At 48.3% G+C, this 115343-nt stretch carries 101 protein-coding genes and 5 pseudogenes (2 of these 106 only partly in view); 46 read left to right on the top strand and 60 right to left on the bottom strand.

Going from position 1 to position 115343, the window contains the following annotated elements; all coding sequences use genetic code 11:
- From MJO57_RS30015 to MJO57_RS30005, 3 genes are all read left to right on the top strand, one after another.
- On the top strand, positions 1-119 hold the 3' end of the coding sequence (locus tag MJO57_RS30015) for a class II aldolase/adducin family protein (protein WP_252021030.1). The gene continues 538 nt to the left of window position 1, outside the view; the window shows 119 of its 657 coding nt (coding positions 539-657); its start codon lies beyond the left edge, outside the window; it ends in the stop codon at positions 117-119.
- A gap of 2 nt (positions 120-121) precedes the next feature.
- Positions 122-898: a 2-oxo-tetronate isomerase gene (gene otnI, locus MJO57_RS30010; protein ID WP_252021029.1), complete on the top strand. Its 777-nt coding sequence runs from the start codon at positions 122-124 to the stop codon at positions 896-898.
- 160 nt (positions 899-1058) lie between these two features.
- A complete protein-coding gene (locus MJO57_RS30005; RefSeq protein WP_252017335.1) occupies positions 1059-2099 on the top strand; it encodes an IS1595 family transposase in 1041 nt (346 codons plus the stop codon).
- A 55-nt stretch (positions 2100-2154) separates the two neighbouring features.
- Here MJO57_RS30005 and MJO57_RS30000 read toward each other — a convergent pair whose 3' ends face one another.
- A complete protein-coding gene (locus MJO57_RS30000; RefSeq protein ID WP_252017920.1) occupies positions 2155-3213 on the bottom strand; it encodes a transposase in 1059 nt (352 codons plus the stop codon).
- A gap of 42 nt (positions 3214-3255) precedes the next feature.
- Here MJO57_RS30000 and denD point away from each other — a divergent pair, with 42 nt between their 5' ends.
- Together denD and MJO57_RS29990 are read left to right on the top strand one after the other, a co-directional pair.
- Entirely contained in the window at positions 3256-4158 is a 903-nt protein-coding gene (gene denD / locus MJO57_RS29995; protein WP_252021028.1) for a D-erythronate dehydrogenase, read from the top strand.
- Complete coding sequence (locus MJO57_RS29990) at positions 4155-5264, top strand: GntP family permease (RefSeq protein ID WP_252021027.1); 1110 nt, start codon at positions 4155-4157, stop codon at positions 5262-5264. The genes denD and MJO57_RS29990 overlap by 4 nt, the downstream gene beginning before the upstream one ends.
- Positions 5265-5401: 137 nt before the next feature.
- On the opposite strand, the gene MJO57_RS29985 is transcribed toward MJO57_RS29990, so the two are convergent.
- The 3 genes from MJO57_RS29985 to MJO57_RS29980 form a co-directional block, all read right to left on the bottom strand.
- On the bottom strand, positions 5402-6547 hold the full coding sequence (locus MJO57_RS29985) for an ISNCY family transposase (RefSeq protein WP_371924715.1): 1146 nt from the start codon (positions 6545-6547) through the stop codon (positions 5402-5404).
- Positions 6548-6555: 8 nt separating this feature from the next.
- Positions 6556-6762, bottom strand: coding sequence for a hypothetical protein (locus tag MJO57_RS33535; protein WP_371924714.1), 207 nt, complete (start codon positions 6760-6762; stop codon positions 6556-6558).
- Positions 6763-7107: 345 nt separating this feature from the next.
- The gene (locus MJO57_RS29980) at positions 7108-8469 is read right to left on the bottom strand and encodes an ISNCY family transposase (protein ID WP_252017318.1); all 1362 of its coding nucleotides are present in this window, start codon (positions 8467-8469) and stop codon (positions 7108-7110) included.
- 112 nt (positions 8470-8581) lie between these two features.
- Between MJO57_RS29980 and MJO57_RS29975 the strand changes: the two genes are divergently transcribed.
- Positions 8582-8956: a GntP family permease gene (locus MJO57_RS29975; RefSeq protein ID WP_256493396.1), complete on the top strand. Its 375-nt coding sequence runs from the start codon at positions 8582-8584 to the stop codon at positions 8954-8956.
- Here the strand turns inward: MJO57_RS29975 and MJO57_RS29970 are convergent.
- A complete protein-coding gene (locus tag MJO57_RS29970; protein WP_252017330.1) occupies positions 8943-10457 on the bottom strand; it encodes an IS66 family transposase in 1515 nt (504 codons plus the stop codon). The two genes, MJO57_RS29975 and MJO57_RS29970, sit on opposite strands and share 14 nt — an antisense overlap.
- On the opposite strand from MJO57_RS29970, the gene MJO57_RS29965 reads away from it, so the two are divergent.
- On the top strand, positions 10456-10683 hold the full coding sequence (locus tag MJO57_RS29965) for a hypothetical protein (RefSeq protein ID WP_252021026.1): 228 nt from the start codon (positions 10456-10458) through the stop codon (positions 10681-10683). The genes MJO57_RS29970 and MJO57_RS29965 overlap by 2 nt on opposite strands.
- A gap of 448 nt (positions 10684-11131) precedes the next feature.
- Positions 11132-11476 (top strand): hypothetical protein, encoded by a 345-nt coding sequence (locus MJO57_RS29960; RefSeq protein ID WP_252021025.1) that lies wholly within the window; start codon positions 11132-11134, stop codon positions 11474-11476.
- 445 nt (positions 11477-11921) lie between these two features.
- Here the strand turns inward: MJO57_RS29960 and MJO57_RS29955 are convergent.
- The 6 genes from MJO57_RS29955 to MJO57_RS29930 all read right to left on the bottom strand — a co-directional run bounded on the left by MJO57_RS29955 (position 11922) and on the right by MJO57_RS29930 (position 22218).
- A protein-coding gene (locus MJO57_RS29955; protein ID WP_252017319.1) for an IS3 family transposase occupies positions 11922-13492 on the bottom strand; the annotation gives its coding sequence in 2 pieces (ribosomal slippage) (positions 11922-13018 and positions 13018-13492; 1572 coding nt in all).
- Positions 13444-16356, bottom strand: a complete 2913-nt coding sequence (locus tag MJO57_RS33005; RefSeq protein ID WP_305881899.1) for a hypothetical protein — start codon at positions 16354-16356, stop codon at positions 13444-13446. The genes MJO57_RS29955 and MJO57_RS33005 overlap by 49 nt, the downstream gene beginning before the upstream one ends.
- A 174-nt stretch (positions 16357-16530) precedes the next feature.
- Positions 16531-17397: a nuclear transport factor 2 family protein gene (locus tag MJO57_RS29945; protein WP_252021024.1), complete on the bottom strand. Its 867-nt coding sequence runs from the start codon at positions 17395-17397 to the stop codon at positions 16531-16533.
- Positions 17398-17620: 223 nt separating this feature from the next.
- Positions 17621-19258, bottom strand: a complete 1638-nt coding sequence (locus MJO57_RS29940; RefSeq protein WP_252021023.1) for an IS1634 family transposase — start codon at positions 19256-19258, stop codon at positions 17621-17623.
- A 272-nt stretch (positions 19259-19530) separates the two neighbouring features.
- Positions 19531-20433: a DMT family transporter gene (locus MJO57_RS29935; protein WP_252021022.1), complete on the bottom strand. Its 903-nt coding sequence runs from the start codon at positions 20431-20433 to the stop codon at positions 19531-19533.
- A gap of 90 nt (positions 20434-20523) precedes the next feature.
- Positions 20524-22218, bottom strand: a complete 1695-nt coding sequence (locus MJO57_RS29930; protein WP_252021020.1) for a molybdopterin-dependent oxidoreductase — start codon at positions 22216-22218, stop codon at positions 20524-20526.
- A gap of 117 nt (positions 22219-22335) precedes the next feature.
- Here MJO57_RS29930 and MJO57_RS29925 point away from each other — a divergent pair, with 117 nt between their 5' ends.
- Complete coding sequence (locus MJO57_RS29925; RefSeq protein WP_252021018.1) at positions 22336-23463, top strand: ISNCY family transposase; 1128 nt, start codon at positions 22336-22338, stop codon at positions 23461-23463.
- Positions 23427-23696, top strand: coding sequence for a transposase (locus tag MJO57_RS29920; protein ID WP_252017717.1), 270 nt, complete (start codon positions 23427-23429; stop codon positions 23694-23696). Before MJO57_RS29925 ends, MJO57_RS29920 begins: the two co-directional genes overlap by 37 nt.
- Positions 23697-23941: 245 nt before the next feature.
- Here MJO57_RS29920 and MJO57_RS29915 read toward each other — a convergent pair whose 3' ends face one another.
- The 6 genes from MJO57_RS29915 to MJO57_RS29890 form a co-directional block, all read right to left on the bottom strand.
- The gene (locus MJO57_RS29915; RefSeq protein ID WP_252017676.1) at positions 23942-25369 is read right to left on the bottom strand and encodes an IS4 family transposase; all 1428 of its coding nucleotides are present in this window, start codon (positions 25367-25369) and stop codon (positions 23942-23944) included.
- Positions 25370-25407: 38 nt separating this feature from the next.
- The gene (locus MJO57_RS29910) at positions 25408-25794 is read right to left on the bottom strand and encodes a molybdopterin-dependent oxidoreductase (protein WP_252021016.1); all 387 of its coding nucleotides are present in this window, start codon (positions 25792-25794) and stop codon (positions 25408-25410) included.
- A gap of 37 nt (positions 25795-25831) precedes the next feature.
- Entirely contained in the window at positions 25832-26302 is a 471-nt protein-coding gene (locus MJO57_RS29905) for a 4Fe-4S dicluster domain-containing protein (protein ID WP_256492810.1), read from the bottom strand.
- 21 nt (positions 26303-26323) lie between these two features.
- A complete protein-coding gene (locus MJO57_RS29900; RefSeq protein WP_252021012.1) occupies positions 26324-27565 on the bottom strand; it encodes an NAD(P)/FAD-dependent oxidoreductase in 1242 nt (413 codons plus the stop codon).
- Positions 27566-28075: 510 nt separating this feature from the next.
- The gene (locus tag MJO57_RS29895; RefSeq protein WP_252021010.1) at positions 28076-28393 is read right to left on the bottom strand and encodes a Na+/H+ antiporter NhaC family protein; all 318 of its coding nucleotides are present in this window, start codon (positions 28391-28393) and stop codon (positions 28076-28078) included.
- Positions 28344-29507 carry a Na+/H+ antiporter NhaC family protein gene (locus MJO57_RS29890; protein WP_252021008.1) on the bottom strand — a complete coding sequence of 388 codons (1164 nt, stop codon included), beginning with the start codon at positions 29505-29507 and terminating at the stop codon, positions 28344-28346. The genes MJO57_RS29895 and MJO57_RS29890 overlap by 50 nt, the downstream gene beginning before the upstream one ends.
- A 412-nt stretch (positions 29508-29919) precedes the next feature.
- Here MJO57_RS29890 and truC point away from each other — a divergent pair, with 412 nt between their 5' ends.
- Both truC and MJO57_RS29880 read left to right on the top strand, forming a co-directional pair.
- Positions 29920-30672: a tRNA pseudouridine(65) synthase TruC gene (gene truC, locus MJO57_RS29885; RefSeq protein ID WP_252021006.1), complete on the top strand. Its 753-nt coding sequence runs from the start codon at positions 29920-29922 to the stop codon at positions 30670-30672.
- Positions 30673-30870: 198 nt separating this feature from the next.
- Entirely contained in the window at positions 30871-31311 is a 441-nt protein-coding gene (locus MJO57_RS29880) for a hypothetical protein (RefSeq protein WP_252021004.1), read from the top strand.
- 7 nt (positions 31312-31318) lie between these two features.
- Here the strand turns inward: MJO57_RS29880 and MJO57_RS29875 are convergent, their stop codons facing one another.
- The 3 genes from MJO57_RS29875 to MJO57_RS29865 all read right to left on the bottom strand — a co-directional run bounded on the left by MJO57_RS29875 (position 31319) and on the right by MJO57_RS29865 (position 34008).
- Positions 31319-31630 carry a transposase gene (locus MJO57_RS29875; protein WP_252019089.1) on the bottom strand — a complete coding sequence of 104 codons (312 nt, stop codon included), beginning with the start codon at positions 31628-31630 and terminating at the stop codon, positions 31319-31321.
- Positions 31620-33134 (bottom strand): IS66 family transposase, encoded by a 1515-nt coding sequence (locus tag MJO57_RS29870; protein WP_252017330.1) that lies wholly within the window; start codon positions 33132-33134, stop codon positions 31620-31622. The genes MJO57_RS29875 and MJO57_RS29870 overlap by 11 nt, the downstream gene beginning before the upstream one ends.
- 202 nt (positions 33135-33336) lie before the next feature.
- Positions 33337-34008 carry an ankyrin repeat domain-containing protein gene (locus tag MJO57_RS29865; protein WP_252021002.1) on the bottom strand — a complete coding sequence of 224 codons (672 nt, stop codon included), beginning with the start codon at positions 34006-34008 and terminating at the stop codon, positions 33337-33339.
- Between the two features lie 166 nt (positions 34009-34174).
- Between MJO57_RS29865 and MJO57_RS29860 the strand changes: the two genes are divergently transcribed.
- Positions 34175-35275 (top strand): Fic family protein, encoded by a 1101-nt coding sequence (locus tag MJO57_RS29860; protein WP_252021000.1) that lies wholly within the window; start codon positions 34175-34177, stop codon positions 35273-35275.
- 206 nt (positions 35276-35481) lie between these two features.
- Positions 35482-35961, top strand: coding sequence for a hypothetical protein (locus MJO57_RS29855; protein ID WP_252020998.1), 480 nt, complete (start codon positions 35482-35484; stop codon positions 35959-35961).
- A 92-nt stretch (positions 35962-36053) separates the two neighbouring features.
- Here the strand turns inward: MJO57_RS29855 and MJO57_RS29850 are convergent, their stop codons facing one another.
- Both MJO57_RS29850 and MJO57_RS29845 read right to left on the bottom strand, forming a co-directional pair.
- Complete coding sequence (locus MJO57_RS29850; RefSeq protein ID WP_252020996.1) at positions 36054-36587, bottom strand: cytochrome b; 534 nt, start codon at positions 36585-36587, stop codon at positions 36054-36056.
- An 82-nt stretch (positions 36588-36669) separates the two neighbouring features.
- A complete protein-coding gene (locus tag MJO57_RS29845) occupies positions 36670-36807 on the bottom strand; it encodes a hypothetical protein (protein ID WP_252020994.1) in 138 nt (45 codons plus the stop codon).
- Positions 36808-37124: 317 nt separating this feature from the next.
- Between MJO57_RS29845 and MJO57_RS29840 the strand changes: the two genes are divergently transcribed.
- On the top strand, positions 37125-38057 hold the full coding sequence (locus MJO57_RS29840) for a phosphatase PAP2 family protein (protein ID WP_252020992.1): 933 nt from the start codon (positions 37125-37127) through the stop codon (positions 38055-38057).
- A gap of 198 nt (positions 38058-38255) precedes the next feature.
- Here MJO57_RS29840 and can read toward each other — a convergent pair whose 3' ends face one another.
- From can to MJO57_RS29825, 3 genes are all read right to left on the bottom strand, one after another.
- Positions 38256-38915: a carbonate dehydratase gene (gene can, locus MJO57_RS29835; protein ID WP_252020990.1), complete on the bottom strand. Its 660-nt coding sequence runs from the start codon at positions 38913-38915 to the stop codon at positions 38256-38258.
- 135 nt (positions 38916-39050) lie between these two features.
- The gene (pyrF, locus tag MJO57_RS29830) at positions 39051-39878 is read right to left on the bottom strand and encodes an orotidine-5'-phosphate decarboxylase (protein ID WP_252020988.1); all 828 of its coding nucleotides are present in this window, start codon (positions 39876-39878) and stop codon (positions 39051-39053) included.
- 84 nt (positions 39879-39962) lie between these two features.
- Positions 39963-40562, bottom strand: a complete 600-nt coding sequence (locus tag MJO57_RS29825; RefSeq protein ID WP_252020986.1) for a glutathione S-transferase family protein — start codon at positions 40560-40562, stop codon at positions 39963-39965.
- Between the two features lie 225 nt (positions 40563-40787).
- Here MJO57_RS29825 and MJO57_RS29820 point away from each other — a divergent pair, with 225 nt between their 5' ends.
- Complete coding sequence (locus MJO57_RS29820) at positions 40788-41057, top strand: hypothetical protein (RefSeq protein WP_252020985.1); 270 nt, start codon at positions 40788-40790, stop codon at positions 41055-41057.
- Positions 41058-41223: 166 nt separating this feature from the next.
- On the top strand, positions 41224-42117 hold the full coding sequence (locus MJO57_RS29815) for a DMT family transporter (RefSeq protein WP_252020983.1): 894 nt from the start codon (positions 41224-41226) through the stop codon (positions 42115-42117).
- A 143-nt stretch (positions 42118-42260) separates the two neighbouring features.
- On the opposite strand, the gene MJO57_RS29810 is transcribed toward MJO57_RS29815, so the two are convergent.
- Entirely contained in the window at positions 42261-44558 is a 2298-nt protein-coding gene (locus tag MJO57_RS29810; RefSeq protein WP_252020982.1) for a hypothetical protein, read from the bottom strand.
- 290 nt (positions 44559-44848) lie between these two features.
- Positions 44849-45181: a hypothetical protein gene (locus MJO57_RS29805; protein WP_252020980.1), complete on the bottom strand. Its 333-nt coding sequence runs from the start codon at positions 45179-45181 to the stop codon at positions 44849-44851.
- Between the two features lie 249 nt (positions 45182-45430).
- Here MJO57_RS29805 and MJO57_RS29800 point away from each other — a divergent pair, with 249 nt between their 5' ends.
- Both MJO57_RS29800 and MJO57_RS29795 read left to right on the top strand, forming a co-directional pair.
- On the top strand, positions 45431-46063 hold the full coding sequence (locus tag MJO57_RS29800; protein ID WP_252020978.1) for a hypothetical protein: 633 nt from the start codon (positions 45431-45433) through the stop codon (positions 46061-46063).
- A gap of 160 nt (positions 46064-46223) precedes the next feature.
- The gene (locus MJO57_RS29795) at positions 46224-46685 is read left to right on the top strand and encodes a nucleoside deaminase (protein WP_252020976.1); all 462 of its coding nucleotides are present in this window, start codon (positions 46224-46226) and stop codon (positions 46683-46685) included.
- Between the two features lie 157 nt (positions 46686-46842).
- On the opposite strand, the gene MJO57_RS29790 is transcribed toward MJO57_RS29795, so the two are convergent.
- Together MJO57_RS29790 and MJO57_RS29785 are read right to left on the bottom strand one after the other, a co-directional pair.
- Complete coding sequence (locus MJO57_RS29790; RefSeq protein WP_252020974.1) at positions 46843-48336, bottom strand: hypothetical protein; 1494 nt, start codon at positions 48334-48336, stop codon at positions 46843-46845.
- A gap of 703 nt (positions 48337-49039) precedes the next feature.
- On the bottom strand, positions 49040-49498 hold the full coding sequence (locus tag MJO57_RS29785) for a hypothetical protein (RefSeq protein ID WP_252020972.1): 459 nt from the start codon (positions 49496-49498) through the stop codon (positions 49040-49042).
- Positions 49499-49688: 190 nt separating this feature from the next.
- On the opposite strand from MJO57_RS29785, the gene MJO57_RS29780 reads away from it, so the two are divergent.
- On the top strand, positions 49689-51203 hold the full coding sequence (locus tag MJO57_RS29780; protein WP_252017330.1) for an IS66 family transposase: 1515 nt from the start codon (positions 49689-49691) through the stop codon (positions 51201-51203).
- Positions 51204-51272: 69 nt separating this feature from the next.
- Here the strand turns inward: MJO57_RS29780 and MJO57_RS29775 are convergent, their stop codons facing one another.
- The 3 genes from MJO57_RS29775 to MJO57_RS29765 form a co-directional block, all read right to left on the bottom strand.
- Entirely contained in the window at positions 51273-52223 is a 951-nt protein-coding gene (locus MJO57_RS29775) for a LysR substrate-binding domain-containing protein (RefSeq protein ID WP_252020970.1), read from the bottom strand.
- 118 nt (positions 52224-52341) lie between these two features.
- Entirely contained in the window at positions 52342-53061 is a 720-nt protein-coding gene (locus MJO57_RS29770; protein WP_252020968.1) for a sulfite exporter TauE/SafE family protein, read from the bottom strand.
- Between the two features lie 102 nt (positions 53062-53163).
- A complete protein-coding gene (locus MJO57_RS29765) occupies positions 53164-54558 on the bottom strand; it encodes a glutamate decarboxylase (protein ID WP_252020966.1) in 1395 nt (464 codons plus the stop codon).
- Positions 54559-55104: 546 nt separating this feature from the next.
- Here MJO57_RS29765 and deoC point away from each other — a divergent pair.
- Entirely contained in the window at positions 55105-55902 is a 798-nt protein-coding gene (gene deoC, locus MJO57_RS29760; protein WP_252020964.1) for a deoxyribose-phosphate aldolase, read from the top strand.
- A 2-nt stretch (positions 55903-55904) separates the two neighbouring features.
- The gene (deoA, locus tag MJO57_RS29755; protein WP_252020962.1) at positions 55905-57221 is read left to right on the top strand and encodes a thymidine phosphorylase; all 1317 of its coding nucleotides are present in this window, start codon (positions 55905-55907) and stop codon (positions 57219-57221) included.
- Here the strand turns inward: deoA and MJO57_RS29750 are convergent.
- Positions 57166-57357: a hypothetical protein gene (locus MJO57_RS29750; RefSeq protein ID WP_252020960.1), complete on the bottom strand. Its 192-nt coding sequence runs from the start codon at positions 57355-57357 to the stop codon at positions 57166-57168. The genes deoA and MJO57_RS29750 overlap by 56 nt on opposite strands.
- A 35-nt stretch (positions 57358-57392) precedes the next feature.
- Between MJO57_RS29750 and MJO57_RS29745 the strand changes: the two genes are divergently transcribed.
- From MJO57_RS29745 to MJO57_RS29735, 3 genes are all read left to right on the top strand, one after another.
- Positions 57393-58628 carry a phosphopentomutase gene (locus MJO57_RS29745; protein ID WP_252020958.1) on the top strand — a complete coding sequence of 412 codons (1236 nt, stop codon included), beginning with the start codon at positions 57393-57395 and terminating at the stop codon, positions 58626-58628.
- Between the two features lie 55 nt (positions 58629-58683).
- Positions 58684-59385, top strand: coding sequence for a purine-nucleoside phosphorylase (gene deoD, locus MJO57_RS29740; RefSeq protein ID WP_252020956.1), 702 nt, complete (start codon positions 58684-58686; stop codon positions 59383-59385).
- A 996-nt stretch (positions 59386-60381) separates the two neighbouring features.
- Positions 60382-60768 carry a hypothetical protein gene (locus MJO57_RS29735; RefSeq protein WP_252020955.1) on the top strand — a complete coding sequence of 129 codons (387 nt, stop codon included), beginning with the start codon at positions 60382-60384 and terminating at the stop codon, positions 60766-60768.
- A 361-nt stretch (positions 60769-61129) separates the two neighbouring features.
- Here MJO57_RS29735 and MJO57_RS29730 read toward each other — a convergent pair whose 3' ends face one another.
- The 6 genes and pseudogenes from MJO57_RS29730 to MJO57_RS29705 form a co-directional block, all read right to left on the bottom strand.
- A complete protein-coding gene (locus MJO57_RS29730) occupies positions 61130-61771 on the bottom strand; it encodes an META and DUF4377 domain-containing protein (protein ID WP_252020953.1) in 642 nt (213 codons plus the stop codon).
- A gap of 575 nt (positions 61772-62346) precedes the next feature.
- Complete coding sequence (locus MJO57_RS29725; RefSeq protein ID WP_252020951.1) at positions 62347-63714, bottom strand: OprD family outer membrane porin; 1368 nt, start codon at positions 63712-63714, stop codon at positions 62347-62349.
- A 167-nt stretch (positions 63715-63881) separates the two neighbouring features.
- Complete coding sequence (locus MJO57_RS29720) at positions 63882-64892, bottom strand: hypothetical protein (protein WP_252020949.1); 1011 nt, start codon at positions 64890-64892, stop codon at positions 63882-63884.
- A 103-nt stretch (positions 64893-64995) separates the two neighbouring features.
- Positions 64996-65319 (bottom strand): annotated as a pseudogene (locus MJO57_RS29715) (outer membrane protein OmpK); the annotation flags it as partial.
- Between the two features lie 279 nt (positions 65320-65598).
- Complete coding sequence (locus MJO57_RS29710) at positions 65599-65754, bottom strand: hypothetical protein (protein ID WP_252020945.1); 156 nt, start codon at positions 65752-65754, stop codon at positions 65599-65601.
- Between the two features lie 190 nt (positions 65755-65944).
- The gene (locus MJO57_RS29705) at positions 65945-66928 is read right to left on the bottom strand and encodes a transposase (RefSeq protein WP_252020943.1); all 984 of its coding nucleotides are present in this window, start codon (positions 66926-66928) and stop codon (positions 65945-65947) included.
- Positions 66929-66994: 66 nt separating this feature from the next.
- Here MJO57_RS29705 and MJO57_RS29700 point away from each other — a divergent pair.
- Positions 66995-68052, top strand: a pseudogene (locus MJO57_RS29700) (transposase).
- Between the two features lie 2 nt (positions 68053-68054).
- Here MJO57_RS29700 and MJO57_RS29695 read toward each other — a convergent pair.
- From MJO57_RS29695 to MJO57_RS29655, 9 genes are all read right to left on the bottom strand, one after another.
- Positions 68055-69548, bottom strand: a complete 1494-nt coding sequence (locus MJO57_RS29695; RefSeq protein ID WP_252020932.1) for an IS66 family transposase — start codon at positions 69546-69548, stop codon at positions 68055-68057.
- A gap of 85 nt (positions 69549-69633) precedes the next feature.
- On the bottom strand, positions 69634-70038 hold the full coding sequence (locus tag MJO57_RS29690) for a transposase (protein ID WP_252020930.1): 405 nt from the start codon (positions 70036-70038) through the stop codon (positions 69634-69636).
- Positions 70039-70303: 265 nt separating this feature from the next.
- Entirely contained in the window at positions 70304-71821 is a 1518-nt protein-coding gene (locus MJO57_RS29685; RefSeq protein WP_252017502.1) for an IS1182 family transposase, read from the bottom strand.
- 58 nt (positions 71822-71879) lie between these two features.
- On the bottom strand, positions 71880-72698 hold the full coding sequence (locus tag MJO57_RS29680; RefSeq protein WP_252020928.1) for a transposase: 819 nt from the start codon (positions 72696-72698) through the stop codon (positions 71880-71882).
- A gap of 36 nt (positions 72699-72734) precedes the next feature.
- Positions 72735-73394, bottom strand: coding sequence for a DUF6444 domain-containing protein (locus tag MJO57_RS29675; RefSeq protein ID WP_252020926.1), 660 nt, complete (start codon positions 73392-73394; stop codon positions 72735-72737).
- A gap of 243 nt (positions 73395-73637) precedes the next feature.
- Positions 73638-75155, bottom strand: a complete 1518-nt coding sequence (locus MJO57_RS29670) for an IS1182 family transposase (RefSeq protein ID WP_252017502.1) — start codon at positions 75153-75155, stop codon at positions 73638-73640.
- A 48-nt stretch (positions 75156-75203) separates the two neighbouring features.
- A complete protein-coding gene (locus MJO57_RS29665; RefSeq protein ID WP_252020924.1) occupies positions 75204-76046 on the bottom strand; it encodes an IS1595 family transposase in 843 nt (280 codons plus the stop codon).
- Between the two features lie 74 nt (positions 76047-76120).
- On the bottom strand, positions 76121-76657 hold the full coding sequence (locus MJO57_RS29660; protein ID WP_252020922.1) for an outer membrane protein OmpK: 537 nt from the start codon (positions 76655-76657) through the stop codon (positions 76121-76123).
- A gap of 151 nt (positions 76658-76808) precedes the next feature.
- Positions 76809-77549: a TrmB family transcriptional regulator gene (locus tag MJO57_RS29655; RefSeq protein WP_252020920.1), complete on the bottom strand. Its 741-nt coding sequence runs from the start codon at positions 77547-77549 to the stop codon at positions 76809-76811.
- A gap of 74 nt (positions 77550-77623) precedes the next feature.
- Here MJO57_RS29655 and MJO57_RS29650 point away from each other — a divergent pair, with 74 nt between their 5' ends.
- The 5 genes and pseudogenes from MJO57_RS29650 to MJO57_RS29630 all read left to right on the top strand — a co-directional run bounded on the left by MJO57_RS29650 (position 77624) and on the right by MJO57_RS29630 (position 85223).
- Positions 77624-79351 carry an endonuclease/exonuclease/phosphatase family protein gene (locus MJO57_RS29650; protein WP_252020918.1) on the top strand — a complete coding sequence of 576 codons (1728 nt, stop codon included), beginning with the start codon at positions 77624-77626 and terminating at the stop codon, positions 79349-79351.
- Positions 79352-79752: 401 nt separating this feature from the next.
- Positions 79753-81129, top strand: a complete 1377-nt coding sequence (glmU, locus tag MJO57_RS29645; RefSeq protein ID WP_252020916.1) for a bifunctional UDP-N-acetylglucosamine diphosphorylase/glucosamine-1-phosphate N-acetyltransferase GlmU — start codon at positions 79753-79755, stop codon at positions 81127-81129.
- Between the two features lie 89 nt (positions 81130-81218).
- Positions 81219-83051, top strand: coding sequence for a glutamine--fructose-6-phosphate transaminase (isomerizing) (gene glmS / locus MJO57_RS29640; protein ID WP_252020914.1), 1833 nt, complete (start codon positions 81219-81221; stop codon positions 83049-83051).
- Positions 83052-83513: 462 nt separating this feature from the next.
- A pseudogene (locus MJO57_RS33530) lies at positions 83514-84326 on the top strand (F-box/WD40 repeat-containing protein); the annotation flags it as partial.
- A 273-nt stretch (positions 84327-84599) separates the two neighbouring features.
- The gene (locus MJO57_RS29630; RefSeq protein ID WP_252020911.1) at positions 84600-85223 is read left to right on the top strand and encodes a WD40 repeat domain-containing protein; all 624 of its coding nucleotides are present in this window, start codon (positions 84600-84602) and stop codon (positions 85221-85223) included.
- Between the two features lie 410 nt (positions 85224-85633).
- Here MJO57_RS29630 and MJO57_RS29625 read toward each other — a convergent pair whose 3' ends face one another.
- The 3 genes from MJO57_RS29625 to MJO57_RS29615 all read right to left on the bottom strand — a co-directional run bounded on the left by MJO57_RS29625 (position 85634) and on the right by MJO57_RS29615 (position 88546).
- Positions 85634-86566 carry a GNAT family N-acetyltransferase gene (locus tag MJO57_RS29625; protein ID WP_252020909.1) on the bottom strand — a complete coding sequence of 311 codons (933 nt, stop codon included), beginning with the start codon at positions 86564-86566 and terminating at the stop codon, positions 85634-85636.
- Positions 86567-86693: 127 nt separating this feature from the next.
- Positions 86694-87077: a hypothetical protein gene (locus MJO57_RS29620; protein WP_252020907.1), complete on the bottom strand. Its 384-nt coding sequence runs from the start codon at positions 87075-87077 to the stop codon at positions 86694-86696.
- A complete protein-coding gene (locus MJO57_RS29615) occupies positions 87068-88546 on the bottom strand; it encodes a WD40 repeat domain-containing protein (protein WP_252020905.1) in 1479 nt (492 codons plus the stop codon). The genes MJO57_RS29620 and MJO57_RS29615 overlap by 10 nt, the downstream gene beginning before the upstream one ends.
- A 74-nt stretch (positions 88547-88620) precedes the next feature.
- Between MJO57_RS29615 and MJO57_RS29610 the strand changes: the two genes are divergently transcribed.
- The 5 genes and pseudogenes from MJO57_RS29610 to MJO57_RS29590 all read left to right on the top strand — a co-directional run.
- Positions 88621-90135, top strand: coding sequence for an IS66 family transposase (locus tag MJO57_RS29610; RefSeq protein WP_252017330.1), 1515 nt, complete (start codon positions 88621-88623; stop codon positions 90133-90135).
- A gap of 113 nt (positions 90136-90248) precedes the next feature.
- On the top strand, positions 90249-91025 hold the full coding sequence (locus tag MJO57_RS29605; protein WP_252020903.1) for a transposase: 777 nt from the start codon (positions 90249-90251) through the stop codon (positions 91023-91025).
- Positions 91026-91165: 140 nt separating this feature from the next.
- Positions 91166-92678, top strand: a pseudogene (gene istA, locus MJO57_RS29600) (IS21 family transposase).
- Positions 92679-92690: 12 nt separating this feature from the next.
- Positions 92691-93446 carry an IS21-like element helper ATPase IstB gene (gene istB, locus MJO57_RS29595; RefSeq protein ID WP_252017309.1) on the top strand — a complete coding sequence of 252 codons (756 nt, stop codon included), beginning with the start codon at positions 92691-92693 and terminating at the stop codon, positions 93444-93446.
- A gap of 67 nt (positions 93447-93513) precedes the next feature.
- Positions 93514-94113, top strand: a pseudogene (locus tag MJO57_RS29590) (IS1595 family transposase); the annotation flags it as partial.
- On the opposite strand, the gene MJO57_RS29585 reads toward MJO57_RS29590, so the two are convergent.
- Positions 94099-94263, bottom strand: coding sequence for a hypothetical protein (locus MJO57_RS29585; protein ID WP_252020901.1), 165 nt, complete (start codon positions 94261-94263; stop codon positions 94099-94101). The pseudogene MJO57_RS29590 and the gene MJO57_RS29585 overlap by 15 nt on opposite strands.
- A 74-nt stretch (positions 94264-94337) precedes the next feature.
- On the opposite strand from MJO57_RS29585, the gene MJO57_RS29580 reads away from it, so the two are divergent.
- Positions 94338-95852: an IS66 family transposase gene (locus MJO57_RS29580; RefSeq protein WP_252018143.1), complete on the top strand. Its 1515-nt coding sequence runs from the start codon at positions 94338-94340 to the stop codon at positions 95850-95852.
- Here MJO57_RS29580 and MJO57_RS29575 read toward each other — a convergent pair whose 3' ends face one another.
- Complete coding sequence (locus MJO57_RS29575; protein ID WP_252020899.1) at positions 95853-96413, bottom strand: transposase; 561 nt, start codon at positions 96411-96413, stop codon at positions 95853-95855.
- A gap of 38 nt (positions 96414-96451) precedes the next feature.
- On the opposite strand from MJO57_RS29575, the gene arsB reads away from it, so the two are divergent.
- The 3 genes from arsB (at position 96452) to arsA (ending at position 99830) form a co-directional block, all read left to right on the top strand.
- Positions 96452-97471, top strand: a complete 1020-nt coding sequence (arsB, locus tag MJO57_RS29570) for an ACR3 family arsenite efflux transporter (RefSeq protein WP_256492782.1) — start codon at positions 96452-96454, stop codon at positions 97469-97471.
- A 251-nt stretch (positions 97472-97722) separates the two neighbouring features.
- The gene (gene arsD / locus MJO57_RS29565) at positions 97723-98100 is read left to right on the top strand and encodes an arsenite efflux transporter metallochaperone ArsD (protein ID WP_252020897.1); all 378 of its coding nucleotides are present in this window, start codon (positions 97723-97725) and stop codon (positions 98098-98100) included.
- An 11-nt stretch (positions 98101-98111) separates the two neighbouring features.
- Positions 98112-99830 carry an arsenical pump-driving ATPase gene (gene arsA / locus MJO57_RS29560; protein WP_252020895.1) on the top strand — a complete coding sequence of 573 codons (1719 nt, stop codon included), beginning with the start codon at positions 98112-98114 and terminating at the stop codon, positions 99828-99830.
- Between the two features lie 189 nt (positions 99831-100019).
- On the opposite strand, the gene MJO57_RS29555 is transcribed toward arsA, so the two are convergent.
- The gene (locus MJO57_RS29555) at positions 100020-100202 is read right to left on the bottom strand and encodes a hypothetical protein (RefSeq protein WP_252020893.1); all 183 of its coding nucleotides are present in this window, start codon (positions 100200-100202) and stop codon (positions 100020-100022) included.
- A gap of 342 nt (positions 100203-100544) precedes the next feature.
- Here MJO57_RS29555 and MJO57_RS29550 point away from each other — a divergent pair, with 342 nt between their 5' ends.
- Positions 100545-101603, top strand: coding sequence for an ankyrin repeat domain-containing protein (locus MJO57_RS29550; protein WP_252020891.1), 1059 nt, complete (start codon positions 100545-100547; stop codon positions 101601-101603).
- Positions 101569-104328, top strand: a complete 2760-nt coding sequence (locus MJO57_RS29545) for an ankyrin repeat domain-containing protein (RefSeq protein ID WP_256492776.1) — start codon at positions 101569-101571, stop codon at positions 104326-104328. Before MJO57_RS29550 ends, MJO57_RS29545 begins: the two co-directional genes overlap by 35 nt.
- Before the next feature lie 93 nt (positions 104329-104421).
- Here MJO57_RS29545 and MJO57_RS29540 read toward each other — a convergent pair whose 3' ends face one another.
- Both MJO57_RS29540 and MJO57_RS29535 read right to left on the bottom strand, forming a co-directional pair.
- A complete protein-coding gene (locus MJO57_RS29540) occupies positions 104422-104661 on the bottom strand; it encodes a hypothetical protein (protein ID WP_252020888.1) in 240 nt (79 codons plus the stop codon).
- 136 nt (positions 104662-104797) lie between these two features.
- Entirely contained in the window at positions 104798-105415 is a 618-nt protein-coding gene (locus MJO57_RS29535) for a hypothetical protein (protein ID WP_252020886.1), read from the bottom strand.
- Between the two features lie 604 nt (positions 105416-106019).
- Between MJO57_RS29535 and MJO57_RS29530 the strand changes: the two genes are divergently transcribed.
- The 4 genes from MJO57_RS29530 to MJO57_RS29515 all read left to right on the top strand — a co-directional run bounded on the left by MJO57_RS29530 (position 106020) and on the right by MJO57_RS29515 (position 109306).
- Positions 106020-107135 carry a permease gene (locus MJO57_RS29530; RefSeq protein ID WP_252020884.1) on the top strand — a complete coding sequence of 372 codons (1116 nt, stop codon included), beginning with the start codon at positions 106020-106022 and terminating at the stop codon, positions 107133-107135.
- Positions 107136-107305: 170 nt separating this feature from the next.
- The gene (locus MJO57_RS29525) at positions 107306-108379 is read left to right on the top strand and encodes a hypothetical protein (RefSeq protein WP_252020882.1); all 1074 of its coding nucleotides are present in this window, start codon (positions 107306-107308) and stop codon (positions 108377-108379) included.
- A 138-nt stretch (positions 108380-108517) separates the two neighbouring features.
- Positions 108518-108994 carry a permease gene (locus MJO57_RS29520; protein ID WP_371924930.1) on the top strand — a complete coding sequence of 159 codons (477 nt, stop codon included), beginning with the start codon at positions 108518-108520 and terminating at the stop codon, positions 108992-108994.
- Positions 108995-109018: 24 nt separating this feature from the next.
- Entirely contained in the window at positions 109019-109306 is a 288-nt protein-coding gene (locus MJO57_RS29515) for a hypothetical protein (RefSeq protein ID WP_252020878.1), read from the top strand.
- Here MJO57_RS29515 and MJO57_RS33525 read toward each other — a convergent pair.
- The 4 genes from MJO57_RS33525 to sbcD form a co-directional block, all read right to left on the bottom strand.
- Positions 109237-109389, bottom strand: a complete 153-nt coding sequence (locus MJO57_RS33525) for a helix-turn-helix domain-containing protein (RefSeq protein ID WP_371924929.1) — start codon at positions 109387-109389, stop codon at positions 109237-109239. The genes MJO57_RS29515 and MJO57_RS33525 overlap by 70 nt on opposite strands.
- 514 nt (positions 109390-109903) lie before the next feature.
- Positions 109904-111130 (bottom strand): sodium/glutamate symporter, encoded by a 1227-nt coding sequence (gene gltS, locus MJO57_RS29510; protein WP_252020876.1) that lies wholly within the window; start codon positions 111128-111130, stop codon positions 109904-109906.
- Between the two features lie 21 nt (positions 111131-111151).
- A complete protein-coding gene (locus tag MJO57_RS29505; RefSeq protein WP_252020875.1) occupies positions 111152-114826 on the bottom strand; it encodes an SbcC/MukB-like Walker B domain-containing protein in 3675 nt (1224 codons plus the stop codon).
- Positions 114826-115343, bottom strand: the final stretch of a protein-coding gene (gene sbcD, locus MJO57_RS29500) for an exonuclease subunit SbcD (protein WP_252020874.1). 796 nt of this gene lie beyond the right edge of the window; the window shows 518 of its 1314 coding nt (coding positions 797-1314); its start codon lies beyond the right edge, outside the window; its stop codon occupies positions 114826-114828. Before sbcD ends, MJO57_RS29505 begins: the two co-directional genes overlap by 1 nt.

Raw genomic sequence — 115343 nt, 5'->3', positions numbered from 1 at the left:
ACGCCTGTGACAATGCAGAAGAACTCGAAGAAACCGCGCGCTTGCTATTTATGTTGCAAGATAAATCCGTTCGTTATCTAACCGATGATGAAGTAAACCAATTGAATGGGGGACAGTGATAATGGCTAAGTTTGCAGCCAATCTCACTATGTTGTTTACAGAAGTGCCTTTTATGGAGCGTTTCAAGGCAGCAAGTGACGCAGGGTTTAAAGCCGTTGAGTATCTCTTTCCCTATGAGTTTGATGCGAATGATCTATCTCAACAATTAAAGCAGTACGATCTTGAACAAGCACTGTTCAACATGCCTCCCGGTGACTGGGCCGCTGGAGAAAGGGGGATGGCTGCATTACCGGGGCGTGAGGCTGAATTCAGGGCAAATGCTGAAATTGCTCTCAGCTATGCGCTGACGTTAGGGTGCAAAAAAGTACACGCTATGTCCGGGATTATGAATAGTGATTATAACTATCAAGAACATCTGAGTAGTTTTATCAATAACATTCGTTTTGCTGCGGATATGTTTGCAGAACATGGTATTGATATTTTGATTGAGCCTTTGAATAAACGTGATGTCCCTGGTTACTTTGTGGCTCATCAGAGAGATGCCGTAGAGCTTGTTAAAAAAGTTGACAGATCTAATGTTAAAGTCCAGCTGGATTTGTATCACGCACAAATTATGGATGGTGATCTGACCCGTCTTATTGAAGATATAGCGCCCTATATAAATCATGTACAAATCGCTTCTGTACCTGCTCGCAATGAGCCTGATAGCGGTGAGTTGAATTACCCACACCTCTTTTCTGTTTTGGATCGAGTGGGCTATTGCGGATGGATTGGCTGTGAGTACAACCCTGAAAGCTCAACACTAAAAGGGCTGGGTTGGGTTCAGCCTTATTTATAAAGCCAGGAAGGGCAGGCATTCGACTGCCCTGGGCAAAAGTGGTATCAATCTTTCTTCAGGTGACATCATGGAAATAGTCATTACGGGTGGCGGTGGCTAAGTTACCGTTAATGGTTGAATCAGCTAAACTCCCATAAAATCTACGTTGTAGGGGAGTGATATGCAATCTGAACTCTTCCAGAATTTTATTGATTCCATTTCAACATTAACCAGTGAACAGCGAGACATTCTTAACAACTCGCTCCTTAGTACTCAAATAGAGGTTACCGAGGTAGTAGAAACCACTGACTCTGAACCTGTTTACAGTGAATCTATACCCAATAACGATAATGCAACACCTGACGTAGAAAAGAGCATACTTGCCCAATTTGCCGAAAACCCCAGGTGCCCCAAATGCAAAAGCCATAGCGTTGGTCGCTGGGGCATACGAAATGGCCGACAGCGCTACCACTGCAAGACTTGCGACTCAACGTTTAACGCCTTTAGTGGAACGCCTTTGGCAAGGCTCAGGCACCCTGAAAAATGGAACAAGTACCTCGCAGGTATGACTCACTCTATGGTCTTGCGACCAGCTGCTGCTGAGAATGCCATTGACTTGAAAACTGCGTTCCGCTGGCGTCACCGCTTTCTTGAAGTGATTAATAATGATCAAGCAGAAGAGCTTTGTGGCATTACTGAGCTTGATGAAACATTTTTCCGTGAATCCTTCAAAGGGCAAAGAGAAGGCCTTCCACGGCCAACCCGAAAGCGGGGTAATGATCCCAACAAAGCCCGAAAAGTCCCGGTAATGGTGGCTCGGGACCGTAATCGAAATACCGTTGACGGTGTATTAGAAAACGAAAGTGCTAATGAATTGTGCAGGCATTTAAATGGCCGCATATCGATACAGGCCACGGTCTGTGCGGATGCACACCTCGCTCACGAAAAACTTGCTGACAAGCTTGGATTTGTCTTCAAGGAGCTGGTGACATCAGCAGGTCAACATGTTGTTGAAGGCATCTACCACATCCAGACTGTAAATTCTTATCACAGTCATTTAAAACGCTGGATTGGCGGCGTATTCCAAGGGGTTGCAACTCGTTACCTTCCCCATTATCTGGCCTGGAGGCGAGAACTGACGGCAGCAAAAAAATTAACTGTTGGCCGGTTGATCAGCAGAATTACTGAACATTGGTGCTTCCAACCATTAACGGTAACTTAGCCGGTGGCGGTGGTTTTCTTGGTCAAAAATTGGCCAAATCTCTGATTAACTGAAGTTACGCAGCTAACAGCTCTCTCAGCTGCCCCAACGAAGCTTTCAGCCCTGCCATATAGATTTTGGCTCTGAGCTGAAAGTGATTCAGATTTACTTTCAATGACAATACTTCCAACCTGAAGGCTGAGTAAATTGAAAGAAAGATATGATTACTCTGTGTTCTCACAGTATGCGCCGGTGACTTGGCCATTGACGCATTCGATTTCAGCGTTTTATGGAAGACCTCGACTTTCCACCGTTTCTCGTAGATTGCCTTGAGAGTCTCGGCATCACAGTCAAGATCGCTGCAAACCAGATAGAGAATGCCTGTGCTTCCGTCTTTGTTTTTAAAGACCTGACGGTATAGCAGAACAGGGAAATCGACACCTGCTATCCACCCTTGTACAGGCTTATCTTCTGAAAAATCAACAGTATCTATACGCTGTGAACGGCCTTGTAATTTGTCGTCCAGACTGAGGGATACCTTGCGGTTTGACTTCATCGCCATCAGGAAATGTTTATTACAGTCGTGTCGAATAAACATCATATTGTCGTTTGAGCAAAACCAGCTATCTGCAAGGACATAGCGGAACATAAGCTGGTTATGGCAGCAAATCATCAGCATCTCCCGCATCATTTCATTTTTGGTTTGCTCTGCATATCGTCTTACCTTTTTTGTCTTCAAGTCGGTGTACAGGATGGTTTTCTCGATCAATTTATAGGCGACAGGAATCGACGCATCTCCGGCATGGTAGTGTGCATTGAGCAGATTTATACCTTTCACGGTGCGATTTTTTGTATGATCAAAATGCCAGGTGTTCAGGGCATTCTCTTTGCTGAACTGCTTTTCCTGAATCGTATCGTCAAAGATCAAAACCCCATCACTGCACTCAACCTGTCGCACGACGGGTTTAACGTAAAGCCATAAGTCACGACTGGTAAACTCATTGTTTGAAAGCAATCGGGTGAATTGGTCATGACTGTAGACATTATCCAAAAGCTCTGACACTCCCGTTGCAGTGGTCTTCCCAGACGACGACAACAGGTAGTCAGAATAAAGTTCTATGAGATCATTTTTCATGCCACCAATAATGGCTGATTTTCAGCAAGGTGCGTAACTTGAGTGATTAATTCTGACTATTCATTCAACTCATTAATTCTTGCAGATATTATCAAGCCGGCTATTCCAGCCAAGGATGATCGAATTAAATCAGTCTGTTGTGATTTAAGTAATTCATTAGCAATTGAAAAATTAATTACCAAAGAGACATCTGTAGTTTTTCATTTGGCAGCCATTGTCAGCAGTCATGCTGAAGCTGATTTTGATCTTGGAGTGAAGATAAATCTCGATACTACCCGGAATCTACTGGAGCGTTGCCGACAGACTAACCCATCCATACGTTTTATTTTTACCAGTTCTCTTGCCGTGTTTGGTGGCGAACTACCGGATGTAATAACGGATACTACATTATTGGCTCCACAATCTTCTTATGGAACTCAAAAGGCAATAGGTGAGTTGCTGGTTAATGATTATGCTCGAAAAGGTTTTGTGGATGCACGTACACTCCGTTTGCCAACCATTGCCATTCGACCAGGAAAACCAAATAAAGCGGCATCCTCGTTTGTTAGCGGTATTATTCGGGAGCCTTTAAATAATGAGCCTTCTGCATGCCCGGTTTCACCAGATCTAAAGTTGTGGTTATCCAGTCCTGATACAATCATTCAAAATTTGATTCACCTGTCATCATTATCTAAAGATGCATTCCCTTACTGGAGAACGATTAATGCTCCGGGTATTAGCGTAACCGTTGAGCAGATGCTCATTTGTCTGGCAGAGGCTGGTGGTGGAGAAAAGAAAGACCTGGTGACTTTTACCAAAGATGAAGCCGTGAACCGTATTGTCAGCAGTTGGCCAAGTGCTATTGATAATAAACGGGCATTGTCACTGGGGTTCAGCGTTGATGCAGACTTTTACTCCATTATTGACCAATATATTACCCATGAAATGCAGGGAGTCGTGAAATGACATCCATCCCTACTCCTATAATCGGTCTCGTTGTTGCCGTTTTTGTCCTGGTCTTCTTAGTATTACGCACACGGGTTCATGTGCTGATTGCTATGCTTTTGGCTGCGGCTATTGCCGGAATTCTTGGTGGGATGGAGGTTAATCAAACGCTGAAAGTGATTTCCAGTGGTTTTGGTTCAACCCTCGGCAGTATCGGTATTGTCATTGGCCTTGGTGTTATGATGGGGCGAATTCTTGAAGTATCCGGGGCTGCAGAGCAAATTGCATACAGTTTTATCAAGTGGCTTGGTAAAAAACGGGAAGAATGGGCTTTAGCTATTACCGGTTATATTGTAAGTATTCCGATTTTTGTTGATTCGGCATTTGTGATTCTCTATCCGGTAGCCAAAGCCCTGGCAAAAAGTGGTAAGCGATCTTTATTGACGTTAGGTGTTGCTCTGGCAGGAGGCCTGGTGGTTACTCACCACACGGTACCGCCCACGCCTGGTCCTCTGGGTGTGGCAGGGCTGTTTGGTGTTTATGTCGGTGCCATGCTGTTGATGGGAATTGTATTAGCCATTCCCTGTGTTATGGGAATCGTATTATATGCACAATGGTTAGACAGGAAATATCCCGAATTTACTATTGCCGACGTTGCTGATCAAGACCTGCAAGCCGTGCATGATAATTACATGAAAGAGAAAGCGGGTAAAAAACTACCAAGTTTGAGCTTGTCTTTAATGCCGATTATGGTGCCCATTGTTCTGATATTTATCAGTGCCATTATTTCAACACTCAGTGGACTGTCCATCATTGATGGAAATGGCGTTATCAGCCAGTTCTTTGGTTTTACCGGTAACCCTATCGTTGCACTATCCATCAGTGTATTGCTTGCAGTTTACACGTTGATTCCGGATATGGATCGAAACACTTGTGCAGCCCGTTTAGAGGAAGGTCGGCAAACCGCGGGTATTATCCTATTGGTTACCGGGGCTGGTGGTGCATTGGGTGCGGTTCTGAGGGAGAGTGGTGCTGGTAATCAGCTTGCGGAGCAAGTAGCTAGTTCTCGTCCAAAAACGCATCAGGCAATCATAATTAGATTGTACGTGCGTTTTGATATTTCCTGAAATTCCAGAGAGCCGCAAAAACTCTTCCCTTTTTTTCTCTAATCTGGGACGGATATTGGAGAAAAACGCGAAAAGCAGGCAGAAAACATCCTCCCACCATGCTGGAAAGGTACTTTCATGTAGCGTGGAGGTGGCTATCAGGATGGTGCCGGGTGTCTGGCCAGAATCACCAGGTTGTAACAGACCACCGATAACCAGCAATGAGAATCAAAACGCTCAGAACCCTTGCAGTGGCAACGTGATAGCCCAAAACATCTCTTTAGCCACGAAATTCCCGCTTCAATACCTGCCCGGAAGCGAAAGAGCGTTTTATACACATACTGACTTTTAGTCATCTCTTCGACTTCAAGTCCGCGCTTCTTATTAAAAGCTACATCGCTGATTCCCATGGCCTTGGCTTTTTCCAAATTAGCGCGACACGCGTATCCGCCGTCACCGCTTGTCTGGCGAGGTACACGACCATAAATTTCTTTTTGTCTTTCCATCATCGGAATGAATTGGTCCGAATCCGCTGGGTTACCTTCCTCAATAACCAGGTCCAGGATCAATCGACTTTTTCCCTGAACCAGGTTCAGTTTATGGCCATACTGTACTTGCCGCCTGTCTTTTACGATGATATCCGTATGGGGTTCATACAGGCTAACCACTTTTTCCTGGGCTGGCACCTTTTCACCCTTAAAGACCCTGCGCTCTGTCTGGGAGACTATTGCATCCACCAGGGGTAACAGGTGATCCACATCGGCCTGCCACTTGTCGGCATCATCAGCCAGGAGACACTGCCCCTGCTGACGGGCGTTTGCTAGCGTGACAGTAGCTTCGATAAGTACCTTCCGGGATTTTCGGGTCAACTGCAGCAGTTTTTTATAATGCTGATGCCGCTCTTCTTTGCCAGCGTAGATGCATTTTCTGGCCGCATCTTTTACGGCTCGGTTGTGATGGGTATATTCATAAAGCGGTGTCGCTGTCAGTGTTTGTCCCCGTTCCAGCAGCCGACAAATTTCTTTAACGGAACTGGCTAAAAGATCACTGTCGCAAGGAGGTTTGATATCCGATTCGGTGACTGTGCTGTCAATAGCCACAGTGCGCCCTTTTTCAATACCCTGATCTTTAGAGGTCATTAGCTGACAGTTATTAATCCGTTCCCATGTAGATGCAGTAAGAAGGCTGATGAGCCCATGCAAACTGGAGCGACTGGGGCGCTGGTTTGGTTCGAGGCGACAAAAGTCTCGAAAGAGCATGGAGTCCATCAAAACAAACGACAAGTAGTCATAATCACAATTCAAATACTGTTTCAGGAGTGCCGCACGAAGAACGGATTCTGCTGATAGTCCGTTCCGCCAGTGTTCTGTTTATCACCAGAACTTAAGTCCTCATAAATCCAGTCATTGAACTGTGGATGGGCGTCAAGCCATTGCGAGATACCGGAAAGCTGGGAGCAGATTTCATGAGGTACGTAATGGAGTTCCATACTACACTGCGGGTTGCGTTTTTTGCGCATTTGGAGTCCTCTGTTTTTGGCAATCCCTTATGTTTCTTGCTCTTGGGAAGTTTAGTCGCCAGATAGCAGTAGGGCTCCACTTAATTTTCAGGATAAAATCTACAGTTTTCCAATTGGTTGTGTTTTTGGACGAGAACTAGTTAGTTCTCGTCCAAAAACGCATCAGGCAATCATAATTAGATTGTACGTGCGTTTTGATATTTCCTGAAATTCCAGAGAGCCGCAAAAACTCTTCCCTTTTTTTCTCTAATCTGGGACGGATATTGGAGAAAAACGCGAAAAGCAGGCAGAAAACATCCTCCCACCATGCTGGAAAGGTACTTTCATGTAGCGTGGAGGTGGCTATCAGGATGGTGCCGGGTGTCTGGCCAGAATCACCAGGTTGTAACAGACCACCGATAACCAGCAATGAGAATCAAAACGCTCAGAACCCTTGCAGTGGCAACGTGATAGCCCAAAACATCTCTTTAGCCACGAAATTCCCGCTTCAATACCTGCCCGGAAGCGAAAGAGCGTTTTATACACATACTGACTTTTAGTCATCTCTTCGACTTCAAGTCCGCGCTTCTTATTAAAAGCTACATCGCTGATTCCCATGGCCTTGGCTTTTTCCAAATTAGCGCGACACGCGTATCCGCCGTCACCGCTTGTCTGGCGAGGTACACGACCATAAATTTCTTTTTGTCTTTCCATCATCGGAATGAATTGGTCCGAATCCGCTGGGTTACCTTCCTCAATAACCAGGTCCAGGATCAATCGACTTTTTCCCTGAACCAGGTTCAGTTTATGGCCATACTGTACTTGCCGCCTGTCTTTTACGATGATATCCGTATGGGGTTCATACAGGCTAACCACTTTTTCCTGGGCTGGCACCTTTTCACCCTTAAAGACCCTGCGCTCTGTCTGGGAGACTATTGCATCCACCAGGGGTAACAGGTGATCCACATCGGCCTGCCACTTGTCGGCATCATCAGCCAGGAGACACTGCCCCTGCTGACGGGCGTTTGCTAGCGTGACAGTAGCTTCGATAAGTACCTTCCGGGATTTTCGGGTCAACTGCAGCAGTTTTTTATAATGCTGATGCCGCTCTTCTTTGCCAGCGTAGATGCATTTTCTGGCCGCATCTTTTACGGCTCGGTTGTGATGGGTATATTCATAAAGCGGTGTCGCTGTCAGTGTTTGTCCCCGTTCCAGCAGCCGACAAATTTCTTTAACGGAACTGGCTAAAAGATCACTGTCGCAAGGAGGTTTGATATCCGATTCGGTGACTGTGCTGTCAATAGCCACAGTGCGCCCTTTTTCAATACCCTGATCTTTAGCGGTCATTAGCTGACAGTTATTAATCCGTTCCCATGTAGATGCAGTAAGAAGGCTGATGAGCCCATGCAAACTGGAGCGACTGGGGCGCTGGTTTGGTTCGAGGCGACAAAAGTCTCGAAAGAGCATGGAGTCCATCAAAACAAACGACAAGTAGTCATAATCACAATTCAAATACTGTTTCAGGAGTGCCGCACGAAGAACGGATTCTGCTGATAGTCCGTTCCGCCCAGTGTTCTGTTTATCACCAGAACTTAAGTCCTCATAAATCCAGTCATTGAACTGTGGATGGGCGTCAAGCCATTGCGAGATACCGGAAAGCTGGGAGCAGATTTCATGAGGTACGTAATGGAGTTCCATACTACACTGCGGGTTGCGTTTTTTGCGCATTTGGAGTCCTCTGTTTTTGGCAATCCCTTATGTTTCTTGCTCTTGGGAAGTTTAGTCGCCAGATAGCAGTAGGGCTCCACTTAATTTTTCAGGATAAAATCTACAGTTTTCAATTGGTTGTGTTTTTGGACGAGAACTAGCTAATTTACCAATCTCACCCATTCTTATCCCTTTCATTGTCTCGACGCTGATCCGTTTGATACAGGGTTCCGGAACGGTTGCAATGGTGACGGCTGCATCCATTTCCGCCCCGATTCTAGCGCAAATCCCCGGTGTGAATATGCTGTTGGCCGCACAGATGGCAACGATGGGGTCGCTGTTCTTTGGTTACTTCAATGACAGTCTGTTCTGGGTGGTCAATCGGATGATGGGGATTTCTGATGTGAAGCAGCAGATGATCGTCTGGTCAATCCCGACTACCATTGCCTGGGCCATTGGCGGTGCCAGTGTGGCGATTATTAACTTAATCGTAACTATTCAGCACTGAGCAAAGGCATATTACAGTAATTCCGAACAGCTCTATGAAGTGATTGATATATGTCCATTCCCTGTTTTCTGGCAGACGACAAATAGCTGCGAATCCGTGCAAACATAGAACCACCGTCTGCACTCCTGAAGCAGCCTGAGATTTTCTGCTTTAACTTGGCCATTCGAACATCCCGTTCACTGCCATTGTTATCGAAGGGAATGGTAAAATCTGACATGAAGCGCAGTGTCTCAGCCTTGAACTCAGTGAGTCGTTTGAAGAGATTGTAAGCTTTAGTATTCTTGACTTTCTTGCGCTTAAGCTCCTCTCGTTGCTTCTCCATATAGACGACTTCTTTCATTAGAGCCCGCTGAAGCAACCGGTCATAAATCTTCTCGATTCGTTCACAGACAACACTTGGCATCTGTAGCATACCTATGGTCTTAAAGCCCTTGCAGTAATGCCAGGAAAGCCTCAGTAGCTTCATCAATCGCAACGCCAGTTGATTGCTGTCCCTATCAACAACACCCAAAAGCTCCCTCAGGTGATGGGCATTGCAAAGTACGTGAGTTGCCGCATATGCAAAATAGGATTTCCAATGATCATGAACCAGAACGCCTGCAAATGTTAGCAGTATGCCCATCGTGTCCATGGCCTCACGACCTCGCTTTTCAGACAAGTAGTAGAGCGTCCATTGTTCATCCCGCATAACGTGTAGCCAGTGCAAAGAGCCCTCGGCCCGCATACCCGTTTCATCGGCTCCGGCAACAGACGATTCCCGCAAGGCGTCACGAATAACCTCTTCAGTAGAAGCCAGATTTTCATAGGTTCTGGCCACAAAATTGGCGACAGTGCCTGCACTTACACTCATTTTATAGAGAGTATTAAAATACTCTGACACGCGCTTAAAAGGCAGGAAATGGTATTGGTTAAGATAGACGGCCATAGCCTGTGTGGCTGAGCCATATTGTGCGGCAGCGGTAACACCTTCCGGGAATTCAGCCTGATTCCGACAACCACAAGTGCAGATTTTTACTTCAGCTCTATGGGCCGTTACTTCAAATTCACCCGGTCTCCCTGGTTCAAACACCTGTCGTTCAATATATTTGACCGGCTCACTATCAAGAAGAGACGCCTGACATTTATTGCATTCTTTAACCGGAAGGTACTCAATATAGTCAGGGATATCGACCTGTTTAAGACAAGTGCCCTGATGCCCTTTCTTTCCACCGGCTTTATTACCAGAAGACTGTCTCAGACTTTTAGGATTGGGTTTTTCATCCGATGGATCGGTACCTTTATCTGCGGAAAGGTCGTCAGAATGATCTGGAGAATTACTGTTTTTACAAGGTTTTTGATAACCATCAGACGATGGCGGCTTGCTGCTGTTTTGACTGTTCTTGCCAACCTTTTCTTCCAATTCTCGACATCGCTCTTCCAGACAGGCAACTCTCATCCGCAGCTCTGCATTCTCTTTCAAGAGAATCTCAGCCGACATAGTTGCGGGTAGTTCTGGAATCATGCTGGCGAATATTGTGGAAAAATGGTGCTTAAGAGGATGGTATAAAAATCAGAAAATTCCAGATTTATGTGGGGGTGCTGAACAGTTACACTTAATCTTTGGTGACGGAGGCTCTCTGCTTGATCCTCTACTTCCCCTGGCTGTGTTAGCGATCATTATGCTGGTTATTCGCCGGATGGAACCTGGCAAGGATACTCAGGCTACACCAGTTATTGCCGTTAAATAGGCTGTCAGAATCGCATTATAAAGATGCCCGTAATCGATTGATGTCGATTACGGGCTTACTTTTGCAACAGCCTCTTAGCGAAATAGCTATCGGCATTAACCGCTTCAGACACGAAAGAATGCATGGCAAATTCACCGCCATCATCAAGTGTAATCATCCGTGTTCCAAGAGCTTGTTTTGGCGACTTTCCTGCCTGTTTTCTTAACCCGGATATTTCATAAACGTGCTCCCGCTCTCGCTTGTCCTTTGTCGCTCTAAGGGAGTTTTGCTCAGTCGACCGTACTCCCCGGTACGGCGCTCCCTCGCAAAATCCCTTAGAGCGACAAAGTCCTGCGCGAGATTCGGGGCAGTTTATAAAATATCCGGGTTAAAAGAGTGCTAATCTGCCGATTAGTATTAAGTTATATATTAATCACACTACTTTAATGATTGATTAAACGGGCAAAAAATGAAGTTTATTAACCGTTGTGTCATTACCCTGAAGCCAAAAACAGAGTTCATTGATTGGGTAAAAAGTCTGGGGGTTGAGCTTCCTGAGACGTGGGACTTTGAAGGTGGTGCCTATCTCTTTGATGAACATGAGTCTGAAGAGAGCTTGGTCGATGGTGTCAGTGAGGAAGCGTGTGCCATTCTGGAGAATGAGTTTTCCGTTTGGACAGAGGATGAAGAAAAGTGGCCTTACTTGAGAGATTTTGCCACTCTGGAGCAGCTGTTTACCCTGCATATTGCGGTTGCCGGTTTTGATCTGGGCAAGGAACCACTGCTCAGAGCAGATGTTGCTGATCTGATCTGAGGCTCGGTACCGATTGACTTCATACAACATCGTTATACGGGTCAAAATGACCAGTGGTTGTCGGCACGCCCCTGAAGTCTGCAGGCTACAGTGGCGAAGTGCTGATATTTTCACAGGTATTCTGATCCATACAGGATGATTCAGCATAGGCTGAACGACACAGGTCAGAGATTAATCCTGAAAGGCTACTTTTTACGTGTTACCGGCGTTTGAGCTGCCATCCTCTAATGCTTCCAATGCCCGCAAACGCTCTCCTTGGGTTCTAAAAAAGTGCCTTTTTTCAGCAATATTGGACACCCTGACAGCTTCGTATGGATTAACTAATTCTTTATAATCAACCACCGGGTTCGAACCATTGAAGCCTGCGACGGGCAATACTTCGGAATTCTGATAGTTACGCCATAAATTCTGTCTCGGTGTTTGTCAACATAGTTGTCGCCTCAACTTAAGCGGCTTTGCTTAGTTGATCATCAGCAGGTCTGTCGGGATTCAACCAGACTTCATCAGCCAGATCCCAGTTCCTTGTTGACCTCTTTCCCCAGCGCTCTGGGTGACGTTCTTTGGCTTGTTCATAAACCTTTCTGCGGTTAGCCATAAGCACCTTGGTTTCACCACGATGCCTTTGCCCGGGTGTCAGAAATTTCAGCCCACTGTGCTTGTGCTCTTCGTTGTACCATTGGGCAAAACCATGCACCCAGCTACGTGCTGCTTCAAGATCAGCAAATGGCGTGCGCGGATAACCAGGGCGGTATTTCAGGGTTCTGAATATGGCCTCGGAAAAGGGGTTATCATCACTGACCCGGGGACGACTGAATGAGCTCACGACCCCAAGACGCTGCAGTGTTGACAGCATAGTGCCACCCTTCATGGGACTACCATTATCTGAGTGCAGAACCAGTGGCCACTCCAAGGCTGCAATTCCCTGTTTGATACAGGCTTTAGTGATCATTTCTGATGCATGCTCAGCTGATTCGGTTTCATGAATTTCCCATGTAACAATCATACGACTAAAGATGTCTATCACCAGGTACAGGTAATAAAACTGCCCCCGTATCGGAGAGCGCAGATAGGTAATATCCCAGGACCAGACCTGGTTGGGTCCGGTAGCACACCAGGACGTTGGCTTATACCTGTTTGGCTTGGCAGCACTGCCCCGATGATGCTGTTGCCCTGTTTCCTCCAACACCCGGTAAAATGTCCTTTCAGACCCCATATAGAGACCTTCATCTAACAATGTGGGCACAATCTGGCTGGGCGGAAGGCTTTTGAACCGCTCGCTGTTACAGACGTCAACAATCGCCTGTCGCTCAGCTTCAGAAAACTTGTTAACCGGTTCTGGCCTGTCAGCATTTTTGCGATTATCTGCGCGCACGTCATCACCCTGCATCCAGCGTTGTACAGTTCTTTCTGTAAGACCAAGGGCTTTGCAGGCTTTTGACTGACGAGCCCCATCTTTAACTGCCTGTTTAATCAGGCTAACAGCATTTTGTCGATCCGGGAGAGAGACTAATCGTCCTCTGGCGCCCCCCAGATCTCTTGGGCCTTTTTTGTGAGTACCAGCAAGGCAGCAGTTTCTGCTAACGCCTTGTCCTTGCGATTGAGTTCACGCTCAAGCTTTTTGATGGTTTTCTTATCTTTTTTGTGTTCGTCAGACAGCGCCTTACGCTGTTTTGACTGACTTTCAGGCTGGACAGAAACACTGTTAATAAAGGCAGCCTTCCACTGCTGAATTTGTTCAGCAAACAGACCTTTTTTACGACAGTATTCAGCCATTTCTGCTTCATTTAACGCAGCCGTTTCAATGATTACGGCTAACTTGTTTTCAGTTGTCCATTGATCTGGATTCTTTCCGTCGCCCGGCACAGGCACTCCTTTAGATACTGCTTTCTTTCGCCAAGTGTACAGGGTCACATCAGAGATACCAGTCTCACGTACCAACTGCGAAACTGGCACATTATTGGGTGGCATCATCTTCTGAATGATGGACTCTTTGAACTCTTCTGAATAGCGGGCCATTGATTACTCATAGACCGCCCCCTGTTGAGATTTCTAATTTCAGGAGAGGCGACAACTATGCTGACACAGGGGGGTCTGGAGATCGCTGCAAACTTTTGTTTGGTCAATTGATAATTTTCTTGCCAGTTAGCAGGATCAATATCCGTTTGTTTCTTGAAACTATCGATCATTGCCTTGGTGACTGAGGCCAATTCGCGCTGGCGACGGCAGCACCATTTATCCCTGAACCTGGGCATTCGGGTAGCAAAAGCACGGAATTCAGTAAGTATGTCTTGTATCAGCGCTTTACTTTCGGTCTCAGAGTAGCTGGCAGCTAACACTCGTTGTAAACAGGTTAATCGGCTCTTCAATTCGCTCTTACCGATACTGCCTGTCCACTTTTCCCGACTGAACGCTTTATGTTCATCCACAAGATCCGAGAGTATGGCTTGTTTCAAGCTATCCCGGTATTCAGTGATAGGGTTTTGAACCAGCTGAATTTTCTTGTCCAGGGAAAGGCTTTTCAGCAGACCGAAGACATTGCTTGAGTCAAGAACGTAATCGGCACGGCCTCTTTCGTTGGGTTGTACGAATAGGTTGGTAAACATATTCTCCGTTGGTGAAATGACGGAGGTCAGGGTACCCAGCTGAAATCTTTTTGGACCGTATTTTCCGAAAACGGGTAGCTCTCTTCTTGGTATTTGTTGGAAATCGTAATTATAAATAACGGCAAATCTTCTCTCGGGCCACTTTTCCTGCAATTTTTTTGCCTGTTTTTCAGCCGCTTTTTTCAGTCTGTCCTCGGATGCGTTCATTTTGAAGAGGTAGTTCTTTTTGACTGTTTTCTTCGCTCGAACGCTGAGGCTGGCAGGAACATCTTTTTCTGGACAAAACAGGCCTTTACTAACCTCTTTTGACCCGACAATGTAGCTTCTGACGCCATGCTCGGCAGACCTGAAAAGATCACAGGCCGGAAGGGAGTCAACACAGGTGTCGTCATTATTTAAAAATACAATGGTTTTGCCTTTAAAATGATCAGCTAACGTGGCGTTGGTATCCGCATGTGTGCCGGGTACAGGCAACGGTGAAGTGTCGGTTGCTACAGTTGGGTGCCCTCCGGTTGCCCCGGGTTGCAGCTCCCGGAAGAGGCTTATTCCGTTGTATAGCGAGCTGTTCCAGGTGGTAAACTTCAGTCCAAGCTGATCGGTCAGAGCTTGCCATTGATTCCATACAGGCAAAGAGGTGTTGGCGTTGGTGACTAACAGAACGTCCGCATCAGGATTGGACCGGTAACGCTCGGCAAGCTGAGTTTCAAACACTCTTCGCTGCACCACTTCAGCCGATCGTGGATCTGACGGGCAATCCAGACGTCCCAGCTCGAGTTCTGCGTACAGTGTGACTTTTGAGTAAAGCGGCAGTTCAGGGTTGCTGAATTTGAGTGAACCTGACAGTCTGTCATGACCATGGGAAGGGAGCTGATGGATCGATTCCGTGAGCCCCTGATCACCGCTGAATGGCGCCCCATCTCTGCTGTAAAAGGTAACGTCAGAGCTTTTCGTCTGGCCATTATCGGCTTTTGCCTTGAAGTACAAGTTGAGTAACCGCTGTTGGCTGCCCTGCAAACCAAGGGCTTTTGGAGAGGTATTGTTCACCTTTACCGACAGCAAGGCTTCTTCATCGGCACTGATTGATGTGACCCCGGCTATTGCTTCGAGCTCCGCTGGATATCTTACGAGAAACGATTCTTTCTGTGCGGTTACTGTTGGAAACTGTCGCTCAACCCGCGCGACAGTGGCGCGAAAATCGACTTCACCCGTTTCACGCAGCGGATCACCTGTGGGTATTGTGTCAGGTTTATTAAGAGTAAATTCCAGGCGGTGCTCCGGGTGAACTTCCTGGCCTGGCGTTATACCGGAAGGAAGACTGAAAACAGAACGGCGATTGAAGCTGACCCATTGAGTATCTGCCAGGCTCATTCTGGTGGGTTGTATCGGTGTTGGCATATTACCCGTATTGGTGACTGAGACCTCAGCACAAATCGCTTTGCCGGGCTCGAAAAAACCATCCCCGCCAGGCTTTTTTGCCAGCAAAGTGGCGGCAGTGACGGACAGGTCATAAGGTCCGCTGTATCGGTGCCTGTCTGCATGGATAGTAAAACTGCCAGAGTTTCCGCAACGTCCATCAGGGGCATTACGTCCAAACCGTCCCTGGGGGCCGGGAGGACCATCAAATCCTCCCGGGCTAATATGGAATTCCGTCCTGGTATGGGAGTGCCCATCAGAATCAGTGTAGCTGTGAGTCGTGGTATAACTGTGAAAATCCCCACCTCTTCCTCCGTCTCCTCCCTGGCCACCGGTTCCGCCATGCCCCCCACGGCCCTTTGCGCCCCCCCGGACGTCAGGAATGTTGGTTAGCATGAGCAAATCGGTTTGCGAAGGCGATACGGTGAGGGTTACTTTGCCGCCATTGCCACCATTACCGCCACTTGCCCCATTGCCACCGTTGCCCCCCGGTCCGCCCTGGCCTCCGTTGCTACCAACGCTGAACCTGGTGGCGTCTCTCCCCTTGCGTCCGGTTAGCCCTTTGCCTCCATCACCACCGTTACCCCCATGGCCAGCGTCACCACCACGGGCTTCAAGAAAGATTGATGCGGTTCTATCGGACAGTAATAACCGTTTTGATACCCCGTTTCCCTCAACAAAGATGCAGGTATCATTGGTTGACAATTTGACATTCAGTGAGCCGGCATGCTGGCCGTGCCCTCCCTGAACGCCATCCTTTCCCCGGTAACCACCGAAGCTGCCGTTACTACCGTTGGCTCCATTGTTACCTCTGGCTCCGTTGGTGACGTACCTTAACCTGTTTTCAGAATGTAAAGGAGACATAAAACCTCAGCAAAATTATTGGTGTTTATGGTGCTCTGCTTTTTGTTCCTGGTCATTTTGCCAGGGTAAATCTGATTATTTTTTGCTTAGACCATGAACTACCGGTTTTTTATCCCCGATGCTTATAACAACAAGAGTATTAGTATTTCTAACGGAGTCAGTAATGCATTATTTTTACCCAACATCGGGGCAGGGCAATGACCAGTGGCCGTGGCGGCATAACCACTGGCCTTCATGCTCCTGAAGTATATAGGTTACCCGCAGTGGCGAAGCATGGACTCTTTCCCCTGTTGCCTTTTCCTGCCAGCCGGTTTCTGCATACGCCGACAGGCATATCAATGACTGGTTCTGAAAGGCAACCGGGTGATGGTATTTTAACTGTGGGTGAAGGTGTCTTTCGGCCAGCTTGCCAAGGTATTGCTCATATTGCCGCGAGCCGCGCAGGGCATCCGGTCTGTTCAGAGGAAAATAAACTCTGCTCTGGCTTGGGTGTTGCAGCATTATCAGGTTTCTCAGGTCAGCGGCTTCGCTGTAATTAACCCGTTTGTTCAAAGCATCAAGAACCGGGGCAATGCAGATGGAATCGAGCCTTGCAGAGTGACCGGACAGTTCAGGTCGGGGTCTGTGGGGGACAGGGTTAACCGGGAATGGGATTATCTCAGGCCAGGCCTTGCTGATGTGGCTATGGCGTATCTTCAGGCTACCCTGATGTTCTATCAGATAAAATGTTAGCCTCAGGTCATCATCCTTCAGTCTCAAGCCATTTTTAAAACGGATATCCCGTTTGCAGCGACAGGCCACCATCATTGCCCTGCCATTGCCAAAACTGTCTAATGGTTCCAACTGAATATCAGCAGACTCCCGTTCGGCAAAGTAACGGGCCGACTGTTTGCAAAGATCATCCGGGTTGTTGAAATCATGACTTTCAGTGACACCCCAGCCGGTGATGTCATCAGGCATCGTTAATTCCAGTACACCGTCTTTACTGCCATTGAGCAGGCAGTCCCTGAATTCATTAAGAAAATTGGTAACTAACGACATAGCTCTGTACTTATGTATGCGCCTGAGAGGAATGTAGTGTAGACCAGTAAGATGAGAATGATCGTTTGATGGGATTTGATGCTGTTATGCCGGACAAGTAAGGTTGTGGTGATTAGTTGCTATGAGAAATAAAGAATAGATCTTATTAGATTTTAATTATTTGATTTTGTTGGCTGGTTTTTACCGGCTGTACATTTCTTCAATCCGTCATTCAGCACCCGTATCAGGAATAAATTTCCTGATACGGTCGCCCAAGAATTGAAATAATAGTCAACTGCCTTTCTTGTAATCCAACCACATGCTTTTCATGTCCATCGACCAATAGCACGTTGATACCCTGAAAGCAGAAAAACACCCAACGCGCTGTCGGGTTTTGGCAGGGTTTCCGCTTCATGTCCGGGAAAAACCGACTCTGTCGTTTTAGCTCATGCCTAATTCGATGCTGAATCGCCGCATACACTAACAGACACAGCGTCATCACCATCAGCAAGGCTTCTATTCGTTCCGGTTTCTTTAAAAACAGCGAAGAAACCAGAAACTCCGGGCTCTTCAAAAACCGAAAGCCACGCTCTACTGACTGTTGTGATTTGTAAGTACTTAGCACTTCTGCTGTACTCAGCCGACTGTCGTCCAGATCATTCGTCGCCAGCACAAAGCAACCCAGAGAACACTCTGCATCTTTGCGACAGTCAACGGATACCCAAGGATATCCGCTCACATAATATTCAATACTGTCCGGTTTAGAGCCTTTCTCCGGACGACCTACCTTGGTATAGCAGGGTTTCTCAGTAATGACAGGTTCCGCCTGACAATAAATAGTTTTTGACTGCCATTCATCGAACGCACGCAATGCGTCGGTTTCACACTTGAAGGCTTTTTTGGCCAGTTTACTGGTCAGCGATTCTGCTTCTTTCTCAGACTTCTTTAGCATTTTTTTCAGCAGTGTTTTTTGTTCGCTCTTTCGAGCCTGCTCGCTGCGGACCAGAATCCAGCGCTGGGAGACACCCGCATGATCTGACAGCATTTCATGACTCTCATAGCCCTCAGCACCCTCCACTGGTGTCATTTCACAAGAAGCGACACTGTCAATCAGTTCTCTGGCTTCTTTGATTTTTGACGGAACCCGGGTGATAAATTGCTGGCCCTGCTGATGAAGTATCTGTACGTTATCTGTTGTATAAAGTGCTGCATCACCAATCAGGTAGCGATTATTCAGGGCTTCCCGGTAGGATTTCAAATGGCTGCTGATGACTTTTTTAAAGTTTTTATTGTCGTTTACGTTGCCACTGGACGCTTTCATAAAAACGGGAATACCGGCCTGATTTTCCGTCATCATCAGCAGTATTGCCTGGTTGAGCTCGGGTCGATGATCCCTGCTGTATCCACGACAGAGTTTGATACAGTGCATATCTTCTTCGTCGACGTCAGATTCGCTGTTATAAACGCCGTCCACATGCAAGCTTGTTGAGTCAAGGTTCAGAGCCTTGCACGGCAGTTTTAAGACATTCACTGCCTTGACAGCCAGCGATAAATAGACCTCACTTACATCCAGTTCAAAAAGCTGATCCAGGGCTCTGCCGAGTACACTGTCGTTAATGTGTTCGGGTTTAATACCGGGCCTGATGAGTTTATCCAGCGGTTTATCAGCATGAAACTCCGGGAACATATGAAGCGTGCGGGCAGTGAACCCAAGGCCGTTAAGCAGCATTGATACTACGGTTTCGCCAAAGGAAATATTCCGGTGTTCAGATTGGTTAGGAACCAGGGAATCCAGATGATTAGAGATACCGAGTTCTTTGCACATACCGGCAACCAAACCCATATGATCGATACGTTGAATGTGGAACTGATGAGGATGCATTGGACATGTTCATTCTGAGAATTTTTTACATTTTAGCCGGTGTAGGGAAATTCTCAGATTGAGTGCTGAATGACGGTTCAATGTATTAATTTTTTGATTTATTGAAAATACGGCAGATGAACGTATGATGGTTCTTTTCTTATAATGTCATTTTTCCAGCACTTTTCTGAGTTTGCAGGTTTCATTAACAAAAAAACAATGCCCATAAAGCAAAGGCTTTATGGGCAAGATACTTTATGGGCAAGATATAAGTGGAACCCGATGGAACCAGTTTAAGCTGCTGGCTGGGCTTCCAGAACTTCGGTTTTCTTAAAGTCTACGGTTGCCAGAGTAACACCAATAACCGTCAGCACGATACCAACGCCAGTGAGCATGGTTGGGTACTTACCATAGATAAAGACACCCAGTGCTGCGGTGATGATCGGGCCGGCATTCAGGAACAGGGAACTCGTGGTCGCACCAACTCGTGGAATGGCAAAGTTGTATAAAACAAAACACAGGCCAGAGCAGATAGAGCCGAGGTATACCAGGTTAAACCACTGAACAGAAGTCATTGCCGCCCAGTCATTGTTCTCGATAAAGAAGCTTGGAGACATAATCACCGTACCAATGATGAACTGATAAACGTTCAGGGTAATCGGGGAGTACTTTTCGTTCAGTGGGCGCTGCAACACGGTGTAACCACACCACATGCAGGTACACAGGAACATCAGTACGTAACCAAAGTAACCGGAACCTTCACCTTCGATAACACCCACCGTTAACAGTGCACCAATAACGCTCAGAGCCACTGCCAGTGAGTTCTTGCGGGTAATTGCCACCCCCAGAATCACGGCTTCCAGAATAATCATAATGATTGGCTGGATAGCAGATAGTACAGAGCTGGCAGCAGCAGGAATCAGGTTGATGGCATACATGCTCAGTGGGAAGTAGATCGCAATACCAATAAGCGCATTGATGACCACTTTCTTGATATCCGAACGCTCAATTTTTGTGTCCTGTTTGGTTAGCAGCATGATGATCAGAAATGCCACTGCGGCGATACAAAAACGGGCTGTGGCCAGTGTGAAAGGGCCAATAATGGTGCCCACCGCCTGGATACTATAGAACGAGAGACCCCAGAAAACGGCAACGGCAGCCATGGCGATCATGCCCATGCCTTTTTGATTACCCATGACTTTTATCCTTTACAGACAGGTTGATTTTGAGTGAACTCATCGTGTCCTGACGAACACGATGAGGTTGGAAAAAGGTTTTGGTTAAAGTCAGTGAACGATTTTCTCTATTCTGACGGGTACCGATTTCAGGGCAGGGAAGCCAGAAATCGGGTCGAGGACACCGTCACCAACAAGGATGTTGACATTGGCATCTTTGAAACCATGGGTAATCTGCACAGCGCCAGCGACGATTTCGGCTTCATGCATCACTCGCACTTTAATGTTGATGGTGCCGTAAGCGGAGGTAACACGAACCATCTCACCATCTACAACATTGTGCCAGGCTGCATCAGACGGGTGCATTTCAACCTGAGCTTCAGGCATCACCTTGTTAACCTGGGACAGGTTGCGGTAGCGCCCGTGGAAGAACATGACCTTTCTGGAACCTGTCATCAGCACCAGTGGGTACTCTTCTTTGGAAACGCTCATGTACTCAGGTGCGTTCATAAACTTTGCCAGCGGTTCACGACCAATCGCTTCAAGATGCCCGGAAGTAAATTCGATCAGACCGGATGGCGTATTGAATGGCTTCTCACCACGAGCCTGTCTGGCCTGGGGTTTGCCGTAAGTCAGTGGGGCAAACTGGTAACCGTCACGATGGCTTGCCAGTTCTTCCAGGGACATGCCGGTAGGTTCAATCAGCCATGCATTCAGAGCGTCTTCGTTTTCCCATGGCAGCAAGTCGGTGTAACCCAGGCGATCTGCCAATCCTTTGAAGAAGTCGTATTCATTCTGCAGACCCAGATCCACCACTTTTTCCGTCAGCTTCACGGTCTGGTTAATACCGTTGTATTGCAGTTCTGAACGCTCCATGTAAGAAGCTGCTGGAATAACATAATGGGCCAGCTCGGCAGTTTCGGTCATATACAGCTCTTTCACCACCAGCAGATCCAGTGCCTTGAATGCTTCAATGACTTTGGATGCATTCGCATTGGTCAGTACCGGGTTGGCTGCTGTCATGATCAAGCCTTTAAAAGGATACGGCTCTTGGGACAGGATCTGATTCATCAGGCGCAGGGTATGGCACTCACCTCGCATATTGAACAGAATCGGGAACTCCTGGCTACCGATTGCCCTGGCCTCCACCTCAGGATCCATGTGCATGTGCAGGCTTTGTACACCAAAGCCATCCATCGTCATCATGCCGCCGGGCACATCAACCGCACCAATCAGAGCATCGATGTAAGCCACAGAGCGCACGTTGTTCACGCCGTTGGCCTGGTGTTCCAGACCGGTGCCGCACCAGTTGGAGATGCTGTTGCCGGATTCTTTATAGCACGCCAGGATGGTTTCCATCTGCTCGATGGCTACGCCGGTCTGCTCAGACACGAATTCCTGAGTGAAGGACCGGGCGTATTCCTTCAGTTCGTCAAAGCCCTTGGTGAACTGGGCAACAAACTCCAGATCCACCATATCACGGTCGATCAGCTGTTTGATCAGACCCCAGGCCAGGATACTGTCAGTGCCCGGTTTCACCTGGATATAGTGATCCGCAATGCGGGCCATCTCTGTGTACATGGTGTCCACTACAATCAGCTTGCCACCCTTGTCGCGGGCTTCGTTGATGTCCTGGGTCCAATAAGAGTGGGATGCTGGCGGATTGGAGCCCCACATCACCACCAGTCTGGAGTTTCTCAGGTCACCACCTGGCCAGGTACCAAACACCATGTTGTAAGCGATGTAACGACCGGCAAAGCACTGAGTGTCGTTGGAGAAATAGTTAGTTCTCGTCCAAAAACACAACCAATTGAAAACTGTAGATTTTATCCTGAAAAATTAAGTGGAGCCCTACTGCTATCTGGCGACTAAACTTCCCAAGAGCAAGAAACATAAGGGATTGCCAAAAACAGAGGACTCCAAATGCGCAAAAAACGCAACCCGCAGTGTAGTATGGAACTCCATTACGTACCTCATGAAATCTGCTCCCAGCTTTCCGGTATCTCGCAATGGCTTGACGCCCATCCACAGTTCAATGACTGGATTTATGAGGACTTAAGTTCTGGTGATAAACAGAACACTGGGCGGAACGGACTATCAGCAGAATCCGTTCTTCGTGCGGCACTCCTGAAACAGTATTTGAATTGTGATTATGACTACTTGTCGTTTGTTTTGATGGACTCCATGCTCTTTCGAGACTTTTGTCGCCTCGAACCAAACCAGCGCCCCAGTCGCTCCAGTTTGCATGGGCTCATCAGCCTTCTTACTGCATCTACATGGGAACGGATTAATAACTGTCAGCTAATGACCGCTAAAGATCAGGGTATTGAAAAAGGGCGCACTGTGGCTATTGACAGCACAGTCACCGAATCGGATATCAAACCTCCTTGCGACAGTGATCTTTTAGCCAGTTCCGTTAAAGAAATTTGTCGGCTGCTGGAACGGGGACAAACACTGACAGCGACACCGCTTTATGAATATACCCATCACAACCGAGCCGTAAAAGATGCGGCCAGAAAATGCATCTACGCTGGCAAAGAAGAGCGGCATCAGCATTATAAAAAACTGCTGCAGTTGACCCGAAAATCCCGGAAGGTACTTATCGAAGCTACTGTCACGCTAGCAAACGCCCGTCAGCAGGGGCAGTGTCTCCTGGCTGATGATGCCGACAAGTGGCAGGCCGATGTGGATCACCTGTTACCCCTGGTGGATGCAATAGTCTCCCAGACAGAGCGCAGGGTCTTTAAGGGTGAAAAGGTGCCAGCCCAGGAAAAAGTGGTTAGCCTGTATGAACCCCATACGGATATCATCGTAAAAGACAGGCGGCAAGTACAGTATGGCCATAAACTGAACCTGGTTCAGGGAAAAAGTCGATTGATCCTGGACCTGGTTATTGAGGAAGGTAACCCAGCGGATTCGGACCAATTCATTCCGATGATGGAAAGACAAAAAAAATTTATGGTCGTGTACCTCGCCAGACAAGCGGTGACGGCGGATACGCGTGTCGCGCTAATTTGGAAAAAGCCAAGGCCATGGGAATCAGCGATGTAGCTTTTAATAAGAAGCGCGGACTTGAAGTCGAAGAGATGACTAAAAGTCAGTATGTGTATAAAACGCTCTTTCGCTTCCGGGCAGGTATTGAAGCGGGAATTTCGTGGCTAAAGAGATGTTTTGGGCTATCACGTTGCCACTGCAAGGGTTCTGAGCGTTTTGATTCTCATTGCTGGTTATCGGTGGTCTGTTACAACCTGGTGATTCTGGCCAGACACCCGGCACCATCCTGATAGCCACCTCCACGCTACATGAAAGTACCTTTCCAGCATGGTGGGAGGATGTTTTCTGCCTGCTTTTCGCGTTTTTCTCCAATATCCGTCCCAGATTAGAGAAAAAAAGGGAAGAGTTTTTGCGGCTCTCTGGAATTTCAGGAAATATCAAAACGAACGTACAATCTAATTATGATTGCCTGATGCGTTTTTGGACGAGAACTAGTTAGGTGAGCCAATGCCCCGGATAAAGCGCTGACTCTTGATCACATCTCTCCAGCGCTGAACTGCCGGGCTATCTGCCAGGTTTTTACCCGATCCTGCAATTTCGCCCAGCCTTCCCATACCACTAACCAGCCGGGCTGCCCTGTATGCTTTGAATCACCCCAACCACCAAGCCGAGCAATCGTTTGAAGCAGCCAAGTGACTGTTGGCGGCTTATCGGGCAACGCTTTTTTTTCATAGGTTAGCCAGAGAACCTGCCATTCATCATCACTGACCACCTCATTCGCGAGTGTTTTTTCACTCCAAAGCTTTCTGTCTTTGTGCTGCCTGTCATTCGGTAACATTAATGCTTCACGGATTTGCATTAGTCTGACAGCGACAAACATTAATATGACCGCAAGTCGTTCAATGTTATCCGGAGATTGCAGACGAAGCCTTTCTACTCCTGCTCCCGATTTCCAAGCCTTATGGAACTCTTCTATTCGCCATCGGAGCTCGTAAAATCGAATGATAGAGCGACAGTCTTCGAATGTTTCAATATCTTCAGTTGTCAATAGTACCCAGTGCAAACGGTCTTCGGAGTCATTGCCAATCTCTTCAGCCGACACAATATTCATAGTTACCGGTTCCGGCCTGCCGCCTGGCCTTTGCGGCGCCTGTATTGTCATCTTCTTTCTTTTGACCTGCAGCGTTGCCTTTCGCTTCTTTCTACCTCCTTTTTGAGGAACCACTATCGTATATTTCCCCAACACTTCAGTCTGAGCTAAGGAATCAAATAATAAGAGTTCGCCATCCACCAGGATTCTGTTTTGTGTAGCTCTTACAACAAACCGCTGTCGGTTATCCAGTTTGTAGTGCATATATTCGTATATATCCGCCTCCCGGTCGCAAACACTGATGATGTCAGGCATTTTACCCCCCATCCTTTGTTCTGTGTTTTCAGAGGCTCTTTGCCACTTAAAGCTTTCCTTTCCCTCGTAAGGTAGCTGACGACGTTGGTTCTTTTTCCCCCGCTGAACGTCCTCTCTAACCCATCGTTCTTGATCAATAAGCCCAATGCTTCGCTCTGTATCCGCATCAACCAAGAAGACAGAGTGGACGTGGAATCCTCTGGTTTTAGAGCCTTCAGGACCTCCAAGATCACCAAGCTCGGATCTGACAGCATGTTTATAACCCAGGGTTGTTGTATCTTCGAGAGCCAGAAGTAGGCGAGACTGTCTCGCTATTTTGGCAGTTGCCTGAAAGCCTGCCTCAGCTATTGCTTCAGGCTTTACGGCCTCATTCTCAATCAGCCGGTAAGCTCCAGTTACCAGTGCGGTATAACCTTCGCATGAAGATGACAAAGAATTACCGGTATGAGCTGAAAGCTCGGCAGCAACTTTGACAAGTCGTTTTGTACGTCGAGTATCGCCCAAATCAGCACATCCAAAAGTTAGTTCTGACCATGGTTTAGGAGAAAGTGGAAGCATGACCTGTTTTATCAGTGAGAAATGATAGAACAAGGTAGCTATTTGTGATCAAGAGACAGGATAAAGCGATGCACCACCTCTTCCTGCTGGGCGAAGCCGGTGCCTTCACCTTTCCAGACACCGACCGAATCATTGCCATACTCAGTACGCAGAGCCTTCATCTTCTCTGCAATTTCATCCATGGCCTGTTCCAGCTCAATTTCCACAAAGCCGTTTTCGGTGCGCTTCAAAGGCTTGGTGATACGCTGTGGATGATACAACTGAGACAAACCGGAACTGCCTTTAATACAGATACGGCCACGATTGTGCAGGGCTTTCTCGTTACCCTTGATTTCCACAACGCAACCATCTTCCAGATGCACATCAATGCCACAGAGCATGCCACACATACGACAGCTTGTTTTCTTTACTTCTTGTATTGCCATGTTAATAAAACCTGAAAATAAACTTGATCAATGTCGTTTAGTGTGCGGTGGCGATGACCATCTGGTCATATTTACTGCGCTTGGCTGCCGCGAGGTCATTCATCTCCTGGTATTTCAGAGCACCGGCAATGCAATGACCCACACACTTGGGATCACCGTCACAAAGGTCACACTTGTGACTGACCTGTCTTTCATTATCAAAATGGATATTGCCGAATGGGCAGGCAAGCATGCACATCTTGCAGCCGGCACAACGGTTAGCATCAATCACAACAGCCTGGGTGTCTGCATTACGAGTGATGGCACCGGCAGGGCAGACGCTCATGCACCAGGCCTCCTCACAGTGCAGGCACGTCATCGGCATCAGCGTACGTTGTTCAATGTAGTGGTTCACCCGGATATTGGAAACACTGCTTTCGCAGGTTTCCTGAGTACGGGCGTAAGCGCAGGCCATTTCACAGTTTCTGCAGCCAACACACTTATCTCTGTCTATTGTTACAGTCTTCATTAGTCGATATTCCTTGATAAATCAGTGCATAAGGCCGTAAGTGAGTTTTTGCAGATCCCGCTCGAGATTCATATAATCAACGGTGACCTGTTTATGCTGCCGAATCACAGGTCGCAACATGCCAAAAATTATCATTGCTGAGGTTTTACCCACCAGGCAAGCGCCTACGATACGATGCTCCCGGGAGCAGACTTTCATGTACCCCATGCCCTGAGATTCCGGTATCAGGTGTACTTCATCCCCTGACTCATCCGCAAAGTTCCCCATGGATGCGACGGTCAGGTCATACATCTGAGTAACGTTCATGTTCAGGCTACCTTCGTACGGGATTTTTTTGCCCAACATATTCAGTGCAGCAAACTTACCCATCTCAATAGCCGTTGGCCAAAGGGCATGTATCTGATGGGGATCACCAAAACTGGTTGGTCCTGCTGCCACGTCACCAGCTGCATAGATGCCTTCAACATTGGTCTGCATGAACTCATCCACGCAGATGCCCCGGTCAACTGTGATGTCAGAACCTGCCAGGAACCCGGTATTAGGGCGAACACCAGTACCCACGATAACGAAATCAGCAGCTACCGGCTCCTGTCCCTTGAGCTGAATCAGAAAACTGCCATCAGGCTGCTTTTCAATGGCATTGGTCATTGTTTCCGTACGCAGGTCCACATCAAAGCTGCGGATTTTTTCAGACAGAATTTCTGCACCTTTATTATCGATAACGCTGGGCATAATTCGATTAGCCAGCTCGATAACCGTGACCTGAAGACCTTTAGACACTGCTGCCCAGGCTGCCTGTAGAGAAACAAAGCCAGAGCCAATAACCGCGACGCGTTTTCCGGACTGAAAATGAGGAATCAGTGCTTCCATATCAGACTTGGTCCACATATGGTAAACACCGTCCTGATCAATACCGGGAATAGGTGGTTTTATCGGAGAAGAACCAGTGGCAATTAAAAGGCTTTCATAATTTACTGAATAATTATTGTCAATAGTGATGTTTTTTTCTTTGTTGTTGATACTCGTTACCTTGCCTTCGATATAATCAAAATCATTTGATTGGTAATAGTTATTGTCCCTGATAAATACATTTTCCTCTTTCAGTTTCCCTCTGAGAATGTACGGTAAAAGCACGCGGGAATACGCATTTCCACCTTCACTGGAAACAATAGTAACCGATTTTGTTTTGTCATGTTTTCTAATAGTTTCGGCAGCTGACAAGCCTGCAGCACTATTACCAATAATCAATACATCAGTTTTCATAAAATTAAAACCGGATATAGGTACAGCCAGAAAACAAAAAACCAATGTTCAACGAAGGGAGTTTATAAAAAACCTGAAAAAACTGCCTGAGCATTAGTTTCTAATAAAAGGTAGCTTGAATATTTTGGCAATCAGTTTGCCTGGATTTCAATCAGAAAATTTAACTAGATTATTGCTATTTATACAAAAACACCATTCCTGATTGGCTCTATTTGATTTCCGAACTGCTCTGCAGTGAAAATTGGATGTGGACCACGCAATGTAAGGCTTGAGGGCAAATTGCCGAGCAAAGCTCTGAGAGCCTTTAATGATAAGTGCTTCAGCCAGGTTCAATCTGGGAACAGTCTGTAATCCAATAAGAGCCTCCTGATTTATCGAAGAGTAGCGAAGTAAACAAAGTAAAAATATGATTTATGTCAAAATTAAGGTATATCGTTAAAAAATGAAGACTGTTTTTTTCATACCCGGCAAATGGCAAGTTCTCAACCACCGGGTATGTCATTAACTTGTCTAGGAGGCTGCAGCCTGTGCCGACAACTCTCTTTCTCCAACCCTTTCAGGTTCAGCAGATTTCAGCCCGAATCCAATAAAAGCAAACCCGATTCCGACGAGAGGGTTCAACCAGTTCAGTAAAGCCATTGGGGCATAATCCAGGGCAGAAACACCTAACGTGGTTGCCATAAAGGCTCCACCTGTCGTCCATGGAATCAGTGTAACTGTTAACGTTGCCCCCTCCTCAAGAGAGCGGCTAAGTACCGAACGATCCAATCCTAACTTATCATAAACGCCCCAATTGTCCTCCCAGAATAATTGACATGTAGGCCTCACCCATGGCGCCGTTGCCAAAGATACAACAGAGGATCGTTGACATAACCAGGGTTGCCTTGCGTCTTATGCGCTTGAGAATACCGGCAATCAGTGTGCGCAAAAAACCAAACTTATTCAGCACGCCGCCAAGGGCCAATGCCATCAATGAAAGGGAGAGTGTCCACATCATGGAAAGTATTCCTCCACGACCCAGCAGGTCATCAAGTGAAGCAACACCTGAGCGAATATTACTGCCCCCGAACAGGCTATTGATTACATCGGTAATTGGCCGACTCTGGACAGTCAACGCAAGGCCTACTGCTACCATTGATGCAGCCATCATTGAAACTTCAGCTGGCACCCTTATAAAACTCAGAATGACCATCACCAGAATCGGAAGGATGGTTAGCAAGCTGATATGGAATGAATGGTCAAGCGCAAGTGCCAATGAGGACAATTCTTCATCTGGAAGTATGCTATTGCTGTAGTCCAGGCCAAACCATGTGAAGATAGCCAATGCCAGTAAATAGGTAGGAATAGTCGTATAACACATGCTCTGCATATGTCGAAACAATGTTGTACCGGCAGACATAGCCGCCAGATTGGTCGTGTCTGACACTGGCGACATTTTGTCACCAAAGCAGGCTCCAGAGATGACCATACCGGCAACCAGCGGGGCAGGAAAACCTATTGAGGTTCCAATGCCCATCAGAATCACGCCGACTGTTCCCGCTGTTGCCCAACTGGACCCAATAACCACGGACATCAGGTTGCACAAAATCAGCCCGGCAGGTAAAAATGTACTGGGTTCGATAAACTGAATGCCAAGGTAAATAAGCGTTCCCAGGGTACCGCTCTCGATAAACGCAGCAATCAGCACACCAATCATAATAAAGATATAAATGGCCGCCAGCGCTTCACGAATGCCATCATTCATCGCATCCCGAATTTCAAGATAACTGTATCCCAGGCGTAGAGTACTTATGATCGATACAATCAAACAACCCAGGATAAGACAATGGAGGTTGATTGAATACTTAAAAAGTCCAACACCAATAATACCTACAATACTGGCAAAGGTAAGAAAGGCTTGGTTAAAGCTGAGATCTTTTAAACATTTTTGTGCTTCATGCATTCCAGCACCATCTATGACCTGAATGGAGAATATTGAAGGAGAATTGCTGCCAAAACCCCTTTCAGGGGGGGGAAGCAAGTCTACGTTACAAGAACATGTTTCGTTTAGAGCGATACTTTTTAGATAAGCCCGCTATTTCACTGCATTTTTTTCAAGCTGAATCGGCTTATCATGGTATTGCTCTGTCCTGGTTTTTTGATTGGGCACAGTTGCATGGCTCCTGCAGATCATTACCCAGTATGCAAACATGACTCAGAAATAAAAATCAGGGTTTTTGCCAGAAAAATCAGGTAATCTGACTATATGTTGTCTTAAGTGGACCTGTCTGTTTGAAAACAATCAACAGACCCTGAATAGATTTGATCATTGATAGTCTTTATTCTTGGGAACTCTTTTATAATTGGACAAAGGCATGATCAAAGCGCCTGCGGAACCCCTTGATATTATCTATCAGGATCCATGGCTGGTGGCCATCAATAAACCCTCTGGCCTGCTGGTTCACCGTTCCATGATTGATCGTCGTGAAACCCGCTTTGCCATTCAGCTATTGAGGGATCAGATAGGTCAGCATGTATTTCCACTCCACAGGCTGGACAAGCCAACATCGGGTGTGCTGGTTTTTGCCCTGTCGCCTGAAGTTGCCAAACGGGCGAGTGAGCAGTTTCAGGAAGGTCTGGTCAGTAAAACCTATCTTGCCATCGTTCGCGGTTTTGTACCTGAATCGGGAGTGATCGACCACCCGTTGAAGGAGAAACTGGATAAAATTACCGATCGCAAGGCGCGCCGGGATAAACCGGCCCAAGAGGCGGTAACCGGGTATCGTCGACTGGCAACCGTTGAGCTGCCAATAGCGATTGATCGATACCCCAGCAGCCGATATTCGCTGGTGGAGGTTAAGCCCGGAACCGGTCGTAAGCACCAGATTCGTCGGCATATGAAGCATATCTCCCATCCTGTTATCGGTGATGCAAAACACGGTAAGGGAAACCATAATCGGTATTTTGCAGAGCACTTTGATGCTGATCGATTACTGCTGCATTGTGCCAAAATGGCAATGGATCATCCGGTAACGGGAAAGCCCGCCGCTTTTTATGCCCCGGTCGATATGATGTTGGATCAACTTTTCGACCGATTTGGCTGGACATTGCCCTATAGCAGTGAATAAATAACATTTTTGGCTCTTTTCGTATTGCAGACTGCTGATTTCATAAATCAGGCTGGAATCCTCCTGTGGCAGGGCTTGGCAATATTTAGCCAGCAGTTTCCTGAAGGCATTGTATATCAAGGCCTTTGGCCAATTTTCATTGCAGAGCAGTCTGTAACCCGAAAAGAGCCACATTTTTTATCGGATTGAGAGACTTCAATGAAAAAAGTTATTTCTGGCGTGCTGGTTTCACTGGCAGTCTTACTGGCTGGTTGTGCTTCAACTCAGGAGTCACCGGAGGTAAATGCCGAGAACTTGGAAGTCGAAGTAACCCGTCAGTTTACCGGTACAACCATGACACCGGACCCTGTTTTGCAACAGGTATCGGAGTTGAGCGAAGCTGGCATCCTGAAAAATGTACGCATGACTCGCTCTATTCCCTCGCAGATCACGGCAACTGGACCTGAGAGGGTTCTGGCTTGCGTCTCTTCCGAGGGAAGTCGCTGGTTGGAAGAACACCAGGAATGTGAATTCATGGCAGAAGAAACCTGTGCTGAACTGGGTGGGGAGTTTAATCCTTGCGCATCATCCTGTCGAAATGACCCGGACGCCATGGTTTGTAACTTGATGTGTGTGGCAGTTTGCCGTTTTGATGATTAGTTTGTAACTATTCAGCACTGAGCAAAGGCATATTACAGTAATTCCGAACAGCTCTATGAAGTGATTGATATATGTCCATTCCCTGTTTTCTGGCAGACGACAAATAGCTGCGAATCCGTGCAAACATAGAACCACCGTCTGCACTCCTGAAGCAGCCTGAGATTTTCTGCTTTAACTTGGCCATTCGAACATCCCGCTCACTGCCATTGTTATCGAAGGGAATGGTAAAATCTGACATGAAGCGCAGTGTCTCAGCCTTGAACTCAGTGAGTCGTTTGAAGAGATTGTAAGCTTTAGTATTCTTGTAACTATTCAGCACTGAGCAAAGGCATATTACAGTAATTCCGAACAGCTCTATGAAGTGATTGATATATGTCCATTCCCTGTTTTCTGGCAGACGACAAATAGCTGCGAATCCGTGCAAACATAGAACCACCGTCTGCACTCCTGAAGCAGCCTGAGATTTTCTGCTTTAACTTGGCCATTCGAACATCCCGCTCACTGCCATTGTTATCGAAGGGAATGGTAAAATCTGACATGAAGCGCAGTGTCTCAGCCTTGAACTCAGTGAGTCGTTTGAAGAGATTGTAAGCTTTAGTATTCTTGACTTTCTTGCGCTTAAGCTCCTCTCGTTGCTTCTCCATATAGACGACTTCTTTCATTAGAGCCCGCTGAAGCAACCGGTCATAAATCTTCTCGATTCGTTCACAGACAACACTTGGCATCTGTAGCATACCTATGGTCTTAAAGCCCTTGCAGTAATGCCAGGAAAGCCTCAGTAGCTTCATCAATCGCAACGCCAGTTGATTGCTGTCCCTATCAACAACACCCAAAAGCTCCCTCAGGTGATGGGCATTGCAAAGTACGTGAGTTGCCGCATATGCAAAATAGGATTTCCAATGATCATGAACCAGAACGCCTGCAAATGTTAGCAGTATGCCCATCGTGTCCATGGCCTCACGACCTCGCTTTTCAGACAAGTAGTAGAGCGTCCATTGTTCATCCCGCATAACGTGTAGCCAGTGCAAAGAGCCCTCGGCCCGCATACCCGTTTCATCGGCTCCGGCAACAGACGATTCCCGCAAGGCGTCACGAATAACCTCTTCAGTAGAAGCCAGATTTTCATAGGTTCTGGCCACAAAATTGGCGACAGTGCCTGCACTTACACTCATTTTATAGAGAGTATTAAAATACTCTGACACGCGCTTAAAAGGCAGGAAATGGTATTGGTTAAGATAGACGGCCATAGCCTGTGTGGCTGAGCCATATTGTGCGGCAGCGGTAACACCTTCCGGGAATTCAGCCTGATTCCGACAACCACAAGTGCAGATTTTTACTTCAGCTCTATGGGCCGTTACTTCAAATTCACCCGGTCTCCCTGGTTCAAACACCTGTCGTTCAATATATTTGACCGGCTCACTATCAAGAAGAGACGCCTGACATTTATTGCATTCTTTAACCGGAAGGTACTCAATATAGTCAGGGATATCGACCTGTTTAAGACAAGTGCCCTGATGCCCTTTCTTTCCACCGGCTTTATTACCAGAAGACTGTCTCAGACTTTTAGGATTGGGTTTTTCATCCGATGGATCGGTACCTTTATCTGCGGAAAGGTCGTCAGAATGATCTGGAGAATTACTGTTTTTACAAGGTTTTTGATAACCATCAGACGATGGCGGCTTGCTGCTGTTTTGACTGTTCTTGCCAACCTTTTCTTCCAATTCTCGACATCGCTCTTCCAGACAGGCAACTCTCATCCGCAGCTCTGCATTCTCTTTCAAGAGAATCTCAGCCGACATAGTTGCGGGTAGTTCTGGAATCATGCTGGCGAATATTGTGGAAAAATGGTGCTTAAGAGGATGGTATAAAAATCAGAAAATTCCAGATTTATGTGGGGGTGCTGAACAGTTACATTAGTTTTTCACAGGGAGTTGCTTGATTCCCTGCTCTTGATTCAATGAAAAGGCTGTCTATGAGCCACACTCGTAGAGGTGCTGTCATTCCATGGAGGCTGCCTGTTTTCGTTTAGTCTCCATTGATAAAATTAAAGAATTCCTTTATTAGCTTGTGGGGAATAGGGTTGTCCGGAGGACAGGCCACTGACCATTGGTAGTTCTCAAACAGCCGAATCATCGCGGTGATTTGCAAAAGAGGCAATTTGAGCAGCAGCTGGTTTAGTTCGGCCATGGAGGTTGGCCTGATGACATCGTCGGGATGGTCCTGACAAAGTTTTTTCCAGAAATAATAAACAACCAGCAAGGTTATCTCCTCATCAGCAATTGCCTCACAGATTGCATGTTTGACTTCATCATTACTGTAGCTGAGTAGCAGCACAATCTTGCTTATGTTGTCAGTCTGGTTCAGTGCATAAGAAAAGTGAAAGCATATTGATTGTGAGTTTTTAGTGACTATGACATCAGTGTCCGCTCCATGTTTCAACAACAGTAATACCGTTTCCACTGAGCCGTGGAAAATAGCCGTGATCAGTGGCGGTACTGTGTCGTCATCTGCGTGGTTGATGTCATAACCCCTCAAGAGCAATCTTTCTAACTGCTCAAGCCTTCCTTCACGTATATTATCAGCCAGTTCGTCGGCACTTATATCTTCGGAGCTTATATCATCGACTTGGTTGATACGATCAGACGATGAGTCCGCAATGGCGTAGCTGTAAAAAAGCGGGGGACTAACAGATTGCATATCAGGATTCAGTATTTGGATTTTATGATATATAGAATGTTATTCTCCGGAAAAGTTCAATTGAGTATCTGTAATCATCAATAAGGCTGCTCAACTGTGCCACACTATTTTTTCAATATTTTTTCAACATTGATTAATTGCCTGTCAGACGGCTTTTGAATGGCTCATGTATACATTAGAACATTTATCCGGTTATGCCTTCAGCAGTTATCAGTTGGGTCTGTTCAGGCAATTGGGCGAGTTCAGAGGCCGGCAGCTGGTGACCGCCCGTCAGCAGCCGGAAGTTCTGGATACGCTCCGTCAGGTTGCGGTACTGGAATCTGTTGAATTCAGCAGTCGGCTGGATGGCCTTTTTTCTGCACATTCTGCACAAATAGCTTCACGAAAGGCCGCCTCCAGAGAGCTGGTTCGTAAGCTGGTACACAAGGAATACCGTCCAGCCACACCGGTTGAAAGGCAGGTTGCCGGCTATCGGGATGGCCTGGAGATGGTGGTTGAGCCAGGCGAACACATGACCTTGTCGGTTAGCCTTATCCGCCAGCTGCATGCCATGTTGTATGCCCATCTGCCCCACGAAGGAGGACGCTGGCGGGTTACCAATAAAGAGATTGTTGAGCGGGACAGCAAAGGGCAGAGAATCGGTGTTTTATATCGAACCATACCAGCCACGGCGATTGCCGGCGCGATGGAGAAGCTGGTTGCCTATTATCATGAAGGGCTTCAGCAGCAAGATGAGCCTCTGTTACTGATAGCGGCGGTTGTATTGGATTTTCTCTGTATACACCCTTTCAGCGACGGCAATGCCCGAATAGCCTGGTTGCTGATGGCGATGATGCTGGCACTTAACGGTTATCAGGTCGTTCAGCTGATTAGCCTTGAGCGGGTGCTGTTACGGCACGAGCAGGACTATAAAAGAGCGTTACAGCTGAGTGTAAAAGGCTGGCAAGAAGGACAGCACAATCCGATGCCATGGATCGATTTTTTCCTGAACACCCTGATTCGTGCTTACGATGAGCTGGAAGATAAAATTCAAACGCTGCAGTGGCAGGGGAGTCGGGCACCCAAATCGCAGCTGGTACGGATGGCCATTGAACAGACCCGTCATACCTTTTCCATTGCTGATATTTGCCTGCAGATACCGACAGTCAGTCGTGAGCTGGTCAAAAAAGTGGTTCAGCAAATGCGCGCTGAAGGTCTGCTGGAGCCGGTAGGCAGAGGGCGCGGTGCCCAATGGCAAAAGTGCAACCGGTCAGTAATCCGGAATTAAGCAGGTGACAGTTTGATTTCAATATTATTCTCCAACCAGTCATGCAGATATAGCCATTATTAAGCCCTGGATACCAAGGAAGGGAACTTTATTGGCATTAAAGTATCTATATACAAAAGCAAGCTATCGCCTGCCTGGAAGATCACCTCAGGTTGTTATGTGGGTAAAGTCAGCGAATATCATTGAATAAAGGAGACTTGTAAAATATGGATAATGTTAATAACAGTTTCAAACTCATTTGTCCCGCCATTGGGTCAGACCCCAGTCTCAAAGTCAATTGCCCCACCATTGGGACAGTTGAAGCAAACAGTCTTGGTATGTGTCTGCCCGGAGGCATTGCTGGTATCTATTATTTTGGCGCTACCGGATGTTTTTATGGCACCATTAAAAGCATATATACAGGTAAAGTCTTTGCCAAATCCAAAGTAGCTGTCGGAGCTGTTGAAAGACTAATGGCCGGAAAAGCAACGGCTATAGCAGAAAGAAATATTCAGCCTTGTCTTGTAGAATCCATTGCGAACGGTATCGTATGGGGAGCAGATGGATGGCTGAGTGGCGCCTTCTGTTTTGGAGGGATCGGTCTCGGCAATAAGTTCTATCAAAAGATAACCGGATATGAAATCCCGAATATAGAAATAGATCTTTCTGTAACAGCTCCCGGGATTCAATTGATGGAGAGGGTCTGATTAGTTACGGTGACCTATAGATAAAAACCAAAAAGATCCTCAATAAAAAGGCCCTCAATAGTGAGGGCCTTTTTATTTTTAGACCGGGTTAATCAAAGCATGCGGTGCAGCACATCATGCTCCGGCTTATCAAAGTAACGATGCTTGATGGTTGCCAGAATGTGCAATACCACAATGCCCAGCAGAACATAGGGAATCGTGACGTGGATATCGTGGAGCAGGCCTGCCAGATCAGGATTCTTTTCCAGGAAGCTGGGCATGACCAGGTTGAACAGCGGCACATCACGACCGCCGGCGTCAGACATCATGTAGCCACTCACCGGTACCAGGAACATAAAGAGATAGAGGAGCCAGTGCACCAGTGTTCCCAGTTTGACCTCATAAGCTGGCATGCTGTCAGGCAGTTTCGGAATCCTGCTGGCCCAGCGAATCACCAGACGGGCAAATAACAGAAAGATCACCAGAACACCGAAGGATTTATGCAAGTGGTAAATGTCGTATTTATAGCTGACGTTGTCTTCCAGTCCGGCCATATACCAGCCAGAGGCAATGATTCCCAGAATAAGAAGGCCGACAGTCCAGTGCATCAGGCGCATGAGTACGGGATATTTATCAGAACTGCTCATCGGTTTGCCCTGTTTTTTTAAGTTTCGAGGTATCCTAGTTTATTATACTGCTTTTACGCTACAGATATTTATTGAAGTCGTATCAAAGTGCGCATCGCTGCCTTCTGGCCAGGTTCAGCTCCTGCTGCAGTTGTGCTTCCGTTGCCGCAGTAAACCGCATTTTCTGACCTTCCGTATCGACCAGCCTGATCTTTTTTGATTCTCTGGTCAGAGTGAACACGTTGCTGTGGTTCACCTGATTTTTCAGTTCAGGCAAGGAACTTTGTGATGGCAACCTGAGACTAATGAGTAGTCGAATAACGTTAAATTTATGCTTATGAATTTATGCTTATGAATTGTATCTCAACAATACCATTGCAAGAGCGGCATGACGTTTCTGAAAACTCTTTTGGCCGGTCCATCCCGAAGCCTGATGAGGTCAAACAGTTCAGAGGATTTGGTGCGGTTCTCAGATCCGGGGTCACGTCTATACTGCAACAGGGCAGAATGGATGATCGATTCTGGCTCCGGCAGGTACCCGAAGGAGGCAATAGCCTTATGACCCGCCTGATGTCAGCGGTACCCGTTGTTTATGCTTTGCTGGTCATCAATAGTCTGCCCACCGCTAATGGGTGTGAATGGGGGCCTTCAGGAACACGAAATGGAACACTATCGGCGAGTTCTGATTTTGGTTTTTCCGATCCGGTAGTGGAATGGGCTGATGGGGCAAGCGACATGGTATTGTACGGTGGCTGTGCGACGCTTCTTGCCAGCCATATTGCTAAATTCGTAGCACGGCTGTATGCAGGTAAACAGTCAAGTGAGCAGGAGCCGGAACCGGGTCATACTGAAAATGACTTCAAGAAGCTGGTGAAAAAAATGTTCCGTAGAGAGACCAGTGAAGTGGTGAAATCCCTGGTTTTAGTGGCCAGTGTCGCCGGTATTGTCGATTATATGAAAATTAAAATTGATAAAGAGCGCCCCTATGTTCTGAATCCTGACTATATCCATGGCAATTTGTGCATGGATCCGGATGATTTCAAGGCCATGCCCTCGGGGCATACGGCCATTTCAGCTATTGTCTGGTCGCAGGTTTTCCTTAACATTACAGATTCTGCAGCGCTGTCTTCCCCTGCCTTCAAGCGCTTGCTGTCGAAAATGTCAGTCTTTTCAAATAAACCACTTGCTTCACCGGCAGGGAAGCGGTTTATCACCTCCGTGGGTGCCTTGGGTTTTGGAGCCCTGGCTGGGGCATTAAGAATTCTGGCAGCCAAACATGATGTTGTTGATGTGTTAATCGGGGAGGGGATAGGCATCATTGCCGCAGCTTGCTCTCCATATATCCGCAGTGGTGTTTTCAGTGCTGAAGCCGTAGTGGATAAAAATACCGGATATTACTACGACGATGATGTGTATAGCCGTCCTGTTGCAGGGGAGGGACCGATGCGGGACAGGGGTGATCAAGAGGCAGAGGCCTTAGCGATATTGTAATGGGATTGATAATACCATCATCATTTTGACCGGGGCTGGCAAATTTCAGAAGTCAGCGGGCCTTTTCATATCAGTTTTTCATATCACTAATTGCCGGATGAAAGTGGATAACAATACATCTTGCAGCCCGCCTACTGCCAGCCGATTTTATTAGCAGGGGATAGAATCCTGCATATCAGAACATTCAGGTCAGAACATTCAGCTTCCCTGCTTACTGGCGATAATATCAAGCGCTGTCGGGTACTGCTCATCAATGTCTTTATTTGAACCGACACTCAGACCAAGGTCTCTGACAAGGCCATCTTTCAAGCCATAAACCCAGCTGTTTACGGTCAGTTTCTGGCCACGATCCCAGGCGTCCTGAACGATTGTTGTCTGACAGACGTTAAGCACTTGCTCCAGAACATTGAGTTCACACATTCTCTGGAACTGTTCATCATCGCTCCCGGCATTCTCGAGCAGCTCAGCGTGCTTCTTCTTAACATCCTGAACGTGCCTCAGCCAGTTATCGATCAGACCCAGTTTGGAGTTATTCATGGCTTCACGAACACCACCACAGCCGTAATGGCCCGTCACAATAATGTGCTCCACTTTCAGGTAGTCAACCGCATATTGAAGCACTGACAGGCAGTTCAGGTCGGTATGGACCACCAGATTGGCAACGTTTCGGTGGACAAAAAGTTCGCCCGGAAGGAGCCCGACGATTTCGTTGGCAGGTACCCGACTGTCTGCACACCCGATCCAAAGGTACTTTGGGGCCTGCTGTTCGGAGAGCTTTTCAAAAAAGCCGGGGTTTTCTTCACGAATGGACTTGGACCACTGGTTATTGTTTTCGAGGAGGTTTTCCAAACTAGACATAGTTTCCAGATCCATATTCCTGTTCCATAACTGAGGAACGTTATAGCAACTCTCGTTCGGCAAGACCAGTACTTAAGAAGAAAATTGTTCGGTATGAAAAGTGCTCTGTATCACGGTTACAGAGCACTTAGCCTGTCATCGGTATCGGTTTACCTGATCCCGTAATTCGATGGCAGCTCCCCTTGCGGCCTTTGCAAAGTCATCACCTCCACTGGCATAGATAATGCCACGGGATGAGTTCACAATGATTCCCTTGCCTTCGCTGTTGAGACCATTTTTTACCGTGGCTTCAACGTCACCGCCCTGAGCCCCGAGACCCGGCACCAGGAACGTCATGTCTCCGGTGATTTCCCGGATACGCTTCAGCTCCTCAGGATTTGTGGCACCAACAACCAGCAGAATGTTGTTGTTTTCATTCCACTGCTCCTGACACATCCTGGCAATGACTTCATAAAGCATGGCGGTATCACCATTGGCCTGCAGGACGGGCAGATTCTGAATTGCCGCAGCGCCGGGGTTTGACGTGCGGCACAGCACCACTGTTCCCTTATCTGCATAGCTTGAGAATGGCTCAATAGTATCAATTCCCATGTAGGGATTGACGGTAACGGCATCGGCCTGGTAGCGCTCAAAGGCTTCAATGGCGTACTGACTGGCAGTACTGCCAATATCTCCTCGCTTGGAGTCCAGGATGACCGGTATATCAGGGTATTGAGCATGAATGTAGTTAATGGTCATGGCCAGCTGGTCTTCAGCACCGCAGGCATGGTAATAGGCTGCCTGGGGCTTATAAGAGCAGACCAGGTCGGCTGTTGCATCAATAATGGCTTTATTGAATTCAAAGATAGGCTTTTCCATCGCCTGAATGGATAAAGGAAAGCGCTCGGGTGAAGGATCAAGGCCTACACACAACAGAGAGTTGTTTTTCTCCATGGCAGCCTGAACCCGATCAATAAACCCCATTGTAAACCTCAGCGTTATCTGAAAGTGCTGGGCGGGGAGTCTAGCAGTATCCGTTGTCTTTTACATGCGTTGGTGGAATGGGTATCAGCCCATTTTCACATGCCCCGGATGTTCCCTGACCCGTTTGAGCCAGGCCATGATAAAGGGGAAGTCGGTCAGACCATAGCCACCTTCTGGTGCAATATGCGTGTAACCATACAGGCAGATATCAGCGATGCTTATCTGGTCACCAACCAGCCAGTCATGGTGTTCCAGATGCGTCTCCATTACCTGTAGCGCTTTGTATCCACTGGCTTTCTTTGCCTGAAGGGCGGCCTCATGCTTTTGGGGTCTGCCCAGGAATTTCACGATAAACCTGGCTGTTGCGATGTAAGGCTCATGGCTGTATTGCTCAAAAAACTGCCACTGGAGAACTTTTGCCCTGAGGAAAGGGTCTGAAGGCAGGTAGTCTGTGCCATCGGCCAGGTAATTCAGGATGGCATTGGATTCCCACAGGTAATTCCCATCCGGTAACGCCATGACCGGAATCTTTCCGTTGGGGTTCATGGCCAGGAACTCATCAGTATGTGTTCCGCCGCCCAGGATATTGATGTGCTCCCATTCGCAGTCAATACCGAGATGGCTCATTAGCAGTTTGATTTTATAACAGTTGCCGGACCGGGCATCTCCGTAAACCTTGTACACAGGCTTCCTCCTGTTGGTCAAAATTGCATGAGACATTGGTACTCTCTATTCAAAGACGACGCAAGCACATTTTGTGCAAGAAAAAACGGGCGAAGGTTTCCTTTTGTTGTGGGTATGTTGCGCAGATCAGTAAACGACATAGTTCATATTCTTCCCAGGGAGTGGGCATTTAAAGGCAGCTCCCGATAGAATGCATCCTTTTATAACATCTCAAGGTGTATGGTAATGATTGATAGTGATGACCTGATGGGTGGTGAGGCCGTTATCGAAATAGTTGAAAATCAGCTGGCAGAAAATAACCCGGCAAGAGTAAAGGAGACCTTGATGAGGCTGATGCTCGAAGGTGTTGAGCGGGAAGAAGCCATTCAGTACATTGCCTGTGCCCTGTGTGTTGAGCTGGTGGATGTGGTCAATCATCAGGCGACATTCAATGAACAGCGTTTTAACACCAACCTTGATGCTTTACCAGAAATGCCATGGGCTGAAGATCTTTAAAAAAAACGCTGTCATTTATAAATATCAGCTATTTTGTCTTTTCCTGATTCTAATTATTGAGCCGTACTGATTAATCCAGCACAAAAAACAGGGTTGTTGCCGGAGAGTTTGCGACATTTTTGCAAACTACGGCTCTTGCTATTTTGGAAAAGAACGGTGAGACAAAATGCAGAATATCCTGCTGTTCAGCCTGTGTTCATTTGTGTGGGGCTCAACCTGGTACGCCATTACCTTTCAGCTGGGTGATGTTGATCCGTTATGGTCTATCAGTTATCGCTTTGTTCTGGCCGGGCTTATCTTAATGGTTATCTGTTTTCTGAAGCGGGTACCTATCCAATTCACTTCACGACAACATCTCAGAATATTTGTTCAGGGTATTTGTTTTTGCGGTATTTCTTATTGGTTGGTGTATCTCAGTGAACTTTACATCAACAGTGCACAGTCTGCACTGGTGTGTACCAGTATGCTCTACCTTAACGTCATTATTGGTCACTTCTGGTTGGGTAATCCGGTTCGTTTGCCTGTCGTCATTGGTGGCGTGTTGGGTTCACTGGGGATTGTCATGGTCTTTCTTCCTGAGTTAGCCGCTAACCTGACAACTGATTTGATGAAAGGCGTTGTTATGGCTTTTGCTGGTTGCATCTTTTTCTCAATTGGCAGTCTGATCTGTGAAATCAATAAAAAAAGTGGGCTTCCTCTATTGTCTGTGGTGATGATGGCAATGATCTACAGTTCATTGTTTACCGCCACCTTTGCGCTTTCCCTGGGAAAACCCCCTTCGTTCCAGTGGAGTATGCCATATGTCGTTTCTTTGCTGTACCTTGCTGTTTTCGGGTCAATTCTGGCAATGACATCCTATGTTGCCCTGATTGGACGGATTGGTGCGGATCGCACCGCTTATGTGGATGTAATTTACCCCATCATCTCTTTGTTTATAGCCACCGTGTTTGAAGGCTATCAGTGGACAGCCCTCAGTCTGGCAGGCGTTCTTGTGGTACTTGTTGGAAACTATATTGCACTTGGGATGAGTGCGAATAAAGCACACATAGCCAAATGCTGACCAGGCACTTTATTGGTAAGTTCTCAAAAAGCGCTGGAAGCAGGATAATTTCGATCAGTCGTTTATCCTCTCAGCATGGCTTTTTCAGGACACCAGCAGCTACAATTACGTTACTGCAACAGATAGATGATTTTTGATAAGAGTCAGACTATTTCATCTATTGAAAGTGACTCCCAAAAGTTTTCATCGGAATCAAAATTCTCTGATGAGAGGAGTTCATCAATATATTCAGCTAGTTCCAGATTCTTGAGACTTATAGATTCTATAATTCGTGAAACTAAATTCTCGTTCGAAAAGCCTTTGCCATGATAAATGGAAGAAATGGTGCTCAACAGTTGCCGGTCAACCTGGCCATTCTTCTGGAGGCCCGGTAGCTTCAGCAGCCTGTCCACGTCCCCGGCTTTGGGAAAGCCTTTTCCATTACAGATGGAAGAAATGGAGCTCAGCAGTTGCCGGTCAAGCTGACCATCCTTCTGGAGGCTCGGTAGCGTCAGCAGCGTGTCCACGTCCCCGACTTTGGGAAAGCCTTTACCATGACAGCTGGAAGAAATGGAGCTCAGCAGTTGCCGGTCAAGCTGGCCATCCGTCTGGAGGCTCGGTAGCTTCAGCAGCGCGTCCACGTCCCCGGCTTTGGGAAAGCCTTTACCATTACAGATGGAAGAAATGGAGCTCAGCAGTTGCCGGTCAAGCTGGCCATCCTTCTGGAGGCTCGGTAGCTTCAGCAGCGTGTCCACGTCCCCGGCTTTGGGAAAGCCTTTACCATTACAGATAGAAGAAATGGAACTCAGCAGTTGCCGGTCAAGCCGGCCCTCCTTCTGGAGGCTCGGTAGCGTCAGCAGCGTGTCCACGTCCCCGGCTTTGGGAAAGCCTTTACCATTACAGATAGAAGAAATGGAACTCAGCAGTTGCCGGTCAAGCTGGCCATCCTTCTGGAGGCTCGGTAGCTTCAGCAGCGTATCCACGTCCCCGGCTTTGGGAAAGCCTTTACCATTACAGATAGAAGAAATGGATCTCAGCAGTTGCCGGTCAAGCTGGCCATCCTTCTGGAGGCTCGGTAGCTTCAGCAGCGTGTCCACGTCCCCGGCTTTGGGAAATCCCCGGCTACTCATCATGTAAGAAATGGAGCTCAGCAGTTGCCGATCAAGCTGGCCATACTTCTGGAGGCTCGGTAGCTTCAGCAGCGTGTCCACGTCCCCGGCTTTGGGAAAGCCCCGGCTTCTCATCATGGAAGAAATGGAGCTCAGCAGTTGCCGGTCAAGCTGACCATCCTTCTGGAGGCTCGGTAGCTTCAGCAGCGTGTCCACGTCTTCGGCTTTGGGAAAGCCCCGGCTACTCATCATGTAAGAAATGGAGCTCAGCAGTTGCCGGTCAAGCTGGCCATCCTTCTGGAGGCTCGGTAGCTTCAGCAGCGTGTCCACGTCTTCGGCTTTGGGAAAGCCCCGGCTTCTCATCATGGAAGAAATGGAGCTCAGCAGTTGCCGGTCAAGCTGACCATCCTTCTGGAGGCTCGGTAGCTTCAGCAGCGTGTCCACGTCTTCGGCTTTGGGAAAGCCCCGGCTACTCATCATGTAAGAAATGGAGCTCAGCAGTTGCCGGTCAAGCTGGCCATCCTTCTGGAGGCCCGGTAGCGTCAGCAGCGTGTCCACGTCCCCGGCTTTGGGAAAGCCTTTACCATGACAGATGGAAGAAATGGAGCTCAGCAGTTTCCGGTCAAGCTGGCCATCCTTCTGGAGGCTCGGTAGCTTCAGCAGCGTGTCCACGTCTTCGGCTTTGGGAAAGCCCCGGCTACTCATCATGGAAGAAATGGAGCTCAGCAGTTGCCGGTCAAGCTGGCCATCCTTCTGGAGGCTCGGTAGCTTCAGCAGCGTGTGCACGTCCCCGGCTTTGGGTAAGCCCCGGCTACTCATCATGGAAGAGATGGAGCTCAGCAGTTGCCGGTCAAGCTGGCCATCTTTCTGGAGGCTCGGTAGCTTCAGCAGCGTATCCACGTTCCCGGCTTTGGGAAAGCCCCGGCTACTCATCATGGAAGAAATGGAGCTCAACAGTTGCCGGTCAACCTGGCCATTCTTCTGGAGGCTCGGTAGCTTCAGCAGTGCATCCACGTCCCCGGCTTTGGGAAAGCCTTTACCATTACAGATGGAAGAAATGGATGTGATAAATGGATAACATGCTATTGCTTGTACATCAGGGTCTTCAATACTCAGAAATTCGTTAATATTTTTCTTTGTTTTTGAGGTTCCTTCGCCCCTCAAGAGCATGCTGGTAATGGTACCCGTGTTCTTAACTGTTCTTTCCACACTGCTAAAATAAATGCCAAGCTTGGATATCAGTTGGACTTTCGACTCATTCGGGCAAGAATTAACCAGCTTATCCAGCGTTGGTTTGACAGTGATTTTGCGTTCCTGGCAAAGACCTTTTAATTGATCTAAATTCGTTATCAATGAATCTTGTTGATACTCATTTTCACGATACGGTCGTTTTCTTTTTAATTTTTCATCCTGTACTGCATCTTCAATGTGAGAAACATTTCTCTTTAAAGATCTTTTTTCTTTAGGGGACTCATAATTATCGATGGTTGGGAGGCTGTTTCCAATGGGTTGTTGTCTTGATACGTGCCGACCTGAATAGAAAGAGCTTGATGGTCTTGATGGTGTTGTGTGATCACTACCAGAAGGTAACCCTGTGGAATTCGCACTCCCCGTCGCCAGGCTTGATTCATTATAGAGTGGGATCATTGTATGCTCTCATAAAGGTTTTCCAGGCTTTCTCGCTTTTGCTGGAACGATTCGTGGCCTTTGGTAATCAGGTTACTGAGCTCCCCTGACGAGATAGAAACACCTATATCCCAGAGAAACTCCAGTAGCTGGGACTGTGTTACGCCACAGGCGAAATCAGATGGTTTGGTGTTTGGCTTTATATCTGGCTTGGGGTTCAGCTTTTTCAAGCGAGTGATTTCGTTTTCCGGAATCTTTATCCGTTCCTGAAGCTGAACACTGTGATCCTGCTGCTGAGTTATCAAGGCAAGCAGCTTTTCAGTAGAAAGGTTATCAAGCGATGTATTCATGATCCTGAAAGGTAGACTGTAGAGACGGTATTTTCCTCAAAATATCAGTTTTTGAGGACATACCTTTATTGGTTATTGGTTATTGGTTATTGGTTATTGGTTATTGGTTATTGGCTAGCAGCAAAAGGAATAAGGATAATGAACAATAAGAAAGTTGAACTACCAGTTAATTGGCTTGTCAAAGTTACTCTGATAATTGCAATAAAATCCTGAATACAATTTTTGTGAGTAACGAAAAAGAGTTTTTCGATGAATACCAATAACAGTTGTGTTGTCCAGTCTGATTGTCGTGGTGATTACAGCCGATCCATTCCTGAATTAACCGTCAAAAAGGATAGTGCAGGCTCATGCCACCACGACGGCTACCGCGTTTCTGTTCAGACAAATCAGAATATCCAGCTGTCTGCTCAGGGTGTCGTTAGGCATGAAAAGTGTTCCGGCCTTCAGGATTTTGAGATTTGCAAACATGATACTCAAGACCGGTCTGACTCTTTATACCAATGTGCGATGGCAGATAGGGCAGATAGATTAGAGCATTTATACCACCCTCCTGTACATCTGACATTTGAAAGAGACGATATTAACGATTCTTCTGTCGGATGTCTGAATTTCGAAAAGTTGCTGAAGTTTCACATTGATATTCTTTCCACCAGAGCGGGTTGCGGAATCAGTTGTAGACTTGCAATTTCTACGGACCGTCCAACAAAAGCCAGGGTTGAAGTGCAGTCAGAAGAGTTGAAAACAATCATTACGTTTACAAATGATTATGGAAGTGAGACAAAACTGACCCTTGATAATAACTATTGGCTTTATCATGATTATGAAAAACTGTTAGAACGGTATAAGTCCTTGAATCTCCTGGAGTGTTCTGGTGGCAAATAAGGAAGGTGCTGATATCTTAAGGGCAGCCCAGATGTGGTTGATTACTAAAGAACACTTGGTTTATTGAATAGATATTAATATGCGATAAAAATTAACATGGGCACAGTGTGCAGGGGCTAAAATACTGTTTCAAAGTCGCTGTTATGCTTGGTCGTATTTCATGAATGATTATTCACCCTTACTGCTGCGTAGCATTGAATTGGCGAGACAGGAGGCTAATAAGGGCCAACTGCCATTTTCCGCACTGCTCGCAAAAGAAGGGCAGGTGTTGGTAGAAGCGGTAAATACGTCGAAGGATACCGGTGACGTGACCCGGCATTCGGTTATGAATCTGCTCTCCAGAGCAAATGAGCAGTTCTCTCAGAGCGAGTTAAAACACTGTACCCTGGTTGCCAGCTCTGAACCTTGTGCGATGTGTTCTGGAGCCATTTACTGGGCAGGTATTTCAAGAGTGGTGTTTGGTTGCAGTGGAAAGGCTCTTCAACAGGTTGCCGGGCAATCCATTGATATTAGTTGCCAGGACATTTTTAATCATTGCCACCCCATAATCGAATCTATTGGTCCGCTTGAAGAGGAGTTGGCCTCAGAGTTGATTATGGAGTTCTGGCCACATCCTTCATGATTCAGACCATCCATTATTTATACCATTCAGACAATCGGTTATCAGTCCGGGTCAAAAAGCTAAAGAGTTTCCGGTAAGCCTTTGCCATGACACATGGGGGAATCCTGGTAACCAATACCTGATCGCGCGGCTTGTCCTTAACGGCTTCATCATTGTTCTACCATCCCCATTTCAAGCCACCCCGCTTCAGTAAGGCTTCCACTTTCGTCTTTTCCGGTATGCCTCTGCCATTACACATGGAAGAAATTTTGCTGACCAATGCCCAGTCGAGCGGCTGGTCGCTAACGGCCTCATCAATGCCCTGCCAGCCCTGTTTCAGGCAGGCCAGCTGCAGGAAGGCTTCCACTTTTGCTTTTTGTGGTAAGCCTCTGCCATTACACATGGAGGAAATATTGCTGACCAGTACCCGGTCAAGCGGCTGGTCCTTAACGGCCTCATCAATGCCCTGCCATCCCTGTTTCAGGCAGGCCAGCTTCAGGAAGGCTTCCAATTTCATCTTCTCCGGTAAGCCTTTGCCGTGATGCATGGAGGAAATGCTGGAGACCAGTGTCTGGTCAAATGGCTGGTCCTTAACGGGCTCATCAATGCCCTGCCATCCCTGTTTCAGGCAGCCCAGCTTCAGGAAGGCTTCCACTTCAGCCTTTTCCGGTAAACCTTTGCAATTACACATGGAGGAAATGCGGGTGACCAGTGCCCGGTCGATCGGCTGGCCCTTAACGGCCTGATCAATGCCCCGCCAGCCCTTTTTCAGGCAGGCCAGCTTCAGGAAGGCTTCCACTTTCGCCTTTTCAGGTATGCCTTTGCCACAAGACATGGAGGAAATTTTAGTGACCAGTGCCTGGTCAAGCGGCTTGTCTTTAACGGCCTGATCAATGCCCTGCCATCCCTCTTTCAGGCAGGCCAGCTTCAGGAAAGCTTCCACTTCCTCCTTTTCCGGCAAGCCTTTGCCACAAGACATGGAGGAAATGTGGCTGATCAGACCCTGATTGAGCGGCTTGTCCTTAACGGCTTCATCAATACCCTGCCAGCCCTCTCTCAGGCAGCCCAGTTTCATGAAGGCTTCCACTTTCTCCTTTTCCGGTAAGCCTTTGCTGGAAGACATGGAGGAAATATGGGTAACCAGGTCCCGGTCGAGCGGCTTGTCCTTAACGGCCTCATCAATGCCCTGCCACCCCTCTCTCAGGCAGGCCAACCTCAGGAAGGCTTCCACTTGCGCCTTGTTCGGTAAGCCTTTGCCATGACACATAGAGGAAATGTTAGTGACCAGAGCCCGGTCGAGCGGCTGGTCCTTAACGGCCTCATCAATGCCCTGCCATCCCTTTTTCAGGCAGTCCAGCTGCAGAAAGGCTTTCAATTTCGCCTTTTCCGGTAAGCCTTTGCCATGACACATGGAAGAAATCTGCTTTATCAATGGGCTGGCAGCAATGGATGCTACATCCCCATCGTTCATGCTGGTAAACAGGGTTATACTGCCCTTGCTCTTCAGCATGCTGGTTAAACAGCCAGTGTTGTCGATTGTTTTGCCCACAGCCGAAAAGAACACACCGGCTTTTTGAAAATACCCGGAACAAACCTGATATTTGGTAACAATATCATTGAATCGATCAAGTGCTAAAAAGACAGTCGGTAGGGGAGGGATGCCTCTACTCATGGATAACTGAATATTCCTCTGCTCAAGCGTTTTCAGCAGTGTGTCGGCGCTAGACAGTAAAGTTTTGATGCCGGGTTGACTCAGGCAAGACGTTATTTGATGTTGATGAGTGAAGCTAAACTTTGCGATGATTTTGCTGAAATCTGGCTCCCGATCAACACTTAACGACTCTGGTCGCTCTGTCGGGTGTTCAACAGATAATAAGGAAGAGTGAACTTTACTCTGGTCAATCTCCATTGGCTGTGGGGCGACAATAACCACAGGAGGGCATGAGGCACTTACTTTATGCTCCATCACTGGTATAGTTTGTGCCCGCCCGGTAGGCATTCCAGTAGGCATTCCAGTAGGCATTGATGTGCCAGTCTCTGAAGTATTCAGATATTGCCGACACCAGCGTTTTTTCAGAGGCCGGTTTGATTCGCTAACCTGCTCTGTAAAACCCTCTTGAATGTTCCTGTTTTCCCTGTTGTCAGTTTGAACCCTATGTCCGGAGAAGTAGCGCTTTCTGTTGTTGGTGTCGGGTAATGGCTCAGTTGCACGGGTATCCGCGAAGGTGATGACAGCAGGATGGTTTGATACGGGAGTTGACATAGGGGGTACGATTATTTTTATCTGATCGACCAGTTTCATGCCTTCACAGCACATTAACCATTACAGACCAGATCAACCCGCCATAGTTCAATTATACAGCCTAAAAGGTAGATTAACGCTTCAGCTTACGCTTGAGAATGTTGTAAATTTCCTGCTGATCTTTTTTGTGCACAAATCGCAGCGCTTCTCTAAGAGTTGGCAAACTGCCGACAATCATGGGGCAGTCCAGCAGTTTATCAAGCTTTTCCATATGCTGGATATCAGGGCGTCCCTGCTTGATGGGTGTCTCTTTAATATCGGAGCTGCCCATTATCAGTTCTGCGAGGCTGACCTGGTTCAGTAAGTATTTAATACCAATCAGAGCAAAAGCAAGGTGCTGACGTGAATGGGGGAATGGGTTATTGAAGCCATAGCAGATCATTCGGCTGTACATCTCAATCTGCACAAGTGAGCTGTCATGATAGCCCAGAGGGTTATCGATGCTATCCATACTGTCCAGGCTAACCATATCCCGGCCCAGATCCTGTACGGTTAACGCCTGCTGAGCGAAAACTGGCTTGATTGATTCCATGGCTTTACTCCGCTGCAAATCATTTTCATTCTTTTGTATCATTGATTTTGCAGAAGATTGCCTAACGAAGCTGCTAGTACTGCTTACTTTTATTTATGTTTGTAACTGTTCAGCACCCCCACATAAATCTGGAATTTTCTGATTTTTATACCATCCTCTTAAGCACCATTTTTCCACAATATTCGCCAGCATGATTCCAGAACTACCCGCAACTATGTCGGCTGAGATTCTCTTGAAAGAGAATGCAGAGCTGCGGATGAGAGTTGCCTGTCTGGAAGAGCGATGTCGAGAATTGGAAGAAAAGGTTGGCAAGAACAGTCAAAACAGCAGCAAGCCGCCATCGTCTGATGGTTATCAAAAACCTTGTAAAAACAGTAATTCTCCAGATCATTCTGACGACCTTTCCGCAGATAAAGGTACCGATCCATCGGATGAAAAACCCAATCCTAAAAGTCTGAGACAGTCTTCTGGTAATAAAGCCGGTGGAAAGAAAGGGCATCAGGGCACTTGTCTTAAACAGGTCGATATCCCTGACTATATTGAGTACCTTCCGGTTAAAGAATGCAATAAATGTCAGGCGTCTCTTCTTGATAGTGAGCCGGTCAAATATATTGAACGACAGGTGTTTGAACCAGGGAGACCGGGTGAATTTGAAGTAACGGCCCATAGAGCTGAAGTAAAAATCTGCACTTGTGGTTGTCGGAATCAGGCTGAATTCCCGGAAGGTGTTACCGCTGCCGCACAATATGGCTCAGCCACACAGGCTATGGCCGTCTATCTTAACCAATACCATTTCCTGCCTTTTAAGCGCGTGTCAGAGTATTTTAATACTCTCTATAAAATGAGTGTAAGTGCAGGCACTGTCGCCAATTTTGTGGCCAGAACCTATGAAAATCTGGCTTCTACTGAAGAGGTTATTCGTGACGCCTTGCGGGAATCGTCTGTTGCCGGAGCCGATGAAACGGGTATGCGGGCCGAGGGCTCTTTGCACTGGCTACACGTTATGCGGGATGAACAATGGACGCTCTACTACTTGTCTGAAAAGCGAGGTCGTGAGGCCATGGACACGATGGGCATACTGCTAACATTTGCAGGCGTTCTGGTTCATGATCATTGGAAATCCTATTTTGCATATGCGGCAACTCACGTACTTTGCAATGCCCATCACCTGAGGGAGCTTTTGGGTGTTGTTGATAGGGACAGCAATCAACTGGCGTTGCGATTGATGAAGCTACTGAGGCTTTCCTGGCATTACTGCAAGGGCTTTAAGACCATAGGTATGCTACAGATGCCAAGTGTTGTCTGTGAACGAATCGAGAAGATTTATGACCGGTTGCTTCAGCGGGCTCTAATGAAAGAAGTCGTCTATATGGAGAAGCAACGAGAGGAGCTTAAGCGCAAGAAAGTCAAGAATACTAAAGCTTACAATCTCTTCAAACGACTCACTGAGTTCAAGGCTGAGACACTGCGCTTCATGTCAGATTTTACCATTCCCTTCGATAACAATGGCAGTGAGCGGGATGTTCGAATGGCCAAGTTAAAGCAGAAAATCTCAGGCTGCTTCAGGAGTGCAGACGGTGGTTCTATGTTTGCACGGATTCGCAGCTATTTGTCGTCTGCCAGAAAACAGGGAATGGACATATATCAATCACTTCATAGAGCTGTTCGGAATTACTGTAATATGCCTTTGCTCAGTGCTGAATAGTTACTTATGTTTTATTCGCTGCATCACAAAAAGCACTGTGTCATTCGTGCTTTTTGTGGTTCAGTCGACTCAGGGTACGTGATAGCCCATTGGCATCTGTTCATCGTACTGCAGCCAGACTTTATTCAACCATGCCTCAGAGCCCAACCAGTCAAGCACCCACTTCAGGCCCTGCCCCATGTTTTCCTGGTTCCAGGCCAGCAGACAGCCGTCGTTATAATGCAGGTCAGGTACTTCTTTACGAACCAGCAAGCCAGCTTCGATATAGGGTCTGGCAAAGTGGTTAGGCAAAATCGTGGCTCCCAGCCCTCTTAACAGGCAGCCAATAGCGGCTCTGAAGCTGGGCACCAGCAGAACCTGCTGGTTTTCCAGCAACAGGTTATAGCCATGACGGAAAAAACGTGAGGTATCCTGGATGCAGATAGAGCGGTGTTCCTGCAGCTCTGCCATTGACAGAGGCTCTTTCCGATCGGCCAGGGGGTGGTCTGGTGCAACCACAAAGTCCCAGGTCATGTTACCCATAGAGCGCCAGGCAAAGCGGTCCTGGTTGAGAATGGCTTCCGGGATATCCTGGGGGGCGCCAATCACAATCTGACAGCGGCCATGGAACAACGAGTCCCAGGAGCCGTTATAAACTTCGGTGTTGATCACCAGCTCTGTTTCCGGCCGGACTTCCTGAAGATCATGAATCAGGTCGTAGACCTTTCCCTGGTTTACCACGTTATCCAGGGCGATACGCAGCTCCTGCTCCCATCCAGTAGCCAGCTGTCGTGTACTGTTTTCCAGTTCCTCCAGGGCGGCAAGCAGTTTATCGGTATGCTCAATAAAGTGTTCACCAGCCGGTGTCAGTTCAACCCGTTTGCTATCACGAAGAAACAGTTGTACACCCAGGCGGTCTTCCAGTTTCCGAACGGTATAGCTGATTGCCGAGGGCACTTTATGCAGATGCTTCGCGGCAGCAGTAAAGTTACGAAAATGGGCGACGGCCCGAACAATCTGTAGCGTTTCCGTTGGAATCATAGAAGGCTGTAATGGGTGGCGTGGATGAGGTGGACAATGATATCGGATCAGGGGCTATTGTTTTAAATATTTGTTTTAAATATTTTAATAAACCTGTGTATGGCTTTTTACAGAAGTGTCAACGCATCAGGTTGAGCGCACCTTTCGCCAGTGCTAATGAACCGGACAAACTACACAGAATCATAATGGCCGGATGCATGAAACGTTCCCATTTATGTAAGGGTAGTTTCATGCATAGATAAAACCCCAGTAGTGTACCCGGCATAAGAATGAAAGCAAGTTTTAGCTGTTCCCAACCAAAATGACCGACGGGAATCATGGCAAGAATACTGAGAATGCTGCTGATAACAAAGTAACCGGCAAGGTTAGCCCGTATATGTCCGGAGTCCTCATGCTGCATAACCAAGGCCATTGGCGGGCCGGAAACGGACGTTGAGCTGGCAAAAACGCCGGACACCATGCTGGCTATAAACATAGTTGCTGGGGTGGGTTTGATATTGAGCTGTGTACTGGAAACGAACACGGCCAGTAATACTACAGCACCAACAATAATGGAAAGCACTTCTTCAGAAACCGTTGACAGAAGCCAGACCCCCATCAAAGTACCCGGAATCAGACCAACAAATGCGCTTTCCAATCCGTGCGCATCCAGATCACGCCAGTTTTTTGCCGCCATTAACAGACACTGTATCAGTACCGCCAGCATCAGAGGGCCGGGGATAAAAAGTGGGTTAAGCATTAACAGCATGGGGGCGATGACAGCCCCCATGCCAAATCCAAAAGCCGTCTGTACGATGGCTTCGAGTATGGAAAGCAAGATAGCCAGAATGTATTCCATTGAAGGCTCCAGTACATCGGCTTCTCGGGCCTGATGACGCGTATTCTGAACCAGACTGCGCGTTCGAAGTACTCATAACGAAACGTCAACAGGCCATTGGCATCAATTATGGATATAACCTGAGGACTCGGCGGAACTGCCCTGCTTCTGCAGAGGATGATCCTTGAAGTAGTTAATACAACGTGTCAGGTCATCAATCAGTAAATCGGCAAGGTCCCGGCTGAAGCCGTGACGTACAAGGATGCGCATGATGACCAGATCCTGACGGTTGGCCGGCATGGAGTACGCGGCAATTTGCCAGCCCCGGCTGCGGATCCGGTCTGAAAGATCATAGAGATTAAAGCCGGGATCAATGCCTTTTTTCAAAGACCAGCTCATGGCTGGAATGCCACCCTTGCCGTTATAAATAATGTCAAATAGCCCCATTTGCTCAATTTTACTGCTGAGATATTCAGCAGTGTCGTAGCAGGCCTGTTGTATACGTCTATAGCCTTCTTTTCCAAGGCGCAGGAAATTATAGTACTGGGCGGCAATTTGCCCTCCGGGGCGGGAAAAATTCAGGGCAAAGGTCGGCATGTTGCCCCCGAGATAATTGACACGAAATATCAAATCTTCAGGCAGGTCTTCTTTGTCGCGCCAAACCACCCAGCCAACGCCCAGTGGAGCAAGGCCAAACTTGTGTCCGGAGGCATTAATGGATTTTACCCGGGGCAGGCGGAAGTCCCAGACCAGGTCAGGTTGGCAGAAGGGGGCGAGAAAACCACCGCTGGCAGCGTCCACATGGATAGGAATATCCAGTCCTGTATCCTGTTGGAGTTTATCCAGCGCCTGACTGAATGCCTGAACATCTTCATACTGGCAGGTAAAGGTGATCCCCAGCGTTGGAACCACGCCTATGGTATTTTCATCACAGCGCTTGATGGCTTCCTCCGGAGTCATCACCAGACGGTCACCTTCCAGAGGCACCTCTCTCAGTTCAACATCCCAATACCGGGCAAACTTATGCCAGCAGATCTGCACCGGACCGCAAACCAGATTAGGCTTATCCACCGGCTTGCCCTGATTCAGCATCGTTTTGCGCCAACGCCATTTCATGGCAATGCCACCGAGCATGCAGGCTTCACTGGAACCGGTAGTGGAACAGCCCATGGTATTCATGGCACTTGGTGAGTTCCACAGATCTGCCAGCATGTGGACGCAGCGGCTTTCAAGCTCGGCAGTCTGGGGGTATTCATCCTTGTCGATCATGTTTTTATCAACACACTCATCCATGATTTTATGGACTTCGTCATCTACCCAGGTCTGACAGAAGGTTGCCAGGTTCTGACGGGCATTACCATCCAGCATCAACTCATCATGAACGATCTGGTATGCGTGCCTTGGATCCTGCTGTTGATCAGGCATTTTGTATTTAGGCATGCGGATCGATAAGTCTGAAGAGGCAAAAATGTCATCTTCAATATTTTCAAGAATATCATCACGGTAATGGAGAGGCATGATATGACTCCAGAGCTATGAGAGGAGCTTGTCTTCTTTGGGTCAGAAGTTAACGGGAAGGGTCTGCGAACAAATGAAAAAAAAATCACAGACCATCATGATGCATCAGCGAGAGCACTTATGATGCAAGACTAGCAAGCCAATCATCGAAGACTGCCTTGAGTATAGGCAAGAATGATAATTTTGAGACGAAAACAGTTTTTGTTCTGACGACGGTGTTTTAATAATGGGCATTGATCATTCAAAATAGATGAATGAGTATCCTGATTTTGTTGATATACTTTGGTGTCATCAGTGCATATTATACGACAATCGTTCCATAGCTATGCTGGCGGGAACCAGTATGGCTGGCTAAAATAAGCTCGGACTATAACCGTTGCCTGTTCTATAGATCGATGCTTCAGCAATGGACGAATGAGACTGCAGTATGCCCTGCAGACTCAGGTGGATGATCAGCAAAAACCCCTGTCTTGTTACAGGGGTTTTTTGTATCTGCGCTATTCTCAATTACCTGTCATTGCTATTTTATCAAAGAGGGATTGCCCCATGACCGATCTTAATGCCCGTAGTCGTCAGGCTCTGCAATTGATGGATCTTACCTCCCTGAATGATGATGATACCCCGGAAAAAATCATTGAACTCTGCCATCAGGCGCACACAGAAGCGGGTAATACGGCTGCTGTCTGTATCTATCCCCGTTTCATCCCTATTGCCCGTAAAACGCTGAACTCCCTTGGCCTCAATGACGTTACCATTGCTACGGTAACCAACTTCCCTGCCGGTGATGATGATATTGATATCGCTGTCGCAGAAACCAAGGCGGCTGTCGCCTATGGTGCGGATGAAGTTGACGTTGTATTCCCATACCGTGCCCTGATGGCCGGCAATGAAGAAGTTGGAGCCGAGCTGGTTCGCCGCTGCAAAGAGGCCTGTGGCGCTGACGCCGGTGGCAACAAAAAAGTCTTGTTAAAAGTCATTATTGAAACCGGTGAGCTGAAAGATCCGGCACTGATTCGTAAGGCCAGTGAAATCGCCATTGCTGCCGGAGCTGATTTCATTAAAACGTCTACTGGCAAGGTGCCGGTCAATGCCACGCCTGAATCTGCACGTATTATGCTGGAAGCAATCCGCGACAGTGGTAATACTCAGGTTGGTTTCAAACCTGCCGGTGGTATCAGAACCGCAGAAGACGCTGCATTCCACCTGGACCTGGCGGATGAAATCATGGGTGATGGCTGGGTAAACCGTCGTCACTATCGGTTTGGTGCCAGCAGTCTGCTGGAGAATCTGTTGATTAGCCTGGGTTTGAAACATGGTGATACCACTGAAAGTGGCGGGTATTGATTATGTTTCTGCCACAAGAAGTCATTCGTCGCAAGCGGGAAGGTGAAGCACTCAGCGAGCAGGAGATTCGCAGTTTCATTGCCGGTGTTACGGATAACTCGGTGTCGGAAGGCCAGATCGGTGCTTTCGCCATGGCCGTGTACTTTCAGGGGATGAATATTGATGAGCGCATTGCCCTGACCTGCGCCATGCGCGATTCCGGTGAGGTGATGGACTGGTCGTCAGACCATCTCCCCGGGCCCATACTGGATAAACATTCCACCGGTGGTGTTGGCGATGTGGTCAGCCTGATGCTTGGTCCTATGATTGCCGCCTGTGGCGGCTTTGTTCCGATGATTTCAGGTCGTGGTCTTGGGCATACCGGGGGCACGCTGGACAAGCTGGACAGTATTCCCGGCTATACGACCAGTGCCTCAGAATTGCTGTTTCGTAAAGTGGTGAAAGAGGCCGGTGTGGCTATTGTCGGTCAGACCGGCGAGTTAGCGCCTGCGGACAAACGGATTTATGGTGTTCGTGACGTGACCGCAACGGTGGAATCCATTGCCATGATTACCGCCTCCATTCTGTCGAAAAAACTGGCAGAAGGGCTGGATGCCCTGGTGATGGATGTTAAAGTGGGCAGCGGTGCCTTTATGCCAACCTTCGAGCAGTCAGTGGAACTGGCGCAGAGTATCGTTCAGGTAGCCAACGGGGCCGGGGTGAAAACGACGGCATTGCTGACGGATATGAACCAGTGCCTTGCCTCTTCAGCGGGCAATGCCGTCGAGGTGCGCGAAGCCGTTCAGTTCCTTACCGGTGCATATCGCAATGAACGTCTGCTGGAAATTACCATGGCTCAATCCGCAGAGTTGCTGGTATCCGGTGGTCTGGCTGATGGTATTGAGCAGGCCAGGGAAAAACTGCAGTCAGTACTGGATAATGGTCAGGCGGCAGACATTTTCGGCAAAATGGTGCACGGTCTGGGTGGCCCGTCCGACTTTGTTGAACGTTATGACCATTACCTCCCCAATGCGGCCATCATCAAGCCCGTGTACATAGAGGCAGAGGGTTATCTTGCCGCCATGAACACCCGGGAAGTGGGGATGGCCGTGGTGCAGTTGGGCGGCGGGCGAAAAGTTGCTTCTGATACGATTGATTATGGAGTAGGCTTCACTGACATTTGCCGGTTGGGTGACAGGATTGATCCTTCAAAGCCGATTGCCATGCTCCATGCCAGTTCAGAAGCGTCATGGAACCGGGCTGCAGATATGTTTCGCGGTGCACTCAGTTTTGCTGAACAGATGCCGCAACCCCATTCTCTGGTTTACCAACAGCCTTGAGCGCAAAAACAGCCTTGAGCGGAAAAACAGCCTTGAGCGCAAAAACAGCCTTGAGCGGGAAAATAGCCTTGAGCGGAAAATGCACCTTCGAGTCATGAGTTTGTAAAAAGCCAGAAGGTGCATTTTTATCAACCAATAGCTGTCATAACCATGGCAGGTCAGGAGGAGCGAATGAAACGTGCCATTATCCTTGTGATGGATTCATTCGGTATTGGAGCCACTGAAGACGCTGATAAATTTGGCGATGTTGGCTCCAACACAATTGGACATATTGCCCAGGCTTGTGCTGATGGCGATGCAGATATTGGGCGAAAAGGACCGTTAACCCTCCCGGAGCTGTCCAGTCTTGGTCTGGTTCACGCATCCAGGGATGCCTGTGGTGAGTTTCCCCGGGGTATGGTCAATGATATGCCGATTATCGGTGCTTATGGCTATGCCAAAGAGCTCTCCAGCGGTAAGGATACTCCCAGTGGCCATTGGGAAATGGCGGGTGTTCCGGTTCTGTTTGAGTGGGGTTATTTTCGTGACGAGAAAAACAGTTTCCCGCAGGAACTGCTGGATGAGTTGATCGAAAAGGCCAGGCTTCCGGGGGTTCTGGGTAACTGTCATGCCTCGGGTACCAGTATTCTGGAAGCGCTGGGTGAAGAACACATGAAAACCGGCAAGCCGATTGTCTACACCTCGGCTGATAGCGTATTTCAGATTGCCTGCCATGAAGAAACGTTTGGCCTGGAGCGTCTGCTTGAAGTCTGTCAGATTGCCCGTGAGATTCTTGAACCATACAACATTGGACGTGTGATTGCCCGCCCATTTATTGGTGATGATGCAGGCGACTTCCAGCGCACGGGTAATCGTCGGGACTTTTCTGTATTGCCTCCGGCGCCTACGGTTCTGGATAAGCTGGTGGCCAGTGGCGGAGAGGTGGTCAGTGTTGGCAAGATTGCCGATATCTTTGCCAACCAGGGGATTACCAGAAAGGTAAAGGCAACGGGTATCCCAGCCCTCTTTGAAGCAACCCGTGAAGCATTGATTGAAGCGGGTGATCGAACCATCATATTCACCAATTTTGTGGATTTTGACTCTTCATTTGGTCACCGCCGGGATGTCGCCGGTTACGCTGGTGCACTGGAACAGCTGGATGCTATGCTGCCAGACCTGTTTTATTATATGGGCGACGATGATCTTCTGATTATCACTGCAGACCATGGTTGTGACCCAACCTGGCCCGGAACGGATCATACCCGTGAACACATTCCTGTTCTGGTATTCAGCAAGAAGTTGATTCCCTGCTCACTGGGTCAGCGGGAAACCTTTGCCGATATCGGACAGACACTGGCCAATTACTTTGCGCTGGAGCCGATGGACTACGGCACATCCTTTTTGCCTGAGATCTTTGAGCAAGGCTGAGTTTTGGCCATTGCCACTTTGATCGTCGTGTTTTATTGAGAACGAGGATTTAACCATGACACCCCATATTAATGCCAAGCCCGGAGCCTTTGCTGATGTCTGCCTGATGCCCGGCGATCCTCTGCGAGCCAGGCATATCGCAGAAACCTTCCTGGAAGGTGCTGAACAGGTAACGGATGTTCGCAACATGCTGGGCTTTACCGGTACCTATCAGGGTGTCAAAGTGTCCGTCATGGGCTCAGGTATGGGCATTCCTTCAGCGTCTATTTACTACAAAGAGCTGATTACCGAGTACGGTGTCAAGAGCCTGATCCGTGTCGGTTCCTGTGGTGCTATTTCCAGGGATGTTCAGGTGCGTGACATAGTCATCGGTATGGGTGCCTGTACTGACTCCAAAGTGAATCGCATGCGCTTCAAGGACCATGACTTTGCAGCGATTGCCGATTACGGGCTGCTGGAAAATGCCGTTAACTCTGCCCGTGCCATGAGCCTGCCGGTTAAAGTGGGCAACCTGTTCTCTGCGGACCTGTTCTACAATCCGGACCCTTCCATGTTTGACACCATGGAAAAATACGGCGTTCTGGGTGTAGAGATGGAAGCGGCCGGCCTGTACGGTGTTTGCGCTGAGTTCGGTGCCCGGGGGCTGGCAATCTGTACCGTCAGCGACCACATCCGTACCGGTGAAGCTCTGCCACCAGAGGACCGTCAGTCAACATTCAATGAGATGGTTGAAGTTGCTCTGAAGTCATTGCTGTAAGTCAGCATTTATCCTGAGCCACAATCCATTTCCGGTATTTGCAACAATACTTCACTTCCCTCTGCCTGGCTGACTGACAAAACAGGTCAGCCTTTCCCTTGCATCGGTTGTTTGGAACTTTCCCGGATTGCCAAGGTCGAATTTTATATTCACCTAATCATCTTCTGGAAACAGGGCTATCCCTCAAGAATAAATATGCAGAGTCTATTCTCCCCAGCCAGCTCAGATATCGTCTCCCAATTGTCCTTCGAAGCAAGAATGGGAGCTGGCCATAGACACAAAAGAAAGCTGACTATGGCAGGTTACCGGTTGGAACAGACAACAACAGGAACCAGCATCTATCCACTACGCCAACAGCAACCTGAGCCCGGGACCGTTCCTCCCATAAAACTCCGGCGTATTACTAACAACAGCTGGTGCGTTGCTGGCTCTACTACAGCGGTACAGGTCAATCTGAATCGGATAGAGACTGAACCGGTCAGGATGCCCAAAGCCCTGCGCCCGACAGCCCTGGTCAGGTCAGTGCTGCCTCAATCGTCATCAGGTACTCCCGTCAGCCCTGGATTTAATAATGTTCAAATGAGGCCCGGTGGTTCTGTAGTGCAGGGCTTATCATTGCAAAACCCTGTAATGTTCAGTTATCAGGAAGCCATGAAAAATTTTGATCCGGCGCTCTATGATGTGTTGCATAAGGTAATTGATAGCAAGGAATACGTACTAAAATTTCTGGGAGCCATATCACAGCTGCTCAAAACCTGCAAAAATCGCAGGATCAGGGTTGAAGATACGCTTTTCAGAATGCTTAAATTTCATGATATCCGTAAACATTATAGAGATTTGAAAGCATTTTTTGAGAAAGCTAACCTTTTCTTTGCCCACTTAAACACGGATGTTGCCCGGGACACCAGTTGTCTGACCAGTATCCTTAATACATCAACTGCCAGTAATATCAGAAACATTTCGAATCATTTTATCAGTCTCAGGAATGATGTAATCGTGTTCATTGCCCGACATCCATTCTTGAAAGAGGTTGCCATCGTCTGTCATGGAAAAGGCTTGCCGGAAGATATGGACATCGGTGTCTTGTTCCAGAGGCTAGGCGTGTTGTGGGCATTGCAGAAAATGAAGGGTATCGACAATGCCGTTAAGTACAAACCGCTCGACCAGGCGCTGGTCACCCACATTTTCTCCATATGTAATAACAAGAGCCTACCGAAACAGACGAGAGTGAATGCCTTCCTGCAGCTGCGCAATGTGGATGCAGTGAGAGTCCGTCTCACTATGGATGCAGTGAGAGTCCGTCTCACTATGGATGCAGTGAGAGTCCGTCTCACTACTTTTGGTAAATCCAAACCGGAAAAGGGGGAAGGGAAATCTGCCTGAAGCATCACTGCAGGATGCAGCTTGGACTTGCTATAAAATAATTGGTTCCATAGAACTGGTTCTGAAATCCCTCGTCCCTCGTTCCCACGCTTTTAGGCCCTGTGGGTCCCGCGTGGGAATGCATACGGATCTGGCAGCATGAGAAATAGCCACTGTCTGGTAGGGTTTTCGGGGGCTCCATGCGAGTATGGTATTTGTGGCGGGATCGGTATGCATTCCCACGCGGAGCATGGGAACGAGGTGTTCGGAGGGTGTTGAGACAACCTCGAACCCTGGGAGTGAGGTGCTTATGTATGTATAACCGGCCCTGGCTTCTGCTTATCCCCCCTGAATTGACTTACTATCCAGATGGGAAGGGGGCTTACTGATTGTCAACCCACTCCGTCTCTACCACCAGATCCAGTATCCAACGCTTGCCGGAAGCATCTGCTGGTGGGTTTGGAACATCAAACTCTTTGATTCTGAGACGATAAGCCGTCCCGGGGGTAAACTCAAAACCTTCGATATTGCCATAAAACAGAGTCCAGGGATCTTCTTCAGACTCCCGAATCTGCAGGCACTCCATTGGGGCTACGCCGGTACATTGAGTTTTTTCCGGAGCAACATAAATAAAGCGGGTCACTCCATCTTCCATATTGGGCTGCTTTTTAAAGACATAGCTGGAAGTATTGGTACTGAGTATCAATTGGTCTCCAGACATCTGAACCCTGGGTTTATCATCCAATAGCTGTTTCAGGGCTTCTTCCTTTTTGGCCGCTTCGCCATTACACATCATCAGGGTACTGGCGAGCTGCTCGACGATCAGCTGATCACCGTACATTTTGACCGAGCCCATCAGCCGGTTGCAGCCAGCATTGGCGGCAATGCGATCATTGTTGATATCCAGGGTGATGGGGGATGTTGCTGACGCAGGGCTGGTTTCCTGCCATCGACCTTCAGGCAAGGTATTACAGGCGGTCAGAAGTACAGACATAACCACAACCCCAAACTGACATGGCTTCATTGATAACTCCATTGGATTACTGCAAAAAAATCACTGATATTTTTACAAAGAGAAGGGCAAATATGAAATCAAATATGTCGGGCTACATAAAAAGAAGGACCGTTTACAGGTGCTGATTTTTATCGGAGTGTTATCAGCGGTCTAACCATACGAAATAGATAATTTCCTATGGTTAGTCACTTAAGGATGAACGGTCAGCCTCCTGGTGCAGAAAAGCGCTAATACCCATACAGCCAGCTCCCTCGCTCCCATGCTCTGGAGGGTGTCGCAAAACCCTCCGGACACCTCGTTCCCACGCTCCGCGTGGGAATGCATACGGATCTGGCAGCAGGAGAAAGAGCCACTGCCTGGTAGGGTTTTCGGGGGCTCCATGCGAGTATGGTATTTGTGGCGGGATCGGTATGCATTCCCACGCGGAGCATGGGAACGGGATGTCCAGAGTGTCCGCAGTGTTTTGCGACAACCTCCAGAGCGTGGGAACGAGGTGTCCGGAGGGTTTTGCGACAACCTCAGGACCGTGGGAACGAGGTGCTTGTGTATGTATAACAACGCTTGGCTGCACTAGTAGCATAGTATCAGATAGAGAAGCTGTAACTTAACCAGGAGCGCAGGTCTTTGACTTCATTTTGACCCGTTGCCAGGTAGAAGGCGTCACTGTTCTTGTAATAGGCATACTCTACTTTGAATTGCAGGCCTTTCAACTCGGGTTGGTTGAAATTGTAGATCAGGGTCAGGTCGCTCTCAGATTCATGTACATCCTGCTCGGTATTGGTTGCTATATTTCGAGCCTTCATGCCTGAACCGTACATATAGTTATAGCCAAAAGACAATCCATCGATACCAACAGAGCTGAAGTCGTACTCAGCGCCGACCATCCAGGCGGTTTCCTTGTCAAAGTAGAAGGACGAATAGATGGCGTTACTGGGTACATCGTATGCACCCTGGGTATTGGCCCCGAAGTAGTAGTCGTAGTAGCCGATGGTCTGGTAATTGTTCTCTGTATTAACCACCGATGTTTTTGCTTTGGTATAGGTGACGCCAGCATTGAACGTCCATGGACCACTTTCCAGAACTGCATTCAAGTTGCCAGACTGGGCTTTGTTATCAAAAGGTCTAGGTGAATAGTCCTCTGCTTTTGGATTGTTTACCCACTTCCAGAGATCACCATCCTGTTTTGCGTGGTAGTACATACCCGTCAGGGTTAGTGTGGAGTCGTTATGCAGCGGCATGGTAAAGATGGCGTTGACATTTTGGCCAGTAACGTACTTATGGGCCAGGCCATTATTGTATTGCAGCTCAAGGCTCCGATGGTTGGCAAGATCGAAGGTATAGCTCAATTGCATGGCAACTACCCAGTCAATCTTTTCATTTTCGGCATTCACGATGTGATGAAAGCCGGACTGGGTTCTTGTGGATACTTCGTCGACCCAGGCGATTTTGCCCTTGAAATTATCCATACTGACGGCGGCATCGACACCCTGCCAGCTACTGGGCACAGAGCGTGAGCTTGAATATCTGATCAGGCCGGTTTCCATCAGCTGGCGGCCAATTTTGACATCAGCTGAGACACCGTCATAGCTTTTGGGCAGTTTGACATCGACCCATAGCTGCCCAACCTTGCCAAAACCTTCATTATCAGCATTTAACAGGTCACTGGAACCGTTATTACCTGCTTTCATATTCAGTTTTGCCACACGATAGGCGGAGCCGCCAACGTTGATGACATCAGCAAGGTAGCCAGTCTCGGCATTAAGCCAGATAGCGCCAGTCCATGCACCGCCGGTTGTTCCATCAGAAGTATTTTTATCGTTATAAAAAATGGTCTCAACTTTGCCATCGATTTTGGCATCACGGATAAATGGATCAGAGCTGTCAATGGCCATTACAGGCAGACTGAAAATAACAACTGCACAAGACAGCAAAGAAGGTCGTAAACTGGACAAGGTAATTACCTGCTATATCAATGTTAATGATTGAGTGAAGCAAGTATAGATGCTGTGCCAGGGGCTGATAGAAATTAACCGATAGAATAAGAGCATGGCTGGTGATTAAACGGGAAAACTTTTTATTACTATCGTCTTATTAACAGTTTCCGGATTAAATGGTGAATTCAATAATCATGTGCAGATTCTATTTTACTGATCAGATGAATTTGCGTGGCGTTTGTTTTCTTTAATTTACCATTACGAAATTCCAAATCAATTCTCCTGATGGCTGAGCCGTATTCAGGGGTGTCTAACGGCGCACTGGTTTCCGTCTGGCCATAAGCCTCAGTGGGAGGCAGGGCACCATGTCCTACCAGCAGGTCAATACCTGCCACCCTGGATACCGGAGAAAACGGCTTGCTGCCGGGTTTTAGCGGCTTTGGGTAATGGATGACATGGGTGGCAACGATCACGATGTCGGCCTGTTTTCTCAAGTAGGGTACCAGCTCTGCAGTGGCCAGCACCGGATCAATGAGTTCAATACCCCGGCGGTACTCTGCCGTTGCTGCACCAAGACCATCACTAACAGTCCCAAGCCTGGTAATCCCCATAACGGCAATATTTAGACCATCGAAGTCAAACAGGGCATAGGCATCAAAAACGGGACGGCCTGTTTCAGATTCATAAAGGTTGGCGGACAAAAAAGGAAAGTCAGCAGTGGCTTCCTGGGTTCGAATCGTGTTCAGTGGCTCATCAAATAAGAATGGGCTGACCGCCATGGCGTTATAACCCAGCTGGTTCAGCTGTTTCAGGTTAAGTAGGTCATTATCGGTGCTGAGCTCACCTCCGGAGAGTAACAATAATTTCCCGCCATTGGCTTCAACCTCCCTGCGTATTGTACTGATCAGCTCTTGCCGTTGAATCAGTTGATCACCGCTATTGGACGGTGCATGTTCATGAACAAGCTCACTGGTGTTAAGAATGGTCAGTTTGTAGGTCTTGTCATGAATGTAACCGGGTCTGTGGTTTTCCTGTGAGATCCAGAAATAAGTCAATGTAACCAGCAGGGATGCCAATAAGATAGTGACAATCAGCTTCAGCCAGAACTTATGTTGCCTGGCGAATGTGCCTGCTGGTCTTGGGTGCATAAAGACAACTTCCGGGAAAAGTGAGCACCAATATATCATTTGTTCCACGGCACGTGTGTCGTTATGAGTTAATTATCCTGCAAGCATTCTGTAAGCAGTTAATTATCACTATAAATGAGTGTTTTTCACCGTATGTTGATTTTTAGAGTGATCAGAATTTATAGCTGACCGCAAAATATTGGCTGGCTCCTGAAGATTTCATGCCATTTACATGGTTTTTAACCAGATAAACGTCCGAGTAGAGCTTCAGACCGTAACCCAGGGCAAATTGATCAATGTGCCAGTAGAGGCCGTTGAACATCGCCCCTCCGTGGGTAGCCTGTGGTTGGCCTGCAAACGTGTTTTTGGCACCAAACTGATAGTCAATATAGCCCTGATAAGAGAGAAAGCTGCCATTATTAAATGTGTAGAAGGGGGTAAACCAGTTGGTAGAGACCTGCAATCCATTCCATTTCTTATTGTTCAGATCGTAAAGACCATAAAGATTACCTGATTACCACTGATCGTACGTCATGACACAGGGAAAGATAATTTAAGAATATACGTGCAGCTTTTCATTCTTTATGTCTATAACCCGGTAAAGAAATAATAGAACCTCTCCAGTATTACCGGTGGAGCAGGCATCATGACGGCTTGTTCTCCAGATTATCAACTAAATTCGGTTTCATAACCGCTCCGAACAAGCAAAGACCCACATCATCATTCGAAATAATGATATTAATACGTCAACTGACTTTCAATTATCGGTTGATGGCTAACCCGGTTTCCACTGGACGTCTGGCAGTTTGAGAAGTCGATCCGGCATCGGTGCTGTATTGACTGCAGCCCGACCTAGCCTTGAGATCATTGAAGGCATATCAAAACGCCGGTTAAACCGATAGTTGAACTCTGATAGATAGTTCTCGTCCAAAAACGCATCAGGCAATCATAATTAGATTGTACGTGCGTTTTGATATTTCCTGAAATTCCAGAGAGCCGCAAAAACTCTTCCCTTTTTTTCTCTAATCTGGGACGGATATTGGAGAAAAACGCGAAAAGCAGGCAGAAAACATCCTCCCACCATGCTGGAAAGGTACTTTCATGTAGCGTGGAGGTGGCTATCAGGATGGTGCCGGGTGTCTGGCCAGAATCACCAGGTTGTAACAGACCACCGATAACCAGCAATGAGAATCAAAACGCTCAGAACCCTTGCAGTGGCAACGTGATAGCCCAAAACATCTCTTTAGCCACGAAATTCCCGCTTCAATACCTGCCCGGAAGCGAAAGAGCGTTTTATACACATACTGACTTTTAGTCATCTCTTCGACTTCAAGTCCGCGCTTCTTATTAAAAGCTACATCGCTGATTCCCATGGCCTTGGCTTTTTCCAAATTAGCGCGACACGCGTATCCGCCGTCACCGCTTGTCTGGCGAGGTACACGACCATAAATTTCTTTTTGTCTTTCCATCATCGGAATGAATTGGTCCGAATCCGCTGGGTTACCTTCCTCAATAACCAGGTCCAGGATCAATCGACTTTTTCCCTGAACCAGGTTCAGTTTATGGCCATACTGTACTTGCCGCCTGTCTTTTACGATGATATCCGTATGGGGTTCATACAGGCTAACCACTTTTTCCTGGGCTGGCACCTTTTCACCCTTAAAGACCCTGCGCTCTGTCTGGGAGACTATTGCATCCACCAGGGGTAACAGGTGATCCACATCGGCCTGCCACTTGTCGGCATCATCAGCCAGGAGACACTGCCCCTGCTGACGGGCGTTTGCTAGCGTGACAGTAGCTTCGATAAGTACCTTCCGGGATTTTCGGGTCAACTGCAGCAGTTTTTTATAATGCTGATGCCGCTCTTCTTTGCCAGCGTAGATGCATTTTCTGGCCGCATCTTTTACGGCTCGGTTGTGATGGGTATATTCATAAAGCGGTGTCGCTGTCAGTGTTTGTCCCCGTTCCAGCAGCCGACAAATTTCTTTAACGGAACTGGCTAAAAGATCACTGTCGCAAGGAGGTTTGATATCCGATTCGGTGACTGTGCTGTCAATAGCCACAGTGCGCCCTTTTTCAATACCCTGATCGTAACTATTCAGCACTGAGCAAAGGCATATTACAGTAACTCAAGTTACGCACCTTGCTGAAAATCAGCCATTATTGGTGGCATGAAAAATGATCTCATAGAACTTTATTCTGACTACCTGTTGTCGTCGTCTGGGAAGACCACTGCAACGGGAGTGTCAGAGCTTTTGGATAATGTCTACAGTCATGACCAATTCACCCGATTGCTTTCAAACAATGAGTTTACCAGTCGTGACTTATGGCTTTACGTTAAACCCGTCGTGCGACAGGTTGAGTGCAGTGATGGGGTTTTGATCTTTGACGATACGATTCAGGAAAAGCAGTTCAGCAAAGAGAATGCCCTGAACACCTGGCATTTTGATCATACAAAAAATCGCACCGTGAAAGGTATAAATCTGCTCAATGCACACTACCATGCCGGAGATGCGTCGATCCTGTCGCCTATAAATTGATCGAGAAAACCATCCTGTACACCGACTTGAAGACAAAAAAGGTAAGACGATATGCAGAGCAAACCAAAAATGAAATGATGCGGGAGATGCTGATGATTTGCTGCCATAACCAGCTTATGTTCCGCTATGTCCTTGCAGATAGCTGGTTTTGCTCAAACGACAATATGATGTTTATTCGACACGACTGTAATAAACATTTCCTGATGGCGATGAAGTCAAACCGCAAGGTATCCCTCAGTCTGGACGACAAATTACAAGGCCGTTCACAGCGTATAGATACTGTTGATTTTTCAGAAGATAAGCCTGTACAAGGGTGGATAGCAGGTGTCGATTTCCCTGTTCTGCTATACCGTCAGGTCTTTAAAAACAAAGACGGAAGCACAGGCATTCTCTATCTGGTTTGCAGCGATCTTGACTGTGATGCCGAGACTCTCAAGGCAATCTACGAGAAACGGTGGAAAGTCGAGGTCTTCCATAAAACGCTGAAATCGAATGCGTCAATGGCCAAGTCACCGGCGCATACTGTGAGAACACAGAGTAATCATATCTTTCTTTCAATTTACTCAGCCTTCAGGTTGGAAGTATTGTCATTGAAAGTAAATCTGAATCACTTTCAGCTCAGAGCCAAAATCTATATGGCAGGGCTGAAAGCTTCGTTGGGGCAGCTGAGAGAGCTGTTAGCTGCGTAACTTCAGTTACAGTAATTCCGAACAGCTCTATGAAGTGATTGATATATGTCCATTCCCTGTTTTCTGGCAGACGACAAATAGCTGCGAATCCGTGCAAACATAGAACCACCGTCTGCACTCCTGAAGCAGCCTGAGATTTTCTGCTTTAACTTGGCCATTCGAACATCCCGCTCACTGCCATTGTTATCGAAGGGAATGGTAAAATCTGACATGAAGCGCAGTGTCTCAGCCTTGAACTCAGTGAGTCGTTTGAAGAGATTGTAAGCTTTAGTATTCTTGACTTTCTTGCGCTTAAGCTCCTCTCGTTGCTTCTCCATATAGACGACTTCTTTCATTAGAGCCCGCTGAAGCAACCGGTCATAAATCTTCTCGATTCGTTCACAGACAACACTTGGCATCTGTAGCATACCTATGGTCTTAAAGCCCTTGCAGTAATGCCAGGAAAGCCTCAGTAGCTTCATCAATCGCAACGCCAGTTGATTGCTGTCCCTATCAACAACACCCAAAAGCTCCCTCAGGTGATGGGCATTGCAAAGTACGTGAGTTGCCGCATATGCAAAATAGGATTTCCAATGATCATGAACCAGAACGCCTGCAAATGTTAGCAGTATGCCCATCGTGTCCATGGCCTCACGACCTCGCTTTTCAGACAAGTAGTAGAGCGTCCATTGTTCATCCCGCATAACGTGTAGCCAGTGCAAAGAGCCCTCGGCCCGCATACCCGTTTCATCGGCTCCGGCAACAGACGATTCCCGCAAGGCGTCACGAATAACCTCTTCAGTAGAAGCCAGATTTTCATAGGTTCTGGCCACAAAATTGGCGACAGTGCCTGCACTTACACTCATTTTATAGAGAGTATTAAAATACTCTGACACGCGCTTAAAAGGCAGGAAATGGTATTGGTTAAGATAGACGGCCATAGCCTGTGTGGCTGAGCCATATTGTGCGGCAGCGGTAACACCTTCCGGGAATTCAGCCTGATTCCGACAACCACAAGTGCAGATTTTTACTTCAGCTCTATGGGCCGTTACTTCAAATTCACCCGGTCTCCCTGGTTCAAACACCTGTCGTTCAATATATTTGACCGGCTCACTATCAAGAAGAGACGCCTGACATTTATTGCATTCTTTAACCGGAAGGTACTCAATATAGTCAGGGATATCGACCTGTTTAAGACAAGTGCCCTGATGCCCTTTCTTTCCACCGGCTTTATTACCAGAAGACTGTCTCAGACTTTTAGGATTGGGTTTTTCATCCGATGGATCGGTACCTTTATCTGCGGAAAGGTCGTCAGAATGATCTGGAGAATTACTGTTTTTACAAGGTTTTTGATAACCATCAGACGATGGCGGCTTGCTGCTGTTTTGACTGTTCTTGCCAACCTTTTCTTCCAATTCTCGACATCGCTCTTCCAGACAGGCAACTCTCATCCGCAGCTCTGCATTCTCTTTCAAGAGAATCTCAGCCGACATAGTTGCGGGTAGTTCTGGAATCATGCTGGCGAATATTGTGGAAAAATGGTGCTTAAGAGGATGGTATAAAAATCAGAAAATTCCAGATTTATGTGGGGGTGCTGAACAGTTACCCCTGATCTTTAGCGGTCATTAGCTGACAGTTATTAATCCGTTCCCATGTAGATGCAGTAAGAAGGCTGATGAGCCCATGCAAACTGGAGCGACTGGGGCGCTGGTTTGGTTCGAGGCGACAAAAGTCTCGAAAGAGCATGGAGTCCATCAAAACAAACGACAAGTAGTCATAATCACAATTCAAATACTGTTTCAGGAGTGCCGCACGAAGAACGGATTCTGCTGATAGTCCGTTCCGCCCAGTGTTCTGTTTATCACCAGAACTTAAGTCCTTATAAATCCAGTCATTGAACTGTGGATGGGCGTCAAGCCATTGCGAGATACCGGAAAGCTGGGAGCAGATTTCATGAGGTACGTAATGGAGTTCCATACTACACTGCGGGTTGCGTTTTTTGCGCATTTGGAGTCCTCTGTTTTTGGCAATCCCTTATGTTTCTTGCTCTTGGGAAGTTTAGTCGCCAGATAGCAGTAGGGCTCCACTTAATTTTTCAGGATAAAATCTACAGTTTTCAATTGGTTGTGTTTTTGGACGAGAACTAGGAGGCTGTCCGAGAACTAGCTATTGAAAAAACGAAAGCTTCAGCATTTTCTTGGCTGATCAAATATTGACCTAAATTTAGCCTGTTTTGGGGTAAAAATTGCGTTTTTTACCCTTTTGCTTGCCTTTATGCTGCCATTTTAAGCCTTTTTGCTTCTTCAAGACGGATTGATCCCGTTGAAACCGATTTGACAATTTTTTTGAAATTATAAGCACTGCAGACCAGTGAAAATTCTCCAGCCACTTTTTCCTTACCCCGGACACTGAACCCTCTGAATCCTGAGTTCTTGATTTGGCCAAAAGGCGGTTCCGCAATCACCTTGCGACGCTCATAAACCGCTTTGGCCTCTTTGGTTTCCATTTTGCGGTTCATCGCCTGGCGTATGGCTTCGTGGCGGTCTGTGCGAATCACTTTCCCCGGGTCTTTGTTGTCACCACTGCACCTTTTACGTAACGGGCAATCCCGGCAGATATCTTTACTGACGCGGTAGCTTTTGTGTTTTGCTTTGCTAGCCGTGTTATAAATCAGCTTCTCACCGGCAGGGCAGGTAAAGCTGTCGTCTGCTTCATGGTAAATAAAATCCGCTTTGACAAACTTTCTGTCAGAGTCTTCCAGTCCCTCTGTTGCAGGCTTCTCCTGTCGATCCGTAGCCATGTAAGCGTCAATGTTCGCATCATCAAACGCTTGCAGGTTGGGCCCTGAGTAATAGCCATTATCCTCACTCATTTTGCCAATGGACGCGTTATCTGTTGCTTCTGCAATGGCTTCAAGTGCAGGCTTTACTTCCTGCTTGTCATTGGCATGCTGGCTGATGTGCTGGCCAACAATGATACCATTATCGCTGTCGACGCTGATCTGGGCGTTATAACTGTACTGATAGCCACTGCCTTTTTTACCCATGATCCTGGCATCATGATCAGCAAAGCTGATTTGCTTTTTGTCGTCTATCGGCTTATCGGGATTCAGGGCCTGTTCCCGTTCTTCAAGCGCTTTTTTGGCCTCCTGGATTTTCTCTAACCGTTCCTGCTTGAATTGCAAGTCTTCAGGAATGCTGTAGCCAGTCTCCTGCTGATAAGCATCGTCCTCTTCACTGTCACTGGTTTCGGCTTTTTTAATCAGGGCCTCAACTTCAGCCATTAATTCAGCTTCTTTGGCCTTAAGTCGTGCGTAGCTCATGGCCTTATGCTTTGATGAGTCGGCTTTGAATTTGGAACCATCAAGAGCGATGTGGCCCAGCGAGGCCATCTGTAGTTCCCGGGCGAGCAGCACGCTCTGTTTGAAACTGCTTTTAAAAAAGGTGGCCTGGTTTTTACGAAAGTCACTGAGCACCCGGAAATTTGGGCAGTGCTGTTTGGCGATATACATGAAAGCCAAGTCCTGATTGCAGCGCCGTTCAATCTCCCTGGAGCTGAACACACCATGGCTATAGGCATAGATCAGGATCGATATAATCAGTCGTGGGTGGTAGGCATTCTGGCCAAGATGGTGATACTGCTTTTCCACTTCAGAGGTGTCGATATGCTTGAAGATATCTTCAAAAACGAAGCAATCATGATCTGGTGGCAGCAGGTCGAAGATGTTCGATGGAAACATCAGGTGCTGGTCAAAATCAGCAGGGTTATCTTTGAATTTGATTGATGACATCCGTTTCGGCAACAACAAAGTGGGCAGAAGATGCCTGATTATACTTAATCAGGCGTAACTATTCAGCACTGAGCAAAGGCATATTACAGTAATTCCGAACAGCTCTATGAAGTGATTGATATATGTCCATTCCCTGTTTTCTGGCAGACGACAAATAGCTGCGAATCCGTGCAAACATAGAACCACCGTCTGCACTCCTGAAGCAGCCTGAGATTTTCTGCTTTAACTTGGCCATTCGAACATCCCGCTCACTGCCATTGTTATCGAAGGGAATGGTAAAATCTGACATGAAGCGCAGTGTCTCAGCCTTGAACTCAGTGAGTCGTTTGAAGAGATTGTAAGCTTTAGTATTCTTGACTTTCTTGCGCTTAAGCTCCTCTCGTTGCTTCTCCATATAGACGACTTCTTTCATTAGAGCCCGCTGAAGCAACCGGTCATAAATCTTCTCGATTCGTTCACAGACAACACTTGGCATCTGTAGCATACCTATGGTCTTAAAGCCCTTGCAGTAATGCCAGGAAAGCCTCAGTAGCTTCATCAATCGCAACGCCAGTTGATTGCTGTCCCTATCAACAACACCCAAAAGCTCCCTCAGGTGATGGGCATTGCAAAGTACGTGAGTTGCCGCATATGCAAAATAGGATTTCCAATGATCATGAACCAGAACGCCTGCAAATGTTAGCAGTATGCCCATCGTGTCCATGGCCTCACGACCTCGCTTTTCAGACAAGTAGTAGAGCGTCCATTGTTCATCCCGCATAACGTGTAGCCAGTGCAAAGAGCCCTCGGCCCGCATACCCGTTTCATCGGCTCCGGCAACAGGACGATTCCCGCAAGGCGTCACGAATAACCTCTTCAGTAGAAGCCAGATTTTCATAGGTTCTGGCCACAAAATTGGCGACAGTGCCTGCACTTACATCATTTTATAGAGAGTATTAAAATACTCTGACACGCGCTTAAAAGGCAGGAAATGGTATTGGTTAAGATAGACGGCCATAGCCTGTGTGGCTGAGCCATATTGTGCGGCAGCGGTAACACCTTCCGGGAATTCAGCCTGATTCCGACAACCACAAGTGCAGATTTTTACTTCAGCTCTATGGGCCGTTACTTCAAATTCACCCGGTCTCCCTGGTTCAAACACCTGTCGTTCAATATATTTGACCGGCTCACTATCAAGAAGAGACGCCTGACATTTATTGCATTCTTTAACCGGAAGGTACTCAATATAGTCAGGGATATCGACCTGTTTAAGACAAGTGCCCTGATGCCCTTTCTTTCCACCGGCTTTATTACCAGAAGACTGTCTCAGACTTTTAGGATTGGGTTTTTCATCCGATGGATCGGTACCTTTATCTGCGGAAAGGTCGTCAGAATGATCTGGAGAATTACTGTTTTTACAAGGTTTTTGATAACCATCAGACGATGGCGGCTTGCTGCTGTTTTGACTGTTCTTGCCAACCTTTTCTTCCAATTCTCGACATCGCTCTTCCAGACAGGCAACTCTCATCCGCAGCTCTGCATTCTCTTTCAAGAGAATCTCAGCCGACATAGTTGCGGGTAGTTCTGGAATCATGCTGGCGAATATTGTGGAAAAATGGTGCTTAAGAGGATGGTATAAAAATCAGAAAATTCCAGATTTATGTGGGGGTGCTGAACAGTTACAATCAGGCTATTCTCGGACAGCCTCCTAGGAGGCTGTCCGAGAACTAGCTATTGAAAAAACGAAAGCTTCAGCATTTTCTTGGCTGATCAAATATTGACCTAAATTTAGCCTGTTTTGGGGTAAAAATTGCGTTTTTTACCCTTTTGCTTGCCTTTATGCTGCCATTTTAAGCCTTTTTGCTTCTTCAAGACGGATTGATCCCGTTGAAACCGATTTGACAATTTTTTTGAAATTATAAGCACTGCAGACCAGTGAAAATTCTCCAGCCACTTTTTCCTTACCCCGGACACTGAACCCTCTGAATCCTGAGTTCTTGATTTGGCCAAAAGGCGGTTCCGCAATCACCTTGCGACGCTCATAAACCGCTTTGGCCTCTTTGGTTTCCATTTTGCGGTTCATCGCCTGGCGTATGGCTTCGTGGCGGTCTGTGCGAATCACTTTCCCCGGGTCTTTGTTGTCACCACTGCACCTTTTACGTAACGGGCAATCCCGGCAGATATCTTTACTGACGCGGTAGCTTTTGTGTTTTGCTTTGCTAGCCGTGTTATAAATCAGCTTCTCACCGGCAGGGCAGGTAAAGCTGTCGTCTGCTTCATGGTAAATAAAATCCGCTTTGACAAACTTTCTGTCAGAGTCTTCCAGTCCCTCTGTTGCAGGCTTCTCCTGTCGATCCGTAGCCATGTAAGCGTCAATGTTCGCATCATCAAACGCTTGCAGGTTGGGCCCTGAGTAATAGCCATTATCCTCACTCATTTTGCCAATGGACGCGTTATCTGTTGCTTCTGCAATGGCTTCAAGTGCAGGCTTTACTTCCTGCTTGTCATTGGCATGCTGGCTGATGTGCTGGCCAACAATGATACCATTATCGCTGTCGACGCTGATCTGGGCGTTATAACTGTACTGATAGCCACTGCCTTTTTTACCCATGATCCTGGCATCATGATCAGCAAAGCTGATTTGCTTTTTGTCGTCTATCGGCTTATCGGGATTCAGGGCCTGTTCCCGTTCTTCAAGCGCTTTTTTGGCCTCCTGGATTTTCTCTAACCGTTCCTGCTTGAATTGCAAGTCTTCAGGAATGCTGTAGCCAGTCTCCTGCTGATAAGCATCGTCCTCTTCACTGTCACTGGTTTCGGCTTTTTTAATCAGGGCCTCAACTTCAGCCATTAATTCAGCTTCTTTGGCCTTAAGTCGTGCGTAGCTCATGGCCTTATGCTTTGATGAGTCGGCTTTGAATTTGGAACCATCAAGAGCGATGTGGCCCAGCGAGGCCATCTGTAGTTCCCGGGCGAGCAGCACGCTCTGTTTGAAACTGCTTTTAAAAAAGGTGGCCTGGTTTTTACGAAAGTCACTGAGCACCCGGAAATTTGGGCAGTGCTGTTTGGCGATATACATGAAAGCCAAGTCCTGATTGCAGCGCCGTTCAATCTCCCTGGAGCTGAACACACCATGGCTATAGGCATAGATCAGGATCGATATAATCAGTCGTGGGTGGTAGGCATTCTGGCCAAGATGGTGATACTGCTTTTCCACTTCAGAGGTGTCGATATGCTTGAAGATATCTTCAAAAACGAAGCAATCATGATCTGGTGGCAGCAGGTCGAAGATGTTCGATGGGAACATCAGGTGCTGGTCAAAATCAGCAGGGTTATCTTTGAATTTGATTGATGACATCCGTTTCGGCAACAACAAAGTGGGCAGAAGATGCCTGATTATACTTAATCAGGCTATTCTCGGACAGCCTCCTAGATAACGGCCCAGATGCTTGGGGTCGAGCTTATGGTAAGTACCGGTAATCGCTGTTTTCACGTTTCCCAGCATGGTATTTACCCAGGTGAACAACTCATTCTCCATGGATGCATGCCCACCACCGGTAATGATGGCTGTGTGCTGGCATCCGGCATCTTCAATACCCCGGAAACAGGACAAGCCATCGCTGACGGCCCGGACACCCTTTTTCAGGGCATGTTCTGCCCACTCCTGAATGGTTTTTCGCCGGAAGTTATCAACGGCATTGAACTTCATGTAGATAGGGTGGTTATCAGCATCTGTCTGAACTGCGGCCACGAAGGGGGCTTTGTTCTCTGAGCCTCTGCCCCGGCGGCCTCCGTGGCGCTCTCCGCCCCAATAGGCGTCATCAATCTGAACAAAACCACTCAACTGCCAGCTGTTATCTCTTTCCATCATGACCTGCATGAGTTTGTGTTTCATGCGCAATGCGGCATTGTAGGAAATGCCAAGTTGTCGATGAAGCGTCAGGCAAGAAATCCCCGCTTTATTCTGGGTGACGAGATAGATACCCAGAAACCAGGTAGCTAGAGGCAGCTTTGTTGAGTCAAAGATAGTGTTACTGGTAAGCGAGGTTTGGCAACGGCAGCAATTGCACTGGAATTCAGCTTTCCGGTGAAGCTTGCAGAAACTGCGGGAGCCACACTTCGGGCATTGGAAGCCATCTGGCCAGCGCCAAGAGGACAGCGCGTTCTCACACTGCTCTTCACTGCCGTAATTAGCCAGAAATTGCATAATGCCAAGGCCTTTTTGGAACTGAATGGTGTTTTTACACATCAGTTTTACCTCCAAAACACATGACTATCGACGTTTATTATAGCAGCTGGCTCACGACGTAGGGTCGGTGGTAATCAGGAAAGATTAAGACCCATTTTGCCAAACCAGGGAACCTGAATGTCTGATCCAACCCCCCAGAATGAGTTATTAGTGTCTTTGCTCGGGATACCAACATCATTTTCTTTAGCTCCACCGCCGCCCCAATTGAACAGCGTAGCCAGATAAATGTCCGTTACCGGTCCCCACGGCAGGCTACTGAACAGACCTTTAAGGGAAAACCGGGGAGCGAACTTCATGAACATCTTGGGCTGGCCTTTTTTGTCACTGTTTTCCCGATCGGTCAGGTTAAACACGTCAACATAGCCATACAGGTCAAGAATGCCTGAGCGCCCGCCGAACTCCAGCTCCAGATAGTCATGCCCATCATGGGGGGTATTCTCGGGCCTGGGCAGTTCCTTGTAGGCATACATCAGGTTCAGGTTCATCCATTTGAAGTCATTGCTGGGGGGCTCTCCGTCGTTATAGTCGGTGGCCAGGGCCGGGGGAACCAGTAAGAAAACCAGCGTAGCGGCGCTGATCAGCCGCCATAACTTCAGGCAGTAGTTTTTCACAGCCAGACTCCCTATCAGACCCAACAGTGGGTAGTGATGAGTAAATATGTACAGGGAAGCCGGTGCAACCTCACGGGAACACAGGCCAGGGTTCTGGCAAGTATAGGAAAGAGTTTGATCACTTGGTTGGCCATCAATCCGGAGAGGAAAATTAAAGCGTATTCCAGAGTGTCTCAAAGATAATTTGCTGGGCAGCAGCAATTTCAGGTGAGTCAAGCACGACAGCTACCGGATAATTCCCGGAGCCAAGGGAAATCATCGCAACTTTAGGGGGATATATCGCAATATAGCTGGCATCCATGCGCCCTTTGGCATCAATCCACTTACGCTCAGACAGTCCGGCATCCTCTCCGCCTTCACCAATGGCAATAACCCGAACCTTGATGTTCTTCCGGATACGCTGCTGAGTGTAGTTGGGAAAAGGGCGGTACAGGTGCTGGCGAATCAGCTTGGAGGAGAAGACACAGTATTCCCGGTCTTGTTGCCGGGCTACGGTATTGAGAATGTCTTTGAGCACAAACTCAATACCACTGTCGCCTTCGTAGAAGCGGACATTTCCGGCACTGAAATCCGGCTTGAGATGGTTCAGTTGCGGAATCAGCCTGGTTTTCATCTCTTCAATGGTGGCGTCCAGCGACTGGCGTTTTTCTTCGGCCAGCTCCAGTAGCTTTTCCGGTGGTTCAGCCGAGAAGATTCGTCGCTTGCCTTTGGGGAAGTAACTGACAATCCCTTTGCCAGCCAGGTCTTTCAGGGTTTCATAGGTGGTGCCACGATTGATACCCGTTTGCGCGGCAATATCCCGGATGGATGCTGATCCAAGCTTCAAAAGGGTCAGATAAGTAGCAATTTCCCGTTGGCTGAGGCCCAGGTTTTCCAGAGTATCAAGATGCATAGCGCGGGTATCGGGTGAAACAGGGACGTTATTTCAGGGCAAATCCTAAGAGCTTTTACCAAGAGCTATGGTTGATGGCCGATAGAAACAGCAGACCAACCAATGGATATCGTATGCCTGAAGTCCAGCCATCGCAAGCATCTCAAGCACAGAGCCATGGTGTTTCCAGAGATGATCACTATGTTTATTCGCACAACCGCTTTGGTCGGGGTTGCCATTACATTGGCCGGTTTCTGTCCCGACCCGTTTCACTGGTGGCCAATTCGGCAACAAGGCTGTTCGCCCATGACCGACCGGGCAAAAGCAGCCCGCCTTCCGGGCGTGAAACACAGAAGCGAAATATACCACTGTGGGCCAGAACAACAGCACGAGTCACTGCGGTCATGCTATTTCTGCTGCCCGCATTGGCATTGGGAGTATTGGGGTTCTCGCTGCGTATGATCGCCAACCGGTTCAGGAACGACATTTCCCTGATTCAGTCTTCTGTTCCACCCGCCATTTATCATCCTGAGCGGGGGCTGCATTTGATGACCTACAACACCGGCCTGATGCCGTCGTTTATCCGTAATTTGAACGACCTGCGTTCATCACAACAGCGCTGTCGGGAGATTGCCAGGGCAATAACCCGCAATCCTGACGTTACCCCTGATGTCGTCTGTTTCCAGGAAGTGTTTGACCAGCAGGCGACGAAGCAGCTCTGCCGGGATCTCAGTGGCCACTACCATCACATTGTTCACAGTGTTGCTCCCCGGGAAACCGGATTGAACAGTGGCCTGGCCATTGCCAGCAAATACCCCGTACAGGAGGTAACATTCCGGCCCTTCTCTGATCTGGCCGGAGAAGACCAGCTGGCCAATAAGGGGCTGCTGCGGATCGTGCTGGATCTCGGTAACGATAAAACGGCCGTGGTTTATAATACGCACCTTCAGGCCAGGGAAGGTGAAACCTATGAGGCGATCCGCTTTGCCGAGTTGTGTCAGATAAGAGAGTGGGTTGAGGAGGATAGTCATAACGACAGGCAGAATAACCGACACCATCATGGCATCTTCCTGATGGGCGACCTGAACAGTGCCCGGTCAGACGAGCAGGGAAGAGTTAGTAAAAATCCAGAGTATCAGCATGCCATGCAGGCTCTGGGGAAAGCGTTCTCTAACCGTTACTACGATACCCATGATCCGGAAAATGATACCCGGCTGGTTGATCGCAGCGAGTCATTTTTTGTCAATAGCGACCAGGCAACCATCAGGCCGGAAGACCGTCGGGAACCAGATGGTTCATGGTATCTGGGGGCCGGAAACAGACAGCGTCAACCGTGGGGAAGCAAAAGCTGGAAAGCACATCCCGAGGTGGCCAGGCACTGTATTTATGATTACCAGATGGTGTATGGGGATACAGAACACCGATGGGCAGCCCATGCAGAAATACGACAACTGGGGCTTGATGTTGATAACGATCTGGAAAGCGGGTTATCTGACCATTTGCCGGTTTCGGTTATTTACCGCGAAGCAGGCGGGTTTTCTGCGGCCATTGCCGGTCTGGAACCGGAGGATTTTACTGCCCTGGAGGTCAGGGAACTGGTGAAGAAACTGAAGCTCGCCTATGGTCATCAGACCAGTGATCAGATCAGCGATAATATAGTTGATCCAGCGTTCTCAGGTGTCAGCCCCCTGCATAAAATTGCTGAACTCAGGGCTCAGTATCAAAGGAAACCGGTGATTGTGAATGAGCTTAACCGGCTCGAAAAAATGATCAGACAAAGTATGAATCCTGCTTCCGGAACATCTGGCCCGAACGTCGGGTAAACGGCGCTTTGGTAATGTGGTTGATTACACTGTTGTCAATTATTTTATGACATAAAGGGTTGTCTTTTTATGCTTCGTCATTAACCTAATGATACCAGTCAGATGATGACTTGTTCAGGCGTGAGTCGCTGGACAACAGTGGCAGGCTTTTTCAATGATTCCAATGGTTAAACATTCCTGACATTTCAGAAAAATATGATCTCTGTCCTGGTATTTTTTTTCCAAAAAACACATCGGTTTATCAGGTTTGATGCCTGATAGCGCTTTTGTTTTTGCGTTACCAGACGACACAGTTAAAAAGCAGATGCTCCAGCCGGGGCACTTTGTATACCAAGATGTATACCAAGATGTATACCAAGATGTATACCAAGATGTACACCGAGTTGTAGACCGAGGCTACCATGAGAGCTGATATCGTTATTCTTGCTGCCGGGCAGGGCAGTCGTATGAAGTCCAAACTGCCAAAGGTTCTGCATCCTATTGCCGGCAAGCCCATGCTGGAGCATGTCATTCTCAGTGCCCAGCACACCCAGAAAAAGGTCGGTAACGGCAAGATTCATGTGGTGATTGGGCATGGGGCCGAGCAGGTAAAAAATGCACTTGGCCATTACGATCTGAACTGGGTGGTTCAGGAAGAACAGTTGGGGACTGGTCATGCGGTGCAGCAGGCACTGCCGGGCTGCAAAGGTGCCGATGTGGTGCTGGTGCTCTATGGCGATGTTCCCCTGATTCACTCGTCGTCTTTACAGTCACTGCTGGCAGGCAGTAATGGTGAGCGTCTGGGACTACTGACCATCAACCTGGCTAACCCTTCCGGTTATGGCCGGATTATCCGTGATGGCTTTGGCAATATTCAGGCCATTGTTGAGGATAAGGATGCCAGCCCGGAGCAGCTGGCCATCAATGAAGTGAATACCGGCATCATGGCCATTCCGGGGAATAAGGCGAACGGCTGGATCAGTAACCTGAACAATGACAACGTCCAGCATGAGTTCTATCTCACAGATATCGTGTCCATGGCGGTAGCCGAAGATACGCCGGTTATTCATGTCCAGCCACAGCGCCCTATTGAAGTTGAAGGTGTCAACAGCCGAGTCCAGCTGATGCAGCTGGAAAGGGCCCGTCAACAACAGCTGGCGAATAACCTGATGGTTAATGGCGTCACCATTATTGACCCACAGCGTCTGGATATTCGTGGTGATGTCAAGACTGGCCATGATATTACTCTGGATATCAATGTGGTGCTCGAAGGCCGGGTTGAGCTGGCAGATAACGTTTATATCGAACCCGGTTGTGTTATTCGCAACTCGGTCATTGGGGAAGGGGCCGTTATCAAAGCACACTCCATACTGGAAGATGCGGTTGTTGCTGCAGGCTGTGAGGTTGGCCCTTTTGCCCGCCTGAGGCCGGGAACCGAACTGAAGGAAAAAGCCCGGGTTGGCAACTTTGTAGAAATCAAGAAAACCGTCATTGGCAAAGGCAGCAAGGTCAATCACCTCAGCTATGTGGGCGACTGCGAACTGGGGGATGAGGTCAATGTTGGCGCTGGCACCATTACCTGCAATTACGATGGTGTCAACAAATACAAGACCATTATTGGCGATGGTGCTTTTATCGGCAGCAACAGTTCGCTGGTTGCTCCTGTCACCATTGGCTGTGGAGCAACCGCAGGTGCGGGTTCCACCATTACCAAAAATATTCCGGATGGACAGTTGGCCGTGGCCCGTGGACAGCAGCGCAATATTGAAGGCTGGCAGCGTCCGGTAAAAGAAGACTGAGATTGACAGAAAGGGAGAAAATGACGCTCAGGTCATGCACTCCCGGATGATTCCAGTAACGTTTATGATTATCCAAAGGATCGACAACTATGTGTGGGATTGTTGGTGCTGTAGCGCAAAGAGATGTAGCAGATATTCTGCTGGAAGGTCTTCGTCGTCTGGAATACCGGGGCTATGACTCAGCAGGTATCGCCATCATTAATGACAACGGCGAGCTGCACAGAGAAAGAAGAACCGGCAAGGTATCTGAGCTGGCGGATGCGGTTTCCCGCAACCCGCTTCAGGGGGGCACTGGCATTGCCCATACCCGCTGGGCCACTCACGGTGAACCCAACGAGCGTAATGCCCACCCGCACGTATCAGAAGACCATATTGCCGTTGTCCATAATGGCATTATTGAAAACCATGAAGCATTGCGAGCTTTTCTGCAGGGTGAAGGCTATGTCTTTACCTCGGATACCGATACGGAAGTGATTGCCCATCTGGTCAGTCTTGAACTCAAGCGCAGTGATTCCCTGCTGGAGGCGGTACAGAAAACCGTAGCCAGGCTGGAAGGCGCCTATGGCATGGTAGTGATGGACTGCAACGACAGTGAGCGTCTTGTGGTCGCTCGCTCCGGCAGCCCCCTGGTGATCGGGGTGGGTATTGGTGAACACTTTATCGCTTCCGACCAGCTGGCACTGTTCCCGGTTACCCGCCGGTTTATGTTCCTGGAAGAGGGGGATGTGGCGGAAGTGACCCGCAACGGGGTGACGATTCTGGATGTAACTGGCACCCCGGTTGGGCGAGAGGCCAGGGACAGTGATATTGAACATGATGCCGGAGATAAAGGCCCGTACCGTCACTACATGCTCAAAGAGATTCATGAGCAACCGGAAGCCATTGCCAATACCCTGGAAGGTCGCCTGGGTGAGCATCAGCTGAATCTCGATATCCTGGGCAAGGAAGGCCGGGAGATTCTCAGTAAAACCCGTGCCGTACAAATTGTCGCCTGCGGAACCAGTTACCATGCCGGTATGGTGGCCCGCTACTGGTTTGAGGAGCTGGCGGGTATTCCCTGTCGTGTTGAGATTGCCTCTGAGTTCCGTTACCGGAAATTCTTTGTGCCTGAAGACTGCCTGTTTGTCACCATTTCCCAGTCCGGCGAGACAGCCGATACGCTGGCGGCATTGAAGCTGGCGAAAGAGCTGGGCTATATGGCTTCACTGAGCATTTGTAATGTACCGGGCTCTTCCATGGTGCGGGAGTCGGATATTGCCATGATGACCCGGGCCGGTGCAGAAATTGGCGTGGCATCCACCAAGGCATTTACCACCCAGTTAACGGCACTGCTGATGCTGGTGACGGCGATTGGCCGTCATACGGGCATGACCCCGGAACAGGAAGCCAATGTCGTTTCAGCGCTACGGCACCTGCCCCATATCCTGAGTAATACACTGGGGCTGAGTGATGATATTGAGGCCATGGCAGAAGCCTTTGCCGATAAGCATCACTGTCTGTTCCTGGGCCGTGGAACCCAGTACCCCATCGCCATGGAAGGGGCCCTGAAGCTTAAGGAGATTTCCTATATCCATGCAGAAGCCTACGCGGCCGGTGAACTGAAGCATGGCCCGCTGGCACTGATCGATAACGATATGCCGGTGATAGTGGTGGCACCGAACAACGACCTGCTGGAAAAACTGAAATCCAATATGGAAGAGGTGCGGGCCAGGGGCGGGCAGCTGTTTGTCTTTGCGGATAGACAGGCACACCTGACCGAGACCGAAGGGGTCCGGGTTCTGCCAGTGGACGAGGTGCCGGAAGTAGTGGCCCCGATTCTTTATACCATCCCCCTGCAGCTGCTCTCTTATCATGTGGCGATCATCAAGGGTACCGATGTTGATCAGCCGCGTAATCTGGCAAAAAGCGTGACGGTTGAATAATGAAGCGGCAAAGGCGGTTACGGGGTATGTGTCTGTAGGGATAGTTGAAGCCGTTAGGTATTCTCCCGCCAGCCCTAAGATGCAGGGTAAGGCGGCGCTGTTCAGCGTTTCCAGCGCCGCCGGTTTCTGAGAAAAACAAAATACCCTTTAAGGGGTCAGTGAGTTCTCCACCTCTGTCCAGATTGGTCTTAAGTCATCCTGGACAGAACTGCTGTCTCCACCGGCAGAAGTATTCCCCCAAGTGACCACGGTACCCTCCGCTTTCAGGGCGGCAAAAGCATCATAGGCACTGAAAATGGTCGTTACCGGGTTAGTCGCTGCGTCACCATTCAGTCGCTGTTCTACCTGGCTAGTCCATCATTTCAATGATTGTGTGCTCCTACCAGTTTGTTACCTGGTATCAGAACCTGAGCAATTAGCAAAAAGTCCACTATTGTTAATGTCTTCGCGGGAGATGACTTAATGATTGAAGGGCCTTCCAGCGCGAGTGAATCACGCTATCCTGTTCCCGGTACCCGTTCGGAAACGGGGTCTAAAAAAACCAGATGGCAGCCATACCCTGCAAAAAACTGGCTGAGCAATGCCTCTGGACACCTCGAAAGCATTCCCGATAAGGGGATAACCAACCTTCCCAATGAATTGGTTGTAAAAGTTCTTTCCAGCCTGGACATAAGAGATATTTCTGTTTGCAGGCGTGTCAACCGCAGTTGGCAAGCACTTGTGGATGAAAATTATTTACAGGCTCTCTCTTTTAGTCGAGGCCTCCATTATCACCCCTTTCGACGGATAGTTGAGCATTACCATTCTTTTCTCAGAGGATGGCTAACGGACTTCAGCAATCAAGGAAAAGAATCAGTAGAGCAGTTAGATAAATTTTCGGGGCATAAATACTTCCCTGAGATATTATTTTTCAGTGTTGCCAACGTGTTCGCTAAAACAAAGCTTTTGACCTTTCAGGATGTATACGTCATTTATCATGATGGCCATATAAACAGTGCCTGCTTCAGCCCCGATGGACAACATTTTGCAACAGCCTCTAGCGATAACACGGTCACTATCGTGGGGCTTGTTGACGGCCAATGGCAGAAAAAAGTCGTTATCCTGCATACTCGTTGTGTGTTCCATGTCAGCTTCAGCCCCGATGGAAGTTACCTTGTGACGGGCTCTGCTGATCACACTGCCAAAATTTGGGGGCTTGTTGATGGCCAATGGCAGGAAAAAGCCACTATCCAGCATAATCAATCGGTGTACCATGGCTGCTTCAGCCCCAATGGCAGTCATCTTGCGACAGTCTCTGTTGATCATACCGCCAAAATCTGGGGGCTTGTTGACGGCCAATGGCAGGAACAGGCTACCATCCGGCATACTGGTTCTGGGAGCAATGGCTGCTTCAGCCCTGATGGAAGACGCCTTGTGACCGAATCTGGTAATGACACCGTGACAATCTGGGGGCTTGTTGACGGGCAATGGCAGCAACAATCCACTATCCGGCATACTCATAATCTTTGGTTAAGTAATACCCACTTCAGCCCTGATGGAAGTCACATTGTGACCGTCTTTTACCACGACATCGTCACCATCTGTGGGCTTGTTGATGGGCAATGGCAAGAAAAAGCCTCTATCCGACATTCTGGTCGGATGCTCAATGCCAGCTTCAGTCCCGATGGACGTCAGCTTGTGTCAGCATCTGAGGATAAAACGGTGACAATCTGGGGACTTGTTAGCGGGGAATGGCAACAAAAAGTCATTCTGCGGCATTCTTCCCGGGTGATCAATGCCATCTTCAGTGCCGATGGCAGTCACCTAGCAACAGTCTCTGGCGACAACACCGTGAGAATCCGGGAGGACGTTGCCGGGCAATGGCAGATAAAGGCCACCATCCGGCATACTGGTCGGGTGAACAATGTCCGATTCAGCCCTGATGGAAGACACGTTGTGACAGCCTCTAACGATCGCACTGCCAAAGTCTGGGGGATTGTTGACGGGCAATGGCAGAAAAAAGCTACTTTTCGGCATTCCTCCCTGGTGATGAATGCCCGCTTCAGCCCTGACGGCAGTCAGCTGGTGACAGTCTGTTTCGATAGGATCGCCAAAATCTGGCTGCTGCAAAGTAGGGAGAATAGAGTGACAGCTACCGGATTGGCCAAGCCGAGACAGACAAGCCTAAGCTAACAATGTCGTTAGATAATTTTTTGAAAGCGGAGGTGTTGACTCCTTCCAAAAAGCGTATTCATCCTCCCGGGAATACGTCACCATGGCTCAACCTAACGAATGAGGGAATCTTCGCCTTCAAAGTCAGAGCGCTGTGAACCTGTGTACTTACTGTGGGGGCTGCTATCTGAGTAAGCAGTTAAACATGCGCAACTCTCAATGAACAACAAACGGGTGTCTAAAATATGTTGCCCCTGGCTATATCAATGAGTTCTTTCCAAAGCCATTTAAAAACCAATGGCACTGACTTAAGAGTGAAAGTCTTGCCATACGCAGGATTTAAGGCGCCCTATGATTTGAACCACAAATGTTCATGACGATGGTTTGTTACCCTCTGTCATGAAAGCTGTAGTCACCGCTAAACTATCAAGTCACCTTGCACAATACTTTTTATATTCATGCCCTGATTTTACAAACCCACACTTTTCTAAAGAACGAACGGATGCGTTAGAAACAGGTTCAGAAGTAAAACCTGAAAAACAATGATCTTTATTAATCCTTTCTAAAGCTCTCAGTGCATGTCGTATTGTCATTCCAAAAGGATCGGGGAAAGTGCTTGCAACTCTAAAAAATTGATTAATATCACTAAAATCCTCAATGGAAAGATATTCTTTAAACTGAATCAGATCATGCGTCTTTAATAATTCTTCTGCCATATTTAAAACACATTTTCGAATTCGTGATTTGAAATTAGCGCTATCAACTTTCGGAATGGGCATTCCCCGAAAGTTTTGATAATGCTCAAATATTGAAATCAAAGCTTCTGAACCAAAACCTCTTCCTGTATACTGCTTAAGAAGGTGACGATTAATTACAGAGAAGCCTGTTTTAGATAACATTGAGGTAGTCATGATACCGATTAATGATTTCGTCTCTTTGTCTGCAATCACCCAGGTTCTAGAAAAAAAATCACCCTTTAACTTATCAAGCTTGATTCGAATTTTGATTATTTCATCCGATGAGTCAGCTGTAATTAGAATGGGAGTCCACTCTGCTTCTCTATTACGGAATTCTAAGTTCATACGTCTAACAAGGCTGATCTCTTCTTTAGAATTATTAAAATGGGTCATTACTAATCTACTGGATTCGACTCTTGATGTCCTCTCATAAAGTAAATCAAAATCAGAAGTTGTTTTCTTCTCAACTGTAAACTGATCTAATTGTTTTTGTTGACATTTAGACCCTGTTTCTTCAACGATTTTAGCTTCTACTTTTGGGGCAACAACTTTATCCTTGCTTTCTTCGATCTCAGAACAAAAAGATGAGCAGGCCGCTGGGCTGTATTTGGGATTGATACCTTCCATAATTAAACTCCTATTTCAATTTCTGCCAGGTGATATTTTTTGGACAGAGCATCTGTTAAATAGTTGATAACGAAGCAGTAAGTATGCATAACAAATGGTCCCAACCGACGCACCTACGGCACGCGGCTCAACCAAGCGTTGAGTAATTTATGATTATCTTGGTTAACATTTCGGCAACACCGAAAAATAGCATCTCAGGGAAGTGTTGATGTCCCGAAAGCTTATCTAACTGCGCGACCAATTCTTTACCTTTATCGCTGAAGCCTGATAGCCAGCCTCTAAGAAAAGAGTGGTAATGCTCACCTATTCCCGGCATGGGTTGATAATGGAGACGTCGACCAAAAGAGAGAGCCTGTGAATAATGTTCATCTATAAGTGCTTGCTGGCTGCGCTCGACCTCCCCGCTTACAGAAATATCCCTTGTATCCGGGCTGGAAGGAACTTTTACAATGCCCTTGCCGGGAATCTCGGGACTCCTTTCGAGGCGTCCAGAAGCATCTCTCAGCCACATTTTGGTAGGGGTAGGATATGGCTGCCACTTAAGACAGGATTATAAATCGGGGAAATTCCGTTATTCTCCCCACTTTTTAACAGCCAGATTTTGACGATGTTGCCGTAAGCGTATGTCACAAACTGGCTGCCATCAGGGCTGAAACGGGCACCTTTTACCCAAGAAGTTTGCCGTATCATGGTTTTTTTCTGCCAGTGGCCGTTAATAACCCCCCAGATTTCAGTCGTGCCATCGCCAGAAGCTGTTACAAGGTGACTGCCATCGGGGCTGAAGCTGATATTGTTCACCTGGCCAGAATGCTTGATGGTGATTTGTTCCTGCCATTGGCTGCCAACCAATCCCCAGATTGAAGCGGTGCAATCGTCAGAAGCTGTGACAAGGTAACTGCCATCGGGGCTGAAACGGATATTGTTCACCTGGCCAGAATGCCGGATGGTGGCGTTTTCCTGCCATTGCCCGTCAACGCGTCCAAAGATTTTGATAGTGTTATCTTTAGAGACTGTTATCAGGTGACTGCCATCGGGGCTGAACCGGGCATTCACCGCGCCAGAATGCCAGATGGTGGCTGTTTCCTGCCATTGCCCGTCAACAAGCCTCCAGATTGTGATGGTGTTATCGTTAGAGGCTGTCGCAAAATATCTTCCATTAGGGCTAAAGTTAGCGTTTGTCAGCCAAGCATAATTCAGTACAGTGGCTTGCTCCTGCCATTGCCCGTCAACACGTCCAAAGATTTGGGCAGTAACATCATCAGCGGCTGTTACAAGGTGACGGCCATCGGGGCTGAAGCTAACATTGTTGACCCGACCAGAATGCTGGATGATGGCCTTTTCCTGCCATTGCCCGTCGACGAGTCCAAAGATTTTGGCCGTTTGATCATCAGAGACGGTCACAAGGTAACGTCCATTGGGGCTGAAACTAGCATCGCTCACCCTATCATAATGCTGGATGGTGGCTGTTTCCTGCCATTGCTCGTCAACAAGCTCGCAGATTTTGGCAGTGTGGTCGAGAGAAGCTGTTACAAGGTAATGTCCATCGGGGCTGAAGCGGGCATTGCACACCCAACCAGTATGCCGGATGATAACTTTTTCCTGCCACTGCCCGGCAATAAGCTCCCAGATTGTGACGGTATTATCGTTAGAGGCGGTCGCTACATGTCTGCCATCCGGGCTGAAGCGGGCACTGTTCACTGGGGCCGAATGACGGACGATGCATACATTTTTACAGCGCAAAAGCGTGGTCTTGGCGAACACTTCGGCAACACCGAGAAATAGTATCTCAGGGAAGTATTCATGTTCCGAAAGTTTATCTAACTGCGCGACTAATTCTTTTCCTTCACTGCTGAAGCCTGTTAGCCAGCCTCTGAGAAAAGAGTTATAGTGCTCAACGGCTCGTGGTCGAGGCATGGGTTGATGATAGCGGCTTCGGCTAAAAGAACGAGCCAGTAAATAATTTTCGTAACTGTTCAGCACCCCCACATAAATCTGGAATTTTCTGATTTTTATACCATCCTCTTAAGCACCATTTTTCCACAATATTCGCCAGCATGATTCCAGAACTACCCGCAACTATGTCGGCTGAGATTCTCTTGAAAGAGAATGCAGAGCTGCGGATGAGAGTTGCCTGTCTGGAAGAGCGATGTCGAGAATTGGAAGAAAAGGTTGGCAAGAACAGTCAAAACAGCAGCAAGCCGCCATCGTCTGATGGTTATCAAAAACCTTGTAAAAACAGTAATTCTCCAGATCATTCTGACGACCTTTCCGCAGATAAAGGTACCGATCCATCGGATGAAAAACCCAATCCTAAAAGTCTGAGACAGTCTTCTGGTAATAAAGCCGGTGGAAAGAAAGGGCATCAGGGCACTTGTCTTAAACAGGTCGATATCCCTGACTATATTGAGTACCTTCCGGTTAAAGAATGCAATAAATGTCAGGCGTCTCTTCTTGATAGTGAGCCGGTCAAATATATTGAACGACAGGTGTTTGAACCAGGGAGACCGGGTGAATTTGAAGTAACGGCCCATAGAGCTGAAGTAAAAATCTGCACTTGTGGTTGTCGGAATCAGGCTGAATTCCCGGAAGGTGTTACCGCTGCCGCACAATATGGCTCAGCCACACAGGCTATGGCCGTCTATCTTAACCAATACCATTTCCTGCCTTTTAAGCGCGTGTCAGAGTATTTTAATACTCTCTATAAAATGAGTGTAAGTGCAGGCACTGTCGCCAATTTTGTGGCCAGAACCTATGAAAATCTGGCTTCTACTGAAGAGGTTATTCGTGACGCCTTGCGGGAATCGTCTGTTGCCGGAGCCGATGAAACGGGTATGCGGGCCGAGGGCTCTTTGCACTGGCTACACGTTATGCGGGATGAACAATGGACGCTCTACTACTTGTCTGAAAAGCGAGGTCGTGAGGCCATGGACACGATGGGCATACTGCTAACATTTGCAGGCGTTCTGGTTCATGATCATTGGAAATCCTATTTTGCATATGCGGCAACTCACGTACTTTGCAATGCCCATCACCTGAGGGAGCTTTTGGGTGTTGTTGATAGGGACAGCAATCAACTGGCGTTGCGATTGATGAAGCTACTGAGGCTTTCCTGGCATTACTGCAAGGGCTTTAAGACCATAGGTATGCTACAGATGCCAAGTGTTGTCTGTGAACGAATCGAGAAGATTTATGACCGGTTGCTTCAGCGGGCTCTAATGAAAGAAGTCGTCTATATGGAGAAGCAACGAGAGGAGCTTAAGCGCAAGAAAGTCAAGAATACTAAAGCTTACAATCTCTTCAAACGACTCACTGAGTTCAAGGCTGAGACACTGCGCTTCATGTCAGATTTTACCATTCCCTTCGATAACAATGGCAGTGAGCGGGATGTTCGAATGGCCAAGTTAAAGCAGAAAATCTCAGGCTGCTTCAGGAGTGCAGACGGTGGTTCTATGTTTGCACGGATTCGCAGCTATTTGTCGTCTGCCAGAAAACAGGGAATGGACATATATCAATCACTTCATAGAGCTGTTCGGAATTACTGTAATATGCCTTTGCTCAGTGCTGAATAGTTACAATCCAGGAGGCCAAAAAAGCGCTTGAAGAACGGGAACAGGCCCTGAATCCCGATAAGCCGATAGACGACAAAAAGCAAATCAGCTTTGCTGATCATGATGCCAGGATCATGGGTAAAAAAGGCAGTGGCTATCAGTACAGTTATAACGCCCAGATCAGCGTCGACAGCGATAATGGTATCATTGTTGGCCAGCACATCAGCCAGCATGCCAATGACAAGCAGGAAGTAAAGCCTGCACTTGAAGCCATTGCAGAAGCAACAGATAACGCGTCCATTGGCAAAATGAGTGAGGATAATGGCTATTACTCAGGGCCCAACCTGCAAGCGTTTGATGATGCGAACATTGACGCTTACATGGCTACGGATCGACAGGAGAAGCCTGCAACAGAGGGACTGGAAGACTCTGACAGAAAGTTTGTCAAAGCGGATTTTATTTACCATGAAGCAGACGACAGCTTTACCTGCCCTGCCGGTGAGAAGCTGATTTATAACACGGCTAGCAAAGCAAAACACAAAAGCTACCGCGTCAGTAAAGATATCTGCCGGGATTGCCCGTTACGTAAAAGGTGCAGTGGTGACGACAACAAAGACCCGGGGAAAGTGATTCGCACAGACCGCCACGAAGCCATACGCCAGGCGATGAACCGCAAAATGGAAACCAAAGAGGCCAAAGCGGTTTATGAGCGTCGCAAGGTGATTGCGGAACCGCCTTTTGGCCAAATCAAGAACTCAGGATTCAGAGGGTTCAGTGTCCGGGGTAAGGAAAAAGTGGCTGGAGAATTTTCACTGGTCTGCAGTGCTTATAATTTCAAAAAAATTGTCAAATTGGTTTCAACGGGATCAATCCGTCTTGAAGAAGCAAAAAGGCTTAAAATGGCAGCATAAAGGCAAGCAAAAGGGTAAAAAACGCAATTTTTACCCCAAAACAGGCTAAATTTAGGTCAATATTTGATCAGCCAAGAAAATGCTGAAGCTTTCGTTTTTTCAATAGCTAGTTCTCGGACAGCCTCCTAGAAATACTCCGGATGCGGTTTGGCAGCCAACTCAGCTTCCGACAAATTTCCCGCAGTGTACGGGTCAGTGTGGGGACGGTATCCAACTACGTTAAGGCCTTTCAGGAATCGGAATTAAGCTGGCCCCTGGCAGAGGATATATCTGAGCCTGAGCTTATTCAGGCGCTGTTTCCCGATGCCTCGATAGCCAATCGAAAAGGGTTGATTGATCCTGACTGGGCTGAGGTGCATCAGGAACTGAAGCGCAAGGAAGTGACCAAACAACGACTCTGGGAAGAATACTGTCAGGCCCACCCCCTCAATGCCTACAGCTATGCCCAGTACTGTCACCGTTACAATCAGTGGCGTGGTTGTCAAAAGCGATCTATGCGACAGCTGCACAATGCAGGTGAAAAGTTATTTGTTGATTATGCCGGGCCAACCATGCCAATCATCAACCCGGACACCGGCGAAATTGCCCACAATGCCCAGATATTTGTGGCAGTGCTGGGAGCGTCCAACTATACCTACGCTGAAGCGACTCTGTCACAAAAAACAGAGGACTGGCTGGGGTCTCATGAACGGGCCTTTGAGTTCTTTGGTGGGGTGCCAGAAATTGTTGTGCCAGACAACCCAAAGTGCGCAGTTATCAAAGCCTGTCGGTACGAGCCGGATCTCAACCCATCATACCAGCACCTGGCTTGTCACTACCAGGTGGCAGTCATTCCGGCACGCCCCTACAAACCCAAAGACAAGGCCAAAGCAGAAGTCGGTGTACAGGTAGTGGAGCGGTGGATACTGGCCAGGCTTCGTCATGAAATGTTCTTTACCCTGGCAGAGCTGAACCTGCGGATACGTGAGCTGTTAATCGAACTGAACCTGAAGCCCTTTAAGCAGTTGCCAGGAACGCGACGTAGTGCGTTTGAACAACTGGATGAACCAGCCCTCAAGCCACTGCCGAAGCAATCTTTTGTGTTCGCTGAGTTTATCAAGGCCCGGGTGAATGTGGATTATCATATTATCTGCAAGGGGCACGCCTACTCGGTTCCCCATCAGCTTGCAGGCAGGCAGGAAGTAGAAGTACAGGCGACTGAGCACTGCGTCACGATCTACGCTAACGGTAAAGTGGTGGCCAGCCACGCTCGCAAGCACACACGTGGATTTACGACGTTAGCAGTTCATATGCCGGAACGACATCGTCACCATCAGGATTGGACGCCTGAGCGTTTACTTAACTGGGCTAACGACATTGGTCAGGAAGTCTATTGTTTTATTCAATCACTGCTGGATAGCAAGGAGCATCCTGAACAAGCCTATCGAGCTTCATTGGGGCTGCTAAACCTGCAGCGGGAATATGGAACTGAACGACTCAACAACGCCTGCGCCTGCCCATGCCAGGAACATCGGGGGTTATCGGTTAAAAAATGTCCGATCAATCCTCCAGTCAGGCAAAGACCTGATGCCATTGGAGCCACAGTTAAAACAAACGACAGGTCCCTTGCATGATGATCACGAAAATATTCGTGGCGCTATTTGCTATCAATAACCGGAGGCGAACATGATCAATGAAACACTGGCTCGCCTTAGGTCACTGCGACTGACCGGAATGGCAGATGCCCTCAATCAACAGCTGGACCAGCCGGGCACCTACAGTAGCCTTAGCTTTGAAGAACGACTGTCGTTGCTTACTGAGCAGGAAGAAACAGAGCGAAACAATAAACGTCTGGCTCGGCTGCTCAGAAGCGCCCGGTTTAAACTGGCTGCCCGGATACACGACATTGACTATGAACACCCCAGAGGTCTCAAACAGAACCAGATGGCCAGCCTGTCTGGAGGAGGCTGGCTTGACCGGTACAGGAACCTGTTGATCACCGGACCTTGTGGTTCCGGTAAGAGCTACCTGGCCTGCGCCCTTGGGCACATGGCTTGTCTGAAAGGCTACAGTGTCCGGTACTATCGGATGTCCAGGCTACTGGATGAACTGATCCTTGCCCACGGTGATGGCAGCTACAGCAGGCAGTTGAAACAACTGGCAAAAGTAGACTTGCTGATTCTGGACGACTGGGGCCTGGAACCACTGACGCAGCAACAAAGGAACGATCTGCTGGAAGTCATGGATGACAGGCACGAGCAAGGTTCCACGTTGGTTACCAGTCAATTGCCCACCCGGAAGTGGCATGCCAGCATTGGTGATGAAACTCTGGCCGACGCCATTCTTGACCGGCTTATGCACAATGCCCACCGGATTGAACTCAAAGGCGAATCCATGCGCAAAAAGCTTGGAAAATTGGACGCAGTTGAACACCTGGTCTAAAAATCACACTGGGCAATGTGTAAGGAGTTCAGGGTGTTCAAATGAAACAGAATAGGTGTTCAAGTTAACCAGAATACGCAGGCGTCACCGCTTTCTTGAAGTGATTAATAATGATCAAGCAGAAGAGCTTTGTGGCATTACTGAGCTTGATGAAACATTTTTCCGTGAATCCTTCAAAGGGCAAAGAGAAGGCCTTCCACGGCCAACCCGAAAGCGGGGTAATGATCCCAACAAAGCCCGAAAAGTCCCGGTAATGGTGGCTCGGGACCGTAATCGAAATACCGTTGACGGTGTATTAGAAAACGAAAGTGCTAATGAATTGTGCAGGCATTTAAATGGCCGCATATCGATACAGGCCACGGTCTGTGCGGATGCACACCTCGCTCACGAAAAACTTGCTGACAAGCTTGGATTTGTCTTCAAGGAGCTGGTGACATCAGCAGGTCAACATGTTGTTGAAGGCATCTACCACATCCAGACTGTAAATTCTTATCACAGTCATTTAAAACGCTGGATTGGCGGCGTATTCCAAGGGGTTGCAACTCGTTACCTTCCCCATTATCTGGCCTGGAGGCGAGAACTGACGGCAGCAAAAAAATTAACTGTTGGCCGGTTGATCAGCAGAATTACTGAACATTGGTGCTTCCAACCATTAACGGTAACTTAGCCCTTGTACAGGCTTATCTTCTGAAAAATCAACAGTATCTATACGCTGTGAACGGCCTTGTAATTTGTCGTCCAGACTGAGGGATACCTTGCGGTTTGACTTCATCGCCATCAGGAAATGTTTATTACAGTCGTGGTAACTGTTCAGCACCCCCACATAAATCTGGAATTTTCTGATTTTTATACCATCCTCTTAAGCACCATTTTTCCACAATATTCGCCAGCATGATTCCAGAACTACCCGCAACTATGTCGGCTGAGATTCTCTTGAAAGAGAATGCAGAGCTGCGGATGAGAGTTGCCTGTCTGGAAGAGCGATGTCGAGAATTGGAAGAAAAGGTTGGCAAGAACAGTCAAAACAGCAGCAAGCCGCCATCGTCTGATGGTTATCAAAAACCTTGTAAAAACAGTAATTCTCCAGATCATTCTGACGACCTTTCCGCAGATAAAGATACCGATCCATCGGATGAAAAACCCAATCCTAAAAGTCTGAGACAGTCTTCTGGTAATAAAGCCGGTGGAAAGAAAGGGCATCAGGGCACTTGTCTTAAACAGGTCGATATCCCTGACTATATTGAGTACCTTCCGGTTAAAGAATGCAATAAATGTCAGGCGTCTCTTCTTGATAGTGAGCCGGTCAAATATATTGAACGACAGGTGTTTGAACCAGGGAGACCGGGTGAATTTGAAGTAACGGCCCATAGAGCTGAAGTAAAAATCTGCACTTGTGGTTGTCGGAATCAGGCTGAATTCCCGGAAGGTGTTACCGCTGCCGCACAATATGGCTCAGCCACACAGGCTATGGCCGTCTATCTTAACCAATACCATTTCCTGCCTTTTAAGCGCGTGTCAGAGTATTTTAATACTCTCTATAAAATGAGTGTAAGTGCAGGCACTGTCGCCAATTTTGTGGCCAGAACCTATGAAAATCTGGCTTCTACTGAAGAGGTTATTCGTGACGCCTTGCGGGAATCGTCTGTTGCCGGAGCCGATGAAACGGGTATGCGGGCCGAGGGCTCTTTGCACTGGCTACACGTTATGCGGGATGAACAATGGACGCTCTACTACTTGTCTGAAAAGCGAGGTCGTGAGGCCATGGACACGATGGGCATACTGCTAACATTTGCAGGCGTTCTGGTTCATGATCATTGGAAATCCTATTTTGCATATGCGGCAACTCACGTACTTTGCAATGCCCATCACCTGAGGGAGCTTTTGGGTGTTGTTGATAGGGACAGCAATCAACTGGCGTTGCGATTGATGAAGCTACTGAGGCTTTCCTGGCATTACTGCAAGGGCTTTAAGACCATAGGTATGCTACAGATGCCAAGTGTTGTCTGTGAACGAATCGAGAAGATTTATGACCGGTTGCTTCAGCGGGCTCTAATGAAAGAAGTCGTCTATATGGAGAAGCAACGAGAGGAGCTTAAGCGCAAGAAAGTCAAGAATACTAAAGCTTACAATCTCTTCAAACGACTCACTGAGTTCAAGGCTGAGACACTGCGCTTCATGTCAGATTTTACCATTCCCTTCGATAACAATGGCAGTGAGCGGGATGTTCGAATGGCCAAGTTAAAGCAGAAAATCTCAGGCTGCTTCAGGAGTGCAGACGGTGGTTCTATGTTTGCACGGATTCGCAGCTATTTGTCGTCTGCCAGAAAACAGGGAATGGACATATATCAATCACTTCATAGAGCTGTTCGGAATTACTGTAATATGCCTTTGCTCAGTGCTGAATAGTTACCAGTCGTGTCGAATAAACATCATATTGTCGTTTGAGCAAAACCAGCTATCTGCAAGGACATAGCGGAACATAAGCTGGTTATGGCAGCAAATCATCAGCATCTCCCGCATCATTTCATTTTTGGTTTGCTCTGCATATCGTCTTACCTTTTTTGTCTTCAAGTCGGTGTACAGGATGGTTTTCTCGATCAATTTATAGGCGACAGGAATCGACGCATCTCCGGCATGGTAGTGTGCATTGAGCAGATTTATACCTTTCACGGTGCGATTTTTTGTATGATCAAAATGCCAGGTGTTCAGGGCATTCTCTTTGCTGAACTGCTTTTCCTGAATCGTATCGTCAAAGATCAAAACCCCATCACTGCACTCAACCTGTCGCACGACGGGTTTAACGTAAAGCCATAAGTCACGACTGGTAAACTCATTGTTTGAAAGCAATCGGGTGAATTGGTCATGACTGTAGACATTATCCAAAAGCTCTGACACTCCCGTTGCAGTGGTCTTCCCAGACGACGACAACAGGTAGTCAGAATAAAGTTCTATGAGATCATTTTTCATGCCACCAATAATGGCTGATTTTCAGCAAGGTGCGTAACTTGAGTTATTTAAGTGTCTGGGTGGCTCTGGCCATGGTGGCCGGGCTGGTTGGTGGAACACTGTTTCCATCACTCTTTACCACCTTGGGAAGCTGGGAGTACGCCAGCATTAATTTTGTCATTGCAGTGCTGATCTGGTTGATGATTTATCCGATGATGATGCAGATTGACTTTACCGCGGTAAAAAACATCCATCGTCGTCCAAAAGGTCTGATTGTCACGCTGACCGTCAACTGGTTGATTAAGCCATTTACCATGGCGCTTCTGGCAATTCTGTTTATTCGCTATTTTTTCGGTAGTTTTACCGGTCTTATTTCACCAGAGCTTGGTGACGAATACATTGCCGGAATGATCCTGTTGGGTGTGGCGCCCTGTACCGCCATGGTCTTTGTCTGGAGTCAGCTGACCCGTGGTGATGCCAATTACACACTGGTTCAGGTGGCGGTTAATGATCTGGTGATGGTGGTGGCTTTTGCACCGATAGCTGCGTTTCTGCTGGGAGTTACCGATGTTATCGTACCCTGGAGTACGCTCTTTCTTTCCGTCGTACTATTTATCATTATCCCGTTACTGGCTGGGTTGATAACCCGAAAGCTTCTGCACTCTGAGCAGGCGTTACAGAGCTTTGGCCACCGGGTAAAACCGTTATCAATCCTCGGTTTGATCCTGACCGTAGTGCTGCTGTTTGGTTTTCAGGCACCACGGATTCTGGCCAATCCTGTCGATATCGTACTGATCGCTATCCCGTTAATTATTCAGACAATACTCATCTTCGCTATTGCCTACTACTGGATGTACAAGTGGAAAGAACCGCACAGCATTGCCGCACCTGGTGGGATGATTGGTGCTTCCAACTTCTTTGAACTGGCCGTTGCCGTAGCGATCAGTCTGTTTGGCCTGAACTCCGGAGCTGCACTGGCGACAGTGGTTGGTGTATTGGTTGAAGTACCCATCATGCTGGCGCTGGTGGCTTACGCCAATCGTACCCGTGATCGTTTCCCGGTCGCTCACGCCAGTTAATTATCTTCACGTTGACTCGACTACCGGCAGGTTCCGGTAGTCATCCAATCCCTTGGAAATGCATTAACCCGGATATTTCATAAACTGCCCCGAATCTCGCGCAGGACTTTGTCGCTCTAAGGGATTTTGCGATGGAGCGCTGTACCGGGGAGTACGGTCGACTGAGCAAAACTCCCATAGAGCGGCAAAGGACAAGCGAGAACGGGAGCACGTTTATGAAATATCCGGGTTAAGAGATCAGGAAAAAAATTATGTCTTCTATTACTGTGTTTGATCCTGCCATGTGTTGTTCTTCTGGCGTTTGTGGTTCAAAGCCTGACCAGAAGCTGTCTGTTTTTTCAGCCGATCTGAATTACCTGGAATCACTGGGACACCGGGTTACCCGTTATAACCTGGCTCAGGAGGCAGCTGCTTTTGCCGCCAACCTGACGGTGAAGGCCATGCTGGAAGCCCATCAAACGGAAGCACTGCCCATCATTATGCGCGACGGTGAAGTGGTCAGTTACGGAACTTACCCGACCCGTGAGCAACTGGTTGCCATGGCTGCTGGGGAGCCGATTGCAACAGCGGAAGCTGAATCGGCAACGACTGCTTCTGGCGGTGGTTGTGGTTGCAGTGGTGGCTGTTAAGGAGTGACGTGATGAAATTCCTGGAAAATATGCCACGGGTGCTGTTCTTTACCGGCAAGGGGGGCGTAGGTAAAACCAGTACGGCTTGCGCTACCGCTGTCCGTCAGGCCATTGCCGGAGAAAAAGTATTACTGGTGAGTACCGATCCGGCATCCAATGTGGATGAGGTACTGGAAACCCGGTTAACGGGTGAACCGATCGCGGTAAACCAGGTTGAAAACCTGTTTGCCCTGAATATTGATCCTCGGGCGGCGGCCGCCGCCTATCGGGCAAAGGCTATTGATCCATACCGGGGTGTACTGCCTGATGCGGTTCTTGAAAATATGGAGGAGCAGCTGTCCGGGGCCTGTACCCTTGAGGTTGCTGCTTTTGATGCCTTTACCGAACTGCTGGCCGATGAGCAGGTTACTGCAGAGTTTGACCGGGTCATTTTTGATACGGCACCCACCGGCCACACCCTGCGACTGCTTTCTCTGCCCAGGGCATGGACGGGCTTTGTGGAGGACAATACGACAGGGTCATCCTGCCTTGGCCCCCTGGCGGCGCTGGAAAAACAGACAGCACTGTATGCCCGGGCCGTGGAGATTCTTGCCGATGAAAGCCAGACCCGATTGGTGTTAGTCACCCGCCCTGATGGCGCAGCCCTGAAAGAAGCCGCACGCACCAGTGGCGAGTTGCTTGAGCTGGGTATTACTAATCAGCATCTGGTGGTGAACGGAGTATTCACAGCGACGGATGTTAATGATCCGGTTGCCATTGCCTTGGAGAGTCGTGGCAGAAATGCGTTGAGTGATATGCCAGGGCAGTTGCGTCATCTGCCGGTTTCGACCATTGCCATGTCGGCCAATCCTCCTATCGGTATTGAAGGGCTGAAAACGTTTTTTGATCACAACCCCTGTAAAGTTGCAGCGGAACAGGAACGATCAGACACAACACCGGAAAGTGCTGATCTGAACCAGTTTATTGATGGTCTGGCAGCCAGTGGCCGTGGCATTGTGATGACTCTGGGTAAAGGCGGGGTGGGCAAAACCTCCATCGCCGTTATGATTGCCAGAAAACTGGCTGAACAGGGCTTACCGGTTACGCTCACGACAACGGACCCGGCTGCTCATGTACACGATGCTGTCGGTCAGGTGACGGATAACCTGGTGGTTGAGCGTATCAATCCTGTTGAAGAGATTGAACGCTATCGAACAGAGGTGTTGGCTGACGCAACTCATCTTGACGACGATGGACGTGCGCTGCTGGAAGAGGACTTGAGATCCCCCTGTATTGAAGAGATAGCGGTCTTTCAGGCATTTGCCCGTACCGTGTTTAAGGCCGATAACCGCATTACCGTCATTGATACCGCTCCTACCGGGCATACAATCTTACTGCTGGATGCTGCCCAGAGCTATCACCGGGAGGTATTGAAGCGTGGCGATGCTCACTCAGAAGAAGTGACCGGGCTGCTGCCACGATTGCGGGATCCGGAGTTTGCCAGGCTGTTGATTTGTACCTTGCCGGAAGCGACACCGGTTCATGAGGCCGCCGAACTCCAGGAAGATCTGGCCAGGGCCGGCATCAAACCAGCGGGATGGGTAGTGAATCAGTCACTGACACCGCTGGAGGTAACCGATCCACTGCTGGTATCCCGTCGGAGCAGGGAGGCAGAATATCTTAATGAGATTACCTCCAGCCACAGTGACGTTATGTACCTTCTTCCCTGGCAGGAAGGTGGGTTGAATTAATTAATCGTTCTAACTTAACGGAGGAGAGTTGTCCTCCGATTTTGGCGTGTTGCTGCTTCTTGAAATGGCCATCCGTAGTGAGCTAATTCCCCGGCTCAGCAAGGCAATTCAGGACAAACGTTATTAATCCTGTATTGACTATTCCATACAGGATCTTCTGACGCAAAGAGTACTGCAAATGGTCTGTGGTTATGAGGATGCCAATGACAGCAACCATTTGCGCAAAGGCCCCAGTTCAAGATGGCTGTCGGTCGCAGCCCCCTGAATGATGAGGATCATCCATTTTCCATTTTTTCCATGTTTGAACAGTAAATGGTTATTCTGGTTATGCGTCCGATCCATATACCCGAGTTTAGGTTCTGCCCGAATCAATTAGTGACCTTTGACATCTGAAAATAATCTGAGACTTTTTCAAATTCATCTACACTAGCCAGCGAAACCTGTTGAGTTTGTTAGCAGCTGGTCTCTATGGAACCGACCACCAATACATTTGTTTCTTGTGCACCAATATACGATAGCTGCTTCGATGATGGCGCGTCGGGCTTTGGCAGTCGGAAAGTGGCGTCTGTTCCGTGTCGTAACCACCTGTCTTTCGAAGGGGTTTCCCAGCAGGCTGATCAGCAGCTGGTGTATGAGCGCATTTGTCTACCGTATGAACCGTATGAAGAGATGGCCATACCATTGTTGCCTGTGAAGTCGTCGGGGAAGTTGCCTGTGACCGAGGCAGCATGCAGCGATCACGGTCGTTCTTGCCAACCCCATTGCGAGGCTCTGCCACTGCAAGTCTGTCGTTCCGGAAATATCGCAGAGTTCCGGCGGTTACTGGCAACCAATCCCGGTATCGCCCAGCAATGGTTCCGTTCGGCGGCTACCGGTTGCGATGTCACCTTGTTGCACATTGCTGCCCAAAATGGCCACGAACAGATTTTACAGGTTCTGCTTGAGGCCGGGGCTGACGGCCATGCTATCTGCGGAGACATGACGGCACTTTTTCTGGCTGTGAGCGAAGGGCACGAGGCGTGTTGGCAAGCACTGCTCAGTGCCGGAGTGGACCCCAATACTCCTCGAAAGACCGGTGTCACTGCTCTTTTGTGTGCTGCCCTGCAAGGCAATCAGAGGGCTGTGGAGGCCCTTGTCAGCGCCGGGGCCAATATACATTCAACCTTTATGGGGGGGGTGACGGCTCTGCATATGTCCGTCTTGCAGGATGATGATGAGGTGGCACAGACGCTGATCAATGCCGGGGCTGATTGCAATGCGACCGATGATGGCAATGAAACACCACTGTTGATTGCCATCCGCGAAGGTAGCGTAAAATGCGCTCAAATGTTAATCAAAAATGGAGCGAGCCTGGACGTGGCCAGCAAGGATGGAACGACGCCCCTGTATCTCGCCGTTAAAAAAGACTGTGAGGAGATTGTCCAGGCACTGCTCAGGGCTGGGGCAGCGGCCAATCCGGTTCCTCTCTGGGATGGCACAATGCCGCTGCATATTGCCGTACTCAATGGCAATAAGAAAATTACCAAAGCCCTGGTCAAATGTGGAGCTAACCCTGATGTCACGGATGAGGTAGGTACAACCCCCCTCCACATCGCTGCACGGGAGGGTCACGAGCAGTGTCTCAAAGTCTTGCTCAATGCCGGGGCAAATACCGACATTGACCGAAGTCTGGATGGTGAGACGCCTCTGCTGTCTGCTGCCAAAAATCGTCAATCGGACAATGTGAGGATGCTGCTTAATGCCGGGGCAAAGAAGAAGTGCCCTGTTCAGTAAGAAATCGGAGCACACAGTGAATCATACCATTGCTCAAATCAATGTTTCCCCTCCTGAGGTTGCGCAAGCTTCCTGTCCGGTTTGTCAGAGAGGGTTATCCAATAACAGGGAAGTGCTCATGGCCAAATGCGGGCACCGTTACCATGAGGATTGCATTGAATGGTGGTTGGATGGTAAGGGAGTCAGGGAACGAAACTGCCGGGAGTGTGATGCTACAATCGTGCCACTGGTGCGTGAGGCTGGAGCCGCATTCAATGAGTCTTCGCTGTACTGTGAATCGCAGCCTCTGCATGTTTGTCGTACCGGCAATGTACAGGCGTTGCGACATCTGCTGAATCTGCATCCAAATCTCGTTCGTGAGCATTTTCGTGCAGCCGCTACAGGCGAATCGGTCCTGCTGTTGCATGCTGCTGCCCGGGAAAACCGCAGCAAGTGTATACAAGCCCTGGTTGAACACGGGACAGATCTGAATGGCCCCAAGGAAAACGGTGATAACGCACTGCATATTGCGGCTGAAGAGGGCAACATTGAGTGTTTGAAAGCCCTGATCAACGGCCAGGTGGATATTAACGCCACCACAGCGTTCGGTGCTAATGCGTTGCACCTTTGCGCTGCAAAGGGCCACCATCACTGCCTCCGGCTCCTGATCAAGGCGGGTACGGTTGTTAATGCCCAAGCCAGTTTCAACAAAAAAACGCCGTTACATATCGCCGCTGAGGGAGGGCACCTCGAGTGTCTGAAATTCCTGCTTACTGGCGGGGCTGATCTTGCCTGTATCACCACTGAAGGCAAAACAGCGCTGCATATTGCCGCTGAAAGAGGCCACAGTGATTGCCTGAGAATGATGGCTACCTGCGGCGTGGATATTAATGCTGCCAATAATAAAGGTAAAACCGCCGTACACCTTGCTGCCAAAAGAGGGCATGGAGAGTGTCTCAAAGTCCTGATCAAGTGGGGAGCGGATCTCAATGCTGCCACCAGTGAAGGAAAGTCTGCGCTGTATCTTTGTGTGGAAAAAGGCCACAGCGATTGTGTGCAATTGCTGGTTGACGACGGGGCAGATCTCAATTCCCTCACCATTCTTGGCGAGTCAGCACTGCATCTCGCTGCCAGGGAAAGCCAAATTGAGTGCATGCAAGCCATTATCAAGGGCGGAGCTGAACTCAATATCACCTCAACTCACGGTGATACCGCTGTGCACATTGCAGCTCAGGAGGGTCGTCTTGATAGCTTACGAATCCTGATCAAGGCGGGTGCAGATCTCAATGCCACAACAGAAGGCTGGACAGCCTTGCACCTGGCGGCAAACAATGGCCACAGTGGCTGCGTGGCGGCACTGATCAGTGGAGGGGCGCAAATCAATTCGACCGTTGAAGGCTGGGCTGCGCTGCATTTCGCCGCCCAAAGAGGCCATAGTGAGTGTGTACAGGCACTGATCAACGGCAATGCCGACCTTAATACCACTGCTGAAGGACAGACAGCACTGCACCTCGCCGCCAGCCATGGCCACAGCGAGTCTGTTCGAATCCTGACCCATGGCGCAGCGGATCTCAATATCACCACACCACAGGGCGAGACAGCACTGCACCTGGCCGCCAGCCATGGCCACAGCGAGCCTGTTCGAATCCTGATCCATGGCGCAGCGAATCCCAACGGTACCACAATGCAAGATGAGACAGCACTGCACCTGGCTGCCAGCCATGGGCACAGTGGTTGTGTGCAAACCCTGCTCAACGAAGGGTTGGTGCTCAGTGCCACTGCTAATGGTTGGACAGAACTCCATTTTGCTGCCCATGGAGGCCATAGTGAATGTATCCGGGTGCTGATTGCCAATGGTGCCGCGCCTGATGTTACCAATAATTACCGTAGAACTCCGTTGCACCTGGCTGCTCTGGCAGGCCACAGTGGGTGCATTGAGGTTCTGGTCAAGGCCGGGGCCGATATCGGCGCTAAATCGTACTTTGGCAGAGCTGCGCTGCATCTTGCTTCCCGGGAAGGCCACAGGGATTGCTTGCAAGCACTGATTGATGGTGGTGCGGATTGTGATGTCATCAGGGCTGACCTTGGTAAAACCGCATTGCATTTTGCCGTTCAGGAAGGTCACTGGTACTGTGTGCAAACGTTGATTGACCGCGGAGCTGATCCCAATATTACCACCGAGGCTGGGGAGACAGCATTGCACCTGGCCGCTTCAGGGAACTCCAGTGAGTGTGTGGAAATCCTGACGGAAGCCAAAGCCGATGTTAATTTAAGAACAGTTTATGGCAAGACAGCACTCCACCTGGCCACCATCAACGATCATGTTAAATGTGTGCGGGCCCTCATCAATGGTGGGGCAGATCCTGATGCCACGACTGGTAGGAGTGATCATCCCAAGGTAACGGTGGGCAATGACTATTCCCTGGATCATCTCAGGGACTACCATTGGACAGCAGTACACCTGGCTGCTCACTTTGGCCGTATCAAGCCTCTGAGGGTTCTTATTCAGAGAGGGGCAGATCTAAACGCCACCAGTACTGACGGTTGGACCGCATTGCACCTGGCTGCCAATAGTAACCATAAGGCGTGTGTGGAAGCCCTGGCTTGGGCATCTGCTGATCTTGATGTTACTACGAATCAGGGGAAAACAGCACTGGAACTGGCCGTCGAACAAGGCTTTAGGGATTGTCAGAAAGCTTTGGTCAGCGCCCGTGAATGCCACAAAAAAAAATGCCCTGTGCAATAAACCTGTCACTCAGCTCGTTGTCCGAGAATTTTCCTAAACCAGCTAAAATGCAGGGAATTTTCAGAATCCTCCGTGGGAATGCAGACTGTCCCTCTAATCTACTTTTCCCTGCTGCCTGGCATTAACCAATAAAATCGATTTATTCTCCTGCTGCAGTTCCCCGCACTCCCGAACAAGCCCCCGGATCCTCGCCTTACCAGAATCCCGCTCCAAGGCTTCAGCAGCCTGAATGATCTCTTCCGGGTGATAGCCACAAAAAATCCACTGAGAGTTATGGTAAGTTAGTACTATCGGGAAGCAGCAGAACAACCATTCACCGTCATTGCCAATCAATCCCTGCAAGATCCGGGTCTCAGCTTTGAGGCGACTGGGTTGCTGGCCTTTATGCTGACGTTGCCTGCCAACTGGAAATACAGCCTGGATTGGCTGATGCAGCAAAAGCAAAAAAAGCCGCGACAAACTCAAGCGGTTACTTGTTTATCTGAAAGGTTCGAGTAGCAATATCAAAAGTGATTGAAACTGGGCCTTTTTCTGTTTTAACGACATTTGATGCATCAATATTAAAGAAGTCCCGTACTTGATCATCAGCATTAGGCCCAGCTAAATAGGTAGTCCCCGGATTCTCTTGCACTGCTTCTTTCCAATCTTTAGCTCTACCGTCGCAACCTTGAACTTCCAAAGGACAATACCAATTCATCATTGCCCGCATCTCTGGATTTAATAAGTGGCACAGATCTGCGCCAGATATATGCCATACATCATAAAACTCACCATCATCAGGAACATGAACAAGAAATAAACAATTAATAAGACATACAGCTTGAACATTCCTATCCATTTCAATCAATGAGCGGTCATCAGTTCCCAACGTTTTAATTCCAGCATCATTATATTCATGAGAAGACTGAAATATAGAATATGCGCCTAATGGTTTAGCTTCAGGGCTATCGGTTTGTGGATTATCAAGACCAGGCGTTTTATGAGTATCAGCATTCACCTTTTGGGAAGTTCCCGGCAGATCCGACTCCGTTGACGGCTGGCCAGCACCAGTAACCGTCGAAAATAGAGGATAGATATAAGAAATCATAAGACACACTCCAATATTTATTATTTCGTTGTTTAGTGCCTGTCCGGCACAGGGTTTTCGCTTGATCGTATAGACAACAAAAAAACAAAAAAAATCCAGAGCCTTTACCAGCAGCTCAGATTTCCCGGAAATACCCAGAAAATAAGGGTTTCAGCCGGTTCAGCCAGCCATAACCAAAAAGCGTGCCACCAGAAGAAGATGACCGCCGGTTCACCGCTTTGCAGGGTATTAGCGCTTTCCCGCAGTAACTCGTTCCCACGGTCCTCCGTGGGAATGCATACCCCAAGCTGCCAGCCAGTAAATGCGCCAGGAATGCCTGCAAGCTCCCGTATGCATTCCCATGCAGGACCCACAGGGCCTAAAAGCATGGGATTGAGGTGCACGGGTATTAGCGCTTTCCTGCAGTAGGTATAAATATTTCTATATTTTTAGAAAAATAGTTGAAGCTGATTTTTCATTAACCTAATATACGCCCATCAACCAGCTACAGGCTGATGATCCCATGGGAGGAAGCGGTCACTGATCTTATCGACATAAAAGGATCAGGCAGGTCAGCAAGCGAATTTTTTCAAGTTTATATTACTATTTTTCTGGAATTATTGATATGAGCATGCAGCAACAGATAACTGATGTTATCGAGCCGGTCATCAAGCCGGCACTGGAATCCAGCCTGGGCGCTGATATGGCCCAGAGTCTGGTAGATACATTGGGTACTTTTATTTTTCTGGCCGGTGAGCTGACCATTCTGTTCCTGATTGTCAGCTTTATTATCGGCGTGATTCTGGAGTATATGCCAGCGGAAAAAATTCAGAAGATACTCGGTTCCAAAGGCGGCAAAGGTTATGTTTCCGCAGGCCTTCTGGGGGCGCTGACACCGTTCTGCAGCTGCTCTACCATTCCGATGCTGACCGGGCTGCTTAAAGCCCGGGCAGGGTTTGGGCCGACCATTACGTTCCTGTTCACCTCGCCACTGATGAACCCGATTATCATGGGGCTGTTGTTGGCAACCTTTGGTATGAAGGTAACGGTCATTTACTTCGCCATTGCGCTGACCTTTTCAGTAGCCGGTGGTTATATTCTGGAGAAAATGGGCTTTGAACGTTATGTTCGTAGAGATGTTGTCTATGGTGAAACGGCTGTAGCCAGTTGTTGTGGCAGCAAGCCTGCGCCCAAGACCAGCTGTTGCGATGCTACGCCTGCGTTAGACGTCCCATCTGTTGATAACAACAGCAGTTGCTGTGATAGCAAGCCAGCTCCGGCGATTTCTGCTTCTGGTTGCGCAACCGCCTGTGGCAACAGCAAGCCCAAAAGCGATGATCGCTGGGGCCGCATCTGGGGTGAAACCTGGAGCCAGTTCAAGAAGATCTTCCCGATCCTGATGCTGGGTGTGGGTATTGGTGCCTTTACTTATGGGTTCATTCCTGCGGACTTTATTGCCCAGTACGCTGGTCCGGACAACCCACTGGCGATTCCATTTGCAGCAATTATTGGTGTGCCTCTGTATATCCGGGCTGAAGCGGTAATCCCACTGGCTTCTGCCCTGGCGGCCAAAGGCATGGGAATGGGGGCTCTGATGGCGTTGATTATCGGCAGTGCCGGTGCCAGCCTGACGGAAGTGATTCTGCTGAAGAGCCTGTTCCGTAACCCGATGATTGTTGCCTTCCTGGTGGTGATTTTCACCATGGCGATCTCTGCGGGTCTGGTTATGACCTTTATCTGACACTTGTTGAATATTCCCCCCAGCTGCCGGTCTTTCCTGAGAATATCAAGATGAAGGCGACCGGTCTGGGGAGGCACACTTCATTACCTTAAAGCATGTCCTAAAAAAGGCAGGAGCATTGTCGAAGAAACTTTCTGACCGGATTTTTCAGAATTCACAGGGGATTTACCATGCCTTCTTTGCCTTCCAGGGATCAAGTGTGTCAGACGCTTCAAAACCTTGCTAATACAGGGGGCATTGATAAACCAGTCCGCCTGAGTGGCAGTCATCAACTGAAAACAGATAAGCCAAAAGTTAACTGGATGAGCCGAACGATCCAATCATTAACGCCTCAGAAAACAGTTTCCAGCCATGGTCAGCAGGAACAAAAAGCGGTTGATTTGATCGGGGAATATTCTAATAAATCATTGAGTGCAAGAGAAATCACTGTAGGACAAGCCTTGCTGTTACTTCAGTCGCCAGCATCAGATAAAGAATTTCTTGAATATGTGAATTCAGACCAGTTAAAGCTTGATACAGATATTGGTAAAATAATTTTCAACGATTATCTGGAACAAAAAATATCAAACGGATCTGAACATTCAGTTGGTGCTCTTGGCAAAGTCAATCGCTTGATTGAAGAAATCCCTGACTCCTCTGAAGCCGCGAGAACTCTGGCTGACCAGTGGTTGATAAGCCAGAAAATGAAACTTTTGGACAATACCCCTGCGTGTGAAAAAGTTGTGCAGGAAGTTCTGAGCACACCAGATTCCAGTATGGGCAAGCCTTCATTTGACGACCAAGAGTACTTTCAGCATATGAGACAGGTTTTACCTGACTATTTGCAAAGGGTAGAAATGGTGGCAAATCTACCAGCTTCGGAGCTGGAAACATTGAAAAAGACAATGGATGAAAAAGGGGTGCCACCGTTAGATCCACTCTACCAGAGTACGTTGGCCCATATTGCTTCAGCATCAGGGCAAAATCCTGACGTTGCTATCAAAACAACCATAGAAAGTTACCATAATTATCTGACTCTCATCGAAAATGAGAAACAAGCAGTAAGCCAGTCATTAGAAGAAGACCGGCTTGAACTCAAAAAGTTTGAAGAAGAAAAAGCGACAATGAGTAATGAGGACATACAGGAGTCTTTATGGGTAGGTCATACTGGCATTCGTATTGCCAGTAATGAAAATAGATTGCAAGTACTCAGTGAATGGAGTGATTTTTTGAAAGCAGAACTGAAACGCTTAAACTCAGAATAGCTTGGTGAAACGGCTGCAGCCAGTTGTTGTGGCAGCAAGCCTGCGCCCAAGACCAGCTGTTGCGATGCTACGCCTGCGTTAGACGTCCCATCTGTTGATAACAACAGCAGTTGCTGTGATAGCAAGCCAGCTCCGGCGATTTCTGCTTCTGCTTCTGCTTCTGCTTCTGGTTGCGCAACCGCCTGTGGCGACAGCAAGCCCAAAAGTGATGATCGCTGGGGCCGCATCTGGGGTGAAACCTGGAGCCAGTTCAAGAAGATCTTCCCGATCCTGATGCTGGGTGTGGGTATTGGTGCCTTTATTTATGGGTTCATTCCTGCGGACTTTATTGCCCAGTATGCCGGCCCGGACAACCCACTGGCGATTCCATTTGCAGCAATTATTGGTGTGCCCCTGTATATCCGGGCTGAAGCGGTAATCCCACTGGCTTCTGCCCTGGCGGCCAAAGGCATGGGAATGGGGGCTCTGATGGCGTTGATTATCGGCAGTGCCGGTGCCAGCCTGACGGAAGTGATTCTGCTGAAGAGCCTGTTCCGTAACCCGATGATTGTTGCCTTCCTGGTGGTGATTTTCACCATGGCGATCTCTGCGGGTCTGGTGATGAGCTTTGTCTGATCCTTTGCATCACGGGCTTGTCCCGTGGATGCGGTTGTTATGGTTGCCTTACTCGAAGCTATCTGCCCAGGAAGTGTCGGTCATGCGAGGGTCGTCGATCCGCTGGCCGAAGCAATTGTAGTGATTTTCCTTGACCTGTTTGAAGACAAAAGGCTCGAACAGCATTCGGTAGACTTTTGTTTTAGTGCCGGTCGCATTTTGCCGGAACATGCTTTCGATGAACTGTTCCTGTTCAAGTTTTTTCAGGCATTCACTGACTCGATGCTGACTCGATGCCGGGTTATGCCAACCATATCACCAAGGATTTTCTGACTGGGCCAGCATTCCCCGTCACTGTTGGCAAAGGTGGCCAAAACAATCAGCAGCAGCCGTTGAGTAGGCAGTAGGTTTGCCATCTCATCGGTATGTATTTTCACTCTCAACAATCTCATCACTCCGATTGTGTACGCGAACGAAATCATGGCTATACTACTCCCTGAGCTGTTACTCAGCGAGTGATAGCTCATTGATCAGAGAGAAGCCCGACGAGGAGTTGCTGCTCCGCTTGAGTCGGGTTTTTTCTTGCGTGTCAGAAACATAGACTCTGTTAAAAAATAGGCAAGAAAAAAGGGGTCGTGGACACGATAGGGCTGTTCGATATGAACCGGGGAATTGATCGAGATCTCGACACAAACAAGATAAAGAACAGTATCAAAGAACAAGTTGCGCAATGCGGCCTGTGTGGGTGAACATAACACGATTATTTATTCGCTGATCTATTTGCTGATCTATTTGCTGATCTACTGCACAAGCACGGCTGACTCTTTAAGAGTCAGCCAATTAAAGCCATGGGGTAGTGTGAGTATTCAGTTTATCCATCACCAAAGGGAGGTTTCTGCCTCAGGGTAATCACTATGGGCTGATGATTGATTAGCCAAGAATCGACAATGTTGCCTGCAAAATAATCAGGTTGACAATATCAATAAAGAAGGCGCCGACAATCGGCACAACCATAAAACCCTGGGGTGAAGGGCCGAAGCGGTTAACCACTGAACCCATATTCATGACCGCTGTAGGTGTTGCCCCCAGACCAAAGCCACAGTGACCACTGGCAATAACGGCCGCATCATAGTCTTTCCCCATTACCCTGAAGGTCACCACATAAGCAAAGATGGCCAGCATGGCGGACTGTGCCAGCAATATGATCAGGATCGGGATGGCCAAATCAAGAATATTCCAGAGTTTCAGGCTCATCAGGGCCATGGCCAGAAACAGTGCCAGTGAAACCGTGCCCAGAACATCGACGGTTTCAATATCCAGCTTCTTCACCCTGGTGACTTCCAGCGTGTTGGTGATCATAACGCCGATAAACAGGGCATAGACAAAATCCGGAATCATCAGCCATTTGACCTCGAAGCTGTTGACCCAGATTTCCAGGTACTTGGCACCGGTCACACAGATCAGAATCATGAACAGTGATTCAATCATCTTTTTTGAGGTGACCTTGTCTTCTTCATTTTCGTTGTAGGTCACCAGTTCCGGAAACTGATCATGGGTTCTATTGGTGTTACCGTATCTGGATTTCAGTCCAAATTTGTCCACCAGGCGCTGTGCCACCGGGCTGCCAATAATACCGCCCATAATCAGGCCAAAGGTTGCTGAAGCCATGGCAATCTCAAGCACATTGTTCATGCCGTACACGGTCTGGAAGGTCTGGGACCAGGCAGCACCAGTGCCGTGACCACCGGAAAGGGTGATTGATCCGGCAATTAATCCCATCAGCGGGTCAAGCCCCAGCAGGGTGGCCAGTGACATCCCCAGGCCATTTTGCAGCACGATGTACAGGGACGCCACGGCAAGGAAGATCAGCACCTTGACCCCACCTTTAATAAGCTGGGTATAGCTGGCAGCCAGGCCCACCGTGGCAAAGAACATCAACATAAAGGTGTTCTGCAGGGGCAGGTTGAACTCAATATCGATGCCATTGAAGTGAAGCCCGGCAATAACGGCGGCAATGATCAGTCCACCAACAATGGGCTCAGGAATATTGAATTTCTTCAATATCGGAATGCGGGCGTTGATAAAATGCCCCAGGAACAGCACAAAAATGGCAATGAGAAACGACTCAAGTGCGCCAACAGTCAGTAGTTGATTCATAAACCCTCAAAATAAAAGTGATCAGATACAGGCAAAGTGACCATCCAGTTTGCTGTAACCCAGTCCGGTTTCTTTTATTACTGCTATCCGGGTGGGAATCCGTTCCTTCAATGACTCAATATGGGAGATGATACCAACCATCTTCCCACTGGCATTCAGGCTATCCAACGCGCTGAGTGCAATTTCCAGCGTTTCCTGATCCAGTGTACCAAACCCTTCATCCAGAAACAGTGAATCAATACGAGTTTTGTGACTGACCAGGTCTGAAAGCCCCAGGGCCAGTGCCAGGCTGACCAGAAAGCTTTCACCGCCGGACAGGGTTTTGATATCCCTTGCGCAGTCACCCTGCCAGGTATCCAGCACTTCAAGACTGAGTTCATCATTACGCTTTCGGTTGAGCAGATAGCGGGCATGGAGCCGTTCCAGCTGTCGGTTGGCCAGAAGTATCAGATGATCCAGAGTCAGGCCCTGGGCAAATTTGCGGAACTTGTCACCTTTACTGGAGCCAATCAAGCCACTGAGTTGCGCCCAAACCAGATATCGGTGCTCTTGCGTGGCGATATCTTTGAACAGGCTGGCCTGGCCAAGACGTTTTTCGTCATCGTCTTTCAGCGCCTGAGTGATTTCGCCCTGCCGTTGATTGATTAAACGAGTACGATTGTCCAATTCGGTCAGTTTTTCAATCACTTCATCCAGTGGCAGTGTAGTCGCTGGCTGTGCGATATGTGCTTGCAGATTGGCGTCAGCCGAGGCCAGCTTGCCTTTTGCCTCATGCAGCTGTTGCTCAATACCTTGTTTCAGTTCTGCCAGTGCCTTTCGCTCTTCTTTATCCAGCAGAGCCTTCTGGAAATGTTCACTGTCCCGGAATGGACTGTCATTTAATAACGTCTGCCAGGTTTTTTCGGCCATCTTCAGACCTTCGCTCAATGTTTCCTGTTCAATGGTCTGCTGGCGAAGGATTCCGGTCAGTTGACCCAGCTGTTCATCAATCGCTTGCAACTGGTTCTGGCTTTGTTGATGGCTTGCCTTTGCTTCAACAACCAGTGACTTTAGTCGCTGTCGCTCCTTACTGACGATTTTCTGGCCAAACAGTTCGTGGCGTTTCTGTTGTTGCTGCTGTCTCCGGGCGTTGGTGTCAGCCAATAGTGCCTGATGTTCCCGGATGAGTTCGTCCGCTTTTTGCCGGTTTTGATGCTGATAACCCAGCTGCTGGGTAACGGCCCGGATGTTCTCATTCAGCACTTTCTGTTCAGCCGTGATGTTCTGCCATTGTTGCCAGTTTTTTTCCTGTTGACTCAACCATGTTGACTGCTCTGACAGGATAGGCATCTCCAGATGCAGCGCCGTCTGAATTCTCTGCCGGATTCTGTCTTCCAGAGCCTGGTTGGCGTGTTGGCTTTGCTCAAGCTGTTGGCGCTTTTCGGACAGCTGCCGGTCAATCTGGCTTTGCTGATGCTGGTTAACATCCCGTTGATGGGTGTGTTGGGTCATGTCGTTATTCAGCTGATCCAGCTGCTGCTGCTCAAGTTGAATTTGGCGATTAAGCTGACTCAGTGCATCAAGCTGCTTTTTCCGGATCTCCCCACTGTCGATAAACCGTTGAAAGTGGTTTTGATAAGCTTCAGTGTTATTGACCGGTAGTGAAAGCGACAGTGTATTGCTGGTGGCGGACCAGTCGGATGTGGCCTGGTCAATCTGGTGCTGCAGTTTGTTGATGGTCTGTTCCGACGATTCCAGCTGTACCTGCAGGCGCGCAGTCTCTTTGCCCAGCTTCTCTCCCTGAATTTGCAGCTGCTCCAGTTCCCGCTGCCTGGCTTTTAAGCGTTGTTCAGTAACTGAAATATTCAGTTGCTGATAATGTTCAATCGCCGGGTGCTCTGTAGCACCGCACAGCGGGCATGCCTCTCCTGCCTGCAGTTTGTCGCGATAGTCCTGCAGGCTGGTGATCTGCCGCTCCTGAGTTAACAACTGTTCCAGATCCTGACAGTGCTGCCTGGCATTGCGGTACTCTGCCCTGCATCCCTCAATTTTGCCGGTGTACTGCGCTACCGATTGCTGCAGGTGGCGATGGAGACTCTGTTCTTTCTGTAAATCACCGGTGCAACTGATCAATTGCTGGTTGAGGTTGTTCAGATGCAGCCATATTGGGTACTGGTCATTCCACTGTTGATGATCTGCCTGAAGCTGTTCTTCTTCTTGGCCATTTAGCAGGGTTACTTTGTGCTCAAACCGTGTTTTACTCTGGCTGGTGCGTTGTGCCAGGGTGCTGGCCAGAGACTGAATATGGGCTTCCAGTTTTCGCTGTTGTGCGCCCAGGTTCTGGCGTTCCTGCTCTGACTGATGAATGGCTTGAACAAACTGTTGTTCACCCTGGCTGGCTTCCTGACGTTGCACAAACAGGGTTTGTAATACCGGCAGCTGTTCGCCCAGCGTTTGCTGGTGCGCATTCTGTTCCAGGTAACGGTCTACCACCTGGAGCTGACCCGTCAGTTGTTCCCGGGACTGCTGGTCATCAGCAATGCTTTTGTTCAGTATGTCCCGCTCCTTTTCAGCCGCCTGCAATTTGCCGTTGATGGCCTGCTGTTCATTGGTCAGCCTTTGCAGTTCAGCGTCCAGAGGGATGACCTGCTCGACCAGCAGGGATTCGGTTTGCTCCTGTTCCTGCTGGCCGTTTTCCCAGGCGCTCAGCAGAATCTGATTCTGCTTCCGGAGGCTTTCCACCTTTTCGGTGGTGACCTGCTTTTCCTGTTGATGTTCGGCCAGTGTTTTTTGTATCTGCTGATGCTTTTGTTTCAGTTCACTCAATCGTTCCCAGTCTGGCAGAAGCTCCAGGGCGGGCAGGGCCTGCTCCAGACGGTTTAATGGCTCGCTGTGTTCTGCTTGTCGTTGAATGGCATTGTCCAATGACTCCCGGGCTTTATGCTGTTCCCGTTCTCTGCTGGCCAGCTCTTCCAGCCAACGCTTCTGCCGGGTCAGGGCGAGGCGTTCATTGCCGGTTTCCTCCTGTTGTCCGGCAAGCTGATGCTGTTCTGCTCTCAGTTCTGCCAGTCGATCGTCGTTCAGCAGGGCAATACCACCGGCCCTGGCTTTTAACAGGTCGAGTTGCTGCTCTTCGCTGCGCATGCGCTCAAAGGTTCGGCGGGAGACTTCTCCGTAAATTTCGGTACCGGTCAGTTCTTCCAGCAGCTCTGCCCGGTCATTGGCGCTGGCCTCCAGAAAAGCGGCAAAACCACCCTGGGCCAGCATCATGGATTTGGTGAAACGTCCGAAGTCCAGGCCGGTCAGCTCATTGACCTTTTTCAATTTATCGTTGATACGGGTGGTAATAATCCTACCGTCACTGCGGGCCAGCTCAACCTGCGGTGCCTGCAACTTGCCATCGGTTTTGCCCCTGGCCCGGCGTTGTGACCAGAAGGCCCGGTAGGCTTTACCTTTGACTTCAAACTCAACTTCTGCCAAAGATTCAGCGGTATGCCGGGTCATCAGCTCGTTATCGGAGGCGGAGATCGTGGTCAGGCGGGGTGTCTGGTGGTACAGGGCAAGGCAGATGGCATCCAGTAGCGTAGTTTTGCCAGCACCGGTCGGGCCGGTAATGGCAAACAGGCCATTGTTGGCAAAAGGTTCGCTCTGGAAGTCTATTTTCCACTCGCCCCTCAGGGAGTTAATATTTTTCAGGCGCAGGCTGAGAATTTTCATCAGGCGTTGTCCTTCTGGCCATGGTGCGCCAGCATGGGATGCTCTTTATCGGCTGCAAACACGTCTTCGAGTATTTCCTGAAACGCACCGGTCAGCTGCTGTAATTGTTCATCGGTAAGCTCTTCCTGCTGAAGCCGTTGCTGAAAAACATCTTCAACATTCAACTCGGCCAGACTCTCCTGGTCGGCAACGGTTAAGGATGCCGCTGCCTTTTCCCGCTTTCTTCTGACCCTCAGCAGCTCAAATGAGGACAGCTCCTCCCTGGCAAGCACCAGCTGCTCGACCCGGCTTTGCAGGTCATGGAGGTAAGCATCCGTGGTGATTTCAATCTCCAGCCATGGGTTGAGCGTCGCCTGCTGCTGATCATTCTCATTGGCTGGCTCATCGGCTGGCTCAATGGCCCGTTCACTGGCAAGAGCGGCCAGCTGCTGGTCAATGCTGTCCAGGGAGCCCCTGAGGCTGATCAGAGGCCTGAACACAGGAACCATAACGGACTCAATTTTATTCAGATCATTTC

This window comes from Endozoicomonas sp. SCSIO W0465 (assembly GCF_023716865.1).
Classification (GTDB): domain Bacteria; phylum Pseudomonadota; class Gammaproteobacteria; order Pseudomonadales; family Endozoicomonadaceae; genus Endozoicomonas.
Note: the sequence above shows the minus strand (reverse complement) of the source record. Positions and strands in the feature narration are given on the sequence as shown.

Excerpts from the sequence above, each read along its gene's own strand:
- MJO57_RS29900 (WP_252021012.1), bottom strand. The coding sequence starts at position 27,565 with ATGAAAACTGATGTATTGATTATTGGTAATAGTGCTGCAGGCTTGTCA.
- MJO57_RS33005 (WP_305881899.1), bottom strand. The coding sequence starts at position 16,356 with ATGTCTCCTTTACATTCTGAAAACAGGTTAAGGTACGTCACCAACGGA.
- MJO57_RS30000 (WP_252017920.1), bottom strand. The coding sequence starts at position 3,213 with ATGAAAAATGATCTCATAGAACTTTATTCTGACTACCTGTTGTCGTCG.
- MJO57_RS29670 (WP_252017502.1), bottom strand. The coding sequence starts at position 75,155 with ATGTCATCAATCAAATTCAAAGATAACCCTGCTGATTTTGACCAGCAC.
- MJO57_RS29965 (WP_252021026.1), top strand. The coding sequence starts at position 10,456 with ATGCTGGCGAATATTGTGGAAAAATGGTGCTTAAGAGGATGGTATAAA.
- MJO57_RS29780 (WP_252017330.1), top strand. The coding sequence starts at position 49,689 with ATGATTCCAGAACTACCCGCAACTATGTCGGCTGAGATTCTCTTGAAA.
- MJO57_RS29680 (WP_252020928.1), bottom strand. The coding sequence starts at position 72,698 with ATGAAAATCTGGCTTCTACTGAAGAGGTTATTCGTGACGCCTTGCGGG.
- MJO57_RS29980 (WP_252017318.1), bottom strand. The coding sequence starts at position 8,469 with ATGCGCAAAAAACGCAACCCGCAGTGTAGTATGGAACTCCATTACGTA.
- deoC (WP_252020964.1), top strand. The coding sequence starts at position 55,105 with ATGACCGATCTTAATGCCCGTAGTCGTCAGGCTCTGCAATTGATGGAT.
- pyrF (WP_252020988.1), bottom strand. The coding sequence starts at position 39,878 with ATGGGGTTTATTGATCGGGTTCAGGCTGCCATGGAGAAAAACAACTCT.
- MJO57_RS29580 (WP_252018143.1), top strand. The coding sequence starts at position 94,338 with ATGATTCCAGAACTACCCGCAACTATGTCGGCTGAGATTCTCTTGAAA.
- MJO57_RS29620 (WP_252020907.1), bottom strand. The coding sequence starts at position 87,077 with ATGTGGCTGAGAGATGCTTCTGGACGCCTCGAAAGGAGTCCCGAGATT.
- MJO57_RS29915 (WP_252017676.1), bottom strand. The coding sequence starts at position 25,369 with ATGCTTCCACTTTCTCCTAAACCATGGTCAGAACTAACTTTTGGATGT.
- MJO57_RS29525 (WP_252020882.1), top strand. The coding sequence starts at position 107,306 with ATGCCTTCTTTGCCTTCCAGGGATCAAGTGTGTCAGACGCTTCAAAAC.
- MJO57_RS29655 (WP_252020920.1), bottom strand. The coding sequence starts at position 77,549 with ATGCATCTTGATACTCTGGAAAACCTGGGCCTCAGCCAACGGGAAATT.
- arsA (WP_252020895.1), top strand. The coding sequence starts at position 98,112 with ATGAAATTCCTGGAAAATATGCCACGGGTGCTGTTCTTTACCGGCAAG.
- MJO57_RS29870 (WP_252017330.1), bottom strand. The coding sequence starts at position 33,134 with ATGATTCCAGAACTACCCGCAACTATGTCGGCTGAGATTCTCTTGAAA.
- istB (WP_252017309.1), top strand. The coding sequence starts at position 92,691 with ATGATCAATGAAACACTGGCTCGCCTTAGGTCACTGCGACTGACCGGA.
- MJO57_RS29850 (WP_252020996.1), bottom strand. The coding sequence starts at position 36,587 with ATGAGCAGTTCTGATAAATATCCCGTACTCATGCGCCTGATGCACTGG.
- MJO57_RS29575 (WP_252020899.1), bottom strand. The coding sequence starts at position 96,413 with ATGAAAAATGATCTCATAGAACTTTATTCTGACTACCTGTTGTCGTCG.
- MJO57_RS29610 (WP_252017330.1), top strand. The coding sequence starts at position 88,621 with ATGATTCCAGAACTACCCGCAACTATGTCGGCTGAGATTCTCTTGAAA.
- MJO57_RS29785 (WP_252020972.1), bottom strand. The coding sequence starts at position 49,498 with ATGGAATCAATCAAGCCAGTTTTCGCTCAGCAGGCGTTAACCGTACAG.
- MJO57_RS29745 (WP_252020958.1), top strand. The coding sequence starts at position 57,393 with ATGAAACGTGCCATTATCCTTGTGATGGATTCATTCGGTATTGGAGCC.
- MJO57_RS29860 (WP_252021000.1), top strand. The coding sequence starts at position 34,175 with ATGTATACATTAGAACATTTATCCGGTTATGCCTTCAGCAGTTATCAG.
- MJO57_RS29805 (WP_252020980.1), bottom strand. The coding sequence starts at position 45,181 with ATGAATACATCGCTTGATAACCTTTCTACTGAAAAGCTGCTTGCCTTG.
- MJO57_RS29990 (WP_252021027.1), top strand. The coding sequence starts at position 4,155 with ATGACATCCATCCCTACTCCTATAATCGGTCTCGTTGTTGCCGTTTTT.
- truC (WP_252021006.1), top strand. The coding sequence starts at position 29,920 with ATGATCAAAGCGCCTGCGGAACCCCTTGATATTATCTATCAGGATCCA.
- MJO57_RS29855 (WP_252020998.1), top strand. The coding sequence starts at position 35,482 with ATGGATAATGTTAATAACAGTTTCAAACTCATTTGTCCCGCCATTGGG.
- MJO57_RS29820 (WP_252020985.1), top strand. The coding sequence starts at position 40,788 with ATGATTGATAGTGATGACCTGATGGGTGGTGAGGCCGTTATCGAAATA.
- MJO57_RS29695 (WP_252020932.1), bottom strand. The coding sequence starts at position 69,548 with ATGATTCCAGAACTACCCGCAACTATGTCGGCTGAGATTCTCTTGAAA.
- MJO57_RS29815 (WP_252020983.1), top strand. The coding sequence starts at position 41,224 with ATGCAGAATATCCTGCTGTTCAGCCTGTGTTCATTTGTGTGGGGCTCA.
- can (WP_252020990.1), bottom strand. The coding sequence starts at position 38,915 with ATGTCTAGTTTGGAAAACCTCCTCGAAAACAATAACCAGTGGTCCAAG.
- glmS (WP_252020914.1), top strand. The coding sequence starts at position 81,219 with ATGTGTGGGATTGTTGGTGCTGTAGCGCAAAGAGATGTAGCAGATATT.
- MJO57_RS29925 (WP_252021018.1), top strand. The coding sequence starts at position 22,336 with ATGCGCAAAAAACGCAACCCGCAGTGTAGTATGGAACTCCATTACGTA.
- MJO57_RS33525 (WP_371924929.1), bottom strand. The coding sequence starts at position 109,389 with ATGGCAAACCTACTGCCTACTCAACGGCTGCTGCTGATTGTTTTGGCC.
- MJO57_RS29795 (WP_252020976.1), top strand. The coding sequence starts at position 46,224 with ATGAATGATTATTCACCCTTACTGCTGCGTAGCATTGAATTGGCGAGA.
- MJO57_RS29770 (WP_252020968.1), bottom strand. The coding sequence starts at position 53,061 with ATGGAATACATTCTGGCTATCTTGCTTTCCATACTCGAAGCCATCGTA.
- MJO57_RS29790 (WP_252020974.1), bottom strand. The coding sequence starts at position 48,336 with ATGAGTAGAGGCATCCCTCCCCTACCGACTGTCTTTTTAGCACTTGAT.
- MJO57_RS29650 (WP_252020918.1), top strand. The coding sequence starts at position 77,624 with ATGGCCGATAGAAACAGCAGACCAACCAATGGATATCGTATGCCTGAA.
- MJO57_RS29730 (WP_252020953.1), bottom strand. The coding sequence starts at position 61,771 with ATGAAGCCATGTCAGTTTGGGGTTGTGGTTATGTCTGTACTTCTGACC.
- MJO57_RS29840 (WP_252020992.1), top strand. The coding sequence starts at position 37,125 with ATGACCCGCCTGATGTCAGCGGTACCCGTTGTTTATGCTTTGCTGGTC.
- MJO57_RS29690 (WP_252020930.1), bottom strand. The coding sequence starts at position 70,038 with ATGCGCAAAAAACGCAACCCGCAGTGTAGTATGGAACTCCATTACGTA.
- MJO57_RS29665 (WP_252020924.1), bottom strand. The coding sequence starts at position 76,046 with ATGTGTAAAAACACCATTCAGTTCCAAAAAGGCCTTGGCATTATGCAA.
- MJO57_RS29675 (WP_252020926.1), bottom strand. The coding sequence starts at position 73,394 with ATGATTCCAGAACTACCCGCAACTATGTCGGCTGAGATTCTCTTGAAA.
- MJO57_RS29910 (WP_252021016.1), bottom strand. The coding sequence starts at position 25,794 with ATGGCAATACAAGAAGTAAAGAAAACAAGCTGTCGTATGTGTGGCATG.
- MJO57_RS29905 (WP_256492810.1), bottom strand. The coding sequence starts at position 26,302 with ATGAAGACTGTAACAATAGACAGAGATAAGTGTGTTGGCTGCAGAAAC.
- gltS (WP_252020876.1), bottom strand. The coding sequence starts at position 111,130 with ATGAATCAACTACTGACTGTTGGCGCACTTGAGTCGTTTCTCATTGCC.
- MJO57_RS29605 (WP_252020903.1), top strand. The coding sequence starts at position 90,249 with ATGGGTAAAAAAGGCAGTGGCTATCAGTACAGTTATAACGCCCAGATC.
- deoA (WP_252020962.1), top strand. The coding sequence starts at position 55,905 with ATGTTTCTGCCACAAGAAGTCATTCGTCGCAAGCGGGAAGGTGAAGCA.
- MJO57_RS29960 (WP_252021025.1), top strand. The coding sequence starts at position 11,132 with ATGAAGTTTATTAACCGTTGTGTCATTACCCTGAAGCCAAAAACAGAG.
- deoD (WP_252020956.1), top strand. The coding sequence starts at position 58,684 with ATGACACCCCATATTAATGCCAAGCCCGGAGCCTTTGCTGATGTCTGC.
- MJO57_RS29945 (WP_252021024.1), bottom strand. The coding sequence starts at position 17,397 with ATGTCGTTAGTTACCAATTTTCTTAATGAATTCAGGGACTGCCTGCTC.
- MJO57_RS29970 (WP_252017330.1), bottom strand. The coding sequence starts at position 10,457 with ATGATTCCAGAACTACCCGCAACTATGTCGGCTGAGATTCTCTTGAAA.
- MJO57_RS29545 (WP_256492776.1), top strand. The coding sequence starts at position 101,569 with ATGCCGGGGCAAAGAAGAAGTGCCCTGTTCAGTAAGAAATCGGAGCAC.
- MJO57_RS29535 (WP_252020886.1), bottom strand. The coding sequence starts at position 105,415 with ATGATTTCTTATATCTATCCTCTATTTTCGACGGTTACTGGTGCTGGC.
- MJO57_RS29505 (WP_252020875.1), bottom strand. The coding sequence starts at position 114,826 with ATGAAAATTCTCAGCCTGCGCCTGAAAAATATTAACTCCCTGAGGGGC.
- glmU (WP_252020916.1), top strand. The coding sequence starts at position 79,753 with ATGAGAGCTGATATCGTTATTCTTGCTGCCGGGCAGGGCAGTCGTATG.
- MJO57_RS29880 (WP_252021004.1), top strand. The coding sequence starts at position 30,871 with ATGAAAAAAGTTATTTCTGGCGTGCTGGTTTCACTGGCAGTCTTACTG.
- MJO57_RS29890 (WP_252021008.1), bottom strand. The coding sequence starts at position 29,507 with ATGCATGAAGCACAAAAATGTTTAAAAGATCTCAGCTTTAACCAAGCC.
- MJO57_RS29765 (WP_252020966.1), bottom strand. The coding sequence starts at position 54,558 with ATGCCTCTCCATTACCGTGATGATATTCTTGAAAATATTGAAGATGAC.
- arsD (WP_252020897.1), top strand. The coding sequence starts at position 97,723 with ATGTCTTCTATTACTGTGTTTGATCCTGCCATGTGTTGTTCTTCTGGC.
- otnI (WP_252021029.1), top strand. The coding sequence starts at position 122 with ATGGCTAAGTTTGCAGCCAATCTCACTATGTTGTTTACAGAAGTGCCT.
- MJO57_RS30005 (WP_252017335.1), top strand. The coding sequence starts at position 1,059 with ATGCAATCTGAACTCTTCCAGAATTTTATTGATTCCATTTCAACATTA.
- MJO57_RS29865 (WP_252021002.1), bottom strand. The coding sequence starts at position 34,008 with ATGCAATCTGTTAGTCCCCCGCTTTTTTACAGCTACGCCATTGCGGAC.
- MJO57_RS29800 (WP_252020978.1), top strand. The coding sequence starts at position 45,431 with ATGAATACCAATAACAGTTGTGTTGTCCAGTCTGATTGTCGTGGTGAT.
- MJO57_RS29775 (WP_252020970.1), bottom strand. The coding sequence starts at position 52,223 with ATGATTCCAACGGAAACGCTACAGATTGTTCGGGCCGTCGCCCATTTT.
- MJO57_RS33535 (WP_371924714.1), bottom strand. The coding sequence starts at position 6,762 with ATGCGCAAAAAACGCAACCCGCAGTGTAGTATGGAACTCCATTACGTA.
- MJO57_RS29625 (WP_252020909.1), bottom strand. The coding sequence starts at position 86,566 with ATGGAAGGTATCAATCCCAAATACAGCCCAGCGGCCTGCTCATCTTTT.
- MJO57_RS29685 (WP_252017502.1), bottom strand. The coding sequence starts at position 71,821 with ATGTCATCAATCAAATTCAAAGATAACCCTGCTGATTTTGACCAGCAC.
- MJO57_RS29530 (WP_252020884.1), top strand. The coding sequence starts at position 106,020 with ATGAGCATGCAGCAACAGATAACTGATGTTATCGAGCCGGTCATCAAG.
- MJO57_RS29940 (WP_252021023.1), bottom strand. The coding sequence starts at position 19,258 with ATGCATCCTCATCAGTTCCACATTCAACGTATCGATCATATGGGTTTG.
- MJO57_RS29935 (WP_252021022.1), bottom strand. The coding sequence starts at position 20,433 with ATGGGTAATCAAAAAGGCATGGGCATGATCGCCATGGCTGCCGTTGCC.